Annotated in this window: 98 protein-coding genes (1 of these 98 running past the window's edge); 66 read left to right on the forward strand and 32 right to left on the reverse strand. The window is 57.9% G+C overall.

Features of this window, described 5'->3' with window-relative positions; genetic code table 11:
• The first annotated feature begins 454 nt into the window (after positions 1-454).
• Complete coding sequence (locus GO007_RS12015) at positions 455-1,753, forward strand: MFS transporter (RefSeq protein ID WP_095100142.1); 1,299 nt, start codon at positions 455-457, stop codon at positions 1,751-1,753.
• Between the two features lie 3 nt (positions 1,754-1,756).
• Here GO007_RS12015 and GO007_RS12020 read toward each other — a convergent pair whose 3' ends face one another.
• The 5 genes from GO007_RS12020 to trxC form a co-directional block, all read right to left on the reverse strand.
• Positions 1,757-2,080, reverse strand: a complete 324-nt coding sequence (locus GO007_RS12020; RefSeq protein WP_095100144.1) for a YfiM family lipoprotein — start codon at positions 2,078-2,080, stop codon at positions 1,757-1,759.
• Between the two features lie 42 nt (positions 2,081-2,122).
• Complete coding sequence (gene pssA / locus GO007_RS12025) at positions 2,123-3,478, reverse strand: CDP-diacylglycerol--serine O-phosphatidyltransferase (RefSeq protein WP_095100148.1); 1,356 nt, start codon at positions 3,476-3,478, stop codon at positions 2,123-2,125.
• Between the two features lie 114 nt (positions 3,479-3,592).
• Positions 3,593-6,250 (reverse strand): bifunctional acetate--CoA ligase family protein/GNAT family N-acetyltransferase, encoded by a 2,658-nt coding sequence (locus GO007_RS12030; protein WP_095100150.1) that lies wholly within the window; start codon positions 6,248-6,250, stop codon positions 3,593-3,595.
• Between the two features lie 35 nt (positions 6,251-6,285).
• On the reverse strand, positions 6,286-6,984 hold the full coding sequence (gene tapT, locus GO007_RS12035) for a tRNA-uridine aminocarboxypropyltransferase (protein ID WP_095100153.1): 699 nt from the start codon (positions 6,982-6,984) through the stop codon (positions 6,286-6,288).
• Positions 6,985-7,054: 70 nt separating this feature from the next.
• Positions 7,055-7,480: a thioredoxin TrxC gene (gene trxC, locus GO007_RS12040; protein WP_095100156.1), complete on the reverse strand. Its 426-nt coding sequence runs from the start codon at positions 7,478-7,480 to the stop codon at positions 7,055-7,057.
• A 203-nt stretch (positions 7,481-7,683) separates the two neighbouring features.
• Here trxC and GO007_RS12045 point away from each other — a divergent pair, with 203 nt between their 5' ends.
• Complete coding sequence (locus GO007_RS12045) at positions 7,684-8,754, forward strand: tRNA/rRNA methyltransferase (protein ID WP_095100159.1); 1,071 nt, start codon at positions 7,684-7,686, stop codon at positions 8,752-8,754.
• Positions 8,755-8,834: 80 nt separating this feature from the next.
• On the opposite strand, the gene ung is transcribed toward GO007_RS12045, so the two are convergent.
• Positions 8,835-9,524, reverse strand: a complete 690-nt coding sequence (gene ung, locus GO007_RS12050; protein WP_095100162.1) for a uracil-DNA glycosylase — start codon at positions 9,522-9,524, stop codon at positions 8,835-8,837.
• A gap of 316 nt (positions 9,525-9,840) precedes the next feature.
• On the opposite strand from ung, the gene grcA reads away from it, so the two are divergent.
• A complete protein-coding gene (gene grcA, locus GO007_RS12055) occupies positions 9,841-10,224 on the forward strand; it encodes an autonomous glycyl radical cofactor GrcA (protein WP_076947771.1) in 384 nt (127 codons plus the stop codon).
• Between the two features lie 54 nt (positions 10,225-10,278).
• On the opposite strand, the gene GO007_RS12060 is transcribed toward grcA, so the two are convergent.
• Positions 10,279-11,643, reverse strand: a complete 1,365-nt coding sequence (locus GO007_RS12060) for a PTS transporter subunit EIIC (protein WP_095100165.1) — start codon at positions 11,641-11,643, stop codon at positions 10,279-10,281.
• A gap of 273 nt (positions 11,644-11,916) precedes the next feature.
• Between GO007_RS12060 and GO007_RS12065 the strand changes: the two genes are divergently transcribed.
• Positions 11,917-13,116, forward strand: coding sequence for an enolase C-terminal domain-like protein (locus tag GO007_RS12065; RefSeq protein WP_095100168.1), 1,200 nt, complete (start codon positions 11,917-11,919; stop codon positions 13,114-13,116).
• Here GO007_RS12065 and GO007_RS12070 read toward each other — a convergent pair whose 3' ends face one another.
• Together GO007_RS12070 and srmB are read right to left on the reverse strand one after the other, a co-directional pair.
• Entirely contained in the window at positions 13,117-13,836 is a 720-nt protein-coding gene (locus tag GO007_RS12070) for a GntR family transcriptional regulator (RefSeq protein WP_095100171.1), read from the reverse strand.
• A gap of 123 nt (positions 13,837-13,959) precedes the next feature.
• Entirely contained in the window at positions 13,960-15,279 is a 1,320-nt protein-coding gene (gene srmB / locus GO007_RS12075) for an ATP-dependent RNA helicase SrmB (protein WP_095100174.1), read from the reverse strand.
• Positions 15,280-15,409: 130 nt separating this feature from the next.
• Here srmB and trmN point away from each other — a divergent pair, with 130 nt between their 5' ends.
• On the forward strand, positions 15,410-16,147 hold the full coding sequence (trmN, locus tag GO007_RS12080; RefSeq protein ID WP_095100177.1) for a tRNA(1)(Val) (adenine(37)-N(6))-methyltransferase TrmN: 738 nt from the start codon (positions 15,410-15,412) through the stop codon (positions 16,145-16,147).
• On the opposite strand, the gene nadB is transcribed toward trmN, so the two are convergent.
• Positions 16,132-17,751 (reverse strand): L-aspartate oxidase, encoded by a 1,620-nt coding sequence (gene nadB, locus GO007_RS12085; RefSeq protein WP_095100180.1) that lies wholly within the window; start codon positions 17,749-17,751, stop codon positions 16,132-16,134. The genes trmN and nadB overlap by 16 nt on opposite strands.
• A 420-nt stretch (positions 17,752-18,171) precedes the next feature.
• Between nadB and rpoE the strand changes: the two genes are divergently transcribed.
• The 11 genes from rpoE to acpS all read left to right on the forward strand — a co-directional run bounded on the left by rpoE (position 18,172) and on the right by acpS (position 27,707).
• Positions 18,172-18,747 carry an RNA polymerase sigma factor RpoE gene (gene rpoE, locus GO007_RS12090; protein WP_041146760.1) on the forward strand — a complete coding sequence of 192 codons (576 nt, stop codon included), beginning with the start codon at positions 18,172-18,174 and terminating at the stop codon, positions 18,745-18,747.
• 31 nt (positions 18,748-18,778) lie between these two features.
• A complete protein-coding gene (gene rseA, locus GO007_RS12095; protein ID WP_041146759.1) occupies positions 18,779-19,429 on the forward strand; it encodes an anti-sigma-E factor RseA in 651 nt (216 codons plus the stop codon).
• Entirely contained in the window at positions 19,429-20,385 is a 957-nt protein-coding gene (gene rseB / locus GO007_RS12100) for a sigma-E factor regulatory protein RseB (protein WP_095100183.1), read from the forward strand. The genes rseA and rseB overlap by 1 nt, the downstream gene beginning before the upstream one ends.
• The gene (gene rseC / locus GO007_RS12105) at positions 20,382-20,861 is read left to right on the forward strand and encodes a SoxR-reducing system protein RseC (protein ID WP_095100186.1); all 480 of its coding nucleotides are present in this window, start codon (positions 20,382-20,384) and stop codon (positions 20,859-20,861) included. The genes rseB and rseC overlap by 4 nt, the downstream gene beginning before the upstream one ends.
• Positions 20,862-21,047: 186 nt before the next feature.
• Positions 21,048-22,847, forward strand: coding sequence for a translation elongation factor 4 (gene lepA / locus GO007_RS12110; protein WP_095100189.1), 1,800 nt, complete (start codon positions 21,048-21,050; stop codon positions 22,845-22,847).
• Between the two features lie 16 nt (positions 22,848-22,863).
• Entirely contained in the window at positions 22,864-23,838 is a 975-nt protein-coding gene (lepB, locus tag GO007_RS12115) for a signal peptidase I (RefSeq protein ID WP_095100192.1), read from the forward strand.
• A 294-nt stretch (positions 23,839-24,132) separates the two neighbouring features.
• The gene (gene rnc, locus GO007_RS12120) at positions 24,133-24,813 is read left to right on the forward strand and encodes a ribonuclease III (RefSeq protein ID WP_041146753.1); all 681 of its coding nucleotides are present in this window, start codon (positions 24,133-24,135) and stop codon (positions 24,811-24,813) included.
• A complete protein-coding gene (gene era, locus GO007_RS12125) occupies positions 24,810-25,715 on the forward strand; it encodes a GTPase Era (protein WP_095100195.1) in 906 nt (301 codons plus the stop codon). The genes rnc and era overlap by 4 nt, the downstream gene beginning before the upstream one ends.
• A gap of 131 nt (positions 25,716-25,846) precedes the next feature.
• Positions 25,847-26,587 carry a DNA repair protein RecO gene (gene recO, locus GO007_RS12130; protein ID WP_095101323.1) on the forward strand — a complete coding sequence of 247 codons (741 nt, stop codon included), beginning with the start codon at positions 25,847-25,849 and terminating at the stop codon, positions 26,585-26,587.
• 8 nt (positions 26,588-26,595) lie between these two features.
• On the forward strand, positions 26,596-27,327 hold the full coding sequence (gene pdxJ, locus GO007_RS12135; RefSeq protein WP_095100201.1) for a pyridoxine 5'-phosphate synthase: 732 nt from the start codon (positions 26,596-26,598) through the stop codon (positions 27,325-27,327).
• The gene (gene acpS, locus GO007_RS12140; protein WP_095100204.1) at positions 27,327-27,707 is read left to right on the forward strand and encodes a holo-ACP synthase; all 381 of its coding nucleotides are present in this window, start codon (positions 27,327-27,329) and stop codon (positions 27,705-27,707) included. Before pdxJ ends, acpS begins: the two co-directional genes overlap by 1 nt.
• On the opposite strand, the gene GO007_RS12145 is transcribed toward acpS, so the two are convergent.
• Together GO007_RS12145 and GO007_RS12150 are read right to left on the reverse strand one after the other, a co-directional pair.
• Positions 27,704-27,964: a YfhL family 4Fe-4S dicluster ferredoxin gene (locus tag GO007_RS12145; RefSeq protein WP_045856379.1), complete on the reverse strand. Its 261-nt coding sequence runs from the start codon at positions 27,962-27,964 to the stop codon at positions 27,704-27,706. The two genes, acpS and GO007_RS12145, sit on opposite strands and share 4 nt — an antisense overlap.
• Before the next feature lie 56 nt (positions 27,965-28,020).
• Entirely contained in the window at positions 28,021-28,869 is an 849-nt protein-coding gene (locus tag GO007_RS12150; RefSeq protein WP_095100207.1) for a MurR/RpiR family transcriptional regulator, read from the reverse strand.
• Between the two features lie 219 nt (positions 28,870-29,088).
• On the opposite strand from GO007_RS12150, the gene yfhb reads away from it, so the two are divergent.
• On the forward strand, positions 29,089-29,712 hold the full coding sequence (gene yfhb / locus GO007_RS12155) for a phosphatidylglycerophosphatase C (protein ID WP_189339871.1): 624 nt from the start codon (positions 29,089-29,091) through the stop codon (positions 29,710-29,712).
• Positions 29,713-29,773: 61 nt separating this feature from the next.
• Positions 29,774-30,280 (forward strand): tRNA adenosine(34) deaminase TadA, encoded by a 507-nt coding sequence (gene tadA, locus GO007_RS12160; protein ID WP_223261781.1) that lies wholly within the window; start codon positions 29,774-29,776, stop codon positions 30,278-30,280.
• On the opposite strand, the gene mltF is transcribed toward tadA, so the two are convergent.
• Positions 30,277-31,893 (reverse strand): membrane-bound lytic murein transglycosylase MltF, encoded by a 1,617-nt coding sequence (mltF, locus tag GO007_RS12165; protein ID WP_095100216.1) that lies wholly within the window; start codon positions 31,891-31,893, stop codon positions 30,277-30,279. The genes tadA and mltF overlap by 4 nt on opposite strands.
• A gap of 174 nt (positions 31,894-32,067) precedes the next feature.
• Here mltF and purL point away from each other — a divergent pair, with 174 nt between their 5' ends.
• The 5 genes from purL to glnB all read left to right on the forward strand — a co-directional run bounded on the left by purL (position 32,068) and on the right by glnB (position 40,494).
• The gene (gene purL / locus GO007_RS12170) at positions 32,068-35,955 is read left to right on the forward strand and encodes a phosphoribosylformylglycinamidine synthase (protein WP_095100219.1); all 3,888 of its coding nucleotides are present in this window, start codon (positions 32,068-32,070) and stop codon (positions 35,953-35,955) included.
• A gap of 652 nt (positions 35,956-36,607) precedes the next feature.
• Positions 36,608-38,044, forward strand: coding sequence for a sensor histidine kinase (locus GO007_RS12175; RefSeq protein ID WP_095100221.1), 1,437 nt, complete (start codon positions 36,608-36,610; stop codon positions 38,042-38,044).
• Positions 38,045-38,061: 17 nt separating this feature from the next.
• Positions 38,062-38,766, forward strand: coding sequence for a two-component system QseEF-associated lipoprotein QseG (qseG, locus tag GO007_RS12180; protein ID WP_189339872.1), 705 nt, complete (start codon positions 38,062-38,064; stop codon positions 38,764-38,766).
• Positions 38,753-40,090, forward strand: a complete 1,338-nt coding sequence (gene glrR / locus GO007_RS12185; protein ID WP_095100227.1) for a two-component system response regulator GlrR — start codon at positions 38,753-38,755, stop codon at positions 40,088-40,090. Before qseG ends, glrR begins: the two co-directional genes overlap by 14 nt.
• Before the next feature lie 65 nt (positions 40,091-40,155).
• On the forward strand, positions 40,156-40,494 hold the full coding sequence (gene glnB / locus GO007_RS12190; protein ID WP_041146740.1) for a nitrogen regulatory protein P-II: 339 nt from the start codon (positions 40,156-40,158) through the stop codon (positions 40,492-40,494).
• 37 nt (positions 40,495-40,531) lie between these two features.
• On the opposite strand, the gene hmpA is transcribed toward glnB, so the two are convergent.
• Positions 40,532-41,722: an NO-inducible flavohemoprotein gene (gene hmpA / locus GO007_RS12195; RefSeq protein WP_095100230.1), complete on the reverse strand. Its 1,191-nt coding sequence runs from the start codon at positions 41,720-41,722 to the stop codon at positions 40,532-40,534.
• A gap of 322 nt (positions 41,723-42,044) precedes the next feature.
• On the opposite strand from hmpA, the gene glyA reads away from it, so the two are divergent.
• Positions 42,045-43,298, forward strand: coding sequence for a serine hydroxymethyltransferase (gene glyA / locus GO007_RS12200; protein ID WP_095100236.1), 1,254 nt, complete (start codon positions 42,045-42,047; stop codon positions 43,296-43,298).
• 66 nt (positions 43,299-43,364) lie between these two features.
• On the opposite strand, the gene GO007_RS12205 is transcribed toward glyA, so the two are convergent.
• Both GO007_RS12205 and GO007_RS12210 read right to left on the reverse strand, forming a co-directional pair.
• Positions 43,365-43,787: a DoxX family protein gene (locus GO007_RS12205; RefSeq protein WP_095100239.1), complete on the reverse strand. Its 423-nt coding sequence runs from the start codon at positions 43,785-43,787 to the stop codon at positions 43,365-43,367.
• Between the two features lie 77 nt (positions 43,788-43,864).
• Positions 43,865-45,058, reverse strand: a complete 1,194-nt coding sequence (locus GO007_RS12210) for an ROK family transcriptional regulator (RefSeq protein WP_095100243.1) — start codon at positions 45,056-45,058, stop codon at positions 43,865-43,867.
• A 113-nt stretch (positions 45,059-45,171) separates the two neighbouring features.
• Between GO007_RS12210 and GO007_RS12215 the strand changes: the two genes are divergently transcribed.
• From GO007_RS12215 to GO007_RS12230, 4 genes are all read left to right on the forward strand, one after another.
• Entirely contained in the window at positions 45,172-48,447 is a 3,276-nt protein-coding gene (locus GO007_RS12215) for a DUF5107 domain-containing protein (RefSeq protein ID WP_095100247.1), read from the forward strand.
• Positions 48,448-48,516: 69 nt separating this feature from the next.
• On the forward strand, positions 48,517-49,953 hold the full coding sequence (locus GO007_RS12220) for a sugar porter family MFS transporter (RefSeq protein WP_095100250.1): 1,437 nt from the start codon (positions 48,517-48,519) through the stop codon (positions 49,951-49,953).
• Positions 49,953-50,780, forward strand: a complete 828-nt coding sequence (locus GO007_RS12225) for an aldose 1-epimerase (protein ID WP_095100252.1) — start codon at positions 49,953-49,955, stop codon at positions 50,778-50,780. Before GO007_RS12220 ends, GO007_RS12225 begins: the two co-directional genes overlap by 1 nt.
• Positions 50,781-50,867: 87 nt before the next feature.
• Complete coding sequence (locus GO007_RS12230; protein WP_095100254.1) at positions 50,868-52,001, forward strand: 3-phenylpropionate MFS transporter; 1,134 nt, start codon at positions 50,868-50,870, stop codon at positions 51,999-52,001.
• Here GO007_RS12230 and csiE read toward each other — a convergent pair.
• Complete coding sequence (csiE, locus tag GO007_RS12235) at positions 51,998-53,275, reverse strand: stationary phase inducible protein CsiE (RefSeq protein WP_095100257.1); 1,278 nt, start codon at positions 53,273-53,275, stop codon at positions 51,998-52,000. The two genes, GO007_RS12230 and csiE, sit on opposite strands and share 4 nt — an antisense overlap.
• A gap of 124 nt (positions 53,276-53,399) precedes the next feature.
• On the opposite strand from csiE, the gene GO007_RS12240 reads away from it, so the two are divergent.
• Together GO007_RS12240 and GO007_RS12245 are read left to right on the forward strand one after the other, a co-directional pair.
• On the forward strand, positions 53,400-54,038 hold the full coding sequence (locus GO007_RS12240; protein ID WP_095100259.1) for a DUF1007 family protein: 639 nt from the start codon (positions 53,400-53,402) through the stop codon (positions 54,036-54,038).
• Positions 54,029-55,009: a nickel/cobalt transporter gene (locus GO007_RS12245; protein ID WP_095100261.1), complete on the forward strand. Its 981-nt coding sequence runs from the start codon at positions 54,029-54,031 to the stop codon at positions 55,007-55,009. The genes GO007_RS12240 and GO007_RS12245 overlap by 10 nt, the downstream gene beginning before the upstream one ends.
• A gap of 43 nt (positions 55,010-55,052) precedes the next feature.
• Here GO007_RS12245 and suhB read toward each other — a convergent pair whose 3' ends face one another.
• Positions 55,053-55,856: an inositol-1-monophosphatase gene (gene suhB / locus GO007_RS12250; RefSeq protein WP_095100264.1), complete on the reverse strand. Its 804-nt coding sequence runs from the start codon at positions 55,854-55,856 to the stop codon at positions 55,053-55,055.
• Positions 55,857-55,976: 120 nt separating this feature from the next.
• Between suhB and trmJ the strand changes: the two genes are divergently transcribed.
• The 11 genes from trmJ (at position 55,977) to sseB (ending at position 65,140) form a co-directional block, all read left to right on the forward strand.
• On the forward strand, positions 55,977-56,717 hold the full coding sequence (trmJ, locus tag GO007_RS12255) for a tRNA (cytosine(32)/uridine(32)-2'-O)-methyltransferase TrmJ (protein WP_095100266.1): 741 nt from the start codon (positions 55,977-55,979) through the stop codon (positions 56,715-56,717).
• Between the two features lie 229 nt (positions 56,718-56,946).
• The gene (iscR, locus tag GO007_RS12260) at positions 56,947-57,438 is read left to right on the forward strand and encodes a Fe-S cluster assembly transcriptional regulator IscR (protein ID WP_041146727.1); all 492 of its coding nucleotides are present in this window, start codon (positions 56,947-56,949) and stop codon (positions 57,436-57,438) included.
• A 242-nt stretch (positions 57,439-57,680) separates the two neighbouring features.
• Positions 57,681-58,895: a cysteine desulfurase gene (gene iscS / locus GO007_RS12265; RefSeq protein WP_095100269.1), complete on the forward strand. Its 1,215-nt coding sequence runs from the start codon at positions 57,681-57,683 to the stop codon at positions 58,893-58,895.
• A gap of 26 nt (positions 58,896-58,921) precedes the next feature.
• A complete protein-coding gene (gene iscU / locus GO007_RS12270; RefSeq protein ID WP_002913991.1) occupies positions 58,922-59,308 on the forward strand; it encodes a Fe-S cluster assembly scaffold IscU in 387 nt (128 codons plus the stop codon).
• A gap of 15 nt (positions 59,309-59,323) precedes the next feature.
• Positions 59,324-59,647: an iron-sulfur cluster assembly protein IscA gene (gene iscA / locus GO007_RS12275; RefSeq protein ID WP_041146725.1), complete on the forward strand. Its 324-nt coding sequence runs from the start codon at positions 59,324-59,326 to the stop codon at positions 59,645-59,647.
• Between the two features lie 182 nt (positions 59,648-59,829).
• Positions 59,830-60,345, forward strand: coding sequence for a co-chaperone HscB (hscB, locus tag GO007_RS12280; protein WP_095100271.1), 516 nt, complete (start codon positions 59,830-59,832; stop codon positions 60,343-60,345).
• A gap of 75 nt (positions 60,346-60,420) precedes the next feature.
• On the forward strand, positions 60,421-62,271 hold the full coding sequence (gene hscA, locus GO007_RS12285) for a Fe-S protein assembly chaperone HscA (protein WP_095100274.1): 1,851 nt from the start codon (positions 60,421-60,423) through the stop codon (positions 62,269-62,271).
• A 1-nt stretch (position 62,272) separates the two neighbouring features.
• Positions 62,273-62,608, forward strand: a complete 336-nt coding sequence (gene fdx, locus GO007_RS12290; protein WP_095100276.1) for an ISC system 2Fe-2S type ferredoxin — start codon at positions 62,273-62,275, stop codon at positions 62,606-62,608.
• 1 nt (position 62,609) lies between these two features.
• Positions 62,610-62,810 (forward strand): Fe-S cluster assembly protein IscX, encoded by a 201-nt coding sequence (gene iscX / locus GO007_RS12295; RefSeq protein ID WP_041146721.1) that lies wholly within the window; start codon positions 62,610-62,612, stop codon positions 62,808-62,810.
• A 179-nt stretch (positions 62,811-62,989) separates the two neighbouring features.
• A complete protein-coding gene (pepB, locus tag GO007_RS12300; RefSeq protein WP_095100279.1) occupies positions 62,990-64,276 on the forward strand; it encodes an aminopeptidase PepB in 1,287 nt (428 codons plus the stop codon).
• Positions 64,277-64,363: 87 nt separating this feature from the next.
• Positions 64,364-65,140: an enhanced serine sensitivity protein SseB gene (gene sseB / locus GO007_RS12305; RefSeq protein ID WP_095100281.1), complete on the forward strand. Its 777-nt coding sequence runs from the start codon at positions 64,364-64,366 to the stop codon at positions 65,138-65,140.
• A gap of 31 nt (positions 65,141-65,171) precedes the next feature.
• Here sseB and sseA read toward each other — a convergent pair whose 3' ends face one another.
• The 3 genes from sseA to GO007_RS12320 all read right to left on the reverse strand — a co-directional run bounded on the left by sseA (position 65,172) and on the right by GO007_RS12320 (position 68,573).
• Positions 65,172-66,017 (reverse strand): 3-mercaptopyruvate sulfurtransferase, encoded by an 846-nt coding sequence (sseA, locus tag GO007_RS12310; protein WP_095100285.1) that lies wholly within the window; start codon positions 66,015-66,017, stop codon positions 65,172-65,174.
• Positions 66,018-66,139: 122 nt separating this feature from the next.
• Positions 66,140-67,324, reverse strand: coding sequence for an amidohydrolase (locus GO007_RS12315; RefSeq protein WP_095100288.1), 1,185 nt, complete (start codon positions 67,322-67,324; stop codon positions 66,140-66,142).
• 37 nt (positions 67,325-67,361) lie between these two features.
• Positions 67,362-68,573 carry a hypothetical protein gene (locus tag GO007_RS12320; RefSeq protein WP_095100292.1) on the reverse strand — a complete coding sequence of 404 codons (1,212 nt, stop codon included), beginning with the start codon at positions 68,571-68,573 and terminating at the stop codon, positions 67,362-67,364.
• Positions 68,574-69,201: 628 nt separating this feature from the next.
• Between GO007_RS12320 and GO007_RS12325 the strand changes: the two genes are divergently transcribed.
• From GO007_RS12325 to GO007_RS12380, 12 genes are all read left to right on the forward strand, one after another.
• Positions 69,202-74,151 (forward strand): alpha-2-macroglobulin family protein, encoded by a 4,950-nt coding sequence (locus GO007_RS12325; protein ID WP_095100298.1) that lies wholly within the window; start codon positions 69,202-69,204, stop codon positions 74,149-74,151.
• Positions 74,152-76,476: a peptidoglycan glycosyltransferase PbpC gene (gene pbpC / locus GO007_RS12330; RefSeq protein WP_095100301.1), complete on the forward strand. Its 2,325-nt coding sequence runs from the start codon at positions 74,152-74,154 to the stop codon at positions 76,474-76,476. It begins immediately after the preceding gene.
• Between the two features lie 160 nt (positions 76,477-76,636).
• The gene (ndk, locus tag GO007_RS12335) at positions 76,637-77,068 is read left to right on the forward strand and encodes a nucleoside-diphosphate kinase (RefSeq protein WP_041146713.1); all 432 of its coding nucleotides are present in this window, start codon (positions 76,637-76,639) and stop codon (positions 77,066-77,068) included.
• 334 nt (positions 77,069-77,402) lie between these two features.
• Complete coding sequence (rlmN, locus tag GO007_RS12340; RefSeq protein ID WP_095100303.1) at positions 77,403-78,569, forward strand: dual-specificity RNA methyltransferase RlmN; 1,167 nt, start codon at positions 77,403-77,405, stop codon at positions 78,567-78,569.
• Positions 78,570-78,841: 272 nt separating this feature from the next.
• Positions 78,842-79,831 (forward strand): cytoskeleton protein RodZ, encoded by a 990-nt coding sequence (gene rodZ / locus GO007_RS12345; RefSeq protein WP_095100306.1) that lies wholly within the window; start codon positions 78,842-78,844, stop codon positions 79,829-79,831.
• A gap of 26 nt (positions 79,832-79,857) precedes the next feature.
• Entirely contained in the window at positions 79,858-80,979 is a 1,122-nt protein-coding gene (gene ispG / locus GO007_RS12350; protein WP_095100309.1) for a flavodoxin-dependent (E)-4-hydroxy-3-methylbut-2-enyl-diphosphate synthase, read from the forward strand.
• 91 nt (positions 80,980-81,070) lie between these two features.
• Entirely contained in the window at positions 81,071-82,345 is a 1,275-nt protein-coding gene (gene hisS, locus GO007_RS12355; protein WP_095100312.1) for a histidine--tRNA ligase, read from the forward strand.
• Positions 82,346-82,379: 34 nt separating this feature from the next.
• On the forward strand, positions 82,380-83,000 hold the full coding sequence (locus GO007_RS12360) for a YfgM family protein (RefSeq protein ID WP_095100315.1): 621 nt from the start codon (positions 82,380-82,382) through the stop codon (positions 82,998-83,000).
• Between the two features lie 10 nt (positions 83,001-83,010).
• Positions 83,011-84,189: an outer membrane protein assembly factor BamB gene (bamB, locus tag GO007_RS12365; protein WP_041146707.1), complete on the forward strand. Its 1,179-nt coding sequence runs from the start codon at positions 83,011-83,013 to the stop codon at positions 84,187-84,189.
• Between the two features lie 114 nt (positions 84,190-84,303).
• Positions 84,304-85,782, forward strand: a complete 1,479-nt coding sequence (der, locus tag GO007_RS12370; protein ID WP_095100318.1) for a ribosome biogenesis GTPase Der — start codon at positions 84,304-84,306, stop codon at positions 85,780-85,782.
• 133 nt (positions 85,783-85,915) lie between these two features.
• Positions 85,916-87,007 carry a Gfo/Idh/MocA family oxidoreductase gene (locus GO007_RS12375; protein WP_095100321.1) on the forward strand — a complete coding sequence of 364 codons (1,092 nt, stop codon included), beginning with the start codon at positions 85,916-85,918 and terminating at the stop codon, positions 87,005-87,007.
• Positions 87,008-87,056: 49 nt separating this feature from the next.
• Positions 87,057-87,281, forward strand: coding sequence for a zinc ribbon domain-containing protein (locus tag GO007_RS12380; RefSeq protein WP_095100323.1), 225 nt, complete (start codon positions 87,057-87,059; stop codon positions 87,279-87,281).
• On the opposite strand, the gene xseA is transcribed toward GO007_RS12380, so the two are convergent.
• On the reverse strand, positions 87,282-88,652 hold the full coding sequence (xseA, locus tag GO007_RS12385) for an exodeoxyribonuclease VII large subunit (RefSeq protein ID WP_095100326.1): 1,371 nt from the start codon (positions 88,650-88,652) through the stop codon (positions 87,282-87,284).
• A 158-nt stretch (positions 88,653-88,810) separates the two neighbouring features.
• Here xseA and guaB point away from each other — a divergent pair, with 158 nt between their 5' ends.
• On the forward strand, positions 88,811-90,277 hold the full coding sequence (gene guaB / locus GO007_RS12390) for an IMP dehydrogenase (protein ID WP_095100328.1): 1,467 nt from the start codon (positions 88,811-88,813) through the stop codon (positions 90,275-90,277).
• Between the two features lie 65 nt (positions 90,278-90,342).
• Entirely contained in the window at positions 90,343-91,920 is a 1,578-nt protein-coding gene (gene guaA, locus GO007_RS12395) for a glutamine-hydrolyzing GMP synthase (protein ID WP_095100330.1), read from the forward strand.
• A gap of 81 nt (positions 91,921-92,001) precedes the next feature.
• Here guaA and GO007_RS12400 read toward each other — a convergent pair whose 3' ends face one another.
• Positions 92,002-92,907 (reverse strand): AraC family transcriptional regulator, encoded by a 906-nt coding sequence (locus GO007_RS12400; protein ID WP_095100332.1) that lies wholly within the window; start codon positions 92,905-92,907, stop codon positions 92,002-92,004.
• 97 nt (positions 92,908-93,004) lie between these two features.
• Here GO007_RS12400 and GO007_RS12405 point away from each other — a divergent pair, with 97 nt between their 5' ends.
• Positions 93,005-93,784, forward strand: coding sequence for an SDR family oxidoreductase (locus GO007_RS12405; RefSeq protein WP_095100334.1), 780 nt, complete (start codon positions 93,005-93,007; stop codon positions 93,782-93,784).
• A gap of 122 nt (positions 93,785-93,906) precedes the next feature.
• Here GO007_RS12405 and GO007_RS12410 read toward each other — a convergent pair whose 3' ends face one another.
• Positions 93,907-94,497, reverse strand: coding sequence for a TetR/AcrR family transcriptional regulator (locus GO007_RS12410; protein ID WP_095101325.1), 591 nt, complete (start codon positions 94,495-94,497; stop codon positions 93,907-93,909).
• Positions 94,498-94,609: 112 nt separating this feature from the next.
• Between GO007_RS12410 and GO007_RS12415 the strand changes: the two genes are divergently transcribed.
• Positions 94,610-95,377: an SDR family oxidoreductase gene (locus GO007_RS12415; protein WP_095100336.1), complete on the forward strand. Its 768-nt coding sequence runs from the start codon at positions 94,610-94,612 to the stop codon at positions 95,375-95,377.
• A 42-nt stretch (positions 95,378-95,419) separates the two neighbouring features.
• On the forward strand, positions 95,420-96,175 hold the full coding sequence (locus tag GO007_RS12420; RefSeq protein WP_095100338.1) for an SDR family NAD(P)-dependent oxidoreductase: 756 nt from the start codon (positions 95,420-95,422) through the stop codon (positions 96,173-96,175).
• 1 nt (position 96,176) lies between these two features.
• On the opposite strand, the gene GO007_RS12425 is transcribed toward GO007_RS12420, so the two are convergent.
• Entirely contained in the window at positions 96,177-97,373 is a 1,197-nt protein-coding gene (locus tag GO007_RS12425; RefSeq protein WP_095100340.1) for an MFS transporter, read from the reverse strand.
• Between the two features lie 98 nt (positions 97,374-97,471).
• Here GO007_RS12425 and GO007_RS12430 point away from each other — a divergent pair, with 98 nt between their 5' ends.
• Positions 97,472-98,359, forward strand: a complete 888-nt coding sequence (locus tag GO007_RS12430) for a LysR family transcriptional regulator (protein ID WP_095100342.1) — start codon at positions 97,472-97,474, stop codon at positions 98,357-98,359.
• Positions 98,360-98,404: 45 nt separating this feature from the next.
• Here GO007_RS12430 and GO007_RS12435 read toward each other — a convergent pair whose 3' ends face one another.
• Complete coding sequence (locus tag GO007_RS12435) at positions 98,405-98,596, reverse strand: YfgG family protein (protein WP_071844960.1); 192 nt, start codon at positions 98,594-98,596, stop codon at positions 98,405-98,407.
• A gap of 353 nt (positions 98,597-98,949) precedes the next feature.
• On the opposite strand from GO007_RS12435, the gene GO007_RS12440 reads away from it, so the two are divergent.
• The gene (locus GO007_RS12440) at positions 98,950-101,187 is read left to right on the forward strand and encodes an EAL domain-containing protein (protein WP_095100344.1); all 2,238 of its coding nucleotides are present in this window, start codon (positions 98,950-98,952) and stop codon (positions 101,185-101,187) included.
• A gap of 41 nt (positions 101,188-101,228) precedes the next feature.
• Here the strand turns inward: GO007_RS12440 and ppx are convergent, their stop codons facing one another.
• From ppx to purM, 4 genes are all read right to left on the reverse strand, one after another.
• Complete coding sequence (ppx, locus tag GO007_RS12445) at positions 101,229-102,761, reverse strand: exopolyphosphatase (RefSeq protein WP_045856276.1); 1,533 nt, start codon at positions 102,759-102,761, stop codon at positions 101,229-101,231.
• 3 nt (positions 102,762-102,764) lie between these two features.
• Positions 102,765-104,825: a polyphosphate kinase 1 gene (ppk1, locus tag GO007_RS12450; RefSeq protein WP_095100346.1), complete on the reverse strand. Its 2,061-nt coding sequence runs from the start codon at positions 104,823-104,825 to the stop codon at positions 102,765-102,767.
• A 285-nt stretch (positions 104,826-105,110) separates the two neighbouring features.
• Complete coding sequence (gene purN, locus GO007_RS12455) at positions 105,111-105,752, reverse strand: phosphoribosylglycinamide formyltransferase (protein WP_095100348.1); 642 nt, start codon at positions 105,750-105,752, stop codon at positions 105,111-105,113.
• Complete coding sequence (gene purM, locus GO007_RS12460) at positions 105,749-106,786, reverse strand: phosphoribosylformylglycinamidine cyclo-ligase (protein ID WP_095100350.1); 1,038 nt, start codon at positions 106,784-106,786, stop codon at positions 105,749-105,751. Before purM ends, purN begins: the two co-directional genes overlap by 4 nt.
• Positions 106,787-107,050: 264 nt before the next feature.
• Here purM and bglK point away from each other — a divergent pair, with 264 nt between their 5' ends.
• The 5 genes from bglK (at position 107,051) to GO007_RS12490 (ending at position 112,385) form a co-directional block, all read left to right on the forward strand.
• A complete protein-coding gene (gene bglK / locus GO007_RS12470; RefSeq protein ID WP_095100352.1) occupies positions 107,051-107,944 on the forward strand; it encodes a beta-glucoside kinase BglK in 894 nt (297 codons plus the stop codon).
• Between the two features lie 10 nt (positions 107,945-107,954).
• Positions 107,955-109,385, forward strand: coding sequence for a 6-phospho-beta-glucosidase (locus tag GO007_RS12475; protein ID WP_095100354.1), 1,431 nt, complete (start codon positions 107,955-107,957; stop codon positions 109,383-109,385).
• Positions 109,386-109,567: 182 nt separating this feature from the next.
• Complete coding sequence (upp, locus tag GO007_RS12480) at positions 109,568-110,194, forward strand: uracil phosphoribosyltransferase (protein WP_095101327.1); 627 nt, start codon at positions 109,568-109,570, stop codon at positions 110,192-110,194.
• A 96-nt stretch (positions 110,195-110,290) separates the two neighbouring features.
• Positions 110,291-111,589 (forward strand): uracil permease, encoded by a 1,299-nt coding sequence (uraA, locus tag GO007_RS12485; RefSeq protein ID WP_095100356.1) that lies wholly within the window; start codon positions 110,291-110,293, stop codon positions 111,587-111,589.
• A gap of 94 nt (positions 111,590-111,683) precedes the next feature.
• A complete protein-coding gene (locus tag GO007_RS12490) occupies positions 111,684-112,385 on the forward strand; it encodes a DnaA inactivator Hda (protein ID WP_217698328.1) in 702 nt (233 codons plus the stop codon).
• A gap of 45 nt (positions 112,386-112,430) precedes the next feature.
• Here GO007_RS12490 and arsC read toward each other — a convergent pair whose 3' ends face one another.
• On the reverse strand, positions 112,431-112,790 hold the full coding sequence (gene arsC, locus GO007_RS12495) for an arsenate reductase (glutaredoxin) (protein WP_041146684.1): 360 nt from the start codon (positions 112,788-112,790) through the stop codon (positions 112,431-112,433).
• Between the two features lie 9 nt (positions 112,791-112,799).
• A complete protein-coding gene (gene bepA, locus GO007_RS12500; RefSeq protein WP_095100358.1) occupies positions 112,800-114,263 on the reverse strand; it encodes a beta-barrel assembly-enhancing protease in 1,464 nt (487 codons plus the stop codon).
• Between the two features lie 225 nt (positions 114,264-114,488).
• Here bepA and GO007_RS12505 point away from each other — a divergent pair, with 225 nt between their 5' ends.
• Positions 114,489-115,343: the 5' portion of an AI-2E family transporter gene (locus tag GO007_RS12505; protein ID WP_095100360.1), read on the forward strand. Its footprint extends 213 nt past the window's final position; the window shows 855 of its 1,068 coding nt (coding positions 1-855); its start codon is at positions 114,489-114,491; its stop codon lies beyond the right edge, outside the window.

A 115,343-nucleotide genomic window follows, 5' to 3' on the forward strand; every position in this document is an offset into this window, starting at 1 on the left:
GGTAAGCGCACTCCTGAGGAGGACAAATTCGTCGGGAACGAATTTGCACAGCACGCCGTGCAGCCCGGAGGGTGGCGGGCAGGAGTCCCGGCATACAACGGCCCGGCATCAGACAGACGAAGAAACCTCATGCGCAGGCATGGGGGGTTTTTTGTTGTCTGCGGTTCAGGAAAAGCAGCGGGACGCCGCCCGGTTCGGGCGCTGCGCGCCGCGTCGAATAAACCTGCAGCTGCAACATAAAAGCCTACTGTAGCCACCTCATCACCATATTTCACTCTATCCCCGCCTCTGCTTTAGCGTTCATTCCGAATACCCGCATGACGAAAATAAATGTGACACAAATCACATATAAAAATATAACAATTATATAACATTTGTTTTACTAATTGATTTGTCTAAGTGACGTGGTACGCCCGACGAGACAGATTGCAGTCTTTGCTGGAGCAGAATAACAATGGTAGAAAGTAGTATTAACGAGCGGGGATCGCTGAAACACGCTGATACCCGCCGTCGCATATGGGCAATTGTTGGAGCATCTTCAGGGAATTTGGTCGAGTGGTTTGATTTTTATGTCTACTCATTCTGCTCTCTCTACTTTGCGCATATCTTTTTCCCTTCAGGAAACACCACTACCCAGTTACTACAAACCGCAGGCGTGTTTGCCGCCGGATTTCTGATGCGGCCAATTGGCGGATGGCTATTTGGCCGTATCGCCGATCGCCGTGGGCGTAAAACCTCGATGCTCATCTCGGTGTGTATGATGTGCATGGGGTCGTTAGTCATTGCCTGTCTGCCGGGCTACGAGACGATCGGCACGTGGGCGCCCGTACTTCTGCTGCTGGCCCGCCTTTTCCAGGGCATCTCAGTCGGTGGTGAATACGGAACCAGCGCAACGTATATGAGTGAGGTTGCCGTTGAGGGTAAGAAAGGTTTCTATGCATCCTTCCAGTACGTAACGCTAATCGGCGGGCAGCTGCTGGCGGTGCTGGTCGTGGTGGCGCTGCAGCAAATTCTCAGCGATGAACAGCTGCATGCCTGGGGCTGGCGTATTCCTTTTGCTCTTGGCGCAGCGCTGGCGATAGTCGCCCTATGGCTCCGACGCCAGCTGGATGAAACGTCGCAGCAAGAGACCCGGGCGCTGAAAGAAGCGGGCTCCTTTAAAGGGCTATGGCGTAATCGCCGGGCGTTCATGATGGTGCTGGGCTTCACCGCCGCCGGTTCGCTAAGCTTTTACACCTTTACGACCTATATGCAGAAATACCTGGTCAATACCGCAGGTATGAACGCCAGTACGGCCAGCATGATTATGACCGCCGCTCTGTTTTTCTATATGCTGGCTCAGCCGCTATTTGGTGCGCTATCGGACAGGATTGGCCGCCGCACCTCAATGCTCTGTTTTGGCTCACTCGTGACCCTCTTTACCGTACCGATTTTGAGCGCATTACAAAGCGTGACGTCGCCATATGCCGCCTTCGCACTCGTTATGTGCGCCTTACTGATCGTGAGTTTCTATACCTCGATCAGCGGTATTTTGAAGGCTGAGATGTTCCCGGCACAGGTCCGCGCGCTAGGCGTTGGTTTATCTTATGCGGTCGCTAATGCGCTGTTCGGCGGCTCGGCTGAATATGTCGCATTGCTGTTAAAATCAGTCGGAGCAGAACACGCGTTTTACTGGTATGTCACGGTCATGGGCGCGTTAGCTTTCTTCGTCTCCCTGATGCTGCACCGTAAGGGCAAGGGATTACGCCTGTAGATATTACTGATGCGCCAGCTGCCACACCGCGTAACCGGTCGTGGCGCCGGCCACGTCCCAGGCAAAATCTTTCCAGCTCCAGCCGCTCCCCGCCGGGCGGCTATCCCACAGCTCCTTCGATGCGCCCAGGCTTACCGAAAACATAAAGCCGATGGCGGCGCTGCGATCGCGGCTGTAACCCTGATGCTGAGCGTATTCGTTACCCGCTGCGGAGAGCATGGCTGAGGCGATAAAATGCTGGGCCTTATCCTGGCCATGCCATGAATCATTGGCCATATGGCTACAGCCGGTCAGCAGCAGAGGAGCGATGATGATGACTTTACGCATAACGATCCCATAAAAAAGCCCCGGCGGAAGCGGGGCTGCAATTCAGAGAATACGGCTGATAAGCCGGTCGATACGGATGCGCCTCAAACGGCGAATCAGCTTACGCACTTTTACCGGATAATCGGCGATGCTTTGCAGGTCGCGATAGTGTTTCACCACCGTCGTATGCTGGCGAATCAGGTGCAGCTCTTTTTCACGCATCGCGCCAAGCTGGCGCTGCGGATCGTGAATAAGAATGGCATTTTCCAGATCGAGGCGCCACGCGCGCGGATTAAGATTATTGCCGGTCAGCAGCATCCATTCGTCATCAACCCACATGCCTTTCAGATGATAGCTGTTATCGTCATCCTTCCACAAACGGACAATCAGCTGATCGGTGTTGACATAGTACTGCAGCCGGCTCAGGAAGCGGCGTAGGTTTATTTCATACAGATAGGGGAGCGCGCCGATAATCTTAAACGGCTGATCTTCCGGAATATAGAAGTCGTTCGCCGTCTTATCGCCCACGATAATTTCTACCGTCTTTCCGCTGCGCAATAGCTGGATGATATTACGCACCAGCAGGGCAGGAAGGTTAAAGTACGGCGTGCAGATAGTCAGCTTCCGTTCAGCGCAGGGCATCAGATGGAAGATGGTTTTATTCAGCAGGCTTGATTTCCCGAGGCCGACCAGCGGCGTCACCGACAGCCGATCGTCGTCAGCATCGCCGACATAACGATAGCCGCTGTCCCGCAGTTCCTGGCGGTACTGACGGATATCATTTTTAATTTCCGGGCTTTTTGGACGATCGGGTTTGTCGAGGCGGTTCACGCCGCGGCCTTCGACCAGATTATGCTCAACCCAATCGAACATCACGTCGGCCATTTTGCCGTTGCGAATGCACTGATAGCGGTCGTAGCGATATTTGTCATGCTGATGAAGGTAAACATCATTCAGGCTGGCGCCGCTGTAAAGCACGCAGTCATCAACGATGAAACCTTTAAAATGCAGTACGCCGAGCGCTTCGCGGGTATTCACCGGCACGCCGTAAACCGGGATATCAACGCCAGGATTTTCCTGCGCCATGCGGCAGTACCAGTCGGCGTTAGTGTTGGCTGCCGCAGCGCCAATGCGCCCGCGCTGGGCTCGGTGCCAGTCAACCAGGATGCGAACATCTAATTCTGGACGCTGGCGTTTAGCGTCATAGAGTGCCTGCAGAATTCCTTTGCCGCCATCATCTTGCTCCAGATAGAGCGCAATAATGCAAATACGCTGAGTGGCGTGAGCTATCTTTGCCAGTAACGCTTGCCGAAAATCTGCGGGAGCGTAAAAGAACTCGATATCATCAACTGACTGAGAAAGCTTAGGGAGTTGGGCAAGGTGTTGTTGATGTTTATTGCGCTTAAATTTTGACAACATCACAGTGCGTTTCTTCTCTGTTTATTGAAGGGTCTTCTGTACCATGCAGACGACGTAAGCGGGCAATAATAACATTACTACCCGCTAAAGTGGTCAACAATTGCGGCCGCCAGTTTATGATTGTTGCGCTGGAAATTGCAGGGACAAGCTGACAATCCCATCTTCCAGCTGAATATCCACCTTAAAACCAAGCTTTCTGGCAAGACCAATCATGCCCCGGTTATTGGGCATCGTGATCCCGTTCAAACGCTGCAAACCGTGGCTTTGCGTATAGGTAATCAGCTTTTCCAGCAGCCGGCGGCCTAAACCTAAACCCTTCAGGTCAGAGCGGACCAGGACGGCGAATTCTGCATCAATATTATCGGGATCGGAAATCGCGCGCGTGACGCCGAGGATCTCCTCTCCCTCTGCGGTCGCGCGTACGGCAACAAAGGCCATTTCTCGATCGTAGTCGATCTGCGTCATATTGGCTAAATCATCGTGAGTAAATTCATTGATCTCGCTGAAGTAGCGGTAATAGAGATCCTCTTTGGTCACCTGAGCAATAAAGGCCAGCAGCTGCGGTTCATCTTCAGGCAGAATCGGGCGGAACAGGCAGCGTTCGCCATTTTTCAACACCACCCACTCCTCCTGCTGCTGGGGATAAGGGCGTATTGCCAGGCGGCTTTCGCTATCGCCGGTAAACGGGGCAAGGCCTAGCGTCACGTCGAGCGCGGTAAACTCGTTGCCGGACGCCAGCAGAGGATGAATATCCAGACGCTGGATCTCCGGGCAGTCGACGATAAGGTTCGACACCTGAACCAGCAGCTGGCTTAAGCCGGAGATATCCAGCGGGCGCAGGGCGCTACGGCCACGGATCTTTTTGCTTTTGATCGCCTGGATCACCAGATAGCGGGCAAGGTTCATATTCAGCGGCGGCAGGGCGACGGCGGCCTGATCTTCCGCGCGCCATTCGACGCCGCCTTCACCCAGCATAATCAGCGGGCCGAAAACCGGATCCTGTTCAACGACCACCCTCAGCTCCTGCGCTCCGGCGCGATTCGCCATGCTCTGTACCAGCAGGCCATGAATGCGCGCCTGCGGCCAGGTCATTTTTACCCTGTCAAAAATGGCATCCGCCGCCTGCTGTACTTCGGCGGCGGTACGCAAATAGAGCATTACGCCCTGCACTTCCGACTTGTGCGGGATATCCGGTGAACGCAGCTTCAGGGCGACCGGATAGCCAATTTGCTCGGCGATGTGCACCGCCTCGGCGCTGTCGGCGGCAATCCACGTCGGTAGGGTATGGATACCATAGGCGTGCAGCACCGGGCTGACTTCATGGGTATCCAGGGTGGTTGCGCCTTCGGTTATTGCCTGCTGTAGCAGCGTATGGGCTTCCGCAGTATTGGCCGTGACCATATCCGAGAGCACCGGCGTTTCCCGCAGCTGCTTCTGGTTACGCCGATATTCCACCATATGCATAAAAGCGGTAATCGTGCCTTCCGGCGTACGATAGGTTGGCAGCCCCGCATCGCTGAACAGGCGTCGGGCCTCCTGAGAAGAGTATTCGCCGCACCAGTTCGTCAGCACCGTAACGTACTTGCCGCGCGGATGGTTTTTTAAGGCGTCAATCAGCGCCAGCGCGCTTTCGGTTCCCGGCGCGGCCGCGCTCGGCGAGTGAATGACCAGCAGGGCATCGTAATCCTGGCTATCCAGCAGCACGTTCAGCGCCTTGAGATAGTGCTCGCTGCTGGCATCGTCGCGCAGATCCAGCGGGTTAGCGATATCGATGCTACCCGGCAGCGCCTGACGCAGCCTGTCGCCGGTCTCGTCGCTTAGCGACGCAAGCTTGCCATTGCGCAGCCAAAGTTCATCCAGCGCCAGCGCCGCAGGGGCCGCGCCGTTGCTGATAATCATTAATTTCTCGCCGCGCAGCGGGCGCATATGGCTCAGCGTCTCGACGGCGGAGAAGAGCTCATGGGTATCCTGCACCCGCAGCAGGCCCGCTCGCTGAATCGCGGCGTCCCAGGCCGGGTCCATACCTGAGTTTACGTGCAGCAGCTTTTGCGCCGCCGGGCTGCGTCCGCTTTTAATCACCAGGATCGGCTTATTGCGCGATGCGCTCCGGGCCGCAGAAACAAAGCGGCGGGCATCGCTGAGGTGTTCGAGATAGAGCAGAATGGCGCTGGTTTTGCTATCGCGGGCAAGGAAATCGAGCAGATCGTCAACGTCGATATCCAGGCTGTCGCCCAGCGCAATAAAGTATGAGAAACCCATTTCGCGCTGCTGCGCCCAGTCAAGAATGGTATTCGAAACCGCAGCGGACTGGGAGATAAACGCCAGCTTGCCTCGACGAATCGGGACCGGCGAAAAGCTGGCATTCAGCCCTTGCCAGGGCGCCAGCAGACCGAGGCTGTTTGGGCCCAGTAGCCGCATCTGATAGCGGGCGGCATGCTCAAGCAGCGCGGGGTACTGCTCCGGCGGCGAGGAGAGGATAATGCAGGTTTTGCAGCCTTTTTTCCCCAGCGCCTCAAGCAGCTCAAGGTTTCGCCGGGCGTTGGTGCAGAGAACGGCAAGATCGGGAGTAAACGGCAGGCTATCGATAGTCGGCCAGGCCAGCACGCCCTGTACGGCTTTCCACGCCGGAGTGACCGGCAGCACCGGGCCGTTAAAGCCCCCGGCCAGCAGGTTGCGCATCATCAGATAACCGGCACGCTGCGGTTTCATTGATGCGCCAATGACGGCGATCGATTTTGGCCGCAATAGTGCTTCCAGGCCTCGTTGGCTCATACCGGTCTCCTTTGATCCCCAGTGACCGGATGATTTTAAACGTTTTCTGCCTCTTGTGCTGTGATACTGCCCTTATGCTGCGTCTTTCCTGCCAGATAGCGGCTTCTGAACAGGCTAAAGTGATCGCCGAGCGCGAGCGCGGCGTTTGTGTCCCCGGCGAGATCCAGCAGGGCGATGGCCACTTCTGCCGTACAATACTGTCCCTCCGCGTGGGCCTCTCTCAGGCGATAGGCCGAGATACGCGAAAGATCGACGGAAATGACCGGCAGCGCGTCAAGCCAGGGACTCTTACGGAACATTTTCCGCGCCTCGGTCCATGTGCCGTCGAGCATGATAAATAGCGGCGGCTTACCCGCAGGCGGCGAGCTCAGCACCTCGCGTTCCGTTCCGGCATACGACGCCGGGAAAACGACTATTGGCTGGTAATCAGGATCGGCGACCAGATCGAGTAGCGCCTGCGGCGGCTCGGTTCGTGACCACTGAAATGCCTCGGTGTCCGGCAGGATATCCGCGATAAGGCGGCCGGTATTGCTTGGCTTCATCGGTTCAGTATCGAACATCACCAGGCAAAAACGGCTGGCCGCCGCCGCTGGCGCGAGGGTTGCGCACAGGCACTGCTTCAACGGCAGTAAACAGCGCTGGCAGCGGTGGATACGGTTACCGCGAGCAAGAAAAGGTCGGGTCGCGCGCGCGAGACGTTCGGCACGCAGGCGAAGAACGGCGTTATCAATCATGGGGGATCGCTAAGAGAAAACGCCATTGTCGCAGAGGTGAAAACGGGGCACAAGCGCTGCCCCGTCAGGTTTACTGCTGGTTGGCTTCGTTAAGCCAGCTGTCGAACGGCGCTTTTGGTACCGCTCCGTTCAGCATGTCGATGACTTCGCCGTTTTTAAAGATCATAATGGTCGGAATGCTGCGAATGCGAAAACGCGCGCTCAGCTCACGTTCAGCTTCGGTGTTGACCTTCACGAAGCGCATTTGGCCGCTGCGTTCTTCCGCAACGTCTTCAAAGATCGGGGCGAAATTACGGCAGGGTCCACACCACGGGGCCCAGAAATCGACAACAACCGGCAGATCGTCCTTCAGCAGTTTATCCAGCATTGCCCCGGTCGCGTTGATGACGTCGCCGTCAAAAAGATCGTGGCCGCAGCGTCCGCATTTAGCGCCATCGGCGCTACGATCGTCGGGGATGCGGTTCAGAGCCTGACAACTGGCACAAACGGTATTCATAACTAACCTCTGGTTATGGGTTGCAGCACGGCACGTGGCCGATTTGTATCTGTAATGTTACATATTATCGATTAGGTACCGCTAAACAACAATGCGTTTTGTTCGATGAATACGATAGACCCTATCTTTTAAACGAAATAATGGCGAAGCGGTGATACATCGGGTAATCTGCGCGCTTCGCGCAGCGCAGGTGGAGAAAATTGATGAGCGACGAACTGAAAAATAAAAGCGGCAAGGTCAAAGTGATGTATGTCCGCAGTGATGATGATTCTGACAGACGCACCCATAACCCGCGTACCGGGAAAGGGGGAGGGCGCCCAGGAAAATCTCGTGTTGACGGCCGTAGCCGCCCTGCCCGCGATGAAAGAAACAGCCGCGGCGACGACCGCAAACGTGACGATCGTAAACGCGATGATTTCGAGCGTGAAGGGGGTTCCCCGTGGCGTACAGTTTCACGTGCTCCGAATGATGAAACGGCAGCAAAACCGGATCACGGCGGGATCAGCGGTAAAAGCTTTATCGATCCGGAAGTACTGCGTCGTCAGCGTGCGGAAGAGACCCGCGTGTACGGCGAAAATGCCTGCCAGGCACTTTTCCAGAGCCGCCCGGACGCTATCGTTCGCGCCTGGTTCGTGCAAAGCGTCACCCCGCGTTTTAAAGAAGCCCTGCGCTGGATGGCGGCCAACCGTAAAGCCTATCACGTGGTTGACGAAGCCGAGCTGGCGAAAGCGTCCGGCACTGAGCACCACGGCGGAGTTTGCTTCCTGATTAAGAAACGTAACGGGACTTCCGTTGCGCAGTGGGTCGCTAAGGCCGATGCTGAAGACTGCGTCCTGGCGCTTGAAGACGTCGGCAACCCGCACAATCTTGGCGCAATCATGCGTAGCTGCGCTCACTTCGGCGTGAAGGGCGTGGTGGTTCAGGATGCCGGCATGCTGGAGTCCGGTGCGGCCATCCGTACCGCAGAGGGCGGCGCCGAGCACGTAGAGCCGATTACCGGCGATAGCTTCCTCGACACTCTGGAGCAGTTCCGCGCGGCTGGCTACGCGATTGTTTCTACCTCCAGCCACAACGGGACGCCGCTCTACAAAGCCGAGCTGCCGAAGAAAATGGTCCTGGCGTTAGGACAGGAGCGTGATGGCTTGTCTGATGCGGCGATCTCCAGCGCGGATCTGAACGTGGCTATCGAAGGCACCGGCAACGTGGAAAGCCTGAACGTCTCCGTCGCGACCGGCGTTCTGCTGGCCGAATGGTGGCGCCAGAACAAGGCCTGATGCCTGACCTGCCTGAAAAAATGCCAGCGTAATGCTGGCATTTTTGTATTTGCGCATAGCGTAACGGGCGAGTAACCCGATTACTTCCCGGCGGCCGGTAAGGTCGGCATCCAGTCGATCGGCGCTTCGCCGCGTTCGGCCAGCCACTGGTTGGCCTGGACAAAATGGTTGCTGCCGAAAAAACCGCGATGGGCGGAGAGCGGAGACGGATGCGGCGCCTTCAGCACGCAGTGGCGCTGGCGGTCGATGATGGCACCTTTCTTCTGCGCGTGCGCGCCCCACAGTAAAAACACAACTCCTTCCCGATGCTCGTTGATCAGCGCAATAACCTTATCGGTAAAGGTTTCCCAGCCAAGGCTGGCATGAGAATGCGCCTGCCCCGCGCGCACCGTTAATACCGTGTTGAGCAGCAGCACGCCCTGACGCGCCCAGCTTTCGAGATAACCATGCTCCGGACGGCTGAATCCAGGAATGGTCCCCTCCAGCTCTTTATACATATTTAACAGAGACGGCGGAGTCTGGATACCCGGCAGTACGGAAAAGGCCAGGCCGTGCGCCTGCCCTGGCCCGTGATAGGGGTCCTGCCCGAGGATAACCACTTTTACATCCCCAATTTCGGTGTAGCGGAAGGCGTTGAAAATATCTTTTTGCGGCGGATAAATCGTGATGCCCGACTGGCGCTCTTCGGCGACGGTTTTCAGGGTATTCACAAAATAGGGCTGTAGCTTCTCTTCCGCCAGCACGTCGTGCCAGGTCAGTGGGGTGGTCATCTTGCTCTCCTGCAAAGTGGTATCGCTATAGCTTAACTGCTTCTTTCTGCATAACAAAATCGGCGCCGCTTTGCTGACGTTTTTTCTGCAAAAATAGTTGAAAATTTACAAAATTATTTGGCATCCGTTATGGCGTAACTTGATGTAAAACAATAATATCCCTTCATACCCACTTTTAATTAGTGGTTTTTGTTGATTTAAGTCAATGAATGCCGGGTGTTCGGCTGATATATATACACTCATACAACAATGGTTTTACCAATTGGCCATGAACGGGCCAACAGAACGAATAAATATTGCCTAAGGGAGGCATCACATGATTACAGGTATCCAAATTACTAAAGCTGCAAACGACGACCTGCTGAACTCTTTCTGGCTGCTGGATAGCGAAAAAGGTGAAGCGCGTTGCCTGTGTGCAAAAGGTGGTTTTGCTGAAGATGACGTGGTTGCGGTGAATAAGCTCGGCGAAATCGAATACCGTGAGATCCCGCTCGACGTTAAACCGGAAGTCCGCGTTGAAGGCGGCCAGCACCTGAACGTTAACGTCCTGCGTCGTGAAACGCTGATGGATGCGGTTGAACATCCGGAGAAATACCCGCAGCTGACCATCCGCGTATCGGGCTATGCGGTACGTTTTAACTCTCTGACGCCAGAGCAGCAGCGCGACGTCATCGCGCGTACTTTCACTGAAAGTCTGTAAGCGTTAGCAAAAACCCCCGGTTCAATCGAGCCGGGGGTTTTTTATTATGTCGGGCTACGGTTCCCGTCTCACCAGCAGCGTGGTGAGCGTGAACGACAATATTATGGCGATAGCCACGCCTGACAGCGCAAAGATAAAGTAGGGGCCGATGTAAGCCGGCAGGCTAAAAATGCTTGATAAAATATAGCCATACAGCCGCACGCCGAAGAAAGCGATAAAGGCCGAGGCCAGCGAACTGGCAATGGTTGCCGCGACGAACGCTTTTTTATAGCGCGTTAAGACGCCAAACAGGGCGGGCTCGGTGATCCCAAGCAGCGCTGAAATTGCCGCGGACAGCGTCACCGTACGCTCCTGCCGGTTTTTGCTTACGCGCCAGATAGCAAAGGTCGCGCCCGCTATCGACATATTTGCCATAAACATCATTGGCATCAGCATGTCGTAACCGCGATCGCTGAAGTTTTGCAGGGCAATGGGCGTCATGGCATGATGCATGCCCGTCAGGATCGCGACCGGGCGGATGGCGCCCACAACCAGCCCGGCAAAGCCCGCGGATATCCCGAACAGGCCTTCAATAAACCACGCCAGCGCTTTGCCAAGCCAAATGCCAACCGGACCAATAACCACCAGCGCCGCCAGCGCGCCGAGAAACAGCGCCAGCGTCGGCGTGAAAACGGTTTTCAGCACCTCGGGCATAATGCGATCGACCCAGGCGTAGATATATTTCAGCGCCAGCACGGAGAAAATAACCGGGATCACGCTGGATGCGTAGTTGAACACGGGGATGGGAACGGCGTTAAGCAGCCACAGCGCGGAAGCCGCCCCCTCGTGATGGGCCGCCAGCGCCTTCGCGGCGTCAATCAGGGTTGGATACATCAGGCAGGCGGCAACGGCGACGGCCAGATACTCGTTGGTCTTAAAGATCTTTGCCGCCGAGACGGCAAGGAAAAAGGGCAGGAAATAGAATACGCCGCTGGCGATAAGGTCGATGATCATTACGCTGTCGCTATTTTGCGGTACCGCTTTCAACGCGATCAGTCCGGCCAGCAGGCCCTTTATCATCCCGGCGCCGGCAATGGCCGGCACGATCGGGCCAAAAACGCCCGAGACGGTATCCATAAACAGCGACACCAGCCCCTTACGCTGGCGGGGCTTTTCGGCAGCCTCTTCGCCGACGGTACCTAATGCCGCGAGCAGGCGTTCATACCAGCTATTAACCTTCGGCCCGATGATAATTTGAAACTGATCGCTCTGCAGCTGCGCGCCGAGCACGCCGGGCAGTTTCTTAATCTCTTCTTTTTCTACTTTGTTATCATCAATTAAATCAAAGCGTAATCGGGTCATACAGTGCCAGACGTTATTAATATTTTCTTTTCCGCCAATCAGCAAAATAATTCTGCTGATTGCATCTTGCGTCTCCATACCGGCTCCTGAAGCAATGTGTTGTGCTGTTTACGTCGTGAAATGGTAAATAAGCCGATTTATAAAAACAAACCAATAAAATATGAGTTTAGTCACAAATAACCGCTGTTATAGGATGTATTGGCAGTATTTATCTAAATTGGTCCGGTTTTTAATGAAATTAAATCTGTTTGACGAACCAAAATTTTATTAAATAAAAAGGTTTACCTTACGTAATAAATAGGGCGAAGATAATTGGCATCACCTTTTATTTTTGCCGCAGGGAGCCTTGCCGTGAACGCTACGCTAATTACTGATATTGAGTGTTTTATCACCCGTCCCGATCGTCATAACCTGGTCACGGTACGCGTGACCACCGACAAAGGTACCGTCGGCCACGGCTGCGCGACTTTCCAGCAGCGTCCGCTGGCGGTCAAAACGATGGTTGATGAATACCTCAAGCCGCTGCTGCTTGGCCGTGATGCGAACAATATCGAAGACCTCTGGCAGATGATGAACGTCAACGCCTACTGGCGAAACGGGCCGGTAATGAATAACGCCATTGCCGGCGTTGATATGGCGCTTTGGGATATCAAAGCCCAGCTGGCGGGAATGCCGCTGTACCAGCTTTTTGGCGGCAAATCGCGTGATGCTATCCCGGCTTACGCCCACGCTAGCGGTGAGACGCCCGAGGCGCTGTTTATATCCGTTGAGCGTCTGCTGGAGGAGGGCTATCGCCACATCCGCTGCCAGCTGGGCTTTTACGGCGGCACTGCGCAGGCGATGCATACGCCGGAGAACCCGACGCCGGGCGCCTATTACGACCAGGATGAGTACATCAGGAATACGGTGGAGATGTTCCGGCTGCTGAGAGCGCGCTACGGACACCGTTTTCATATCCTCCATGACGTCCACGAACGGCTCTTCCCGCAGCAGGCGCTGCAGCTGGCGAAGCAGCTCGAGCCCTATCAGCCGTGGTTTATTGAGGATATTTTAGCGCCGCAGCAGAGTGCATGGCTGGCGCAGATCCGCCAGCAAAGCGCAATTCCGCTCGCGATGGGGGAGCTGTTTAATAATCCGGCTGAATGGCATGACCTGATTGTTAACCGGCAGATTGATTTTATCCGCTGCCATATTTCCCAGATTGGCGGGATTACGCCGGCCCTGAAGCTGGCGGTGCTGTGTCAGGCATTCGGCGTACGCGTGGCGTGGCACGGGCCCGGCGATATGACGCCAATTGGGGTTGCGGTCAATACCCACCTGAATATCTACCTCAATAATGCCGCAATCCAGGAGTTTATACCGCGTTCTGCCGCTACTGATGCGGTATTCCCCGGAGCGCCCGGCGTCAATAACGGGTTTATCTATCCACCAACGGCGGCAGGGATTGGCGTCGGCTTTAACCAACAGCTGGCGCAGACGTATCCTGTTGTCTATCGTCCGCACGAATGGACGCAGAGCCGCCTGCCTGACGGCACGATCCATACGCCATAATTAGTCCGAGGGCGCCTGGCGGAAGGTTAAGCTGTCGCGATTATGCGGAATAACGTAGGTGCAGGAGTAGTTGATATCGATGATATCGCTGATTTCATACACCTGCCCGCCGTCGAGAATTCCTCGATTGTTAATATGCATGGCCGGAATGCCTTTTTTGCAGCCCAGCAGGGCGGCCTGTTCCCGGCTGACGCTCACCGCCTGATAGGTGGTGAGCAAATGTGAAATTTGATAGCCCTTGGAAAGTACGTACTGCTGCAGCGAGCGTTCGATCACCTCCCGGCTAAGATCGGCAAAGGCGGCGGCCGGCATCCGCGAAATCTCAATCTGCACCGCTACGTCATCAACGAAGCGCAGGCGGCAAAATTGCCAGATAAACTCCTCATCCGTTATGCCGAAAATCTGCTGCTCCGCGCGGTCGGGGCGCTTTTTATGCAGGCTGATTGTCCGATAGCGCATCCGATCGAAACGCTTTTCGGTGATGGAGTTATACACCAGCGGGTTGTTGCTCATTCGCTCGTTTATCCAAATCCCTGAGCCCTGCACGATACGTATGACGCCGATGTCAGAGAGTTTTTCCAGCGCCTGGCGAATGGTAAACCGTGAGACGCCATACTCCTCCGCCAGCCGGCGTTCAGGCGGGAGCTTGCGGGGGCCGGGGTCATTGTGCTGGTAGATTTTGCTGAGCAGATCCTGGGTGACGAAATCTTTTTTTTTCATGATGATGAATTCCTGACTCGCCGGCACAAGGGGGAACGCCCGATATCACTCCCCGCGGCGCTGTCGCCAGCGGACGTAAATGCAAAAACGCCGGGATATCCCGGCGTCCTTGTACTCTTAGCTCTACTGCTGCGGCGTATCGCTGCCGCTCGGCTTACGACGCTTGCCGATATTTTTAGCATCGCGGTGACGTTTCTTCACGCGCGGCTTTTCTTTATCTTCTTTTTTCTTCTCTGCGCGTTTAGCCAGCACTTTCTTTGAAGGTTTACCGGTCTGCTTCTCGCTCGGTGCGCGGGTTGACGGGCGCAGTTCGTCGATAACACGAGCCTTCAGCGGCTCGTCAATGTAGCGACCGATTTTGCCCAGCAGCAGGTGGTCATGGGCTTCAACCAGAGAAATAGCAACGCCTTTCTTCCCGGCACGACCGGTTCGACCGATACGGTGCAGGTAGGTATCCGCGGTGCGCGGCATATCGAAGTTGAAGACGTGGCTAACGTCCGGAATATCGATCCCGCGCGCGGCGACATCGGTGGCAATCAGCACGTTCATGCGGCCATCGGTCATGCGCTTAATCGCTTCGTTACGCTTGGCCTGAACCATTTCGCCTTCCAGCCAGCAGGTGTTGATACCGGCTTCGCGCAGCCAGGATGCCAGCTCATGAACGCGCTCGCGCTTACGCACAAAGACGATAGAACGGGTGGCGTCCGGCTGTTTCAGCAGGTTTATCAGCAGAGCGGTTTTATGCTTAACGTCATCGGCGCGGTAGTACCACTGATGGATTTTCTTCCGCTCGCGGGTAGAAGGAGAGGCGGACACTTCCACCGGCTCTTCCAGCAGACGCTCGGCAAAATCTTTGATGGCATCGCCTTCGAGGGTCGCGGAGAACAGCATTGTCTGCTTGCGCCAGCGGGTTTCACCGGCAATATGTTCGATATCCTGAGCGAAGCCCAAATCCAGCATCCGGTCCGCTTCATCGAGGATCAGCGTTTCTACGGCGCGGCAGTCGAAGTTTTCTTCTTTAATATACTGCAGCAGACGCCCGGTGGTGGCGACCACGATATCCTGGTTTTCGCTGAACACTTCAGCGTGGTTCATGTACGCGACGCCGCCGGTGATGGTGGCGATATCGAGATGCGTGTGCGCTGCCAGTTCGCGGGCATGGTCAGCAACCTGCATCGCCAGCTCGCGGGTCGGCGTCAGGATCAGAATACGCGGAGGCCCTGACTTCTTGCGCGGGAAATCAAGCAGGTGCTGCAACGCTGGCAGCAGATACGCCGCTGTTTTACCGGTGCCGGTCGGGGCTGAACCGAGAATGTCACGGCCATCGAGCGCAGGCGGAATAGCGGCGGCCTGAATGGCTGTCGGGCGTGTGAAACCTTTTTCCTGGAGGGCTTCCAGCAGGTTTTCGTCGAGTTCAAGTTCGGAAAAAGTCGTTACAGTCATTATCTACCTCTGAGTGGACCGACGATTATAGACGTTACGGGCATAATGTTCATCTGTTTGTAAGGCTATCTGTTCTCCGGTATTGTGCATAGCCTTAAGCTCAGGAGTTTTCGCCCGCAAGGTTGTCAGGATGTCTCAGTCGAAGTTTGCGCTGCCGCGCAATGGTTTTACGTTTAAACAATTCTTTGTCGCTCACGACCGTTGCGCAATGAAAGTTGGCACCGACGGCATTTTGCTCGGCGCGTGGGCGCCGATTGCTCAGGTTAAACACGTGCTGGATATCGGTACCGGCAGCGGCCTGCTGGCCCTGATGCTGGCTCAGCGTACCGGGGAGCTGGTGGCGTTGGATGCGGTTGAGCTGGATGAAGATGCGGCAGATCAGGCGAGGGAAAACACCGCGGCTTCTCCCTGGTCCGCCCGCATCCAGGTGCATCAAGCCGATATTCAGCAGTGGCAGCCGCCGCAAACCCGACGCTATGAGCTGATTGTCAGTAATCCGCCTTTTTTTGCTGAAGGCGTGCCCTGCGCAACATCGCAGCGCGAACAGGCGCGATATACGACCACGCTCGATCACGTGACGCTATTAAGCTGTGCCGCAGAGTGTATCACAGAAGAGGGCTTTTTCTGCGTGGTGCTGCCGGTGGATATTGGCGATGCCTTTGCCCGGCGCGCGCAAACGATGGGTTGGCATCTGCGTTTACGCACCGACGTGGCGGAAACGGAAATGCGCGCGCCGCATCGGGTGCTCCTTGCCTTCTCGCCGACGGCAGGGGAGTGCTTCAGTGACAGGCTGATTATCCGTGGGCCAGAGCAGCAATACTCCGAGGGGTTTACCGCGCTGACCCAGGACTTTTATCTCTTTATGTGAGTTTCCGGCACGAGAACCGACGGCCCGCTGTCCGGCAGCAGATCCGGGTAGTCCAGCGTATAGTGCAGGCCGCGGCTCTCTTTGCGCAGCATCGCGCAGCGTACAATCAGCTCGGCAACCTGTACCAGGTTACGCAACTCCAGCAGGTTGTTGGAGACGCGGAAGCGGGCATAGTATTCGTCGAGCTCCTGCTGCAGCATGGTAATGCGCCGCAGGGCGCGCTCCAGGCGACGGGTCGTGCGCACAATCCCGACGTAGTCCCACATCAGCAGGCGCAGCTCATGCCAGTTGTGCTGGATAACGACCAGCTCATCGGGGATTTCAACCTGGCTCTCGTCCCAGGCCGGCAGATCGGTAACCGCCCGGGCCTGAGGCATGATGCGCAGGATATCTTCGGCGGCCGACCAGCCGTAGACCAGACATTCGAGCAGCGAGTTGGATGCCATGCGGTTGGCGCCGTGAAGCCCGGTGTAGCTGACTTCGCCGATAGCATACAGCCCCTCGACATCGGTCCGACCGTTATCGTCGACCATCACTCCGCCGCAGGTGTAATGCGCCGCCGGTACGATAGGGACCGGTTCTTTCGTCAGGTCGATACCGAGACCGAGTAATTTCTCGTAGATCATCGGGAAGTGTTGACGGATAAAGGCTTCCGGCTTATGGCTGATATCAAGATACATGCAGTCAACGCCGAGACGCTTCATTTCATGGTCAATGGCGCGCGCGACAATGTCGCGCGGAGCCAGCTCGCCGCGGGCGTCAAAATCGGGCATAAAGCGTGAACCGTCCGGACGCTTCAGATGGGCGCCTTCACCGCGCAGCGCTTCGGTCAGCAGGAAATTGCGCGCCTGCGGATGGTACAACGCGGTAGGGTGGAACTGATTGAACTCAAGGTTGGCGACGCGACAGCCCGCCCGCCAGGCCATAGCAATGCCGTCGCCGGATGAAACGTCCGGGTTAGTGGTGTATTGATACACCTTGGCCGCGCCGCCGGTTGCCAGAACAACGGCTTTCGCCCCCCAGGTCTCGACCTTTTCTTTATTACGGTTCCAGATCCACGCGCCGACGACCCGACGAGCGCCGGGCAGGCCAATCTTGTCAGAAATAATCAGATCGACGGCATTGCTGCGTTCGAGCACGCGGATATTGGGGTGTGAAAGCGCCTGGCTAACCAGGGTGGTTTCCACCGCTTTACCGGTGGCATCGGCGGCATGGAGAATGCGGCGATGGCTGTGGCCGCCTTCACGCGTCAGGTGATAGCTCTCCTCGCCGTTGGCCTGGACCTGGGTATCGAACAGCACTCCCTGATCGATAAGCCACTGCACGCAGGGTTTGGCGTTACTCGCCACGAAGGAAACGGCGTGACGATCGCAAAGGCCCGCTCCGGCGATCAGCGTATCCTCCACGTGAGATTCGATGCTGTCCGTTTCATCAAAGACGGCGGCAATACCGCCCTGCGCATAGAGGGTGGAGCCTTCGCTGATCGGGCCTTTGCTCAGTACGGTGACCGAACTGTGCTCCGCTAAACGCAAGGCAAGAGATAAACCGGCAGCGCCGCTGCCAATAATCAATACATCACAGGAGAACTCAGGAGTTGTATTCATGGCCTTTGTTTAATTTACTAAACACGATTGAGCCACAATAGCACCAGGTCGTGATGAATCGTACATTTTTTTTACCGTTAGTTGTGGCAACTAAACATTCGGCGCTAAACCGGCGGGAGCAAAACGAAAGAAAATATTTGCGAAGCAGATCGTTAGCTTCAGATTTTATAGTGAAATATAAACCGTGTTACGTTACCCTTCTCGCGGACCTTACGCTTTTTCCTCATCATCTTATCTGCGGCTGAGTAACGGGACATATAATGAGAGATAACAAATCGTCCGCCGTTGCCAGACAAAAATCAAAGGCGTAACGGAACTTTATTGTTTTCAGGTACTCCAACGATTGCTTGCTCATAATGCAGTGATTGGGTAGTGCTTTGAAGACTCATGGGAATTAGGTTTGGGGAGACATTACCTCGGATGAGCGAGCAGTTAACGGATCAGGTCCTCGTCGAACGGGTCCAGAAAGGAGATCAGAAAGCGTTTAACCTGCTGGTGGTGCGCTATCAGCATAAGGTCGCGAGCCTGGTCTCCCGCTACGTGCCGCAGGGCGATATTCCTGACGTTGTTCAGGAGTCGTTCGTAAAAGCATGGCGTGCCCTGGATTCTTTCCGGGGGGATAGCGCTTTTTATACCTGGTTATATCGTATCGCCGTAAACACGGCGAAGAATTATCTGGTTGCTCAGGGTCGTCGCCCACCGTCCAGCGATGTCGATGCCAATGAGGCAGAAAACTTCGAAAGCGGCGGGGCGCTGAAAGAAATTTCGAACCCTGAGAACTTAATGTTGTCAGAAGAACTGAGACAAATAGTTTTTCGTACCATTGAATCGCTCCCGGAAGATTTACGCATGGCAATTACGTTACGGGAGCTTGATGGCCTAAGCTATGAAGAGATAGCCGCTATCATGGATTGTCCGGTAGGGACGGTACGTTCGCGTATATTCCGGGCACGAGAAGCTATTGATAATAAAGTTCAACCGCTAATCAGGCGTTGACGATAGCGGAATACTGAAAAGGGTATCAGGCATGCAGAAAGAAAAACTTTCGGCCTTAATGGATGGTGAAACGCTGGATAACGAACTGCTTAATGAGCTGAGCGGTTCTTCTGAAATGCAAAAGACCTGGGAGAGCTACCATCTCATCCGCGATTCGCTGAGAGGCGATACCGCTGAGATGCTCCACTTTGATATCTCAGCTCGCGTGATGGCCGCCATTGAAAACGAGCCCGTTCGCCAGACGGTGCCGCTAATTCCTGAATCTCAGCCGGCACCGCACCAGTGGCGTCAGATGCCTTTCTGGCAGAAAGTGCGTCCGTGGGCCAGTTCGCTTACTCAGATGGGCGTTGCCGCGTGCGTATCTCTTGCTGTTATCGTCGGCGTCCAGCAGTATAATGGGCAAACCGAATCATCTCAGCAGCCTGAAGCACCGGTGTTTAATACCATGCCGATGATGGGTAAAGCGAGTCCGGTGAGCCTGGGCGTACCGGCAGATGCATCCGCAGGAACCGGCCAACAGGTGCAGGTCCAGGAGCAGCGTCGTCGTATTAATGCCATGCTGCAGGACTATGAATTACAGCGTCGCCTGCATGCCGAACAGCTTCAGTTTGGTCAAGCCCAGACTCAGCAGGCCGCCGTTCAGGTACCGGGTTATCAAACTTTAGGAACGCAATCGCAGTAATGAAGCAACTTTGGTGTGCCATGTCGCTCATGGCAGGCAGCCTGTTCTTCTCTGTCAACGCCTCGGCTGATACTTCTTCCGGGGCGTTGTTGCAGCAAATGAACCTGGCTAGCCAGTCCCTCAATTATGAGCTGTCTTTCGTCAGTATCAACAAACAGGGCGTTGAGTCGCTGCGTTATCGTCACGCACGGCTGAACAATCAACCTCTCGCTCAGCTTCTACAGCTCGATGGCCCCCGTCGTGAGGTTGTGCTGCGCGGTAACGAAATCAGCTATTTTGAGCCTGGGCTCGACCCGTTCACCTTGAACGGTGACTACATCGTTGATTCCCTGCCTTCACTGGCCTATACCGATTTCAAACGTCTGGCGGCATACTACGACTTCATCTCCGTGGGGCGCACGCGTATTGCCGATCGCCTGTGCGAAGTGATCCGCGTGGTGGCGAGAGACGGAACGCGCTATAGCTATATCGTCTGGCTGGATGCGGAGACCCGGCTGCCGATGCGGGTCGATCTGCTCGATCGCGATGGCGAAACTCTGGAACAGTTCCGGGTTGTGTCCTTTAGCGTTGGCGATAAGGTAAGCAGCAGCATGGAGACCCTGGCGAAGGCTAATTTGCCTCCGCAGCTGTCGGTGCCGGAAGGCGGCGATAAAGCTAACTTCAACTGGGCGCCGGCCTGGCTACCGCAGGGCGTCTCCGAGATATCCAGCAGCCAGCGCCGTCTGCCAACCTTCGATGGCCCGGTGGAATCTCGTCTCTATTCGGACGGACTGTTTAGCTTCTCGATTAACGTGAATCGCGCGACGGCAAACAGCAGCGATCAGCTGCTGCGCACCGGGCGTCGTACCGTGAGTACGACGGTACGCGACAGCGCGGAGATTACCGTGGTGGGTGAACTGCCGCCGCAAACGGCTAAGCGCATTGCCGACAGCATCAAATTTAAGGCCGTACAATGATTAAAGAGTGGGCGACCGTCGTTTCCTGGCACAATGGAATGGCGCAGGTGCACTGCGATGTCAAAGCGTCCTGCAGCAGCTGCGCCTCTCGCGCCGGCTGCGGTAGCCGGGTGCTGAATAAGCTGGGACCGCAAACCAGCCACACTATCAGCGTGCCCAGCGCACAGCCGCTGAGCGCCGGGCAAAAAGTGGAGCTCGGCATCGCGGAAAGCAGCTTATTAGGCTCTGCGCTCTTAGTGTATATGGCACCGCTGTTTGGCCTGTTTGTGATGGCATCCATCTTCCAGGTGCTGTTCTCTAATGATTTTGCCTCCCTCTGCGGCGCGATACTCGGCGGCGTCGGCGGATTCCTGGTTGCGCGCGGGCTGTCCCCCGGTCTGGCCGCTCGCCAGTCGTGGCAGCCGATCATCATTAGCGTGGGTTTAGCGCCCGATTTAGTCCGTATTGAGACACCCTCTTCAGAAGCAGGCCAGTGATTCCACTGGCCTTTATTTTTTATTTACCATTCTCGTAAGATCCCGCCATTTACTCCGGTTATGCTAGCTGTAAGAGCATTTCCTGGTTTCACGGATGTAGTGTAGAATGCGGCGTTTTCGGATTAAAAAACGTCAGGCACAGAACAGTGGCCTCATGATACGCGTAAGGCATAATTAACTCTAAATATGAAGAATATACGTAACTTTTCAATCATCGCCCACATTGACCACGGTAAGTCTACGTTGTCTGACCGTATCATCCAGATTTGCGGTGGCCTTTCCGATCGTGAAATGGAAGCCCAGGTACTGGATTCCATGGATCTTGAGCGTGAGCGCGGCATCACCATTAAGGCGCAAAGCGTCACCCTGGATTATAAGGCCACCAACGGTGAGACCTACCAGCTGAACTTTATCGACACCCCGGGACACGTCGACTTCTCCTATGAAGTTTCGCGTTCTCTGGCCGCCTGCGAAGGCGCGCTGCTGGTTGTCGATGCCGGTCAAGGGGTGGAAGCCCAGACGCTGGCAAACTGCTATACCGCGATGGAAATGGACCTGGAAGTTGTGCCAGTCCTCAACAAAATCGACCTGCCTGCGGCCGATCCGGAACGCGTGGCGGAAGAAATTGAAGACATCGTCGGTATCGACGCCGCCGATGCGGTTCGCTGCTCGGCGAAGACCGGCGTAGGCGTTCCGGATGTGCTGGAGCGTCTGGTGCGCGACATTCCGCCGCCGGAAGGTGATCCGGACGCCCCGCTGCAGGCCCTGATCATCGACTCCTGGTTCGACAACTACCTCGGCGTCGTCTCGCTGGTGCGTATTAAAAACGGCACCATGCGCAAGGGTGACAAGATTAAGGTCATCAGTACCGGGCAGGTTTATAACGCCGATCGCCTCGGTATTTTTACGCCGAAACAGGTCGATCGTACCGAGCTGAAATGCGGTGAGGTAGGCTGGCTGGTATGCGCGATTAAAGACATCCTCGGCGCGCCGGTGGGCGATACCCTGACCACTTCCCGCAACCCGGCGGACAAAGCGCTGCCTGGCTTCAAAAAGGTCAAGCCGCAGGTGTACGCCGGCCTGTTCCCGGTAAGCTCTGATGATTACGAAAGCTTCCGCGATGCGCTGGGCAAACTGAGCCTCAACGACGCCTCTCTGTTCTATGAACCAGAAAGCTCGACGGCGCTGGGCTTTGGTTTCCGCTGCGGCTTCCTCGGCCTGCTGCACATGGAGATCATCCAGGAGCGTCTGGAGCGCGAATACGATCTGGACCTGATTACCACGGCGCCAACGGTGGTCTACGAAGTCGAGACGACGGCGAAAGAGGTCATCTACGTCGACAGCCCGTCCAAGCTGCCGCCGCTGAATAATATTCAGGAGCTGCGCGAGCCTATTGCGGAGTGCCATATGCTGCTGCCGCAGGAGTACCTCGGCAACGTCATCACCCTGTGCATTGAGAAGCGCGGCGTGCAGACCAACATGGTTTACCACGGTAAACAGGTTGCGCTGACCTATGAAATCCCGATGGCGGAAGTGGTTCTCGACTTCTTCGATCGCCTGAAGTCAACTTCTCGCGGCTACGCGTCGCTGGACTACAACTTCAAGCGCTTCCAGGCCTCCAACATGGTGCGCGTAGATGTGCTGATCAACAGCGAGCGCGTCGATGCGCTGGCGCTGATCACCCACAACGATAACGCCCCGTACCGCGGTCGCGAGCTGGTGGAGAAGATGAAAGAGCTGATCCCTCGTCAGCAGTTCGATATCGCGATTCAGGCGGCAATCGGCAACCACATTATCGCCCGTGCTACCGTTAAGCAGCTGCGTAAAAACGTCCTGGCGAAATGCTATGGCGGCGACGTGAGCCGTAAGAAGAAGCTGCTGCAGAAGCAGAAAGACGGTAAGAAGCGAATGAAGCAAGTAGGCAACGTTGAGCTGCCGCAGGAAGCGTTCCTCGCCATTCTGCACGTGGGTAAAGACGGAAAATAACCATTAAGGAGTTGGCATGGCGAACATGTTTGCCCTGATCCTGGTGATCGCAACCCTGGTAACGGGGCTTTTATGGTGTCTGGATAAGTTTATCTTCGCACCGAAGCGCCGCGCAGGTCAGGCCGCCGCTCAGGCGGCGACCGGCGAAGGGCTTGATAAAACGACGCTGAAGAAAGTCGGCCCGAAACCGGGCTGGCTGGAAACGGGTGCCTCGGTGTTCCCGGTGCTGGCCATCGTGCTGGTGGTGCGTTCATTTATTTACGAACCCTTCCAGATCCCGTCAGGCTCAATGATGCCGACGCTGCTGATCGGTGATTTTATTCTGGTAGAGAAGTTTGCTTACGGGATTAAAGATCCTATCTACCAGAAAACGCTGATCGAGACCGGGCATCCGAAGCGTGGCGATATCGTGGTGTTTAAATACCCGGAAGATCCGCGCCTTGACTACATCAAGAGGGCGGTGGGTTTACCGGGTGATAAAGTCACCTACGATCCGCTGACCAAGCAGGTCACTATCCAGCCGGGATGCAGTTCCGGACAGGCGTGCGGCAACGCGCTGCCGGTCACTTACTCCAACGTTGAGCCGAGCGATTTCGTCCAGACTTTCTCGCGCAGCAACGGCGGTGAAGCGACCAGCGGCTTCTGGCAGCTGCCGAAGGGCGAGAGCAAGGCTGACGGTATCCGTCTGACCGAACGCAAAGAGACGCTGGGTGACGTTACCCATCGGATTCTGACCGTGCCGATTGCTCAGGATCAGGTAGGTATGTACTACCACCAGTCCGGTCTGCCGCTGGCGACCTGGATTGTGCCGCCGGGCCACTATTTCATGATGGGCGACAACCGCGATAATAGCGCGGACAGCCGCTACTGGGGCTTTGTGCCGGAAGCAAACCTGGTGGGTAAAGCCACGGCCATCTGGATGAGCTTCGAAAAACAGGAAGGCGAGTGGCCGACCGGCGTACGTTTATCGCGCATCGGCAGCATCCACTAATTTTCCTGACCGATTCACGCTGCCGCCGCAATATCGGCAGCGTGAATTATTTAATATTTAAATCCATCCAAACTAACGACATCCCTTGTCGTTGCGTATAGAATATCCCCCCGAAGTTTTGGTTGTCTCTCGTAAGAGTGACACTGCACACGAAACCGCGTTGGTTGTTTATACTCTCAATAATTTGGGTTGCAGAAAGGCGACAAGCAAGCGCGCATGCAACGTGAAGTTGGCGAGAGTGCTCAGGTCGGTTTCGTGTGCTGCATTTTTGACGCATTCATTTATTGGTAACGCATGAACCCCATCGTAATTAATCGGCTTCAACGGAAGCTGGGCTACACTTTTAATCATCAGGAGCTGTTGCAACAGGCATTAACTCACCGCAGTGCCAGCAGCAAACACAATGAGCGCCTGGAATTCTTAGGCGACTCTATTTTGAGTTTTGTGATCGCGAATGCGCTCTACCATCGCTTCCCTCGGGTTGACGAAGGCGATATGAGCCGCATGCGCGCGACGCTGGTACGAGGCAACACGCTGGCGGAAATCGCTCGCGAGTTTGAGCTGGGTGAGTGCCTGCGTCTGGGGCCGGGTGAATTGAAAAGCGGTGGCTTCCGTCGTGAATCGATTCTGGCAGATACCGTTGAAGCGTTAATTGGCGGAGTCTTCCTCGACAGCGATATCCAGAATATCGAACGCCTGATCCTCTCCTGGTACCAAACTCGTCTGGACGAAATTAGCCCGGGCGATAAGCAAAAAGATCCGAAGACCCGCCTGCAGGAATATCTGCAGGGTCGCCACCTGCCGCTGCCATCTTATTTGGTTGTCCAGGTGCGCGGGGAAGCACACGATCAGGAATTTACTATCCACTGCCAGGTTAGCGGCCTGAGTGAACCGGTGGTCGGCACGGGTTCCAGCCGTCGCAAGGCGGAGCAGGCTGCCGCCGAACAGGCGCTGAAAAAGCTGGAGCTGGAATGAGCGAAGAAAAAAGTTATTGCGGGTTTGTTGCCATCGTTGGCCGCCCGAACGTGGGTAAATCCACGCTGTTGAACAAGCTGCTTGGGCAGAAGATTTCTATTACTTCGCGTAAAGCGCAGACCACGCGTCACCGCATCGTCGGTATCCATACCGAAGGGCCGTATCAGGCAATCTACGTTGATACCCCGGGCCTGCATATGGAAGAGAAGCGGGCGATTAACCGCCTGATGAACAAAGCGGCGAGCAGCTCGATTGGCGACGTTGAGCTGGTGATCTTCGTTGTTGAAGGCACCCGCTGGACCGCCGACGACGAAATGGTGCTGGGCAAGCTGCGCGACGCCAGGGCGCCGGTTATTCTTGCGGTGAACAAAGTCGATAACGTGCAGGAAAAGGCCGATCTGCTGCCGCACCTGCAGTTCCTGGCAAGCCAGATGAACTTCCTCGATATCGTGCCGATTTCCGCAGAAACCGGGACCAACGTCGATACTATCGCCGGGATCGTGCGTAAACATCTGCCGGAAGCGATTCATCACTTCCCGGAAGATTACATCACCGATCGTTCCCAGCGCTTTATGGCTTCTGAAATCATCCGTGAGAAGCTGATGCGCTTCCTCGGGGCCGAGCTGCCGTACTCCGTAACGGTAGAGATTGAGCGTTTCCAGACCAACGAACGCGGCGGTTATGATATTAACGGCCTGATCCTGGTTGAGCGTGAAGGGCAGAAGAAGATGGTTATTGGTAACAAAGGTGCCAAAATCAAAACCATCGGTATTGAAGCGCGTAAAGACATGCAGGATATGTTCGAAGCGCCGGTTCACCTCGAACTGTGGGTGAAGGTGAAATCCGGCTGGGCCGACGACGAGCGCGCGCTGCGCAGCCTCGGTTACGTTGACGATCTCTGAGTTTGATACTCTATGGCTTTCGAAGTGCAGGCAGGCGGCAGGACCGCGAGTCCCCGGGAGCTTACCGTCGTAAGTGACCAGGGTGTGCGGACGCAGCCAACGCCCCTGCAGCCTGCAAGACGACGCGTATGATGGAAGGCTGGCAGCGCGCTTTCGTTCTGCATAGTCGTCCCTGGAGCGAAACCAGCCTGATGCTGGACGTCTTCACGGAAGAGTCGGGCCGCGTGCGCCTTGTTGCTAAAGGCGCGCGTTCCAAACGCTCCAGCCTCAAAGGCGCTCTCCAACCTTTTACCCCCTTACTGCTCCGCTTTGGCGGCCGTGGCGAAGTCAAAACGCTGCGCAGCGCCGAAGCCGTTTCGCTGGCGCTCCCGCTCAGCGGGATCACGCTCTATAGCGGCCTCTACGTCAATGAGCTGCTCTCCCGCGTGCTCGAACACGAAACCCGCTTCTCTGAACTGTTCTTCGACTACCTGCACTGCCTCCAGGCGCTGGCCGGCGCGAGCGGTTCGCCGGAACCCGCTCTACGGCGTTTCGAGCTGGCCCTGCTCGGGCATCTCGGCTACGGCGTCGATTTCCTGCACTGCGCCGGTAGCGGCGAAGCGGTCTCCGATACCATGACCTATCGTTACCGCGAAGAAAAAGGCTTTATCGCCAGCATGGTTATTGATAACAGCAGCTTTACCGGGCACCATTTGAAAGCGCTGGCTAACCGTGAATTTCCGGATAGCGATGCCTTACGTGCTGCCAAACGCTTTACCCGTATCGCCCTGAAGCCGTATCTTGGCGGCAAGCCGCTAAAGAGCCGGGAGCTGTTTCGCCAGTTTATCCCCGCCAGAGCGGCGCGAGCAGATAAAACAAATAATGAACAATGAGGATTGTCATGGCTGAATTACTGTTAGGGGTCAACATTGACCATATCGCTACGCTACGTAACGCCCGCGGCACCGCATACCCGGACCCGGTACAGGCAGCTTTTATCGCCGAGCAGGCCGGCGCCGACGGTATTACCGTGCATCTGCGTGAAGATCGCCGCCATATCACCGACCGCGATGTGCGCATCCTGCGTCAGACGCTAGGTACCCGCATGAATCTCGAAATGGCGGTGACCGAAGAGATGCTGGCTATCGCCTGCGAAACCAAACCGCATTTCTGCTGCCTGGTGCCGGAAAAGCGCCAGGAAGTGACCACCGAGGGCGGCCTGGACGTGGCCGGCCAGCGCGAAAAAATGCGCGATGCCTGCCAGCGTCTTGCCGATGCCGGCATTCTGGTTTCGCTGTTCATTGATGCCGATTTTGCGCAAATTAAGGCGGCGGCGGAAGTCGGCGCGCCCTATATCGAAATTCACACCGGCTGCTACGCGGATGCCGAAAGCGACGCTCAGCAGGCCAAAGAGCTCGAGCGCATTGCGAAAGCGGCCACCTACGCCGCCAGCCTTGGCCTGAAGGTCAATGCCGGACACGGTCTGACCTACCACAACGTCAAGGCCATCGCCCGACTGCCGGAAATGCATGAGCTGAATATTGGCCACGCGATTATCGGTCGCGCGGTGATGAGCGGCCTGAAGGAAGCGGTTGCTGAAATGAAGCGCCTGATGCAGGAAGCCCGTCCTTAATGGCTATTCTCGGGCTGGGCACGGATATCGTTGAAATTGCCCGCATTGAAGCGGTGATCGCCCGTAGCGGCGATCGCCTTGCCCGACGCGTTTTAAGCGATAGCGAGTGGGCAATCTGGGAGCAGCACCAGCAGCCGGTGCGTTTTCTGGCCAAGCGCTTTGCGGTGAAAGAGGCGGCGGCAAAAGCGCTAGGTACCGGGATTCGTAACGGTTTGGCTTTTAACCAGTTTGAAGTCTACAACGATGAGCTGGGTAAACCGAAGCTGCGCTTATGGGGTGAGGCTAAGAATCTGGCGAAGCGTCTGGGAGTCAGCGCGGTTCACGTCACGCTGGCCGATGAGCGCCACTACGCCTGCGCAACGGTAATTATCGAAAGCTAGATTTTATCCGCGTGGTGCATCAGCACAAATTTATCCCACAGCTGCTCTTCGTTCTCGAGGTGCGCCGGATCTTTGAGGATCGTATTGGGGATCGGGCACACTTTTTGACAGGTGGGCGTTTCATAATGGCCCACGCACTCCGTGCAGCGATCGCTGTTAATTTCATAAATGCTATCCCCCATCGAAATGGCCTCGTTCGGACACTCCGGTTCGCACATATCGCAGTTGATGCATTTTTTGGTAATTAACAGCGCCATCAGGTAATTCTCAGAAACAACACAAACAGGGCGGGCATTATACGCCCATTTTATGCTCACACCAGCTTTTTCACCAGCGCCTCGCTGTGGCGAATACGGTCCGGCGCATGCTCAAGATCCTGCTGAACCAGCGCCATAAACAGCAGATCCGTCAGCATCATCTGCGCGCTGGTTGAGGAGATAGCCGCGCTGCGCGTCGCCTGCTCTTCAGCAATGGTATACAGGCACTGTGAGGCCTGCTGCTGCAGCGCGTTGGGGCTGAAGCCGGTGATCGCCAGGATCCGGCAGCCAACGCGCAGGGCTTCTGCCGCCGCCATGTTGATTTCGCGCCGCTCGCCGGAATAGGAGATGGCGAACAGCAGATCGTCCGGCGACATCGCCTGGACGGTGGCCAGCAGGGCGTGCATATCCTGCTCGGCGACGGCGTTAATGCCAATCTTCATCAGCTTCCAGCTGAAGTTGCGCGCCACCAGGCCCGAGGCGCCGATACCGGTAATAATGACCCGACGGGCGGTACGCAGCAGCGCAACGGCCTCCAGCAGCTTCTCTTCGCTGTTAACGTCCAGCGAGGCGTGCATCGCCGCCACGTTATCCTTAATCAGCTTTTCGCCCACCAGACGCAGCGGATCGTCGCCGAGGATCTGGTTATGCACCGGGACCGACTGCGGGTCGGGCGCGCTGGCCAGCGCTTCGCTCAGCGCCAGCTTCAGGGCCGGGAAACCTTTGAAGCCCATCTTCTGGGCGAATTTCACCACGCTGGACTGGCTCACGCCCGCTTCACCCGCCAGCTGCTGGGAGCTCAGGTGCCGGGTCTGGTCCGGCTGGGCGAGGATAAAATCAGCCAGCTTCTTATCGCTTGCCGCCAGAGAGGGGTAGCGCTGGCGAATGCGGATTAAACAGTTCATAGGTTTTCCTGAGGACGGCCTTCACCCTCTGCTGAAAGAATTTTGTATTCGATTATAAGAGGATTATGGCGAATTAAAAATTCTGGCGCTGAGATTTCTTGAGGAACGACCTTAACCCAAATTCAACGCCCGCAGATGTTTTTAATATTAAGGGTGCAAGGCTGGTAAGCTATCGGCTGCTGGAATGACTAAAAGAAGAGGTCGGGTTTGAATAGCGCTATGCGTCGGGTGGTCTTTTTTGATCTTGATGGAACCCTGCACCAGCAGGATATGTTTGGCAGCTTCATACGCTACGTGTTGCGTCATCAGCCTCTGAATCTGCTGCCGGTGATGCTGTTGCTGCCGCTTATCCTCGGCGGGCTGCTGGTCAACGGCAGGGCGGCGCGCTGGCCGATGAGCCTGCTGCTGTGGGCGTCCACCTGCGGGCGCAGTGAGGCGAAGCTCAAGCGCCTTGAGGCGAACTTCGTCCGCTGGTTTCGCCAGCACGTGACGGCGTTCCCGGTGGTGCATGCCCGGCTAACGGGCTATTTGACCAGCACCGATGCCGACGTCTGGCTGATCACCGGTTCGCCGCAGTCGCTGGTGGAGCAGGTCTATTTTGATACGCCCTGGCTACCGAGGGTGAACGTGATTGCCAGCAGGATGGCGCGGCGCTACGGCGGCTGGGTCCTGACTCTGCGCTGTCTGGGGCATGAAAAAGTGGTTCAGCTGGAGCAAAAAATTGGCGCGCCGCTGCGGTTGTATAGCGGCTATAGCGACAGCGAGCAGGATAATCCGCTGCTCTGCTTTTGCCAGCATCGCTGGCGGGTGACGCCGCAGGGCGACCTGCATCAGCTAGAGTGATAGTGTGTAATGCACGGCCGGCATGTATAATGCGCCCCGCTTTTGCACAGGAGTCCCCGCTTTGTCTGACCATGAACGCAATGATGAATACTGGATGCGTCACGCTTTGACGCTGGCTAAACGCGCCTGGGAAGAGGGCGAAGTGCCGGTGGGCGCCGTGCTGGTACACAATAACCAGGTCATTGGCGAGGGCTGGAATCGTCCAATCGGCCGTCACGATCCGACCGCGCATGCCGAGATCATGGCCATACGCCAGGGCGGGCTGGTGCTGCAAAACTACCGCCTGATTGACGCCACGCTGTACGTGACCCTTGAGCCCTGCGTGATGTGCGCCGGGGCGATGGTGCATAGCCGCATCTCGCGCCTGGTTTTCGGCGCCCGGGATGCCAAAACCGGCGCCGCCGGATCGCTGATCGACGTGCTGCACCATCCGGGGATGAACCATCGGGTTGAGATCGCCGAAGGCGTTCTCGCTGAGTCGTGTTCGGCAATGCTGAGCGATTTTTTCCGCTGGCGGCGGGAAGAGAAAAAGGCGCTCAAGAAGGCGCGCCAGGAAGGCGAGGGCTAGTGGCCCAGCCCGGGGATTTTGAATTTGGCGTTATCGACCAGCGCTTCGGCGCGGAATTTGAAGAACGGTAGCGTCTGCTCTTCCTTTTTATCTACCTCATCCGGCATAACCGCCGGGTAGTCGCCGGCCATCGCCAGCGCCTGCTCGTCCTTGCTCTCCTTCTCGGAAAGATAGCCGACCAGGCTGATATGGTATTTGCGAATATTCTCGACGTAAGCGTACGCTTCATGGCCCCGCGCGTAGCCGTATTTCAGCCTGCTGTAGTAGGATTTTTGGCTGAGAAGCGGGAGGCGCTGCTTTACGTCTGCCCAGCTGTCGGGGTTACCCTTTTGTTTTTTCGTCAGGGCGATGGCGTCAAGAATATGCGCGTAGCCCATATTGTAAGCCGCCAGCGCAAACCAGATCCGCTCATCTTTGGGTACCGAATCCGGAACCTTATTCATCATATCCTGCAGATAACGCATGCCGCCGTTGATACTCTGTTCGGCATCGGTGCGGTCGGTTAATCCCAGGCTCTGGGCGGTGTTTCTGGTGAGCATCATCATCCCGCGAACTCCGGTCGGCGAGGTTGCCTGCGGGTCCCAGTGAGACTCCTGCCATGAAATAGCCGCCAGCAGACGCCAGTCGATCTGTCGGGCATATTTTTCAAACATTGGCTGCAGATCCGGCAGGATATTTTCTACCGCTCGCAGGAAGGTTCGCGTATCGACATAATCGAAATCGTTGCCGTGCCCGAGATACTTTTCTTCCAGCCGCGCCAGCGTGCCGTCTTCATTAATGTTGTTGAAGAAATCGAGCATCGCCGCCGATAGCGAATTGTCATCGCTCTTTACGCTAAACCAGGTCACCGGTTGCTCATCGGTGATGTCCAGCGCGACCGCCAGCTCAGGATGAACGCGCTGAAACAGGCTGACCGCTACGGAATCGGCGATGGTGTAGTCCAGGTCGCCATCGATGACCGACTGCATCAGCGCCGTGGTGCCGCGCTTTTCATCGACGCGCCAGCTGAGATCGGGATATTTACTGCCCTTTAGGTTCTGCAGGTCGTTAATGGCGACGTGGCCCGGCGCGATAACCAGCTGGTCTGCATTGAGGTTAGCAAGGGTGCGCGGGCGAGTGCTGCCGACCCGGTAGACCAGCTGCTGCGATACGGAGTAGTAGCTCGGTCCCGGCTGATAGTTCTTCACCCGCTCGGAGTTATAGACCAGCCCTGCGCCGAGCATGTCGGCCTTGCCGTCATCCAGATCGTCAAAGAGCTGGCTGATATTCTGCCGGACGGTGACCTTGAGCTTGACGCCGAGGTAGTCGGCGAACTGCTGCGCCAGCTCGTAATCAAGGCCGTAGGTTTTGTCATTGATGGTCGCAAAGGTCATCGGTGAGTTGATGGTGCTGATCCGCAGCTCTCCGCGCGATATAATTCCCGCAACGCGGTTCTCTGGTTTGCCCGACCACGGGATCGACGGCCACAGGGCAGCCGCCAGCAACAAGGTAACAATGCCGATGAGCAGATAATTAATCTTTAGTTTTTTCAGATAGTTAATCTTCTGCAGCTCTGTGTTCCTCAGCAGACTATGACCAGAAAAAGTAAAAGGTTGTCGATGAATGAGCGGCATTTTGCTTAAGAATGCGCCAGTTGGCAACTTATTCGCGATAGGGGTCACATTTATTGATAAACACAGGGAATGATTTTATTTCCACGCAAACGGTTTCGTCAGGGCACAGGATTCACTATAATAGCGCCCGTTTCCCCCCTGGCTCATATTGAAAGCTTCGAAGACGAGAGACTTATGATGGAAATTTTGCGTGGTTCGCCTGCACTGTCGGCATTTCGTATTAATAAACTGCTGGCACGTTTTCAGGCGGCCAACATACCGGTAAGCACAATATATGCAGAGTATGTTCATTTTGCCGACCTGAACGCCCCGCTCGGCGGTGAGGATCGCGAGAGGCTGGCACGACTGCTCAAGTATGGCCCAAGCTTAAGTAGCCATACCCCAACCGGTAAATTACTGCTCGTCACCCCCCGCCCTGGCACCATCTCCCCCTGGTCTTCTAAAGCTACCGATATTGCCCATAACTGCGGCCTGGCACAGGTTGTGCGCCTTGAGCGCGGCGTGGCGTACTACGTTGAAGCCGGTACGCTGAGCGCTGAGCAGTGGGCCGTCGTTGCGGCTGAACTGCACGACCGGATGATGGAAAGCGTATTCGACGCGCTGGAAGAGGGCGAGAAGCTGTTCGCTCAGCATCAACCTGCGCCGGTCACCAGCGTTGACCTGCTGGGCCAGGGCCGCCAGGCGCTGATCGACGCTAACCTCCGTCTGGGGCTGGCGCTGGCGGAAGATGAAATCGACTATCTGCAGGATGCCTTCAAAACGCTAGGCCGTAATCCGAACGATATCGAACTATATATGTTCGCGCAGGCTAACTCCGAGCACTGCCGCCACAAGATTTTTAACGCCGATTGGGTTATCGACGGCGAACAGCAGCCGAAGTCGCTGTTTAAGATGATCAAAAATACCTTTGAGAAGACCCCGGATTACGTTCTATCTGCCTATAAAGACAACGCCGCGGTCATGGAAGGTTCAGAAGTCGGTCGCTTCTTTGCCAGCCATCAGGAAGGAATTTATGACTACCATCAGGAAGCGGCGCATATCCTGATGAAGGTAGAAACGCATAACCACCCGACGGCGATTTCCCCGTGGCCGGGCGCGGCGACCGGTTCCGGCGGCGAAATCCGCGATGAAGGCGCAACCGGACGCGGGGCGAAACCCAAAGCGGGCCTGGTCGGGTTCTCGGTTTCTAACCTGCGCATCCCGGGCTTTGAGCAGCCGTGGGAAGAAGATTTTGGCAAACCGGACCGCATTGTCACCGCGTTGGATATCATGACCGACGGCCCGCTGGGCGGCGCGGCGTTTAACAACGAATTTGGTCGTCCGGCGCTGAACGGCTACTTCCGCACCTATGAAGAAAAGGTTACCAGCCACAATGGTGAAGAGCTGCGCGGCTATCACAAGCCGATCATGCTGGCTGGCGGCATCGGCAACATTCGCGCTGAGCACGTCCAGAAAGGTGAAATTATCGTTGGGGCGAAGCTTATTGTTCTCGGCGGCCCGGCGATGAACATTGGCCTCGGCGGCGGAGCGGCATCGTCTATGGCATCCGGTCAGTCTGATGCGGACCTCGATTTTGCCTCCGTACAGCGTGACAACCCGGAAATGGAGCGCCGCTGTCAGGAGGTCATTGACCGCTGCTGGCAGCTGGGCGAAGCCAACCCGATTCTCTTTATTCACGACGTCGGCGCGGGCGGTCTTTCGAACGCGATGCCGGAGCTGGTTAGCGACGGCGGCCGCGGCGGCAAATTCCAGCTGCGCGATATTCTTAGCGATGAGCCGGGTATGAGCCCGCTGGAAATCTGGTGCAACGAATCACAGGAGCGCTACGTGCTGGCGGTGGCGCCGGACCAGCTGCCGCTTTTCGACGAGCTGTGCCGCCGCGAGCGCGCGCCTTACGCCGTGATCGGCGACGCTACCGAAGAGCTGCATCTGAATATGAGCGACAGCCATTTCAACGATCAGCCGATCGATCTGCCCTTGGACGTGCTGTTGGGCAAAACGCCGAAAATGACCCGCGACGTGCAGACCCTGAAGGCGAAAGGTGAAGCGCTGAATCGCCAGGGAATGACCGTTGCCGATGCGGTAAATCGCGTTCTGCACCTGCCGGCGGTGGCGGAGAAAACCTTCCTCGTCACCATCGGCGACCGTACCGTTACCGGCATGGTGGCGCGCGATCAGATGGTTGGTCCGTGGCAGATCCCGGTGGCTAACTGTGCGGTCACCACCGCCAGCCTCGATAGCTACTACGGCGAAGCGATGGCCCTTGGCGAACGTACGCCGGTGGCGTTACTGGACTTTGCCGCCTCCGCCCGCCTGGCGGTAGGCGAAGCGCTGACCAACATGGCGGCAACGCAGATTGGTGCGCTGAATCGCGTGAAGCTTTCGGCAAACTGGATGGCGGCGGCCGGACACCCGGGCGAAGATGCCGGCCTGTACGAAGCGGTAAAGGCGGTTGGTGAAGAGCTGTGTCCGGCTCTGGGCCTGACTATCCCGGTCGGCAAAGATTCGATGTCGATGAAAACCCGCTGGCAGGAAGGCAGCGAGCAGCGCGAGATGACTTCTCCGCTGTCACTGGTGATCACCGCTTTTGCCCGCGTGGAAGATGTGCGTCGTACCGTGACGCCGCAGCTCTCCAGCGAAGACAACGCCCTGCTGCTGATTGATTTAGGCAACGGGCGCAACGCGCTGGGCGCGACCGCGCTGGCGCAGGTTTATCGCCAGCTGGGCGATACCCCGGCAGACGTTCGCGATGTTGCGCAGCTGAAAGGCTTCTGGGACGCAATGCAGGCGCTGGTGGCCGAACGTAAGCTGCTGGCTTACCACGACCGTTCTGACGGCGGCCTGCTGGTGACGCTGGCCGAGATGGCCTTTACCGGCCACTGCGGCCTGACGGCGGACATTGCCGCGCTGGGCGACGATAGCCTGGCGGCGCTGTTCAACGAAGAGCTCGGCGCGGTTATTCAGGTTCGCGCCGCGGATCGCGAGGCGGTTGAAGCGCTGCTGGCGTCCCACGGCCTGGCGGAGTGCACCCACTACCTCGGTCAGGCAACGGCGGGCGACCGCTTTGTCATCACCGCCGACGGCAGCCCGGTATTCAGCGAAAGCCGCTCTACGCTGCGTACGTGGTGGGCAGAAACCACCTGGCAGATGCAGCGTCTGCGCGATAACCCCGAGTGCGCCGATAGCGAACACGCCGCGAAAAGCAACGATAGCGATCCGGGCCTCAACGTTAAGCTCTCCTTCGATATCAGCGAAGATATCGCCGCGCCGTACATTGCGACCGGCGCGCGTCCGAAGGTGGCGGTACTGCGCGAGCAGGGCGTCAACTCGCACGTGGAGATGGCCGCGGCCTTCCATCGCGCGGGCTTTGATGCCGTTGACGTGCATATGAGCGACCTGCTTGCGGGCCGTACCGGTCTTGCCGACTTCCAGGCGCTGGTTGCCTGCGGCGGCTTCTCCTACGGCGACGTGCTGGGGGCGGGCGAAGGCTGGGCGAAATCGATTCTGTTCAACGACCGCGTGCGCGATGAGTTTGCGACCTTCTTCCATCGTCCGCAGACCCTGGCGCTGGGCGTGTGTAACGGCTGTCAGATGATGTCCAACCTGCGGGAGCTGATCCCGGGAAGCGACCTGTGGCCGCGCTTCGTGCGTAACTACTCTGACCGCTTTGAGGCGCGCTTCAGCCTGGTCGAAGTGACGCAAAGCCCGTCTCTGCTGCTGCAGGGAATGGTCGGCTCCATGATGCCCATCGCCGTTTCTCACGGTGAAGGGCAGGTGGAGGTGCGCGACGGCGCGCATCTGGCGCAGCTTGAGAGCAAAGGGCTGGTCGCGCTACGCTTCGTGGATAACTTCGGTAAAGTCACCGAAAGCTACCCGGCGAACCCGAACGGCTCGCCGAACGGGATTACCGCCGTCACCAGCGAAAGCGGTCGTGCCACCATCATGATGCCGCACCCTGAGCGCGTCTTCCGTACCGTGGCAAACTCCTGGCACCCGGAAAACTGGGGAGAGGACAGCCCGTGGATGCGTATTTTCCGCAACGCGCGTAAGCAGTTAGGCTAAACCGGCTCCTGGTTCCTTGTTCTAAAAGGCCTCCCGCGAAAGCGGGGGGCCTTTTTGTTTGTGATGGGTATCGCAGCAGGGTGTCGGGATTTACCGACAAACGCGAGGAAGGAGTGTCTCCAAAAGGAGACATTTAATTCATTGATTTTAAAAGGGGTTACCAGGCCGGTTGTGAAGCGTTGCTAAATGGCGACAGTGTGGTTAAAAAACAGACACCGTCATTTGGGGTGATAAGTATAGAAAATCTATTATATTTCATTGTGTTAATAAAATGTTTTGTAATGTGGCATAGAACGTGCATAATAATATGCAGTGGCTCATTCACCTTCTTATGTCAGCCCCTTCGGGACGCGCTACATAAACTTCGAATGACGCACAACAAGGTGCCTGCCGTCCAACTCCTGATAATAGCTCTGCTTTATCAGCCATCGGGCGAAACGTCGAGTTAGGCACCGCCTTATTTCTTAATAAAGCCAGGCACTTGCCTGGCTTTATTATTTCCGCTCCAGGGCAAGCCAGCGGCGTGATTATCCGCTCCGCTGACGGGCCTCGCCCTGACTTGTCGCCTTTCGTGCAGATCTGCTGATTGCACCTGTTACTCTGCGGCGTCCTCAGTTAGCATCATCTTAAGCTAATGTTTGAGGCTATATACTTGAAGCGACTCTCTCTTTTCCCCCGCTCATTGCGCCAGCTGGTGACGCTCTCCTTTGTGCTGATCCTGCTACCCCTGCTGGTTCTGGCCTGGCAGGCGTGGCAAAGCCTGAACGCCCTCAGCGCCCAGGCCGCGCACATCAACCGAACCACGCTGGTCGATGCTCGCCGCAGCGAGGCAATGATTAACGCTTCGCTGGAAATGGAGCGCAGCTACCGCCAGTACTGCGTGCTGGACGATCCGACTCTGGCGAAGGTTTATCAGAATCAGCGCCAGCGCTACAGCGAAATGCTGGACGCGCACGCCGGCGTTCTGCCGGATGAGAAAATCTGGCAGGCGCTGAGCCAGGATTTGAGCGACCTGGCGCAGCTGAGATGTAAAAACAGCAGCCCAGACGCAAAGTCCGCAGAGAGCCTGGAAGCCTTCGCCACGGCCAACAGCGTCATGGTGCAGGCCACCCGAACGGTCGTTTATTCGCGCGGGCAGCAGCTCCAGCAGGAGATCGCCGAACGCGGGCAGTTCTTCGGCTGGCAGGCGCTGGTGCTGTTCCTGCTGAGCCTGGCGCTGGTGCTGCTGTTTACCCGCATGATCATCGGCCCGGTAAAAGGGATTGAGAAAATGATTAACCGGCTGGGGGAAGGGAAGTCGCTGGATAACGCGGCGTTGTTTACCGGGCCGCGCGAGCTGCGCTCGGTCGGCGAGCGCATCATCTGGCTGAGCGAGCGCCTGGCCTGGCTGGAGTCGCAGCGGCATCAGTTTTTACGTCATCTCTCGCATGAGCTGAAAACGCCGTTAGCCAGCATGCGGGAAGGTACGGAGCTGCTCGCCGACCGCGTCGCCGGGCCTTTGACCGCCGAGCAGCAGGAAATTGTCGAGATCCTCGACAGCAGCAGCCGCAATCTGCAAAAGCTGATTGAACAGCTGCTTGATTACAACCGTAAACAGGCCGACGGCCCGGTGGCGCGCGAGACGGTGAACCTTGCGGAGCTGGTAGAAAGCGTTGTCTCCGCCCACAGCCTGCCGGCAAGAGCTAAACTGATGCGAACGGATCTCAGCCTGGAGGCCAGGTTCTGCCAGGCGGAGCCGGCTTTGCTGGCGAGCGTGCTGGATAATCTCTATTCCAATGCGGTGCACTATGGTGCTGAATCCGGTAACATTCACATTCACAGCTACCGGCACGGCGAGCAGGTGCGCATCGACGTTAGCAACAGCGGCGAGCCGATACCGCCGGTGGAAAGAAAAATGATTTTTGAGCCCTTTTATCAGGGAAGTCATCAGCGTAAAGGGGCGGTAAAAGGCAGCGGTCTCGGGCTAAGCATTGCGCGGGACTGCGTGCGACAAATGCAGGGTGAGCTAAGCCTGGTCGACGATATACCCGGGCTGATCTGTTTTCGCATCACGCTACCCACCGGCGAGCCGGGAAAAATCAACACATGAATCAACAATGGGTGACTATGTCCCACTTTTTCGCATGGGTTCGTCCCGTCAAAGTCTGGCTGCTGTCCGGCGTTTCTTGCCTTGCGCTGGCCGGATGTTCCGCGGCTTTATCGCCGCATACGGCAAACGACAAAGCGCAGCCCGAGCTGCCGCAGCACCAGGTGGCGGATTTCCTCTCGGTTGATTGCGCAGATATCTGGTCTCTGAACGGTGATATCAGCGACAAAAATCCGCTCTACTGGCTGCGCGGAATTGACTGCGCCGATCGCCTTGCTCCGGTACAGGCGCGGGCGGAAGCCCGGCAGCACGGTGACGACCGCTGGCAGGATGCGTTTAAGCGCGGCATTTTGCTGGCGGACGCCAAAATTACCCCGGACGAGCGGCGCGAGCTGGTTTCTCGCCTGGATACCTTCAGCTCCCAAATTGCCGTGCAGGTGCGCCCGCTTTATCAGCTCTGGCGCGACGGCCAGAGCCGACAGCTGCAGCTGGTGGACGAACGTTCCCGCTACGCGAAGCTACAGCAGACCAGCGATGCCGAGCTCGACGCGCTGCGCCAGCAGGAGCAGCAGCTGCGCGGCGAGCTGGAACTCACGACGCGTAAGCTGGAAAATCTCACCGATATCGAACGTCAACTCTCCACCCGTAAGCCGGGAGGGAATTTTAATTCTGACGTCGGGCACGGTAGCGATAAAGTCCCGGAGGCCAATCATGACGAGCCGTAAACCCGCGCGCCTGCTGCTGGTGGACGATGACCCAGGGCTGCTGAAGCTGCTTGGGATGCGCCTTGTCAGCGAAGGATACAGCGTGGTCACTGCCGAAAGCGGCCCCGAGGCGCTGCGCGTGCTGGGGCGCGATAAGGTCGACCTGGTGGTCAGCGATTTACGCATGGATGAAATGGACGGCCTGCAGCTGTTTGCCGAAATCCAGAAGGTGCAGCCGGGAATGCCGGTGATTATTCTCACCGCCCACGGATCGATTCCGGAGGCGGTGGCTGCGACCCAGCAGGGAGTGTTCAGCTTCCTGACCAAGCCGGTAGATAAGGATGCGCTGTACAAAGCCATTGATGACGCCCTGGAGCACAGCGCGCCGGCGACGGATGAGCGCTGGCGCCAGGCGATTGTGACCCGTAGCCCGCTGATGCAGCGTCTGCTTGAGCAGGCGGGCATGGTGGCGCAGTCGGACGTCAGCGTGCTGATTAACGGCCAGAGCGGCACCGGCAAAGAGATCGTCGCCCAGGCGATTCATAACGCCAGCCCGCGACACGCTAAGCCCTTTGTCGCCATTAACTGCGGCGCCCTGCCGGAACAGCTGCTGGAGTCGGAGCTGTTTGGCCACGCCCGCGGTGCCTTTACCGGCGCGGTCAGCAATCGGGAAGGGCTGTTCCAGGCCGCCGAAGGGGGCACGCTGTTCCTCGATGAGATCGGCGATATGCCGGTGGCCCTGCAGGTAAAACTGCTGCGCGTCCTGCAGGAGCGAAAGGTCCGCCCGCTGGGCAGCAACCGCGATATCGACATCGACGTGCGCATCATCTCCGCCACCCACCGCGACCTGCCTAAGGCGATGGCCCGCGGCGAGTTCCGCGAAGATCTGTTTTATCGCCTGAACGTGGTGAACCTGAAGATCCCGCCTCTCGCCGATCGCACCGAGGATATTCCGCTTCTCGCCAACCATCTGCTGCGGCAGTCTGCCGACCGGCACAAGCCGTTTGTCCGCGCCTTCTCGACCGATGCGATGAAGCGGCTGATGGCCGCCAAATGGCCGGGCAACGTGCGTCAGCTGGTGAACGTGATTGAGCAGTGCGTGGCGCTGACCTCATCGCCGGTGATCAGCGACGCGCTGGTGGAGCAGGCGCTGGAAGGCGAGAATACCGCGCTGCCGACCTTCGTTGAGGCGCGCAATCAGTTTGAGCTGAACTACCTGCGCAAGCTGCTGCAAATAACCAAAGGTAACGTGACGCACGCGGCCAGAATGGCCGGACGCAACCGCACCGAATTTTATAAATTGCTGTCGCGCCATGAGCTCGACGCCAACGACTTTAAAGAGTAGCTCCGCGCCATAGCGCAAGTTATGATACGGTAAGCAACCGGTTACGCGACTAAGACAGGAACACCATGAAAAAGATTGATGCGATTATTAAACCTTTCAAGCTGGATGACGTGCGTGAAGCGCTGGCGGAAGTCGGCATCACCGGGATGACGGTAACGGAAGTGAAGGGCTTTGGCCGTCAGAAGGGCCATACCGAGCTGTACCGCGGTGCGGAGTATATGGTGGATTTTCTGCCAAAAGTGAAAATCGAAATCGTGGTCACTGATGATATCGTCGATACCTGCGTGGATACTATTATCCGCACGGCGCAGACCGGTAAAATCGGCGATGGCAAAATCTTTGTCTTTGACGTGGCGCGCGTGATCCGTATCCGTACCGGCGAAGAAGACGACGAAGCGATTTAAGTTTTAACCCTCTCCCCGGCGGGGAGAGGGGCATCAATTACAGTACCTTGTGCGGGCCAAAGCATTCGTAATGAATGCGTTCGCTATTGATGCCAAGCGCCACCAGCTGCTTCGCAGCGTGCTGCATAAAGGCTACCGGGCCGCAGAGGTAGAACTGCATCAGCGGGTCGCGCAGGCTCTCTGCCTGAGCGGTCAAATCCATCAAACCTTCGCTATTAAAACGCGCCGCCTGACGGTCCTCTTCGCCAGGGCTGCGATACCAGACGTGAGAAGCAAACTTAGGCAAGGTCGCTCCCAGCGCGCTGACCTCATCGGCAAAGGCGTGAACCTCGCCGTTTTCCGCCGCGTGGAACCAGTTAACCTGCGCCGGATGGCGCGCTTTTGCCAGCGAATCCAGCATTGCCAGCATTGGCGTTTGGCCGACGCCGCCGGAAAGCAGCGTTACCGGAGTTTCGGCGTCAACGGTAAGGAAGAAGTCGCCTGCCGGCGCCGCCAGGTGCACAACATCCCCTTCGCTTGACGCATTGTGCAGCCAGTTCGATACCTGACCGCCGCTCTCGCGCTTCACGGCAATGCGATAGCCTTTGCCATTCGCCTTACGCGTCAGGGAGTACTGGCGAATCTCCTGATATTCAAACCCTTCTGGCTTCAGCCAGACGGCCAGGTACTGGCCCGGCTGATAGTCGGCAACCGGCTGGCCGTCTACCGGCTCCATTTCGAAGCTGGTGATCAGCGCGCTGCGCGGGGTTTTCTTCACGATGCGAAACGCGCGGGTCCCTTCCCAGCCGCCGGTCTTGCTGGCGCTATCCTGATAGATTTCGGCTTCACGATTGATAAAGACGTTAGCCAGCACGCCGTAGGCTTTGCCCCAGGCATCAAGCACTTCCTGACCCGGGCTGAACATTTCATCCAGCGTCGCCAGCAGGTGGCCGCCGACAATATTGTACTGCTCCGGCCTGATCTGGAAGCTGGTGTGCTTCTGCGCGATTTTTTCTACCGCCGGCAGCAGGGCCGCCAGGTTATCGATATTGCTCGCATAGGCGGCAATAGCGTTAAACAGCGCCTCACGCTGATCGCCGTTACGCTGGTTGCTCATATTGAAGATTTCTTTGAGTTCTGGGTTATGAGCAAACATGCGATCGTAGAAATGGGCGGTCAGCTTCGGACCGGTTTCGACCAGCAGGGGAATGGTGGCTTTGACCGTAGCGATGGTTTGAGCGTCGAGCATAGCAGCTTCCTTTAGTGTTATCTTAATGATGCATTTCAAATGCATCTTATATAAATAACCCTGCAATGTAAATGGTTCTTTAACACCCTGCATTGAAACAGTTACAACGTGAAGAATTTGCATCACAAACCTGAAAAGAAATCCGTTGATAATCGTAGAGGCGTTATTGCTCAAAGCCTTGTGTCATGCGGAGCCAAACGTTTGCGTAAAATCGTTTGTCAAGACCTGTTATCACAGAACGATTCAGTTATACTGTGGGCCGTCGCCCAAAAAGGCCCCTTTTTAGAGCTGTAATCTATTGTTAGCTGAGCAGGAGATGCGGATGTTAAAGCGTGAAATGAACATTGCCGATTATGATGCCGAACTGTGGCAGGCTATGGAGCAGGAAAAAGTACGTCAGGAAGAGCACATCGAACTGATCGCCTCCGAGAACTACACCAGCCCGCGCGTTATGCAGGCACAGGGTTCTCAGCTGACCAACAAATATGCCGAAGGCTATCCGGGCAAGCGCTACTACGGCGGCTGCGAATACGTTGATATCGTCGAGCAGCTGGCTATCGATCGCGCAAAAGAGCTGTTTGGCGCTGACTACGCCAACGTGCAGCCGCACTCCGGTTCTCAGGCTAACTTCGCGGTTTACACCGCTCTGCTGCAGCCGGGCGATACCGTTCTCGGTATGAACCTGGCGCAAGGCGGCCACCTGACTCACGGCTCCCCGGTTAACTTCTCCGGCAAACTGTACAACATCATCCCTTACGGTATTGATGAGTCCGGCAAAATTGACTACGAAGATATGGCGAAGCAGGCGCAGACCCATAAGCCGAAGATGATCATCGGCGGCTTCTCTGCCTATTCCGGTATCGTTGACTGGGCAAAAATGCGTGAAATCGCAGACAGCATCGGCGCATACCTGTTCGTCGATATGGCGCACGTTGCGGGCCTGATTGCCGCAGACGTTTACCCGAACCCGGTTCCGCACGCTCACGTTGTCACCACAACCACGCACAAAACCCTGGCGGGTCCGCGCGGCGGCCTGATCCTGGCGAAAGGCGGCGACGAAGAGCTGTACAAAAAGCTGAACTCTGCCGTATTCCCAAGCGCTCAGGGCGGCCCGCTGATGCACGTTATCGCCGCGAAAGCGGTGGCGCTGAAAGAAGCGATGGAGCCAGAATTCAAAGTCTACCAGCAGCAGGTAGCGAAAAACGCCAAAGCGATGGTGGAAGTGTTCCTGAACCGCGGCTACAAAGTGGTGTCCGGCGGGACTGAAAACCACCTGTTCCTGCTGGATCTGGTTGATAAGAACCTGACCGGTAAAGAAGCTGACGCTGCCCTGGGCCGCGCCAACATCACCGTGAACAAAAACAGCGTGCCTAACGATCCGAAGAGCCCGTTCGTGACTTCCGGTATCCGTATCGGTTCTCCGGCTGTAACTCGCCGCGGCTTTAAAGAAGCGGAAGTGAAAGAGCTGGCAGGCTGGATGTGTGACGTTCTGGACAACATCAATGACGAAGCGGTAACCGAGCGCGTTAAAGGTAAAGTTCTGGATATCTGCGCACGCTTCCCGGTTTACGCATAACGCTGAGCCGCTGAAAGCGAATAAAAGGCCGCGAATGCGGCCTTTTTTACGTCTGTCGCCCGGTGATTAACGCCGGTCGAGCGAGATGGCGCCCGGGCCGACTATCGCCAGCAGCAGGAAGGCGCCGGCAATGCTGACGTTTTTATAGAAGTTAATCATATTTGGCAGCACCGCATCGCCGGACATATCCCAGAAATGGTGGCCGATAACCGCCGTGCCCAGAGTATAAAAAATAAAGATGACCGCCAGCGGACGCGTGAAGAAGCCGAGAATAATCAGGATCGCCGCCGGGACCTCCATCACGATGGCGATAACGGCCGCCAGCGTCGGCAGCGGCGCGCCGGATGACGCCATATACTGCACGGTGCCGCTAAAGCCCAGCAGTTTGGGGTAGCCAAAGATGATAAACAGCAGCACGACGGCAATACGCGCAATCAGCAGCAGTACGTGGCGCGAGGAACCAAAATCAAAATAGCGTAATGTGTTCATAACCAGCACCTTATGAAAGACGAGTTATTTAAACGTAATACACAATTTTGCTCCCCGCCACGAATTGAAATCGGTACCTAGATTTTCTCCAGCGCCTCCTCCACGTACAGATAACCAATACCCAGCAGCTGCTGCGCGCGCGTGAGCCGACCGAAGCTAATTTGGGTGGCGTGCGCGCGCGGAGTGTCGCCGTGATCGAAGGGGTTAAAGCTGGTTTGTTTAACAATGGTGTTTAACCACTGCTCGCCAAAAGCGCAGCTGCGGCCGTAGAGCCATATCTGATTAATATTGAGCAGATTGAGGAAGTTATACAGGCTTAAGCCAATCGCATTGGCGGAGTTTTCAACCCAGGCACGGATATGCACGTCGCCCTGTTCCCAGGCTGCTATCAGCGACCCGGTGGTTAATTTATCGGGGGAGGGCTGCGCCTCCGGCTGGGTTTTCAGCCACACCCGAGCCTGCTTTTTCAGCGCGCTGAGCGAGGCGATTGTTTCCAGACAGCCATAGCGCCCGCAGTCGCAGGCGGTGCCGTCCGGATTGACAATCGTATGCCCAATCTGGCCGCTACCGTAGAGGCTCCCGCGGTAGATCTGATCGTTAATAACAAACGATGAACCAATGCCGTAATCGACGTTGATCACGCAAAAATCCTGCGGCGCGGCGCTGTTCTGCCATTTTTCGGCCAGCGCCAGCATGGCGCAATCATTATCAACCCTGACCTGAACGCCCAGCTGCTCCTCAAGTAAATATTTGAGTTCGACCGGCGTCTTCCAGCGCGCCTGCGGCATGGTTTGCGAGACGCCGGTCACCGGATCCACCTGCCCGTGAACCCCCAGCGCGATGTTTATTTTATGCTGCGGATACCGGCGGTGGATGCTTCGCCAGCAGTCGATAATCGCCGTTAGCAAAGCCTGAGGGGTCGGCGCATCGATACGAATATGCTGGTGCTCGTCGACGGCCAGCAGGCGAGCATCGGCGAGCTGATACTCAATGCTGGTCGGCGTGATATTCATACACAGCGTCCACGCGCCGTGCTGCGGGATCTGAAAACTACCGCTATTGACGCCTCGGTTACTCATTTTTTCCGTGGAGTGGCTGATGAGTCCTTCGCTGAGGAGCTCTTCGAGTATGTTGCTCACCGCCGGAATGGATAGCCCGCTGAGCTGAGCGAGCTGCGATTTACTGAGCTGCTTTTCCCGCCACAAACAGGCCAGAAAGATAGATTTATTGGCCTGCCTGACCCGAACGTTGTTGAATCCGGTTAGCTGCATAAACTTAACTCCCTTAACTATATTGCGTGAGCATTGCGCACTTTAACAGCTAATCAAGATTATAAACTCGCCTCTATGAGTTTTTTACTTAATTACTTTTAGTGGAGAGCGTTATGCACGGTTCGGTTAAGGTCTGGCAGGAAACGATTACACTCCCGACGTGGACGACGGGTGCGGAGGATCCTAACCCGATGTTCCTGGAAAAACGGGTCTATCAGGGTTCATCTGGCAGCGTGTACCCCTATGGCGTGGTTGATACCTTAACCGGCGAGCGGGAGATGCGCGACTATCAGGCGGTGTGGATGGAGAATGATTTCATTCGCATCATGCTGCTGCCGGAGCTCGGCGGCCGAATCCATCGCGCTTACGATAAAGTAAAACAGCGTGATTTCGTCTACTACAACGAAGTGGTGAAACCGGCGCTGGTCGGCCTGCTCGGGCCATGGATTTCCGGCGGGATCGAGTTTAACTGGCCGCAGCACCATCGTCCGACAACCTTTATGCCCGTCGATTTTACGATCCAGCAAGGGGATGGCGGCGTGCAAACCGTGTGGATGGGCGAAGCTGAACCCATGCGCGGATTGCAGGTAATGGCCGGCTTTACTCTTTATCCCGATCGGGCGCTTATTGAAATTACCGGTAAGGTTTTTAACGGTAACGCCACGCCGCGCCACTTCTTATGGTGGGCCAACCCGGCGGTGAAGGGCGGGGATGCGCACCAGAGCGTGTTCCCGCCTGACGTTACCGCCGTGTTCGATCATGGCAAGCGCGACGTTTCTGCATTCCCCATCGCCACCGGTACCTATTACAAAGTGGACTACAGTGCGGGCGTGGATATTTCCCGGTATCGGAATGTCCCGGTGCCGACCTCCTATATGGCAGAAAAATCAGAATATGATTTTGTCGGTGCCTACCATCATGATGAACGAGGCGGATTGCTGCATGTCGCCGATCACCATATCTCGCCAGGTAAAAAGCAGTGGAGCTGGGGATATGGCGATTTCGGCCAGGCCTGGGATCGGAATCTGACCGACGCGAATGGCCCCTATATTGAGCTGATGACCGGCGTATTCACCGATAACCAGCCAGATTTCACCTGGCTTGCGCCCTACGAAGAGAAAATTTTTGTCCAAAACTTCCTGCCGTATAGCGAGCTGGGAATGGTGCAAAATGCGAATACCCGCCTGGCGCTAAAGCTGGTTCGTGAAGCCGGGCAGCTGCAGCTGGGGGTCTATGCGATTGCGCCTCTGGAAAACATTGCGCTGGAGCTGAGTGCGGATAATCAGCCGCTCTATGAAACCCGGATAACCTTAAAACCGGGTGAAAGCTGGCAGCACGCGCTGCCCGAGAACGGCGCTTCGCGCTTGACCCTGCGGGTGAAAAGCGCCGGGGGTGAACCGCTGCTGCATTATCAGGAGCATCTCGCCCAGCAGACTCCGTTACCGGATCCGGCAACCGCGCCAGCCGTGCCGGAAGAGATCGACAACGGTGATGAGCTCTATTTCATTGGTCAGCATCTTGAGCAGTATAACCACTCCAGCCGCTACGCCGGAGACTACTACCGTCGGGCCATTGCGATTGATCCCCTCGATTACCGCAATAACGTCGCTCTTGGCACCCTGGCGCTGAACGGCGCCGACTGGCCGCTGGCAGAGCAGTGCGCCCGCTCCGCACTGCAGCGCGCTCATCGGCTGAACAAAAATCCGCGGGATGGCGAAGCCAGCATGCTACTCGCCAGCGCCCTGGAAAGACAGGGGGATGACACGAGCGCATGGGATCACTATTACAAAGCCTCATGGAGCGGCAACTGCCGCGATGCGGCCTACTGGTCGCTGGCTCGGCTGGCGATGAAGCGCGGTGATGTTGCTGATGCGCTGGAAAAAGTCGAGATCAGCCTGCGATTTAATTCCACGAACCACCTTGCTATGGGGCTGAAGGCGCTGGCGCTGGCGAAACTACAGCGCTGCGATGAGGCGCTGGATTATATCGCGCTATGCCTTGAGCAGTATCCTCTGAGCTACCCGCTGCATTGCGTACGCTGGATGATTGGCCAGGGCGATGAATTCCGGGAAAACCTGCTGCGCGTTACCGGCTGCAGAGGCGCCAACGCCAGCCTGCTTGCGGGATGGCTGCTCTCTATCGGGCAGCAGAAGTCTGCACAAGCGCTGTTGGCGTTACTGGATTGCCAGGAGGCGCTACCGATGCTGTGGCGCGCCGCGCTAAGCGACGACGTCGGCGAGCGCCAGCAGCTCATTGCATCAGCGCAGCGCTGCCATGTTCTGCGGGTCCGTTTCCCCAACACGCTGGATGAAGTCTGGATGCTGCAACAGCTGGAAGAAAGCGCGTTTGCCCGCTATCTGCTGGGCTGCTTCTGGTATAGCAAGCGCCGCTATGAAGACGCGGTGAGCTGCTGGCATGACGTCCTGGCAAAATCCCCGGACTACGCGCCGGCCCATCGTCTGCTTGGCGTTTATGCCTGGAATAAACGTCAGGATCTGCCGCAGGCTCTGGCCAGCCTGCGGCGAGCGGTGGAAATCGAACCACAGAATGCGCGCTTCCGCTTCGAGCTCGACTACCTCAACAAGCTGACCGGCGCTCCCGTCAGCGAGCGATTGCGTCATCTGGAAGCGCATCGCGCCGTCGTGTTGAAACGGGACGATCTCACCGCTGAGCTGCTCAGCCTGTGGAACAGCAGCGGGCGTTATGCCGATGCCGCAGATATTCTCCGCACGCGAAAGTTTCATCCCTGGGAAGGTGGGGAGGGCAAGGTGACGGGACAATATTTGCTTAACCAGCTGCATGTTGCGTTACAGGCTATTGAGGGCCATGCATACGCTCCGGCAACGCAGCGGCTGGAGGACGCGCTGCGCTATCCTTTTAACCTCGGAGAGGGCAGGCTTCCTGGGCAGACGGATAATGATATCTGGTATTTGCTGGGCCACTGCGCCGCGCAAACGGGAGAGACGCAGCGGGCAGCAGCCTGTTACCAGCGCGCAAGCCTCGGAGGATCGTCGCTGGATGCCGGTCGCTACTACAACGATCAGCCCGCCGATTATCTCTTCTGGCAGGGAATGGCGCTGCGCAAGAGTGGCGATGTGCAGCTGGCGGAACGGCATTTCCACAATTTTATCGACTGGGCCCGACGCCATCGTGACGACGTTCCCGGCGCTGATTTCTTCGCCGTCTCTCTACCTGATCTGGTGGTGCTCGACGTCCCGGCGGCAGCGCAGCATCGTCAGCACTGCCTGTTTATTGAAGCGCTGGGATATCTGGGTCTGGGGAATGTGGCTGACTACCGGCGAGCGATTCAGCAGCTGCTGGCCGTCAACCCCGCCCACGATAAGGCGCATCTGATTGACCATGCTCTGCAAAGCGGCATTTTTTCCTGAACCTCAACCGGCGGGCCCGTGCCCGCCAACCCCTACTGTTCCCTGCGTTTCCCTGAAAGAGGAATCCATATGAATAACGCGCAGACACATCTAAAAATGGGCTACGTCTGGACGATCTGTCTGGTTGCCGCCTGCGGTGGTTTACTGTTTGGCTATGACTGGGTGGTGATCGGCGGCGCGAAGCCGTTTTATGAAGCTTATTTTTCCATTACCGACCCGGCGCAGTCCGGCTGGGCGATGAGTTCAGCGCTGGTTGGCTGCGTTTTCGGTGCGCTGGCTTCGGGATGGTGCGCGGATAAATTTGGCCGCAAAATTCCGCTAATCATCGCTGCGGCGCTGTTTACTCTGTCTGCCTGGGGCACGGCGCTTGCCGGCAGCTTTGATATGTTCGTGGCGTGGCGTATCGTTGGCGGCCTGGGCATTGGGCTGGCTTCAGCGCTAAGCCCAATGTATATCGCCGAGATAAGCCCCGCCGCGCAGCGCGGACGCTTTGTGGCGGTGAACCAGCTGACGATTGTTATTGGCGTGCTGGCGGCACAGCTGGTTAATCTGGCGATCGCGAAGCCGGTCGCAAGTAGCGCAACCCTGGCAGAAATCAATGCCAGCTGGAACGGGCAGGTAGGCTGGCGCTGGATGTTTGGTTCTGGCATCGTGCCTGCGGTGGCATTCCTGGTCCTGATGTTTTTTGTTCCCGAGTCGCCGCGCTGGCTGGTCCGCGTGGGGAAAAGCCAGCGCGCGCACCAAATGCTGATGCGCATCGGTAATCAGCGCTACGCCGATGAAACCATCAGGGATATCGAGCAAACCCTCAGCAAAGACACGCAAAAAGTCTCCTGGTCCGCGCTGTGGCATCCTAAAGTTCGCCCGATCATTGTGATTGGTATGGTGCTGGCAATGTTCCAGCAGTGGTGCGGCATTAACGTTATTTTCAACTACGCGCAGGAGATCTTCGCTTCCGCCGGATTCGATATTAACAGCACGCTGAAGTCGATTGTGGCTACCGGGCTGATCAACCTGATCTTTACCATCGCCGCGCTTCCGCTGGTCGATAAGATTGGTCGCCGCAAGCTGATGCTGCTCGGCGCCGCCGGGCTGACCATCATTTATGCGCTTATCGCCGCGGCCTACGGTCTGGGTATTCTGGGATTGCCGGTGTTGATTCTGGTGCTGGCGGCGATCGCCATTTACGCGCTGACGCTGGCTCCGGTGACCTGGGTTTTGTTATCCGAAATTTTCCCTAACCGCGTGCGCGGGCTGGCGATGTCGCTGGGTACGCTGGCGCTGTGGGTGGCCTGCTTCCTGTTGACCTATACCTTCCCGCTGCTTAATGCCGGGCTGGGCGCGTCGGGTAGCTTCCTGCTGTACGGGGTCATTTGCGCGGCGGGGTATCTGTACATTCTGCGCAACGTACCGGAGACCAAAGGCATTACGCTGGAGGCGCTGGAAGAACAGCTGGCGGAGCGCCATGCTGGCAGGCAGGCGCTGAAACAGGAGCAGACGCGCTAATGGCGGAAAGCTTCATTCTGGAAAACGCGCATCTACGGATGCGCGTCGATCCGCAGGGCGGTAAGGTGCAGAACCTGTTCTCCCGTCAGTATCAAGCCCCGGTGTTATATGAAAATCCTGCAGGCGGCATGTTTCCGATGGTGCCGCTGGCAAACCGGGTGGCCGGAAACCGCTTCCCTTTCCGGGGACGTGAAATCGCCCTGCCGAATCATCATGCGGACGCGCAGTTCTTTCTCCACGGTGACGGCTGGCTAAGACCGTGGGAGGTGCTTGAACGCGCCGCTGAACGCTGCGTACTGCAGCTGCGTAGCCGCTACGCCTGCGGATTCGATTATCGAGCGCAGATCCGCTATGAGCTGCAGGAGGGGGATCTTATCGCTTCTCTGAGCGTCACCCACTACGGCGATGAACCGATGCTCTACGGCGGCGGTTTTCACCCCTTTTATGCCTTCGACAGGCTAAGCCGGATGCAGTTTCAGGCGAGCGGATACTGGCCAGAGGGCGAGTCGCACTTGCCGCTTGGCTGGCGCGGTGAGCTGCCGGAAGGGGGAGATTTTTCGCATCTGGCTTACGGAGAAGATAGCTGGCTGAACGTCTGCTATTCCGGCTGGAACGGGACGGCACTCATTCAACGAGAGGTGATGTCTGTCACAATTTCATCGCAAACACCGTGGCTTATGCTGTTCCGTATGTCGGGTGAACCGTTTGTCTGCCTGGAGCCGCAAAGTCACCCTGTAAACGCGCACAACATGGACGGGCAGCCTGGTCTGGTGGTATTAGGGCAGGGCGAGACGATTTCATGGTCGCTGAAAATAGCGGTTAAATAGGCCAGATTCAGCGGCGTATACCCAAATCCTCGGCTTGCGCCCGCTGGGGTTTATCGCCAGACTGTCGCCTCCATTCGGGAGGAAATCATGGTCTTGCACTCCACGCGCTGGCTGGCGCTTAGCTACTTTACCTACTTCTTTAGCTACGGCACCTTCCTGCCGTTCTGGAGCGTCTGGCTGGCAGGCGCAGGGCTGACGCCGGAAACCATCGGCGTGCTGCTCGGCGCCGGGCTGGTGGCTCGTTTTCTCGGCAGCCTGCTGATTGCGCCGCGGGTGAGCGATCCCTCCCGGCTAATTTCCGCCCTGCGTGTCCTGGCGCTGCTGGCGCTGCTGTTTGTTCTTGGCTTTTGGGCCGGTAGCCGCGTGGCCTGGCTGATGGTGGTGATGGTCGGCTTCAATCTGTTCTTCTCTCCGCTGGTACCGCTGACCGATGCGCTGGCGAATACCTGGCAAAAGCAGATAACTATGGACTACGGGCGCGTGCGCCTGTGGGGATCGGTGGCGTTTGTTATCGGCTCCGCGCTGACCGGCAAGCTGGTCAGCCTGTTTGATTATCGGGCGATCCTGGTGCTGCTAAGCCTCGGTATCGCTTCAATGCTGCTGGGCATGCTGCTTAAACCCTCGGTGATGCCGCAGGGGGAAGTTCGCCACCAGCAGACGGCCGGACTCCCGGCATGGCTGAAGCTGGTGCGCCAAAGCTGGCGCTTCCTCGCCTGCGTCTGCCTGCTGCAGGGCGCGCATGCCGCCTACTATGGTTTCAGCGCGATTTACTGGCAGGAGGCTGGCTATTCCGCTTCGGCGATCGGCTATCTCTGGTCGCTAGGGGTGGTCGCGGAGGTGGTTATCTTTGCGCTGAGCAAAAAAGTATTTAGCCGCTTTAGCGCGCGGGATTTACTGCTGCTTTCCGCCGTTTGCGGGCTGATTCGCTGGACCCTGATGGGCTGGACCACGGCGCTGCCGTGGCTAATCGTCGCGCAGATCCTGCACTGCGGCACCTTTACGGTATGTCACCTGGCGGCGATGCGCTATATTTCGGCGCGTCAGGGCAGCGAGGTGATTCGTCTGCAGGCGGTCTACTCCGCGGTCGCAATGGGGGGCAGCATTGCGGTGATGACGGTATTTGCCGGCTTCCTCTATCAGCATCTGCACCAGGGCGTTTTCTGGGTGATGGCGCTGGTAGCCTTGCCGGCGCTGGTTCTGCGGCCGAAGGCGGTGGCCTAGTCCTCGAGCATTTTACAAATATGCTGCCGCTGGTGATCGCTGAACATCTCCTCAGCGTGAAACAGCGGCGGCGAAAATAGCGGTAGCGCCGTAGCATAAGGGGTCACGACCAGCGCCACGCCCTTCGGCGCGCCTTCCTTTTGAAAGGCGTGAACGTTTTGATATTTGATATTGAGCGGCAGCAGGGTCAGCTCGCGCAGCTGCAGCTCAAGAGCCTGCTCAAGGTCGGGATTGTCGTGGGTGAGCAGCACCACCTGCTTCTCGTGCAGCTCGCTTTTCTGCATCAGCCATGCGCCAAAAATCACCGCAATCAGCCCCACTTCTTCCTGATTAAAACGGACCCTGTAGGCGCTTTCGAACTCCTCCAGCGCCGTTTTTGTGGTGCGCATCAGGCGCGGATAGAGGCGGTTCATCTCTTCCGGTAGCGCATTATCGATGCCGATAGCGAACACGCTGCGGTTCAGCGCCTGGGAGAGATGAATATAGAGCTGATCGCTCAGCCCCTGATCGTCGCTAAACGGGCGGCCCGATAGATCCTGAAAACGGTGGATCAGCCCGGAGATAGCCAGGTGCAGGCGCCGGTCCTGCTGGTGGCCATCGCGGATAGGATCGGGGGTTTTGAGCAGCATGAACAGCAGGGTCAGAAAGAGCTGCTCGCCCGGGTGCGGCGCGGTGGTGACCCGACGCTGCCAGTGACGGATAATCTCAGCGGCGAGAATCGACTCCGCCGCCTCCTGCGTCCAGCGCTGCTGCTGTTCGGTAAAGGCCGGCGTCAGCCCGAGATGATGCTGAAGCAGGCAGTACTGCAGATACAGACGCAGGAAATGAATGTCCCGGCAGTCAAACTGGCGGTTAAGCGTCCGGGCGCAGCGGTTGACCAGCGCCTGCAGATTGGTGTCGTCGTATAAGGTGCGCGCAACGCCCTGCAGTTTAAGCTGCGTTTTTAATGCTGGGGTAAAATGGTGGCTGATAAAATGCGGACACAGGCGCAGCGCCCGGCGTAAGCCGTGCAGTAAGCACAGGCGTTGATCGATTGCGGCGCCTTCAATCCGATAGCTGCCGTCCACCTGCGACGCGAGGGTCAGGCGGTGGTAACGCTGAATTTCACGTCCCGTCTCCGCGATATCTTGCCGGGCCGTGGCCTCATCAACCAGGTTGATAGCGCTAAGCCGCTCGGGGGTCACCGGCTGCCCGGGCAGATAAAACATCAGCAGGACCTGGTTACGGCGCTGTGGACTGGAAAGCGCAGATGGTGGTTCAATCACTGTCATCATCTGGTAAGTTCCAGTTAGGGTTTTTGCTAAGAATAGCCAATGGATGAACAGAGATCTGGGCAGGCTGGCGTCTTTACGTCAGGATTGCTGGATAGGTTCACAGAATTTTTCACGCGAGGAACGGATGAAGAGAGTGAAACAATGCACCTGTGCGGCATTTTTCATGGTTTTATCATTTAGCGTGCTAGCGCATCCGCATAGCTTTATCAGCCTGCGGACGGAGGTGGTCGCCGATAACGGACAGCTCACCGGTTTTAAAATGCGCTGGACGATGGATGAGATCACCTCCTCAGACCTGCTTTACGATGCCGGAAGCGCAAAGCCGGGAGATGAAGTCTGGAAAAAGCTGGCGGCGGAAGTGATGGCGAACGTCCTCGGGCAGCACTACTTCAGCGAGCTTTGGCATAACGGCCAGCACGTGAAGTTTGACAATCGCCCCGACGGCTACGGTCTTGAACGTGACGGGCATCAGGCGGTACTGACCTTTACTCTGCCGCTGGCTAAACCGCAGCCTCTGGCGGGCCAAACCCTGACGCTTTCGACCTACGACCCCACCTATTACGTCGATATGTTCTATGAGAAGCCGGGCGATGTCACTCTGCCTGCGGCGCTGCGCGCGGGGTGTAAAGTGACGGTCGTGACGCCAAAGCCGAATGATAAAATGACGGCCTTTGCGCAATCGCTCGATAAAGCCGACGCGCCGCCGGAAGATATGGCGCTCGGAACCTATTTTGCTCAGAAGGTGACGCTGACATGTCGGTAGTATTCTCAACCCCCTCCCGGGCTTCCCGCCTGCGTCAGCTGTGGCCGCTGGCGCTGTTTTTAGCGCTGGCGTTGGGCGCGGGCGTCTGGCTGTGGCAGGCCTGGCCGGAGGTGATGCGGCAAAGCGCTATCTGGCAGCGGGCGTTAAATTTCGAGCTAAGCGGCCTGCTTAAAGCGGTAGCGGAAAATCCGCGAGCGGCGGGGCTTTCGCTGCTGACGTTTAGCTTTATCTACGGCGTACTGCACGCGCTGGGGCCGGGGCACGGCAAGATTGTGATTAGCACCTGGCTGGCGACGCATCCCGCGAAGCTCAGGTCGAGCATTGCGCTGACGCTGGCCGCCTCGCTCCTGCAGGGAGTGGTGGCGATCGTGCTGGTGGTGGTGGTGGTGACCCTGCTGCAGCTGCCGGCAAGGCAGCTTCATCTCAGCAGCTTTTGGCTGGAGAAGGGGAGCTATCTGCTGGTCGGCGCGCTGGGCCTGCTGCTGTGCTGGCGGGCGCTGAAAAAGCTGCGCGGGCTGCTGCGTCGGCCAGCGTTTACCGCCTTTACGCCGCATCACGTTCATCATGCGCACTGCGGCTGCGGGCATCAGCATATGCCGGCGCCGGAACAGCTGCAAAGCGGCGATGACTGGCGCGCGCGGCTGGTCATCGTTCTGTCGATGGGCATGCGTCCCTGCTCAGGGGCGATCATGGTCCTGCTGTTCAGTAAGGTGATTGGCGTATTTAGCTGGGGAATGGCGGCGGCGCTGGCAATGGCGGCGGGAACCTCGCTGACCATCAGCGGGCTGGCGCTGCTGGTGCACGGCTTCCGTCAGCTGGCCGTCAGGCTTAGCGGGAATAAAACGCCGCCTCTCTGGCAGCAGGTTGGCTGGTCGACGCTGGCGCTGTCCGGCGGCGTCATTTTAGTGGCGGCGGCGGTGGTGATGTGGAGCAGCGCGGTGCCGGGCGGCGGCGGGCTGCGGCCGTTTTGAGTGATATCCTCATCCCGGGCGGGCCGGGATGAGGTGAGAGAGATTAACGCTTCAGCGCTTCGCTCAGCTCTTCACGCATGTTGGCCAGCATCGCTTTAACTACGCGCGGGTTGCCGGCAACGATGTTGCCGCTGTGCAGGTAGTTATGGCCACCGGTGAAGTCGCAAACGATAGCGCCCGCTTCACGAGCGATCAGCTCGCCGGCGGCGAAATCCCAAGGCTTCAGCGCGATCTCGAAGTAGCCATCGACGCGGCCTGCGGCAACGTAGGCCAGATCCAGGGCAGCAGAACCTGTGCGGCGGAAGTCAGCGCATTCGGTAAACATTTTGCCCAGAATATTCATGTAAGAGGTGGCGTGCTGTTTCGCTTTGAACGGGAAGCCGGTGGCGATAATCGTGCCATCCAGATCGCGAGCGGTGCTGCCGCGCAGACGATAGCCGTTCAGCTGAGCGCCCTGGCCGCGGGTCGCGGTGAATAGTTCGTTGCGCATCGGATCGTAAACCACGGCGACTTCGGTACGGCCTTTAATGCGTACGGCGATGGATACGGAGAAGTGCGGCAGACGTTTTACGAAGTTGGTGGTGCCATCCAGTGGATCGATAACCCATTGAACATCCTGATCTTCACCTACGTGCTCACCGCTTTCTTCGGTGATAATAGTGTGCTGCGGGTAAGATTTGCGAATCGTTTCAATAATCAGCGCTTCGGCTGCCTTATCGACGTTGGTCACAAAATCATTGCTGCCTTTCTGGCTGGTTTCTACGGAGTCTGGGGTTTCGTAGTGCTTGGCAATTAAATTACCCGCCTTGCGCGCTGCGCGCACGGCGATATTCAGCATCGGATGCATCGGTCTCTCTCACTGGATGTTAAAGAACGGGAAAAAACGGCGCACATAGTAACAGTGAAATCTGCCTATGTCTTCGTTTTATGATAGCATGCGTGAATAATCTTTAGCCGAAGAACACTAATGCTGCAAAATATTCGTATCGTACTGGTAGAAACATCACACACTGGCAATATGGGCTCCGTAGCTCGGGCAATGAAAACGATGGGCCTGACTAACCTGTGGTTGGTTAACCCGCTGGTTAAGCCTGACTCGCAGGCTATCGCCCTGGCGGCCGGCGCCAGCGACGTTATCGGCAATGCGCATATTGTCGATACGCTGGATGAAGCCCTGGCCGGATGTAGCCTGGTGGTCGGAACCAGCGCGCGTTCGCGTACTTTGCCGTGGCCGATGCTCGACCCGCGCGAATGCGGCCTGAAGAGCGTATCAGAAGGCCAGCACGCCCCGGTGGCTTTGGTATTCGGCCGCGAGCGCGTCGGTCTGACCAACGACGAGCTGCAGAAATGCCATTATCACGTCGCGATTGCCGCCAACCCGGAGTACAGCTCGCTGAACCTGGCAATGGCGGTGCAGGTCATCGCTTATGAAGTGCGGATGGCGTGGCTGGCAACGCAGGAGCAGGAACAGCCCCAGGTCGAACAACAGGACGAAACGCCGTATCCGCTGGTGGATGATTTAGAGCGCTTTTACGGCCATCTTGAGCAGACGCTGCTGGCGACCGGCTTTATTCGCGCCAGCCATCCGGGGCAGGTGATGAACAAACTGCGTCGTCTGTTTACCCGCGCGCGCCCGGAAAGCCAGGAGCTGAACATCCTGCGCGGAATGCTGGCGTCGATTGAGCAGCCGCAGAAGGATAAAGAGTAACCGCGCCGCATAGGGGCGCGCTGAGCGGCTGATACCGCCGCTCGCGGAGCCGCTGCGCGGTCGCGAATATCAGCCGCCGGGCGATAGGGCACAGATAGCCAAATACCTGACTAAAACAGTCAAGTAAATAGTTGACCAAATTACTCGGGAATGTCAGACTTGGCCCTGCTATGCAATACCCATATTAATAAAAAGCCCGGGCAGGGGCGAGTTTGAGGTTAAGTAAGACATGAGACTGACATCTAAAGGGCGTTATGCTGTGACCGCGATGCTGGACGTCGCGCTCAACTCTGAATCGGGCCCGGTTCCGTTAGCTGATATTTCTGAGCGTCAGGGGATTTCGCTTTCCTATCTGGAACAGCTGTTTTCCCGCCTGCGTAAAAATGGTCTGGTATCGAGCGTACGCGGTCCAGGCGGCGGTTATTTATTAGGGAAAGAAGCCGGTAGCATCGCCGTTGGCGAAGTTATCAGCGCGGTTGATGAATCCGTTGACGCCACCCGTTGTCAGGGTAAAGGCGGCTGCCAGGGTGGCGATAAATGCCTGACCCACGCGCTGTGGCGCGACCTGAGCGAGCGCCTGACCAGCTTCCTGAATAACATCACTCTGGGCGAACTGGTGAACAACCAGGAAATCCTTGATGTTTCGGGTCGTCAGCACAGCCATGAATCCCAGCGTAATACCCGCACTCAGGACGCTATCGACGTCAAACTGCGTGCGTAGTTTACCCGTCCTGTTTCGGGGCGCTGCTGCGTAGGCCGCGTTTGTTCACCCCAGCCGCTTGCTGATGTAAGCTTCTGGGGGCTTACAAGCCCGCCGCCTTGCTGCATCGCAAAACAGTTAGGGTAAAAATTATAAAAGATTTTCGAATCAGGCCGGGATGTTGCGACATCCCGTTTACCCGGTCGTACATCAAGCCGGCCGCCTGGTTCCTTGCATTGAGTGATGTACGGAGTTAAAGAGCAATGAAATTACCGATTTATCTCGATTACTCCGCAACAACGCCGGTGGACCCGCGTGTTGCCGAGAAAATGATGCAGTTTCTGACCCTGGACGGGACCTTTGGTAACCCGGCCTCTCGTTCACACCGTTTTGGCTGGCAGGCTGAAGAGGCGGTAGATATCGCCCGTAATCAGATTGCCGAGCTGGTCGGTGCCGACCCGCGCGAAATCGTCTTTACCTCAGGCGCAACGGAATCCGACAACCTGGCGATTAAAGGTGCAGCCAACTTTTATCAGAAAAAAGGCAAGCACATTATCACCAGCAAAACCGAGCACAAAGCCGTGCTGGATACCTGTCGCCAGCTGGAGCGTGAAGGTTTCGAGATCACCTACCTGGCGCCGCAGCGCAACGGTATTATCGATCTGAAAGAGCTGGAAGCGGCCATGCGCGATGACACCATCGTGGTCTCCATCATGCACGTGAACAACGAAATCGGCGTGGTGCAGGACATCGCAACCATCGGCGAAATGTGCCGCGCACGCGGTATCATTTATCACGTTGACGCCACCCAGAGTGTGGGCAAACTGCCTATCGACCTGAGCCAGCTGAAAGTTGACCTGATGTCCTTCTCCGGTCACAAAATTTATGGCCCGAAAGGCATTGGCGCGCTGTACGTCCGTCGCAAACCGCGTATTCGTATTGAAGCGCAGATGCACGGCGGCGGTCACGAGCGCGGCATGCGTTCAGGCACTCTGCCTGTCCACCAGATCGTCGGTATGGGCGAAGCTTACCGTATCGCGAAAGAAGAGATGGAAACCGAGATGGCGCGCCTGCGCGGTCTGCGTAACCGTCTGTGGGAAGGCGTAAAAGATATGGAAGAGGTTTACCTCAACGGTGACCTCACCCAGGGCGCGCCGAACATTCTCAACGTCAGCTTCAACTATGTTGAAGGCGAATCGCTGATTATGGCGCTGAAAGACCTGGCCGTTTCCTCCGGCTCCGCTTGTACCTCAGCGAGCCTTGAGCCGTCCTACGTGCTCCGCGCGCTGGGCATGACTGATGAACTGGCGCACAGTTCTATCCGTTTCTCTTTAGGTCGTTTTACTACCGAAGAAGAGATTGACTACACCATCAACCTGGTTCGTAACTCCATTGGTCGTCTGCGCGATCTTTCTCCGCTGTGGGAAATGTTCAAGCAGGGCGTGGATCTGAACAGCATTGAATGGTCACATCATTAATCGGTAGGTATTAAGGAGAATTCATCATGGCATACAGCGAAAAAGTTATCGATCATTACGAGAATCCGCGCAACGTTGGCTCTTTTGACAACAGCGATGAAAATGTCGGTAGCGGCATGGTCGGCGCGCCGGCGTGCGGCGACGTTATGAAGCTGCAGATTAAAGTCAACAATGAAGGTATCATTGAAGACGCGCGCTTCAAGACCTACGGCTGCGGTTCCGCTATCGCTTCCAGCTCCCTGGTTACCGAGTGGGTGAAGGGTAAGTCTCTGGACGAAGCTCAGGCTATCAAAAACACCGATATCGCCGATGAGCTGGAGCTGCCGCCGGTAAAAATCCACTGCTCTATCCTGGCGGAAGACGCGATTAAAGCCGCGATTGCGGATTACAAAAGCAAGCGTGAAGCGAAATAATTAAGAGGTTATTGTATGTCGATTACTCTTAGCGACAGCGCAGCGTCGCGAGTGAATACCTTCCTGGCCAACCGCGGCAAAGGCTTTGGCCTGCGCTTAGGTGTTCGCACCTCCGGATGTTCAGGTATGGCCTACGTGCTGGAATTTGTTGACGAGCCGGCGGCAGAAGACACCGTGTTTGAAGATAAAGGCGTCAAGGTAGTGATCGACGGCAAAAGCCTGCAGTTCCTCGACGGCACTCAGCTGGACTTTGTCAAAGAAGGCCTGAATGAAGGGTTTAAGTTTACCAACCCGAACATCAAAGATGAGTGCGGCTGCGGCGAAAGCTTCAACGTGTAATCTGCACTATATCCGCTAAATTTCGGTGCAGCATCGAGGCGGCACGCGGGCGTTTCCCGATAGGCTTACGACAGTAGGCGGACGCCGCCGGTTAAGATGTGTCCTGAGAGGCGCGGATATATAACCCCACTGCGGAGTACCGTGCGTGGGGTTTGCTTTATCTCGTTAACCCTGAGGTTACTATGGACTATTTTGCCCTCTTCGGGTTACCGGTCAGTTATACCCTTTCGCAAGAACAGCTGGCTGTCCGGTACCAGGATTTGCAGCGTCAGTATCACCCCGACCGGTTCGCCAGCGCCAGCGCCGCCGAACAGCTCGCCTCCGTGCAGCACTCCGCGACGATTAATCAGGCGTGGCAAACGCTGCGTCATCCGCTGACCCGCGCCGAATACATCCTTTCGCTTCACGGCTTCGATTTAGCCAGCGAGCAGCACACCGTGCGCGATACCGCGTTCCTGATGGAACAGCTGGAGCTGCGCGAAGAGCTGGATGAGATCGAAAAATCGCAGGATGAAGCGCGTTTGAGCGCGTTTATTCAGCGCGTGAAGGGGATGTACGACGTCCGTCAGCGGCAGGTCGTTGAGCAATTAGACAGCGAAGCGTGGGAGGCCGCGGCGGATACCGTGCGTAAGCTGCGTTTTCTCGATAAGCTTCAGAACGTAGCAGAACAACTCGAAGAAAAGTTTTTTTCACTCTAACGTATTCGGGTCGCCATGCAGCCAACGTAGCTGCAGCACAGATTATGACGAGTAAATTAATATTCGGAAGCAATTATGGCCTTATTACAAATTAGTGAGCCTGGCCTGAGTGCCGCGCCGCACCAGCGTCGTCTGGCGGCGGGTATTGACCTGGGTACCACCAATTCACTGGTCGCCACCGTGCGTAGCGGCCAGGCCGAAACTCTGCCCGATCGCCAGGGGCGCTACCTGCTGCCTTCGGTGGTGAACTACCAAACGTCCGGCCTCAGCGTCGGCTATGACGCCCGACAGAATGCGGCGTTGGATCCGGTTAACACCATCAGCTCGGTGAAGCGCATGATGGGCCGCTCTCTGGTCGATATTCAGGCCCGCTACCCGCATCTGCCTTACCAGCTGCAGGCCAGCGAAAACGGTCTGCCAATGATTCAAACCGCCGGCGGTCTGCTTAATCCGGTCCGCGTTTCTGCCGATATCCTCAAGGCGCTGTCCGCCCGCGCGACGGAAGCCCTTGCCGGCGAGCTCGACGGCGTGGTGATCACCGTGCCGGCCTATTTCGACGATGCGCAGCGCCAGGGCACTAAAGACGCCGCGCGTCTGGCCGGCCTGCACGTACTTCGCCTGCTTAACGAACCGACGGCGGCGGCGATTGCCTACGGTCTCGACTCCGGTCAGGAAGGGGTTATCGCGGTGTACGATCTCGGCGGCGGCACCTTTGATATTTCCGTTCTGCGCCTCAGCCGCGGCGTCTTCGAAGTTCTGGCCACTGGCGGCGACTCGGCGCTCGGCGGCGACGATTTCGACCATCTGCTGGCGGACTATCTGCGCGAGCGGGCGGGCCTCAGCGATCGCAGCGATAACCGCCTGCAGCGTGAGCTGCTGGATGCGGCTATTGCGGCCAAAATTGCCCTTAGCACAGCGGAAACCGCCCGCGTTGACGTCGGCGGCTGGCAGGGAGAAATCACCCGTAGCCACTTTAATGAGCTGATTGCTCCGCTGGTTAAGCGCACTCTGCTGGCCTGTCGTCGCGCGTTGAAGGACGCCGGCGTGAGCGCGGAAGAGGTGCTGGAAGTGGTGATGGTGGGCGGCTCTACCCGCGTGCCGCTGGTGCGCGAGCGCGTCGGCGAGTTTTTTGGCCGTACCCCGCTGACCACTATTGACCCGGATAAAGTTGTTGCTATTGGCGCCGCCATTCAGGCCGATATTCTGGTCGGCAATAAGCCGGACAGCGAACTGCTGCTGCTCGACGTTATCCCGCTCTCTCTGGGGCTGGAAACGATGGGCGGTCTGGTGGAGAAAGTGATCCCGCGCAATACCACCATTCCGGTGGCCCGCGCCCAGGAGTTCACCACCTTTAAAGACGGTCAGACGGCGATGTCCATCCACGTTATGCAGGGCGAGCGCGAGCTGGTGCAGGACTGCCGTTCGCTGGCGCGTTTTGCGCTGCGCGGTATCCCGGCAATGCCGGCGGGCGGGGCGCATATTCGCGTCACTTTCCAGGTCGATGCCGACGGGCTGTTGAGCGTCACCGCTATGGAGAAATCGACCGCGGTCGAAGCGTCCATTCAGGTGAAACCCTCCTACGGCCTGAGCGACAGCGAAATCGCCACCATGATCAAAGATTCGATGAGCCACGCCGAGCAGGACGTTAAGGCGCGAATGCTGGCCGAGCAAAAAGTCGAAGCCGCACGCGTTCTGGAAAGCCTGGAAAGCGCGCTGGCCAGCGATGCCGCGCTGTTAAGCGCCGCAGAACGTCAGGCTATCGATGACGCAACGGCGCAGCTGCGCGCGGTGGCGGCAGGCGATGACGCCGATGCAATAAAAGAAGCCATTAAAAATACAGACACACAAACCCAGGAATTTGCCGCACGCCGCATGGACCAGTCGGTCCGTACCGCGCTGAAAGGCCAATCCGTGGACGAGGTTTAATATGCCAAAGATTGTTTTTCTACCCCATCAGGACCTGTGCCCGGATGGCGTAGTTGTGGAAGCTAAAATCGGTGAGACCATTCTTGATGCCGCGCTGCGTAGCGGTATTGAGATTGAACACGCCTGTGAAAAATCCTGCGCCTGCACCACCTGCCACTGCATCGTGCGTGAAGGTTTTGACTCGCTGGCCGAAAGTACTGAAGATGAAGACGATATGCTGGATAAGGCCTGGGGGCTGGAACCCGATAGCCGTCTGAGCTGCCAGGCGCGCGTGACCGCCGACGATCTGGTCGTCGAAATTCCGCGCTACACCATCAACCACGCACGCGAGCATTGATATGGCACTGAAATGGACCGATAGTCGCGAAATAGGCGAAGCGCTGTATGACGCCTTCCCGGATCTCGACCCGAAAACCGTTCGCTTCACCGATTTGCATCAGTGGATTTGCGAGCTGGAAGAGTTTAATGACGATCCAAACGCATCCAATGAAAAAATTCTGGAGGCAATTCTGCTAGTCTGGTTAGACGAAGCAGAATAATTTTCGCGTCATGTTCCACGTTGCAGATGCGTTGGCCGCGTTCGCTCACCCCAGTCGCATAGTTATCTATGCTCCAGGGGATTTGCTTACTTGCCGCCTTCCTGCAACGCGAATCATTTAGCGGAAAAATTTTAACGGGCTGCCATAGGGTGGCCCGTTTGCTAATAAGGATGAATAAAATGACCGAAGCCATGAAGATTACGCTGACGACCCAACCTGCCGACGCGCGCTGGGGAGAAAAAGCGGCTTACAGCATTAACAACGACGGCATCACCCTGCATCTGAACGGTAAAGACGACCTGGGCCTGATTCAGCGCGCGGCGCGTAAAGTTGACGGGATGGGCATCAGGCACGTCGCTCTCGATGGCGAAGGCTGGAATACCGATCGCGCGTGGGCGTTCTGGGCGGGCTATAAAGGGCCGAAAGGCAGCCGCCAGGTTGAGTGGCCGGCGCTGGATGATGCGCAAAAGCGCGAGCTGGATAGCCGTCTGGCCATTATTGACTGGGTGCGCGACACCATTAACGCGCCGGCGGAAGAGTTAGGTCCGGAGCAGTTGGCCCAGCGCGCGGTCGATCTGCTGTGCGGCGTTGGCTGCGATAACGTCTCTTACCGCATCACCAAAGGCGAGGACCTGCGCGAGCAGAACTATCTTGGTCTGCATACCGTAGGACGCGGCTCCGAGCGCCCGCCGGTCCTGCTGGCGCTGGACTACAACCCAACCGGCGATAAAGACGCGCCGGTCTATGCCTGCCTGGTCGGGAAAGGCATCACCTTCGATTCCGGCGGCTACAGCATCAAGCAGAGCGCGTTTATGGATTCGATGAAGTCCGACATGGGCGGCGCGGCAACGGTCACCGGCGCGCTGGCGTTTGCGATCTCCCGCGGCCTGAATAAGCGCGTGAAGCTCTACCTGTGCTGCGCTGACAACCTGATTAGCGGCAACGCCTTCAAGCTTGGCGATATCATTCGCTACCGTAACGGTAAAACCGTAGAAATTATGAACACCGACGCCGAAGGCCGTCTGGTGCTGGCGGATGGGCTAATTGATGCGTCTGCGCAGAAGCCGGAGCTGATTATCGACGCGGCGACGCTGACCGGAGCGGCGAAAACCGCGCTGGGCAACGATTACCACGCGCTGTTCAGCTTCGACGACGCGCTGGCGGCTCGCCTGCTGGCGAGCGCGCAGGCGGAAAACGAAGCCTTCTGGCGTCTGCCGCTGGCGGAATTCCACCGCGGCCAACTGCCGTCGAACTTCGCCGAGCTGAACAACACCGGCAGCGCCGCCTATCCGGCGGGCGCCAGCACGGCGGCAGGATTCCTCTCCCATTTCGTTGAGAACTATCACCAGGGCTGGCTGCATATCGACTGCTCCGCGACCTATCGTAAATCCGCCGTTGAGCAGTGGTCAGCCGGCGCGACGGGGCTCGGCGTGCGCACGATTGCCAATCTGTTAACCGCAGAGTAAAAATGGCGGGGCGCTGGCGCCCCGGATTGTCTCACCCCGGCCCGCGTCCACGGCCGGGGGATTTCTGATTCTGATGTTGTGAGAGCCATGTCCGAAACTAAAAATGAATTAGAAACGCTGCTGGAAAAGGCGGCGATTGAGCCAGGCCATCGCCCGGCTTTTTTCCGTACGCTGCTGGAGTCCACCGTTTGGGTGCCCGGCGCGGCGGCGGAAGGTGAACAGGTTGTCGAAGAGAGCGCCGTAGACCTGCAGCACTGGGAAAAAGATGATGGCGCCTCGGTCATTCCCTTTTTTACCTCGCTGGAGGCGCTGCAGCAGGCGGTCGAAGACGAGCAGTCTTTTGTGGCGATGCCGGCGCGTACGCTGATGGCGATGACGCTGGGCGAGACGCTGTTCCTCAATGCCAAACTGCCGGCCGGAAAAGAGTTTACGCCGAACGAAATCAAGCATCTGCTGGGTGAAGATGGCGGTCCTCTCAGCGCGCAAACCGTGCTGGAAGGCGGGCAGCCTCTGCTGCTGTCTGAGGTGGCCGAGCCACCGGCGCAGATGGTGGATTCGCTGACCACGCTCTTTAAATCCCTGAAAACCGTAAAGCGCGCGTTTCTATGCTCGATTAAGGACAGCGCCGACGCGCCGGCGAATCTGCTTATCGGCATTGAGGCCGAGGGGGATATTGAAGAGGTCATCCAGGCGACCGGCAGCGTGGCAACCGACACGCAGCCCGGCGATGAGCCGATCGATATTTGTCAGGTCGTGGAAGGGGAGAAGGGCATCAGCCACTTTATGATTGCCCATATCGCGCCATTCTATGAAAAGCGCTGGGGCAGCTTCCTGCGCGATTTCAAGCAGAACCGCATTATCTGATGACGGCGGGGCATTAACCCCGCCGCTATTTTTATTGCGCCGGCTCTATCGGCAGATCCGGGCGGGCGCCCCATTCGCTCCACGAACCGTCATACAGGCAGACGCCGTTGACGCCCAGCGTCGTCAGCGCCAGCACCACCACGGCCGCCGTGACGCCGGACCCGCAGCTGGCGATAATCGGCCGCTCAAAATCCACGCCCTGACGCAGGAAAATATCATTCAGCTCGTCGATAGTTTTCAGCTCGCCGTTAATCACCAGCTCGGTCCACGGGACGTTCAGCGCCCCGGGAATATGCCCCCGGCGCAGGCCAGGACGCGGCTCATCGACGAGACCGTTAAAGCGCCCGGCCGGACGCGCGTCGACGATCTGGGCCGATCCTTCATGGCTCACCAGCAGCACGTCGGTCAGCCGCTTAACCACCAGCGGATCGAAGCGGCCGTCGAATTCGCCCTCCGGTAGCTGCGGATCGTCCTGCTCCAGCGGCAGCTCATCGCGCTGCCAGCCGGCCAGCCCTCCGGCGAGAATAGAGACTTTTTCTACCCCGAAGGTCCGCAGCATCCACCAGGCGCGCGGCGCCGAGAAGAGGTTGCCTTCATCGTAAACCACCAGATGCTTATCGCTGCTCACGCCAAGCTCGCGCATCGCAACGGCGAAGGCTTCCGCTCGCGGCATCATATGCGGCAGCGGGCTGGTGCGATCGGAAAGCGCTTCAATATCGAAAAATACGGCGTTGGGAATATGACCTGCGCGATATTCGGCGTGCAAATCGCGATCTTCCTGCCCTGGCGGCGCCATTCGGGCATCGATAATCTGGATTTCCGGGTCATCAATATGTTCCGCTAACCAGTCGGCGGCGATAAAAAACGAAGTGGACATGGCTATCTCCGTGTCATCAACAATAGATAGATTGTTGATGTTTTTGCCCTTACCGACAAGGCATTTTCACGTAATACATATCGTAATGTGATATGTCCCCGGCGCACGCCGGGGAGAAACGATCAGAAGCGGTCTTGATGCAGATAGCGCCAGGCGTACTGGGCGTACAGCCCGGCGCCGGTTTTCATCACCTGCTCATCGATATTGAAGCATCCGTGATGGTGGGCGTAGTCGCTCCCTTTCTCTTTATTGCCGGAGCCGAGCAGGGCAAAACAGCCGGGAATGTCCTGCATATAAAAGCTGAAATCCTCCCCGCCGGTCGTGGGCTTTTCGCTGAATAGCACGTCGTCGCCGAAGGCCTCGCGGATCACCGATTGCGCCAGCCGTGCGCTGCGCTCTTCGTTAATCACCGGCAGCGTGCCGTAGCAGTAGTCGACGTCAACGGTCGCACCATACATCGCCGCGGTATGCTGCGCATAGCGCGTTATTGCGGCCTCCAGGCGCTGGCGGGTTTCGATGCTGAAACAGCGCACGGTGCCGTCCAGGACGGCATTTTCGGCAATCACGTTGAACCGGGTGCCGACATCCATTCGGCCGATAGAGACCACCGCGGATTCCAGCGGCGAAGTTTCACGCGCCACGATAGCCTGCAAATTCATCACGAAGGCGGAGGCGACGACCGCCGCATCGATGCAGGCCTCCGGCATTGAACCGTGACCGCCGCGACCGCGAAAAGTGACTTTGAGTAAATCCGCGGAGGCAAACGACGACCCCACGTTGCAGGAGATTTTACCGGAAGGCGAACCGGACCAGATGTGCATGCCAAAAATGTTGTCGACGCTATCGAGCGCGCCCTGGTCGATCATGGCTTTCGCCCCCTCGGCAATCTCCTCGGCGGGCTGAAAAATTAAACGCACGTTACCGGCCATCTGCTCGCGAACCTCGTACAGCGCGCGGGCAGCGGTGAGCAGCATTGCGGTATGGGAATCATGCCCGCAGGCGTGCATTTTCCCGGCGATTTGCGATTTATAGCTGAGCCGATCGTTGAGCTCCTGCACCGGCAGCGCATCCATATCGGCGCGCAGGGCGACCGTCTTGCCCGGCCTGCCGCCGGCGATGTCTGCAATGACGCCGGTCGGAACGGTACGACGGCAGGCGATACCGATGCTCTCCAGTTCTGCCACGACGCGCTCCGTCGTTCGCCGTTCCTCCCACGGCAGCTCCGGGTGGGCGTGTAGATCGCGGCGAAAGTCGATTGTCGCCTGCTCTTCTCTGGCGATGATGGCGGTAATAGCGGGGTTAATCATAAAACGGACTCCATAGGGACGTAGAAAATGAAAGACTTCAGCCGATAACCGGCGCCAGATAACCCACCAGTATTCCGGCCAGGATGACGGAAACAATCGTCACGGAGATAAACCCGCCGACCAGCATTGGCCCCAGCATGTGCTGAGTCAGCATCTGGCGTTCTTTTTCATCCTGGGTGAGGGAGTTAATGGCTTCGTTGGTGATGATGTAATCCGCCGGAAAGCCGTACAGCGCGGTCAGGGAGATGGCGAATGACATGGCGCCGCTTACGCCGAGCGCTTTCCCTACGGCCCAGGAAACGATAAACATGCCGATAACCGCCGTGGCGATGAGCACCGCCATCGGATAAAGCAGGCGCAGCAGCATATCCGGCGTGGCTTTGTTCAAGGTATCAAAGATAAACAGCATCAATGCCATTACGGCAAAGCCGAACCCGTTCGCTTTTTGCAGCGTATGTTTTTCAAGAAAGCCCAATGAAGTAAAGACCACGCCAAAAAACAGGCACAGTACGAACGGGCTGATGCTGACGATGGGTTTTGCCAGCTCGGAGACAAACCAGGCCAGGCAGCCCACCATCGCCAGGCGCAGGAATTTAAAATAGGTACTGTTGTAGCTGGTGGGGATGCGGCTAAACAGATGCGGCATCATTTCCTCACCGCAGGCGAGGAGGGTCCGTTCATCTTCAGCGCTATCAGGATGATGCTCGCCGCTGCGGTGGCGCGTAAGCAACGCTTTTCCTTCGCGTTGCAGCATGATGGCGGTGAGGGGATAGCCGGCGAATCCCTGCATCACGTAAATCAGAATCGCCAGCACCGACAGATCCACCAGCCCGGCGTTGCTAGCGCCTTGCGACATAATCAATGATGAAACGATCCCGCCGACCAGCGGTGGGATGGTAACCAGCGCGGTGTTGTGGTCAAACAGCAGCAGGCTCACCGCGAAGACGGCCACCGTTATCCCGGCGATACCCGCAAGCGCGACGATCACCGTTTTCCACTGGCGCATGAGCTCCTTCAGCGACAGCAGGGTCCCCATATTGGTAATCAGCAGATACATCAGCATGATGGCGACGGGGGCCGTGATCCCCGCCCGGCTGATAATATCGGCCGGGAAAAATGTCCAGTACCCGCCCAGAAACAGCACCGCACAGACAAAGACGGAAGGGACCCAGGCTTTGGTGCGGGTCGAAATAACATCGCCTGTATAAAGAATAAAAATAATAATTAAAAGAGCGCTCATTTGTGACATAAATAATTCCCATATTACTTATTTCATATGTCAATACGGAACGGATGACTGTTGTGCCGTTATTGATTCCGCAGAACGGGCGGTCAGTGCTACCACCAGAAGTTTTTTAGCCGACGTGGCCATTAACATATACCGTGAATCATGCGCCTGGCCGGGCAGCGGCAGTGAAGCCATTTCTCCATCTGAAGATGAGAAGGGACGGCTGACGCGAAGGTAAGGGCGGCATGAGATATCACGGCATAGCGTTCAAGTAAGAGAAAACCAGCAGGTTGTCAATTTACAGGAGGGGACTAATGTTAATTTCAGAATTCAGCCGGTCGGAAGTATGCGCTTTCACATTATAATTAAACCTGCGTATTATCACTCTCTCTTATTTTTAATTGCGCTCTGCGATATGTTTTATATTCATCGTGCGAAGTTTGTTGTAATCTTTCGCGCTGCCCGGACGCAAATACGCCGTCGTTATTATTCTCATCTGCCGGGTAAAACCTATCGCTGAAATTATATCATCGGGAAAATCAGGCCGTCGGCGCGCTGCGGATACTATAAGCAATTGGTAATTCCGCCGTTGACGCATAATAATGTGTTCACTACAGGTATCTGGCTGTTTGGGCCAAGGGGTTAAAGGATGAAACCATTTCGTTTAGCGACGCTATCTCTGGCGCTGCTTACCGCTCTTTCGCTTGCCGGCTGCGACGACAGCGGCAAAACTCAGACCGCTGCGCCAGCCGCATCTTCTTCTGCGGATAATCAGGGCGCAGCGAAACCGGACGGCGCCCAGCTCGCTAAGCTGGCGGAGAAAAGTAAAGGCAAGGCGCTGACGCTGCTCGACGCCTCGGAAGTCCAGCTGGACGGCGCGGCGACGCTGGTCCTGACCTTCTCCGTTCCGCTGCAGCCAGATCAGGATTTCTCCCGCAGCGTGCACCTTGTCGATAAAAAAAGCGGGAAGGTTGACGGCGCCTGGGAGCTGGCGCCGAACCTGAAAGAGCTGCGCCTGCGCCATCTTGAGCCGAAACGGGAGCTGATTGTCTCCGTTGACCCCACGCTGACCGCGCTGAATACCGCGACCTTCGGCACCTCTTTTGAAAAAACGATCGCCACCCGCGACGTCGCCCCCAGCATCGGCTTTGCCAGCCGGGGCTCGCTGCTGCCGGGCAAAGTCGTGGCCGGGCTGCCGGTGATGGCCCTGAACGTCGATAGCGTCGACGTGAACTTCTTCCGTATCAAACCCGAATCGCTGTCTGCCTTCGTCAGCCAGTGGGAGTACCGGAATTCGTTAAGCAACTGGGAGTCCGACGAGCTGCTAAAAATGGCCGACCTGGTCTACAGCGGACGTTTTGACCTCAATCCGGCGCGCAATACGCGGGAAAAGCTGCTGCTGCCGCTGGCGGATATCAAACCCTTGCAGCAGCCGGGCGTCTACGTGGCGGTGATGAACCAGGCGGGCCATTACAGCTACAGCAACGCCGCGACGCTGTTTACGCTCAGCGATATTGGCGTCTCGGCGCATCGCTACCATAACCGGCTGGACGTCTTTACCCAAAGCCTCGAAAACGGCGCGGCGCAGTCCGGTATCGAGGTTCAGCTGCTCAACGCCAAAGGGCAGACGCTGGCGCAGGCCAAAAGCGACGGCCAGGGCTACGTGACGCTGCAAACCGATAAAGACGCCGCGCTGCTGCTGGCGCGCAAAGAGGGGCAAACCACCCTGCTGGATCTCAAGCTGCCCGCGCTGGATCTGGCGGAGTTCGCCATTTCCGGGGCCCCCGGTTTTAGCAAGCAGTTCTTTATGTTTGGCCCTCGCGATCTCTATCGCCCGGGGGAGACGGTGATCCTCAACGCGCTGCTGCGCGACGGCGACGGCAGGCCGCTGGCCGAGCAGCCGGTGAAGTTCGATGTGGTTCAGCCGGACGGCCAGGTGATCCGCTCCCTGGTGAGCCAGCCGGTGAACGGCCTGTATCAGTTTACCTGGCCGCTCGACGCCGGCGCGGCCACCGGCATGTGGCATATCCGCGCCAGCACCGGCGACAATCAGCCGCGCGAGTGGGACTTCCACGTTGAAGACTTCATGCCCGAGCGTATGGCGCTGAACCTGAGCGCGCAAAAGGCTGCCGTTGCGCCGGATGCCGACGTGACCTTTGCCGTCGCCGGGGCCTATTTATACGGCGCGCCTGCCAGCGGCAACCAGCTGCAGGGGAAACTGTTCCTGCGTCCGCTGCGCGACGCGGTCGCCGCGCTGCCGGGCTTCCAGTTCGGCGATATTGCCGAGGAAAACCTCTCCCGCAGCCTCGATGAAGTACAGATGACGCTGGACGAAAAAGGCCACGGGGAAGTGACCACCGCCAGCCAGTGGCAGGATAGCCATTCGCCGCTGCAGGTGATTTTACAAGCCAGCCTGCTGGAGTCCGGCGGTCGTCCCGTGACCCGCACCGTGCAGCAGGCTATCTGGCCTGCCGATGCCCTGCCGGGCATCCGTCCTGAATTCACCCTGAAAGACGTGTATGACTACCGGACCGACAGCACGGTGAAGCAGCCGGTGGTGGATGAAAACAGCACCGCCGGATTCGAGATTGTCTATGCCGATGCCGCCGGAGACAAAAAAGCGGTCTCCGGACTGCAGGTGCGCCTCATTCGCGAACGCCGCGACTACTACTGGAACTGGTCGGATAGCGAAGGCTGGCAGTCGCAGTTCGACCAGAAAGATCTGCAGGAGGGTGAAGAGTCGCTGGATCTGCAGGCCGGACAAACGGCGAAGGTCAGCTTCCCGGTGGAGTGGGGCTCTTACCGGCTGGAGGTGAAGGACCCGGAGGGCGCGGTCAGCAGCGTGCGCTTCTGGGCCGGCTACAGCTGGCAGGATAACAGCGACGGCGCGGGGGCCGCGCGCCCGGACCGGGTCACCATGAAGCTGGATAAACCGGCCTACAAGCCCGGTGACACCATCAAGCTGCATATCGCCGCGCCGGCGGCAGGCAAAGGCTATGCGCTGGTCGAGTCCAGCGAAGGCCCGCTGTGGTGGCAGGAAATTGACGTTCCGGCCGCAGGGATGGATCTGTCGATCCCGGTCGATCAAGCCTGGAACCGCCATGACCTCTACCTCAGCACGCTGGTGATTCGCCCAGGCGACAAATCGCGCTCCGCGACGCCGAAACGGGCGGTGGGGCTGCTGCATCTGCCGCTCGGCGATGAAAACCGCCGCCTGACCCTTGCGCTGGATGCGCCGGAAAAAATGCGTCCCAACCAGCCGCTGACGGTAAAAGTGAAAGCCAGCGTTAAAGAGGGCGAGACGCCGAAGCAGGTGAATGTCCTGCTCTCGGCCGTTGATAGCGGCGTGCTGAACATTACCGACTACGCGACGCCGGACCCGTGGAACGCCTTTTTTGGCCAGAAGCGCTACGGGGCGGATATTTACGATATCTACGGCCAGGTGATTGAGGGCCAGGGACGACTGGCGAGCCTGCGCTTCGGCGGCGACGGTGACGAGCTCAAGCGCGGCGGTAAGCCGCCGGTCAATCACGTGACGATTATTGCGCAGCAGGCCCGGCCGGTAACGCTTGATGACAATGGCGAAGGAACCGTGACGCTGCCGATCGGTGATTTTAACGGCGAGCTGCGGGTGATGGCCCAGGCGTGGACCGCCGATGATTTTGGCAGCAGCGAAGACAAAGTGGTGGTCGCCGCGCCGGTAATTGCCGAGCTGAATACGCCGCGCTTCCTCGCCAGCGGCGATACCACGCGCCTGGCGCTGGATCTCAGCAACCTGACCGACAGGCCGCAAACGCTGAACGTTGCGCTTAGCGCCGGCGGCCTGCTGCAGCTTGCGCAGCCGGCAATCGCGCCGGTTCAGCTGGTGCCGGGCGCGCGTCGCACCCTGTTTGTGCCGGTTAGCGCCAAAGAGGGGTTTGGCGACGGCCAGCTCAGCGCGACCATTAGCGGCCTGAACCTGCCGGGCGAGACCTTCGCCCCGCTGCAAAAGCAGTGGAAAATTGGCGTCCGTCCGGCCTTCCCGGCGCAGACGGTCAACGTTGGCGCGGTGCTGCAGCCTGGCGAAAGCTGGCAGGCGCCGCCGGAGCAAACGCTCGGCTTCTCGCCGGCGACCCTGCAGGGGCAACTGGTGTTCAGCGGCAAGCCGCCGCTTAATCTGGCCCGCTATATTCGCGAGCTGAAAGCCTATCCTTACGGCTGCCTGGAACAGACCGCCAGCGGATTGTTCCCGTCGCTCTACGCCAGCGCGGCGCAGCTGAAAACGCTGGGCATTGAGGGCGACAGCGATGAAAAACGCCGCGCGGCGGTGGATCTCGGAATCGCGCGCCTGCTGCAGATGCAGCGCGACGACGGCGGCTTTGCGCTATGGGATAAAAACGGGCCGGAGGAGTACTGGCTGACCGCCTACGCTATGGACTTCCTGGTGCGGGCGGGCGAGCAGGGCTACAGCGTGCCGGCCAACGCTATCAATAACGGTAACCAGCGCCTGCTGCGCTATCTGCAGGAGCCGGGGCTGATGACCGTGCGCTACAGCGACGACGCGCCGGCCAGCCGCTTTGCCGCCCAGGCCTACGCCGCTCTGGTGCTGGCTCGTCAGCAAAAGGCGCCCCTTGGCGCGCTGCGTGAAATCTGGACCCGCCATGACCAGGCGCGATCCGGCCTGCCGCTGCTGCAGCTCGGCATTGCGCTGAAAGCGATGGGCGACGCGCCGCGCGGCGAGCAGGCGCTGAAGCTGGCGATGAGCACGCCGCGTCAGGATCGGGATCGCTGGCTGGGCGATTACGGCAGCGCGCTGCGCGATGATGCGCTGAAGCTGGCGCTGCTGGAGGAGAATAAGCTGCTGCCGGAGGCGCAAAACTCGCTGCTGAGCAATCTGGCTGATGAGGCCTACGGCCAGCGCTGGCTCTCTACTCAGGAGAGCAACGCGCTGTTCCTTGCCGGCCGCGCGCTGCAGGATTTACCCGGCAGCTGGCAGGCGCAAACCTCATTGCAGGCGCAGCCGCTCGCGGCGGATAAAGCGCAGACCCGCAACCTGACCGGCGACCAGCTGGCGGCGCTGCAGGTCAGCAATACCGGCAGCCAGCCGCTCTGGCTGCGTCTTGACAGCAGCGGCTATCCGCTTAGCGCCCCGCAGCCTTCGGGCAACGTGCTGGGTATTGAACGGCAGATCTTCGACACTCGCGGGCAGCAAAAATCGCTGAGCTCGCTGCGCAGCGGCGAGCTGGTGCTGGTGAAGCTGGAAATTACCGCTAAACGTAATGTGCCGGATGCGCTGGTCGTCGATCTGCTGCCGGCGGGGCTTGAGCTGGAAAACCAGAACCTGGCAAACAGCAGCGCCAGCCTGCAGGAGAACGGAGAGGCGGTGCAGAACCTGCTCAACCACATGCAGCAGGCGGATATTCAGCATATCGAATTCCGCGACGATCGCTTTGTTGCCGCGGTAGCGGTAAACGAAGGGCAGCCGGTTACGCTGGTCTACCTGGCGCGGGCGGTGACGCCTGGGACCTATCAGGTGCCGCAGCCGCAGGTGGAATCGATGTACGTTCCGCAGTGGCGGGCAACCGGTACGGCCAGCGGCCCGCTGATCGTCACTCCGTAAATGCGGCGGTTGGTGAAGATAAGGCGCCGCTGGCGATGGCTGGCGGCGACGCCGTTCCTGCTGTGGCTGGCGCTGCTGGCGGCGGATCGCCTGTGGCCGCTGCCGCTGCACGAGGTGGCTCCGGCCCGGGTGGTGGTGGCCCAGGACGGTACGCCGCTGTGGCGCTTTGCGGACAAGCAGGGCGTCTGGCGCTATCCGGTGACTCTTGATGACGTGTCGCCGCGCTATCTGCAGGCCCTGATCCAGTACGAAGACCGCTGGTTCTGGGATCACCCCGGCGTAAACCCGCTGGCCATTGCCCGCGCAGCCTGGCAGGACGCAACCTCCGGGCGCGTCATTTCGGGCGGCAGCACGCTGACTATGCAGGTTGCGCGCCTGCTCGACCCTCATCCCCGAACCTTCGGCGGCAAGCTGCGCCAGCTGTGGCGCGCGCTGCAGCTGGAGTGGCATTTATCGAAAAGCGAGATCCTGACCCTGTATCTCAACCGCGCGCCGTTTGGCGGCACGCTGCAGGGGATCGGCGCCGCCAGCTGGGCTTACCTAGGGAAACCGCCGGCCCGGCTCAGCTACGGCGAAGCGGCCCTGCTGGCGGTGCTGCCGCAGGCGCCGAGCCGTCTGCGTCCGGATCGCTGGCCGCAGCGGGCTCAGGCGGCGCGCGATAAAGTGCTGGCGCGTATGCAAACCCAGGGCGTGTGGTCGGAGAAGACGGTGCGCGAGGCCGTGGAAGAGCCGGTATGGCTGTTCCCCCGCCAGATGCCGCAGCTGGCACCGCTTTTTTCCCGGCGGATGCTGGCAAGCAGCGGCGAAGACAAGGTGGTGACGACCCTCGATGCCGGGCTGCAGCGCCAGCTGGAGGATTTAGCCCTCAACTGGAAATCGCGCCTGCCGCCGCGCAGCTCGCTGGCGATTGTCGTCGTCGATCATACCGATATGCGCGTGCGGGGCTGGGTCGGGTCGGCGGATATTAGCGACGACAGCCGCTTTGGGCACATCGATATGGTGTCGGCGATCCGTTCTCCGGGCTCCGTGTTGAAGCCGTTTGTCTACGGCATGGCGCTGGACGAGGGGCTGATTCATCCGGCCTCTCTACTGCAGGACGTCCCGCGGCGGTTCAGCGATTATCGGCCCGGTAACTTTGACAGCGGCTTTCATGGCCCGGTCAGCGCCAGCGACGCGCTGGTGCGCTCTCTGAACCTTCCGGCAGTGCAGGTGCTTGAAGCCTACGGGCCAAAACGGTTTGCCGCCACGCTGCGCAATGCCGGCCTGCCGCTGATGCTGCCGCCGGGCGCCGAGCCCAATCTGTCGCTGATCCTTGGCGGCGCAGGCGCCCGGCTTGCGGATATCGTGGCGGCGTATAGCGCGTTTGCCCGTCACGGCAAGGCGGGTCGGCTGCGGATGACGCCGGACGCGCCGCTGGTGGAGCGGCCGCTGCTGTCGCCAGGGGCGGCGTGGATAGTGCGGCGAATTCTGGCCGGTGGATCCCAGCCGCTCCCCGATGACTCGCTGGTTCAGGTGGTTCCGCTGGCGTGGAAAACCGGCACCAGCTACGGCTATCGCGACGCCTGGGCGGTTGGCGTTAACGCCCGCTATCTTATCGGTATCTGGACCGGGCGGCCTGACGGTACGCCGGTGGTCGGGCAGTTTGGCTTCGCCAGCGCGGTACCGCTGCTAAATCAGGTCAACAATATGCTGCTGGCGCGGCCGACGGCGGGGCGCGATGGGCTGCCTGCCGATCCGCGCCCGCCGTCGGTGAGGGCGGCAACCATCTGCTGGCCCGGCGGGCAGAACCTGCCGCCGGGAGACGCCAACTGCCGCCGTCGGCTGGCTACCTGGCTGCTCGACGATAGCCAGCCGCCGACGCTGCTGTTGCCGGGTCAGGAAGGCGTGCGCGGCATTCGTTTTCCGGTATGGGTAGATAAGCACGGGCTGCGGGTCGCGGCCGACTGTCCGGGCGCGGTGGAGAAAAACGTCGACGTCTGGCCGCTGCCGCTGGAGCCGTGGCTGCCGGCGAACGAGCGCCGTCGGGCAAGGCTCGGCCCGGCATCGGCGGAGTGTCCGCCGCCGCCAGGCGCAGATGCCGCGCCGCTGGTGCTTTCCGGCATTCGCGATGGCGCGGTCATTAAGCGTTTGCCCGGCGCGGCGCGGGTGGTGGTGCCGCTGCAGACTACCGGCGGCGAAGGGCGACGCTGGTGGTTTCTCAACGGCGAACCGCTGGAGGCGGCGGGGGCCGGCGCGAGCCTGACCCTGGAGCGGCTGGATAGCTATCAGCTGGTGGTTATGGATGAGGCGGGGCAGGTTGCGGCGGCGAATTTCACTCTGCAATAAAGTCGGGGCGGCAAGGCCCTGCTTTTTGTGTTGCTAAAGCTCGTCTTATTTTAACAAAATGTTACCTTCATCCATAGGCAGCGCCTGAGTTGCTCATTATAATGCGCGCCAGGCCATACGATCGTATGCCCAACAACATAAAATTTTATTAGAGGTAATCATGGCTATTGAACGTACTTTTTCCATCATTAAACCAAACGCGGTGGCAAAAAACGTTATTGGCGGCATCTTTTCTCGCTTCGAAGCTGCAGGGTTCAAAATCGTCGGCACCAAAATGCTGCACCTGACCGTTGAGCAGGCTCGCGGTTTCTACGCCGAGCACGAAGGTCGCCCGTTCTTTGACGGTCTGGTTGAGTTTATGACTTCCGGCCCGATCGTCGTATCCGTTCTGGAAAGCGAAAATGCCGTGCAGCGTCACCGTGACCTGCTGGGCGCAACTAACCCGGACAACGCGCTGGCCGGCACCCTGCGTGCTGACTACGCTGACAGCTTCACCGAGAACGGCACCCACGGTTCCGACTCCGTTGAATCTGCTGCCCGCGAAATCGCGTTCTTCTTCGCCGAAGGCGAAGTTTGCCCGCGCACCCGTTAATCTCCTGCGTCTTTCACGCCACCGCTTTGTTGGCTTCATTCGCGCACCCCGGTCACATAGCTATCTATGCTCCCGGGGATTTGCGAACTTGCCGCCTCGCCGTGACGTGAAATACTTTGGAAATTCAGATCCTCAGCTTTTCGACAATCGAAAAGCCATAGAGGATTAAGTACGCAGCAACAGATTTTTTCATCATTGCCGCGTGCAAACGTGGTATTGATACACCAGACTTTGTACAATGCAGCGCCCCTGGACGAGCACTCGTTCATTGGGGCGCTTCTTTTTTTCAACCCTCCTGGGGCCATAACGTGTAACAACGAGGCCGGAATAGATTATGTCTGAACATATTGTCACGCCTGATAACGCCGCTCTGACGGTGCCGAACAAAGATGCCAAAATTAACCTGCTGGATCTGAACCGTCAGCAGCTGCGCGAGTTTTTCAAAAACATGGGCGAAAAGCCCTTCCGCGCCGATCAGGTGATGAAATGGATGTATCACTACTGCAGCGATGACTTTGATGATATGACCGATATCAACAAAGTTCTGCGCGGCAAGCTGAAGGAAGTCGCGGAAATTCGCGCGCCGGAAGTCGTCGAGGAGCAGCGCTCCAGCGATGGCACGATAAAATGGGCGATTGCCGTCGGCGATCAGCGCGTTGAAACGGTATATATCCCGGAGGACGATCGCGCGACTCTGTGCGTCTCCTCTCAGGTTGGCTGTGCGTTAGAGTGTAAATTCTGTTCGACGGCGCAGCAGGGCTTTAACCGCAACCTGCGGGTATCAGAAATTATCGGCCAGGTTTGGCGCGCGGCGAAAATCGTCGGCGCGGCAAAAATTACCGGCCAGCGTCCTATCACCAACGTGGTCATGATGGGGATGGGCGAGCCGCTGCTGAACCTGACCAACGTCGTGCCGGCGATGGAAATTATGCTCGACGACTTTGGTTTTGGTCTCTCCAAGCGTCGCGTAACGCTCTCCACTTCCGGCGTTGTCCCGGCGCTGGATAAGCTCGGCGATATGATAGACGTCGCGCTTGCCATCTCTCTGCACGCGCCGAACGATACGATCCGCGATGAGATCGTGCCGATCAACAAAAAGTACAACATCGAGACCTTCCTGAACTCGGTGCGCGGCTATATTTCCAAGTCCAACGCCAACCAGGGCCGGGTGACGATCGAATACGTGATGCTCGATCACGTCAACGACGGCACCGAGCATGCGCACGAGCTGGCGGAGCTGCTGAAGGATACGCCGTGCAAGATCAACCTGATCCCCTGGAACCCGTTCCCGGGCGCGCCGTATGGCCGTAGCTCCAACAGCCGCATCGACCGTTTCTCCAAGGTGCTGATGGATTATGGCTTCACCACCATCGTGCGTAAAACGCGCGGCGACGATATCGATGCCGCCTGCGGACAGCTTGCCGGTGACGTTATCGACCGTACCAAACGTACGCTGCGCAAGCGTATGCAGGGCGAAACGATTGATGTGAAAGCGATCTGATAAATGTGCGGCGCGCAATATTTCACGCGCGCTGCATAATTATGTTGAACCGGTGGGCGAAATAGGCTGATTCGGCCAATAATTACGGTGCGTTTTTGTCGACTTTGAGGCAGTATGTAGCGGCACAACAACCGCTTAGAATTCAATATTGATAAGTATCTGTGATAGTTCGCCATACGGACTTATACTATTTGTCTGACGTTTAGCAGATGTTTCGCGGCGCGGGTTTTACCGGCGCTGAACTTTAAATTTCACGTACCAGTAGTTGTCGAATGAATACTGAAGCCACTCAAGATCATCAAGAAGCAAACACTACGGGCACGCGTCTGCGCAATGCCCGCGAACAACTCGGGCTCAGCCAGCAAGCGGTGGCTGAGCGCTTATGCCTGAAGGTTTCCACGGTTCGTGATATCGAAGACGACAAGGCGCCAGCCGACCTCGCTTCAACCTTCCTGCGCGGCTACATCCGCTCCTATGCGCGTCTCGTGCATATTCCGGAAGAAGAACTGCTGCCGATGATGGCAAAACAGGCACCTATCCGCGCGGCGAAAGTTGCGCCGATGCAGAGCTTCTCTCTGGGCAAATGCCGTAAAAAGCGCGACGGCTGGCTGATGAGCTTCACCTGGCTGGTGCTGTTTGTGGTGATTGGCCTGAGCGGCGCCTGGTGGTGGCAAGACCATAAGGCGCAGCAGGAAGAGATTACCACAATGGCCGACCAGTCAACCGCTGAGCTGAATGCGGGCGACAGCGGCAGCCAGAACATTCCTTTAGATAACGGTGCCGATAACACGGCGCCGGACGGCGCCAACAGCGTGGCGAACAGCGCGCCTGTAGATACCTCTACCGCGCCGGCTCCGGCCCCAGCGGCGTCCGTACCGACTGCGGCGAATAATAACGCCGTCGTTGCTCCGTCTCAGGCGCAGGTCGATACCGCGGCAGGCGCTGCGGCCCCGGCCTCTCCGCTGCCAACCGATCAGGCGAACGTGACCGCAGCCGCTGCGGCTCAGGATCTGGTCCTGAACTTCTCTGCCGACTGCTGGCTGGAAGTCAGCGATGCAACCGGTAAGAAGCTGTTCAGCGGTTTGCAACGCAAAGGCGGTAACCTGAATTTAAGCGGCCAGGCACCTTATAAGCTGAAAATCGGTGCGCCGGCTGCGGTACAGATTCAGTATCTGGGTAAACCAGTCGATTTGAGTCGTTTTATCAGAACTAACCAGGTTGCGCGTCTGACCCTTAATGCCGAAACATCACCGGCGCAGTAACAGACGGGTAACGCGGGAGATTTTTCATGCATAACCAGGCTCCGATTCAACGTAGAAAATCGAAACGAATTTACGTTGGGAATGTGCCGATTGGCGATGGCGCCCCCATCGCCGTCCAGTCGATGACCAATACGCGCACCACCGATGTGGCCGCGACCGTAAATCAAATCAAAGCACTAGAGCGCGTTGGCGCGGACATCGTCCGCGTCTCCGTTCCGACGATGGATGCGGCGGAAGCGTTCAGGCTTATCAAACAGCAGGTCAACGTACCGCTGGTCGCCGATATTCACTTTGACTACCGTATCGCCCTGAAAGTGGCGGAGTACGGGGTGGATTGTCTGCGTATTAACCCGGGAAACATCGGCAACGAAGAGCGTATTCGCATGGTTGTTGACTGCGCCCGTGATAAAAATATTCCTATCCGTATCGGCGTTAACGCCGGTTCGCTGGAAAAAGATCTGCAGGAAAAGTACGGCGAGCCTACGCCGCAGGCGCTGCTGGAATCAGCCATGCGCCACGTCGATCATCTCGATCGTCTGAACTTCGATCAGTTCAAGGTCAGCGTAAAGGCGTCGGATGTTTTCCTCGCGGTGGAATCCTATCGCCTGCTGGCGAAGCAGATCGATCAGCCCCTGCATCTTGGGATCACCGAAGCCGGCGGCGCCCGTAGCGGCGCGGTAAAATCGGCGATCGGCCTCGGCCTGCTGCTTAACGAAGGGATCGGCGATACGCTGCGCATTTCGCTGGCGGCGGATCCGCTTGAAGAGATCAAGGTTGGCTTCGATATCCTGAAGTCTCTGCGCATTCGCGCTCGCGGGATTAACTTTATCGCCTGTCCAACCTGCTCGCGTCAGGAGTTTGACGTGATCGGGACCGTCAACGCGCTGGAGCAGCGGCTGGAAGATATCATTACCCCGATGGATATTTCGATCATCGGCTGCGTGGTGAATGGCCCAGGCGAAGCGCTGGTTTCGACGCTCGGCGTCACCGGCGGCAATAAGAAGAGCGGCCTGTATGAAGACGGCGTGCGTAGAGACCGGCTGGATAACGACGATATGATCGATCAGCTGGAAGCGCGTATCCGTGCGAAAGCCTCGATGCTTGATGAAGCGCGCCGTATTGACGTCCAGCAGGTTGAAGAGAAATAATCCGGGGCAGCGTAAGACTTCCCGTGTATGATTGGACCCGCGGGCGCAACGCGCCGGGGTTCATTTTTGTATATATATAAAGAGAATAAACGTGGCAAAGAACATTCAAGCCATCCGTGGCATGAACGATTATCTGCCGGGCGAGACCGCTCTCTGGCAGCGCATTGAAGGCTCACTGAAACAGGTGCTCGGTAGCTACGGTTACAGCGAAATTCGGTTGCCGATTGTAGAGCAGACCCCGTTATTCAAACGCGCGATCGGCGAAGTGACCGACGTGGTTGAAAAAGAGATGTATACCTTTGAGGACCGCAATGGCGATAGCCTGACGCTGCGTCCGGAAGGGACTGCGGGCTGCGTACGTGCCGGCATCGAGCATGGTCTTCTGTACAATCAAGAACAGCGTCTGTGGTACGTCGGTCCGATGTTCCGCCATGAGCGTCCGCAGAAGGGCCGCTATCGCCAGTTCCATCAGATGGGGGTTGAGGTCTTTGGTCTGCAGGGGCCGGATATCGACGCCGAGCTGATTATGCTGACCGCCCGCTGGTGGCGCGAGCTGGGGATCTCTGAGCACGTTGCGCTGGAGCTGAACTCCATCGGTTCGCTGGAAGCGCGCGCCAGCTATCGCGATGCGCTGGTCGCCTATCTTGAGCAGTTTAAAGATAAGCTCGACGAAGACTGCAAACGCCGCATGTACACTAACCCGCTGCGCGTTCTGGACTCTAAGAACCCGGAAGTGCAGGCGTTGCTGAACGATGCGCCGGCGCTGGGCGACTACCTGGATGAAGAGTCCAAACAGCACTTTGCCGGCCTGTGCGCGCTGTTAGACGCCGCGGGCATCGCCTATACCGTTAACCAGCGTCTGGTGCGCGGGCTTGATTACTATAACCGCACCGTGTTTGAGTGGGTAACCACCAGCCTCGGCTCGCAGGGTACCGTCTGTGCCGGCGGCCGCTATGACGGTCTGGTCGAACAGCTGGGCGGGCGCGCAACGCCGGGAGTCGGCTTTGCGATGGGGCTGGAACGTCTTGTTTTACTGGTCCAGGCCGTTAATCCGGAATTTAAAGCCGATCCTGTTGTCGATATATACCTGGTAGCCTCCGGAACCGATACCCAGTCCGCAGCAATGCGTCTGGCTGAGCGGGTTCGCGATGAGCTGCCCGGCGTTAAGCTGATGACCAACCACGGCGGCGGCAACTTTAAGAAACAGTTTGGCCGTGCTGATAAATGGGGCGCTCGCATAGCTCTTGTGGTCGGTGAATCAGAAATTGCTGACGGAAACGTGGTAGTGAAGGATTTACGCTCAGGTGAGCAAACTACCGTAACGCAGGATAGCGTTGCCGCGCATTTGCGCACACTTCTGGGTTAATCTCCCGGGAATCATTAGTCAGGAGAAGGACTGCGTGGAAACGTATAACAACGAAAACGATCAGGTCGATGCGCTGAAGCGCTTCTTTGCCGAAAATGGCAAAGCGCTGGCCGTTGGGGTGATTTTAGGGATTGGGGCGCTGGTTGGCTGGCGCTACTGGAATTCTCATCAGCAGGATACGGCCAGAGACTCCTCTTTAGCCTATGAGAATGCTATTTCCGCGCTTAAATCGGATAAGCCCGAAGCGCTGACTTCGGCGCAAAAGTTCGCCGCTGATAGCAAAAATGCCTACGGTGCGTTTGCCTCCCTGGAGCTGGCGCAGCGCTTTGTTGATAAAAACGATCTGCAGAACGCTGAAAAGCAGCTCCAGCAGGGATTAGCCGCCGCGCCGGATGATAATCTGAAGTCGGTTATCAATATGCGTCTTGCTCGCGTGCAGCTGCAGCTGAAAAATCCTGATGCGGCGCTGAAAACCCTTGAGGGGATTAAAGGCGAAGGCTGGACCGCGATTGTTGCCGATCTCCGCGGTGAGATTCTGCTGGATAAAGGCGACAAGCAGGGCGCTCGCGCGGCGTGGGAAGCGGGCGTGAAAAGCGATGCTTCACCGGCGCTCAGCGAAATGATGCGTATGAAAATAAATAATTTGTCCATCTGAGAGGGACTCGATGCAATTGCGTAAATTACTTTTGCCAGGGCTGCTTTCCGTTACCTTATTAAGCGGTTGTTCGTTGTTTAACAGCGAAGAAGATGTGGTGAAAATGTCGCCACTGCCGACGGTGGAAAATCAGTTTACGCCGTCCACGTCCTGGAGCACCTCTGTTGGCGATGGTATCGGCGAATTTTACTCTAACCTCCATCCTGCCTTTGCCGATGGCGTCGTGTACGCGGCCGACCGTAAAGGCACCGTTAAAGCGCTGGGCGCTGACGACGGGAAAGAGGTTTGGTCGGTGAACCTGGCCGAGAAAGACGGCTGGTTCTCCCGCACGCCTGCGCTGCTCTCCGGCGGCGTCACCGTCTCCGGCGGTCACGTCTATATCGGCAGTGAAAAAGCGCAGCTGTTTGCCCTGAATACCAGCGACGGTACCGTGGCATGGCAGACCCGCGTGGCGGGTGAAGCGATTTCTCGTCCGGTGGTCAGCGACGGCATGGTGCTGGTGCACACCAGCAACGGCCAGCTGCAGGCGCTGAACGAAGCCGACGGCGCGGTGAAGTGGACCGTCAACCTGGATATGCCGGCGCTTTCTCTGCGCGGTGAATCCGCACCGGCGACCGCTTACGGCGCGGCCATCGTTGGCGGCGATAACGGTCGCGTTAGCGCGGTACTGATGCAGCAGGGTCAGATCATCTGGCAGCAGCGCATCTCTCAGGCCACTGGCCCGACTGAAATCGATCGCCTGAACGACGTTGATACTACTCCGGTTATCGTCAACGGCGTGGTGTATACGCTGGCTTACAACGGCAACCTGACCGCGCTGGATCTGCGCAGCGGCCAGATCATGTGGAAACGCGAGCTTGGCTCGGTGAACGACTTTATCGTCGACGGCAATCGTATCTATCTGGTCGATCAGAACGATCGCCTGCTGGCGCTGACCACCGAAGGTGGCGTAACGCTGTGGACGCAAAGCGATTTACTGCATCGTCTGCTGACCGCTCCGGTGTTGTATAATGGTAATCTGGTCGTCGGCGATAGCGAAGGCTATATGCACTGGGTGAACCCGGAAGATGGGCACTTTGTCGCTCAGCAGAAGGTCGACAGCTCCGGCTTCCGTACTGACCCGATCGTGGCTGACGGTCGCCTGCTTATCCAGGCAACGGACGGTACGCTGTACTCGATTACGCGTTAAGTTGCGCGGTAGTCAGGATTGAGAAACGGCCCCTGGTATACAGGGGCCGTTTTCCTGTTTTTAAAAGCGTCTTGAAAAACGACGCTGCATAGTGATTTGTATGAGGCATTTAACATGATACCTGTGGTCGCGCTTGTCGGGCGCCCTAACGTTGGAAAATCCACGCTCTTCAACCGCCTGACCCGCACTCGTGATGCGCTGGTCGCGGATTTTCCGGGGCTGACTCGTGACCGTAAGTACGGTCGTGCTGAAGTAGAAGGACGTGAATTTATCTGTATTGATACCGGCGGTATCGATGGCACGGAAGACGGCGTTGAAACACGCATGGCTGAACAATCGCTGCTGGCGATTGAAGAAGCGGACGTGGTGCTGTTTATGGTTGATGCGCGCGCCGGCCTGATGCCTGCAGATACGGCGATCGCCAAGCACCTCCGCTCTCGTGAGAAGCCAACCTTCCTGGTGGCGAACAAAACTGACGGCATCGATGCCGACCAGGCCATTGCCGACTTCTGGACGCTGGGCCTCGGTGACATCCACCCGATCGCCGCCTCGCACGGTCGCGGCGTGACCAGCCTGCTGGAGCACGTGCTGTTGCCGTGGGCGGAAGAGATCGATCCGTCGGAAGAAGTCGATGAAGACGCGGCATACTGGGCGCAGTTTGAAGCTGAGCAGAACGGCGAAGCGCCGGAAGAGCCGGAGGATGACTTTAATCCCCAGGACCTGCCGATTAAGCTGGCTATCGTTGGTCGTCCAAACGTCGGTAAGTCAACGCTGACTAACCGTATTCTCGGTGAAGATCGCGTCGTGGTCTACGACATGCCGGGCACCACCCGCGACAGCATTTACATTCCGATGCAGCGCGATGAGCGCGAATACGTGCTGATTGATACCGCGGGCGTACGTAAGCGCGGTAAAATTACCGATGTTGTAGAAAAGTTCTCGGTTATCAAAACGCTGCAGGCGATCGAAGACGCCAACGTGGTGCTGCTGGTTATCGATGCGCGGGAAGGTATTTCCGATCAGGATCTCTCCCTGCTGGGCTTTATCCTCAACAGCGGCCGCTCGCTGGTGATCGTCGTCAACAAGTGGGACGGCCTGAGCCAGGAAGTCAGAGAGCAGGTGAAAGAGACCCTCGATTTCCGTCTGGGCTTTATCGATTTCGCCCGCGTACACTTTATCTCTGCCCTGCACGGCAGCGGCGTCGGCAACCTGTTTGAATCGGTACGCGAAGCCTATGATAGCGCCACCCGTCGCGTGAGCACGGCGATGCTGACCCGCATTATGACCATGGCAGCGGAAGACCATCAGCCGCCGCTGGTACGCGGCCGTCGCGTGAAGCTGAAATATGCCCACGCCGGTGGTTATAACCCGCCGATCGTGGTGATCCACGGCAACCAGGTTAAAGACCTGCCGGACTCCTACAAACGCTATCTGATGAACTACTTCCGCAAATCGCTGGAAGTTATGGGTACGCCGATCCGTATCCAGTTCAAAGAGGGCGAGAACCCGTTTGCCAACAAACGCAATACCCTGACGCCGAACCAGATGCGTAAGCGTAAGCGCTTGATTAAGCACATCAAGAAAGGAAAGTAAGAGATAAACCCGCCGCTGGCGGGTTTTTTTATTGCCGCAGAGCGCAGCATTCACCGCGCAATCTACCCGGCGTTCCGCCATAATTCCCTTATTATTTCAGCGGATTATTTTGTGCTAACGGGAGTGGGGAACGATGCAGGCAGGATTTATTGGGCTGGGCGCGGTGGTGGAGACGGCCTGGCTGCCGGCGTTGAAAAATCTGGCGATACCGCTAGCGGCGTGCTGGGGTTTTGATAGCAATCCTCAACGGATGCCTGAGGGCGTCAGCCGCTGTGACTCGCTGGCCGCGCTGCTGGCAAAGCCGCTGGACATCCTGTTTATTACCACCGCCTCATTGCAGCATCTTCCGGTTCTGGAAGCTGCGCTCGCCTCATCCTGCCCGCGAATTGTGGTGGAAAAACCGATCGTCGCCACTCTGCAACAGATTACGCGCCTGCGCTCGCTGCTGCGTGCGCCAGAAAACGCCCGTCGGGTGCTGGCGCTGGACCACTGGATGGCGCGTGACGGAGCGCTGAAGCTGGCGCTGGGCCAGCTGGATGCCCGCTGGCAGTCGGGGAGTGGGGCGCAGGGCGACCGTCCGCTGCTCTTCGCGCCGCAGGATATTGCGCGTATTGACGGTTTTCTCCAGGAGCCCAGCGGGTTTGACGAACGGGGCGACCCGGTAGCGCTGAATTTTGCGACCGGCAGGCCGGATACGCGCCAGCTGCGCCATCCCGACGGCGTGATCCTTGATATTGGAACCCATGTGCTGGCGATGCTGCGGGAAACGATCCGCTACTGCGGCGGCGACGACCGAATTCACCTTGCGGTACGGCAGGTGAAAGATCGCCTGGGCCAGGCGATTGCGCCCTGCGATACGCATACCGCGGAAGGGGAGGCGCATCTGCAGGGGGAGCTGAGCGGAGTCCCGCTCAATATCTGGCTCAATAAGTATGCCGGCCCGGCGGGAGGGCAGAAGGGCATGCGGATAGCGCTGCGCGACGGACGGATTATCAACCTCGATCGCCGCGAGAATAGCGAAGTGGTTGAGCTCGTTGCCGGCGAGCAGGTGCTGCGCTGGCGACGGACCGGGGCGATCTACGAGCACTGCCTGGGGGAACACATTCTCGGGGAGGGCAGCCTGTTCGCGCGCGCCCCCGATGAAGTCGCCAGACTGACCCGGCGGCGCATCGACGAAGTGGCTCTGCTGCTGCAGCTTCAACAGCAGATACGCGGGCCGCACTGAAAGAGTATCGTGGTAAGCTGAGCTGACCCAAATATCGTAAGGAATGACTATGCAACCTGATTGCCCTCTCTGCCACGCACCGCTGGAGGTGCAGGCCGGCAGCGCGCGCTGCGCGCACTGCGAAAAAGAGTTTACTCTGCAGGCCCGCTGCCCGGATTGCCACCGGCCGCTGGAGGTATTAAAAGCCTGCGGGGCGATCGACTATTTTTGCCAGCACGGGCACGGGTTGATTTCGAAGAAGCGCGTTGAGTTCGCGCTGCCTGACCAGGCGTAGCTATTTTTTCTTCGCGCGCGCTTTTTTGACGGGAGTGATAGTTTTCACTTCGCTTTCGACCCAGCCGTCATTTAAGCGGGTAGTCAGCAGATCGCCCGCCTTCACCTGTTTTGTTTGCTTCAGGACGCTTCCGTCGCTGGCGGAGGTGACGCTATAGCCGCGGGCGAGGGTCGCCAGCGGGCTGACGGCTTCCAGATGTGTCACCGTATTGCCGAAACGCTCGCGCTGTTCGCTTAAGCGCGCGCGGATGCTCTCGGCGAGACGATACTCCAGCTGCTGGATATGCGACTGGCTGCGATGAATACGCGGCTGCGGATTGTGCGCGTTCAGGCGCTGCAGGGCGCGCTGCTGGCGCTGATCGGCGCGCTTCATCTGCGTATCAAGGGCCAGACGCATCCGCTGGCGCAGCCGCTCAAGCGCCGTCTGCTGACGCACTAAGCGCAGCTGCGGATGCTGCTGCTGCAGGCGGTGGAAAAGCTGGGTAAACCGGCGATGGCGGTTAGCGAGGAAATAGTCCATCGCCATTTCCAGACGCTGCTGCCCGGACTGCAGCTGGCGCAGCAGCTCCTGCTGGTTGCGGCTGACGATCTCGGCCGCCGCAGAGGGCGTAGGTGCCCGCAGGTCGGCGACAAAATCGGCAATCGTCACGTCGGTTTCATGGCCGACGGCGCTAACGACCGGAATGCGGCTGGCAAAAATCGCCCGCACCACCCGCTCATCGTTAAAGCTCCACAAATCTTCCAGCGAACCGCCGCCGCGGCCGACGATCAGCACGTCGCACTCCTGGCGCTGGTTGGCTAACGCTATGGCGCGTACGATTTGCCCCGGCGCGTCGTCACCCTGAACCGCCGTCGGATAAATGATCACCGGCAGAGAGGGATCGCGGCGTTTGAGGACCTGCAAAATATCGTGCAGCGCGGCGCCGGTTTTAGAGGTAATCACCCCCAAGCAGTGGGCCGGGGAGGGGAGCGCCTGCTTGTGCTGCTGGTCGAACAGACCTTCTGCCGCAAGCTGCGCTTTCAGCTGTTCGTACTTCTGCTGCAGCAGCCCTTCACCGGCGGGCTGCATGCTTTCGACGATGATCTGATAGTCGCCGCGCGGCTCATACAGCGTGATATTGGCGCGCACCAGCACCTGCTGCCCGTGCTGCGGGCGGAAGGTAACGCGGCGGTTGCTGTTGCGGAACATCGCACAGCGCACCTGGGCGTTATCGTCTTTTAAGGTGAAGTACCAGTGGCCGGAAGAGGGCTGGCTGAAATTAGAGATCTCGCCGCTGATCCAGACCTGGCCCATTTCCTGTTCCAGCAGCAGGCGAACCGTCTGGTTTAGGCGGCTGACCGTAAAAATTGCGGGGGATTGAGATGGCAACATGTGAGCAAGATCAAACTTTAAATCAGCAGGTTAATCAGTCGATAGTAACCTGCTGGGAGGCGATCGCAAGTATTATTTGCAAAAAAGGGTAGATGCAATCGGTTACGCTCTGTATAATGCCACGGCAATATTTATCCACCCTGGTCGAGATATTGCCCATGCTACGTATCGCTAAAGAAGCTCTGACGTTTGACGACGTTCTCCTCGTTCCCGCTCATTCTACCGTTCTGCCGAATACCGCCGATCTCAGCACTCAGCTGACGAAAACAATTCGTCTGAATATTCCAATGCTCTCTGCGGCCATGGATACCGTGACGGAAGCGCGTCTGGCAATTGCCCTCGCACAGGAAGGCGGCATCGGCTTTATTCATAAAAACATGTCCATTGAGCGCCAGGCGGAAGAAGTTCGCCGCGTGAAGAAGCATGAATCCGGCGTGGTTTCTGACCCGCAGACCGTACTGCCAACCACCACTCTTCGCGAAGTGAAAGAGCTGACCGCGCGCAACGGTTTTGCCGGTTATCCGGTTGTCACCGAAGATAACGAACTGGTCGGGATTATCACCGGTCGTGACGTGCGTTTCGTCACCGACATGAACCAGGCCGTTAGCGTTTATATGACGCCGAAAGAGCGCCTGGTTACCGTGCGTGAAGGCGAAAGCCGCGAAGTCGTGTTTGCTAAAATGCACGAGAAGCGCGTTGAGAAAGCGCTGGTTGTGGATGAGAGCTTCCACCTGATCGGTATGATTACCGTTAAAGATTTCCAGAAAGCGGAACGTAAACCGAACGCCTGTAAAGATGAGCACGGTCGTCTGCGCGTAGGCGCGGCGGTTGGCGCCGGTGCCGGTAACGAAGAGCGCGTTGATGCGCTGGTTGCCGCAGGCGTTGACGTTCTGCTGATCGACTCCTCCCACGGCCATTCTGAAGGCGTTCTGCAGCGTATTCGCGAAACGCGGGCAAAATATCCGAACCTGCAAATCATCGGCGGCAACGTGGCGACCGGCGCCGGCGCGCGTGCGCTGGCTGAAGCTGGCGTGAGCGCGGTGAAGGTCGGGATCGGTCCTGGCTCTATCTGTACCACGCGTATCGTCACCGGCGTAGGTGTTCCGCAGATTACCGCCGTTTCCGACGCGGTCGAAGCGCTGGAAGGCACCGGTATCCCGGTTATCGCCGATGGCGGCATCCGCTTCTCCGGCGATATCGCGAAGGCGATTGCCGCGGGCGCTGCTGCGGTAATGGTGGGCTCGATGCTGGCGGGTACCGAAGAGTCCCCGGGCGAGATTGAGCTTTACCAGGGCCGTTCATACAAATCCTATCGCGGTATGGGCTCCCTGGGCGCGATGTCCAAAGGTTCCTCCGACCGCTACTTCCAGAGCGATAACGCGGCTGACAAACTGGTACCGGAAGGTATCGAAGGCCGCGTAGCCTATAAAGGCCGCCTGAAAGAGATCATTCACCAGCAGATGGGCGGCCTGCGTTCCTGTATGGGTCTGACCGGCTGTGGTACCATCGATACCCTGCGTACCAAAGCGGAATTCGTGCGTATCAGCGGTGCAGGCATCCAGGAAAGCCACGTTCACGACGTGACGATCACCAAGGAATCCCCGAACTACCGCATGGGCTCCTGATTTTCATCGCCCGGCCATGCGCCGGGCGATTTTATTTAATTGCTACTGCTCTGGAATAAACGTCAATGACGGACAACATTCATAAACATCGCATTCTTATCCTCGACTTCGGTTCTCAGTACACTCAGCTGGTTGCGCGTCGCGTACGTGAATTAGGCGTTTACTGCGAACTGTGGGCCTGGGACGTGACTGAAGCTCAGATCCGTGAATTCAACCCAAGCGGCATCATTCTTTCCGGCGGCCCGGAAAGCACCACTGAAAATAACAGCCCGCGCGCGCCGGAATACGTTTTCGAAGCCGGCGTGCCGGTCTTTGGCGTGTGCTACGGCATGCAGACCATGGCAATGCAGCTCGGTGGCCACGTTGAGGCTTCCAGCGAGCGTGAGTTCGGCTACGCGCAGGTTGAAGTACAAACCGACAGCGCGCTGATCCGCGGCATTGAAGATTCCCTGAGCGCCGACGGCAAAGCGCTGCTCGACGTCTGGATGAGCCACGGCGATAAAGTTACCGCCATCCCGTCTGACTTCGTGACCGTTGCCAGCACCGAGACCTGCCCGTTCGCCATTATGGCTAACGAAGAAAAACGCTTCTACGGCGTGCAGTTCCACCCGGAAGTGACCCACACCCGCCAGGGCCTGCGTATGCTGGAGCGCTTCGTGCGCGATATCTGCCAGTGTGAAGCGCTGTGGACGCCGGCTAAGATTATTGATGATGCCATTGAGCGTATTCGTCAGCAGGTTGGCGACGACAAAGTGATCCTCGGCCTGTCCGGTGGCGTCGACTCTTCCGTTACCGCCATGCTGCTGCATCGGGCGATCGGCAAAAACCTGACCTGCGTGTTCGTTGATAACGGCCTGCTGCGCCTGAACGAAGCCGAGCAGGTGATGGATATGTTCGGCGACCGCTTTGGCCTGAACATTGTTCACGTTGCCGCGGAAGATCGTTTCCTCGGCGCGCTGGCCGGTGAGAACGACCCGGAAGCGAAACGTAAAATTATCGGCCGCGTATTCGTTGAGTTATTCGACGAAGAAGCGCTGAAGCTGGAAGACGTTAAGTGGCTGGCGCAGGGGACTATCTACCCTGACGTGATCGAATCGGCGGCTTCTGCTACCGGTAAAGCGCACGTTATCAAATCTCACCACAACGTCGGCGGCCTGCCGAAAGAGATGAAGATGGGCCTCGTTGAACCGCTGAAAGAGCTGTTCAAAGACGAAGTGCGTAAAATCGGCCTCGAGCTGGGCCTGCCGTACGACATGCTGTACCGTCACCCCTTCCCGGGTCCGGGCCTCGGCGTACGCGTGCTGGGCGAAGTGAAGAAAGAGTACTGCGACCTGCTGCGTCGCGCGGACGCTATCTTCATCGAAGAGCTGCATAAAGCCGACCTGTATAACAAGGTCAGCCAGGCGTTTACCGTGTTCCTGCCGGTTCGTTCCGTCGGCGTGATGGGCGATGGCCGCAAATACGACTGGGTTGTTTCCCTGCGTGCGGTAGAAACCATCGACTTTATGACCGCTCACTGGGCGCACCTGCCGTACGACTTCCTCGGCCGCGTGTCCAACCGCATCATCAACGAAGTGAACGGTATCTCCCGCGTGGTGTATGACATCAGCGGTAAGCCGCCGGCAACGATCGAGTGGGAATGATTTAGCCTCCGGCGCACCGGCGCCGAAGCCTATGCCATCCCTTTTAAGCCCGCGTAACTGCGGGCTTTTTTCATTTTTGGCTTAGCCCGCGGTTTGCGCGCGCGCGTAGCGGGCCGGGGGGATGCCGACATATCTGGCAAAGGCCACGCTGAAGCTGCTTGCCGACCCGTAACCTACTCGTACCGCTACCTGCTCGATTCCGGTCTCCCGATCCCGCAATAGCTGCTTCGCCAGCGCCATGCGCCATGCCAGCAGATATTCCATCGGCGGCAGGCCGACGATGCGGCTGAATCTGGCAAAGAAGGCCGAGCGGGACAGGGCGGCTTTGGTGGCCAGTTCAGCAACTGTCCAGGGGTGATCGGGTTGGGTATGCATACAACGAAGCGCGGCCGCGAGACGCTCGTCGCCCAGGCCGCGTCCCAGACCGGGGGCGGACGTGGTCTCCGTCCCGGATCGCAATACCTCGATCAACAGTACCTCGAGAAGCCGCTCCAGCACGAGCTCTTTTGCCGCCCGCCGTTCACGGGTTTCCTCATCGATCAGCTGTATCAGCGTGGTGAGTCGGGGGCGATCGCGTACCACAACCACTTCCGGTAGCAGCGAGACCAGCAGCGCCGCATCCGACGCGGCGAAGCTGCAATGGCCGATGAGCATGCGCAGATCGGCAGGCCCCTCCTGGCGTCCAACGCGAAAATGCCCCTCGTTGATCCGTACGGGCAAGGTGAAGGGCATATCGTCCGGCGCATTGAGGCTGTCGTTGACCAGATCCTGCATGGCCGGGGCGAGGATAAAGTCGCCCGTATGGAGGACGAATCGTTGATGCCCGTCGAAGGTTACGCGGCAGCTGCCCTCAAGGATCACGCAATATAAGGGCTCGCCTGTCGCCTCACGATGAATTCGCCACGAGCCGGCACACTCCACCAGTTTGGAAAAACGGGCGGCAGGCTGTAGCAGCGTAACGATCTGGGCAAGAGGATCTGGAGTCATGATCGAGACTATCTCTAAAGTAATGGCGACTGTAAGCTATATTACGTCCAACTTTTGGCCACTACTATAAGAGCGTTAACCTTTAGTGGAGATGCTTATGCCTACGATATTGATTACCGGTTGTTCATCCGGCTTCGGTCTGGAAACCGCGAAGCTGTTTGTTGAAAAAGGTTGGGATGTGATTGCCACAATGAGGACGCCTCGCGAGGGGGTGTTGCCGGTTTCCGATCGGCTGCGCCTGCTTGCGCTCGATGTTACCGATCCGACAAGTATCGCGCAGGCGCTGGCAATTGCGGGCCCAATCGACGTTCTGGTCAACAACGCCGGTTTCGGGGCGCCAGCGCCGGTTGAGCTTACGGCGTCGGAAACCGTCCACGCCCTGTTTCAGACCAATACGCTTGGAACCCTGGCGATGGTGCAGGCGGTCGTGCCGCAAATGCGCCAGCGCCGGGCCGGCGTGGTCATCAATGTCACCTCTACTGTCACGCTCAAACCATTGCCGATCGTCGGGATTTATCGGGCAAGCAAGGCGGCCGTAAACGCCTTCACCGAATCGCTGGCGGTGGAAATGGCACCCTTCGGCGTCCGCGTGCATATCGTTTTGCCCGGCCGTTCGCCGGAAACCCGCTTCGGTGATAACGCCCGCCCGCACGTGCGCGGCATGGAGGAGCCGGACTATGCCCCGATGCTGCAGCAATTTATAAAAAGGGTACAGGAAGACCCGGGTCCGGTGACCCATCCTTCCGATGTGGCAGAAGCGGTCTGGCGGGCGGCGACCGACCCCTCTGCGCCGTTACGTATTCCCGCAGGCGCCGATGCCGAGCTGTGGATGAATGAGGCCGGCCGCCAGGCGGAATCGCGCGCTTTTCAACCATGAGGGCAGTGCCGCTTTCCTGCCGCGCTGACCCTCAGGCGAAAAGCATTCCGCTCCGGCTACGACGGATAATTTCGGCGAAATATCGATAAGCCCGCATGCTGACTATTCCGGCGGCGAGGAGGTTACCGGGATGCGGAGGGCCACGTCGCCAGCGCGTGCTCGACCAACGCGTCAAGCATCTGCCTGCTGGCCCCGGCTTTGGCCTGCACGGCCATCCCTTGAGATAGCGTCATGACGAAGGAAGCCAGGGTGGCGCAGTCCGCCGATGGCGGTAAATCGCCTTCCCGGCGCGCCCGCTCCAGGCGTTCATTCAGCGCCTGCTGGGTTGCGCTGCGGCGGCGAATAAGCTCGCGGCGAATGGGCTCCGCATCATCGGAGCAGGCCAGCGCGCCGTTGATCCCCAGGCAGCCCGGATGGGCGGCGCTTGCCGTCTGGACGCTGGCAGACTCTCGCAGGATCCGCGCAACGACCTCGCGGGACGTCGGTTCGTTTAGCGCATCGCGCATAAAGCCCATGTACGTGGCGTCGTAAAGATCGAGAGCTCTGAGGAAGATTTTTTCCTTGTTGCCGAATGCCGAATAGAGGCCGGGGCGGGCTACGCCGGTGGCTTGCGTGAGATCTTCAAGGGAGGCCCCTTCGTATCCTTTCTGCCAGAAAACAGAGAGCGCCGCCTCCAGCGCCTCATTTTCGTTGAACTGTCTGTGACGTCCCATTTTCATTCCCCCAATTTCAATACCGGTCAGTATAAATCGCTTGACACCTTATCGGCAAATACAATACCGTTCGATATTATATCGATTGGTATTGTATTTAAGGAGTGCCATTATGATGAATTCCAATGCTCCGCTCCACGATAAGGTCGCGCTGGTGACCGGCGGGGCGCGAGGTCTCGGCCTGGAGATCTCCCGGCAGCTTGCTGCGCTTGGCGCCCACGTTATTATTGGCGCCCGCGATGAGCGCAAAGCCCGACAGGTGGCGAACGAGCTGCGTGGCCAAGGCGGCAAAGTATCGGCGCTCAGGCTCGACGTTACCCGCGAAGCGGATCGACAGGCGGCCTGCGCGGAGATCGACAGGGCTTATGGCAGGCTCGATATTCTGATTAACAACGCCGGTATTCTGCTGGACAGTCCCGACGGCGGCACGCCGGCGACCCGCCCGCCGAGCGAGGCGCCAGCGGACGCGGTGCGTGACACATTTGAGGCGAACTTCTTCGCTCCCGTTTTCCTGACGCAGGCTCTGCTGCCGCTGCTGAGACGCTCGACGGCGGGACGCGTCGTCAACGTATCGAGCATCCGTGGGTCGCTTGCCCATTTATCCGATCCGCATTCGCCGGTCTATCCGATTCGCGCGCTGGGGTACGACACGTCCAAAGCCGCGCTCAACGCCTTCACCATCCTGATTGCGGAAGAGCTGCGCGGGACACCAATCAAAATTAACGCCGTTCATCCCGGCTGGCTGCAAACCAGCATGGGCGGCGAACGGGCGGACATGAGCGTCGCAAGCGGCGCTCGTACCGTCATCCGCTATGCCTGCATCGGGGAAGAGGGGCCAACGGGCGGCTTTTTCTTCCAGGACCAGCGGCTGCCGTGGTGAGGCGGAATTTCCCTTTCAACCCAACCTACTGAGGAATTTGCAATGAATAAAAAACTCGCAGGAAAAGTCGCGCTCATCACCGGCGGTTCGCGCGGTCTCGGCGCGGCGATCGCTGACGTTCTGGCCGATCAGGGGGCGGATATCGCCATCACCTACGTTGCTTCCGCCGACAAGGCGCATGCCGTCGTGGAAAAACTCATCGCGAAAGGCGTACGCGCCGTTGCTATCAGGGCCGATCAGGGGGAGCCGTCCGCCGCGGAACCGTTGGTGCGCGAAGTCGTGGAGAAGCTTGGTCAACTCGATATTCTCGTCAATAACGCGGCCGTCGCGTGGCAGGGGAAAACGATCGATGCCCCCGATATTGACAACGCGGCGATGGATCGACAGTGGGTTATTAATACGATGGGCGTCATCGCCAACATCCGTGCGGCGGTGCGGGTTCTGCCGCACGGCGGGCGGATTATTTCGGTCGGCTCCGGCCTTGGCACGCGCATAGGTTTCCCCGGCACCACCGATTATGCCGCCAGTAAAGCGGCGATCGTGGGCTACAGCAAGGGCGCGGCGCGCGATCTGGGGGCGCGTAATATCACCGTCAACGTGGTGCAGGCGGGCATCATGGACACCGACATGGCGGCCGGCGCGCGGGATAACCTGCCGCCGGTGGTGATGGCATCTCACGCTATTCAGCGCTACGCGACCGTTGAGGAGGTCGCCGCGACGATTGCTTTCCTGGCCGGGCCGGATGCCGGTTTCATCACCGGCTCGGTGATTGACGTCAACGGTGGCTTCACGGCCTGATTCAGACGCGGTCGCTAACCGTCTCCGGCGGGAACTGACGCTGGTGCAGCGCAATCGCCAGCGCCAGCGCGGCCACGACCAGCGCGAGCAGCGCAGAAACCGCTAAGCTCCCCTCAATGCCCAGCCGATAGTTAAGCCAGGCGTAGGCAAACGGCGATGCGGCCGCCAGCAGCTGGGCGGGGATCAGCAAAATCCCGGTGCGCCGGGCGTAATCCTGCGCGGCAAACAGCTGCAGCGGCAGCGTGGCTTTGAATACCGTGGTTAAGCCATTAATGGCGCCATATCCCAGCACAAACCCGGCGGCGGCCCACGCTAAACAGGGGCCGCTCAGGCCGAGCGCAAAGCACAGCGGCATCAGAAAGGTCGTTAGCAGCGTCAGCCTGAGCGGCGTTAATGCGGAACCGGAAGCCACCTCCAGAAAACGAGCGCCGGTTTGCCCGACTCCCCACAGCATCCCTGTCGCCACGGGCAGGCCGTAGCTGGCGATAAATTCCGGCAGGTGAGTTGAGGTTCCGTTAGAGACAAAGGTCACCAGCGCGATCAGCGCCGCATACAGCAGACCAGCGCGTCGATCGTGACCTGATGTCGGTCGGCGCGCTTTACGCCGTGGCGTCAGCGGGAGCCGGGTATTCGGCATTGTCCACAGCAGCAGCGCGCTGAGCATGCCGAACAGCGCGTAGACCTGCAGCGCGTGTCGCCAGCCGATCGTCGTCAGCAGGGAGGCGCCAAGCGGCCAGAAAACGGCGGAGGCTAACCCGCCCGCCAGCGTCACCCGCGAGAGAGTCACTCTTGAGCGCTGTCCGTAAAGGTTGACCAGCACGGCGAACAGCGCGTCATACAGCGCCAGGCGCATACCGACGCCGGTCAGCAGCCAGGCGCTAAACCAGACTGGCAGAGTATGCGCATTCGCCATAGTTAAACATCCGCCGGCGATTATCAGCGTGCCGGAGACCACCACGCGCTGGCCGCCGATGCGGGTCAGCAGGCGGGCAACAAAGGGCGAGACCATCGCCATCATCAGCATCGCAAGGGTCAGGCCGAGATAGATTTGCGCCGCAGACCAGCCGGTATCCTGCGCGATGGCCCGGGCAAAGGTGCCGGGCATATAAAATGAAATGCCCCAGTTGATAAGCTGGTTGCATCCGGCAGCAAAGGTGAGCAGGGCGGGAGCGGAGTGCGATTTTTCGGTAACTTTCATGGTCTTCTGTTCAGTTATAAGGTTGTCGGCAGCATAACCCGCAGGCTATTGTGCAGGCAGACCCGTCCGTTTATGGCCCTTATAAGAGAAACTTTGCGATGATGACGCTGAATTTGGGAAACCTGGCGACCTTCCGGCTGGTGGTGCAGAGAGGGAGCTTTTCCGCCGCCGCCGACGTGCTGGGGCTGTCGCAACCCGCCGTCAGTCTGCAGGTGCGCCAGCTGGAGCAGTTCCTCCAGACCCGGCTGCTTGAGCGTACCGGGCGAGGCGTGAAGGCGACGGCGGCCGGCCTGACGCTGCTGGCCCACGGCGAACATATCGAGCAGGCGGTCAGCGCGGCGCTGCAGTCCGTCGGCGAGTTTAGTCATGAGATCAGCGGCGCGATTGCCCTCGGCACCGGGGCGACGGCCTGTATTCATCTTTTACCGCCGATACTGCAGCAGCTGCGCGAGAGCCACCCGCTGTTGACGGTGGGCGTGACCACCGGAAATACGCTCGATATCGTGCGGGCGGTGGAAGAAAACCGGCTCGACCTTGGGCTGGTGACGCTGCCGGCAAACGGGCGTTGCCTGGCGGTGACCCCGGTTCTCGATGAGGAGTTTGTGTTTATTTTTGCCAGCGAGGGCCAGGCGCTGCCGCCGCGGCTGACGCCTGACGTTCTGCAAGCCCTGCCGCTGATAGCCTTTGAGGCGGGAAGCGGTACCCGGGCGCTGATTGACGACTGGTTTGATGCCGCAGGCCTGACGATTGCGCCGGTGATGCAGCTCGGGAGCATCGAGGCGATCAAGCGCATGGTACGCGCGGGGCTGGGCTACAGCATTGTGCCGCGCATGGCGGTGGAGCACACGGAGGATCGTCGCGGGCTAAGCGTTCACTCGCTGACGCCGTACCTGCAGCGCCGGCTGGGCGTGGTGATGCGTCAGGATAAAATCCTTAGTAAAGGGATCGCCGAAATGCTGCGCCTGCTGCGGCACCCTGGAGACTGATCGGGCATCGGATACGGATACGGCGAGCGCCTTGTTACAGCCAGGCTATTCTCGGGTCGGCGTGACAACCGGGGCGGTGGATTGCTGCGACTCTTTTTTGTCCTGATGATGGTACCAGGCGCCGATAGAGGAGTAGACGAAACGTCCAAAGAAAAAGATAAAGCTGATAAGCAGTACGATACGGGTCATGCGACGGTTAAATCGATGTCGTTTACGCATACTGGGTGCCTGACTCACAAAAGGTTCCTTGAAGTATACCCATAACATGGGCGATAGGCGTATTAAGGCACAGGAAAGGTGCGGGGTCAATTGAAGAGGATGTAAAAATGCCTCCGACGAAGTATTACTTAATGTTATATAACATAATCGTTGCATTTACATGGTTTCTTTTTCCAGCGGCCTGCGGCAAAAAAATAAGCATTATTAATATTAGCTAAATGATTTTTTGATTTATATCAACTGTCTGTTTTCGTTGGTAACTAGAATCTCCAGCCAGTTCCGCGTCGTTATTCCTTACGCGGTTGAGATGGTTGGGTTGGATGCCTGCCTGAATATACCCTGCTGGAGTTTGGGTTATCCGTAGAGCATCTATGAGCATAATTAATCTGTACAGACAATATCGGGACAAATGGTGGGCGCTGCCGCTGGTGTTACCCACTCTTTTACTCCCCCTGACGCGATGGACAAACTCCTACGCTGAACTAAACGGTAATGAAGTTTCTCTTTACTATTTACCGCTGGCGCTGGTATTAAGCCTGATGCTGTTTTTTGGCTGGGACGCGCTGCCGGGCATTATCATCGGGCTGTGGTGCACGGTGGCCCGCGATATGGCTCCGGAAGAGGCGATTGGCGTTATCTTCCACTTTCTGATCCCGGTGGTGCTGTGCTGGGGCGGGTACCGCATTTTTGTTCCGCGCAGGCAGCAGATCTCTCACGGTAACGTCGGCCTGATGCCGCAGAGGCTGTTCTGGCAAATGCTGCTGCCGTCGGCAATATTCCTCGTGCTCTCCCAGTTTGCCGAGTACCTTGGCCTTCATCCTCGCGCCACGGGCCTGATTGGCATCGACCCCTTTAGTTTACGATCGCTAATCACTTTTCAGGCGCTGATGGTCGGGTGTTTAACCGGCGTACCGCTGTGCTATTTCCTGCTGCGCATTATTCGTAATCCATTACATATACGCGGATTTATTTCGCAAATTCGCCTGCAAATGGACCCTAAAATAAAGCTGCTTGAGTTTTTTTTATGGGCAATAACGTTGTTAATGTTATTGGTACTATTATTAATACCCTTGAGTAGTACCAGTACGATATTTAGCACAAATTATACATTATCATTACTTATGCCGGTGATGCTGTGGGGCGCAATGCGCTTTGGCTATCGCTTTATCGCTCTGGTCTGGACGCCGGTATTAATTCTTATTATCCACTTTCATTATCGCTATTTGCCGTTCTCGATTGGCTACAATAATCAGCTGGCTATCACCTCGTCCAGCTACCTGGTGTTCTCGTTTATTATCGCCTATATGGCCATGCTGGCGACGCAGCAGCGCCTGATCCACGCGCGGGTACGGCGAATGGCATTTCTCGACCCGGTGGTACATATGCCTAATTTACGCGCGCTAAGCCGGGCCCTCGAAAACTCATCGAGGTCGGTGCTGTGCTTTTTGCGCATCCCGGAGCTGGAGCTGCTGGGGCGGCACTATGGGGTGATGCTGCGTATTCAGTACAAGCAAAATCTGGCAGAACATCTTAGCGCCTTGCTTCAGCCGAATGAGGCCGTTCACCATCTCTCGGGGCACGACCTGGTTATCCGCATGAACTGCGACGATCATCAGGCGCGAATTGAGGCGCTGGATAAGCACCTGAAGCAGTTTCGCTTTGTCTGGGACGGGATGCCGCTGCAGCCCGCGGTGGGCCTGAGCTACTGCAGCGTACGATCTCCGGTGAAGCATCTGTATTTGCTATTAGGTGAGCTGAATACCATTGCCGATATGTCGCTAACCAGCGGCCACCCGGAAAATATGCAGCGGCGGGGCGCAACCCACGTCCAGCATGGGCTAAAAGATAAAGTGGCGATGATGAACCTGATCCTGCAGGCGCTGGAGCTGGACCGCTTCCGCCTGATGGCGCAGCCGATAGTCGGGATCCGCGGCGATAGCTACCATGAAGTGCTGTTGAGAATGGTGGGAGAGAATGGCGAAATCATCAGTCCGGACAGCTTCCTCCCGGTAGCCCACGAGTTTGGCCTCGCTTCGCGGATCGATCTTTGGGTGCTGGAAAATACGCTCTCCTTTATGAACCAGCATCGGCACGTCCTCCCGGGAATGCGGCTGGCGGTGAATTTGTCGCCGGTGTCGGTAAGCCGCAGCCAGTTCCCTGAAGAGGTGGAGCAGCGGCTGGCGCGCTACGGGGTTGAGCCCTGGCAGCTGATATTCGAGCTGACCGAAAATCACTCGTTAACCAACCCGCAGCAGGCGCGACAAACGCTGGCACATTTACAGGCGCTGGGATGCCGAGTGGCGATCGATGATTTTGGCACCGGCTATGCCAGCTACGCGCGCCTGAAAAGCCTGAACGTCGACCTGCTGAAAATCGACGGCAGCTTTATTCGTAACCTGGTCACCAGCAGCCTCGATTATCAGGTGGTGGCGTCTATTTGCCATCTGGCGCGGATGAAGAATATGCAGGTCGTGGCGGAGTATGTCGAAACGGCGGAGATTCGTCAGGCGGTGATATCGCTGGGTATCGACTATATGCAGGGGTATGAGATTGGCGAGCCCGTGCCGCTGGAGACGCTGGCTAACGTGGCCGCACCGGCGACGGCTTGACTGCTGAAAAGTGGCCGGACGCGGAGCGCCCGGCCAGCCTGCTAGCTATCAGGCTCTTCTTCGGCAATTTTCAGCAGCCAGTCAGGCACGCCTTCCCAGTACTGCTGCTCTTTTTCCAGATCGAGCAGCACCAGCGCATTTTGGCTAAACCAGTCGTGCGGAAACACCAGCGTCCAGTGGTTGGCTTCGGTCTTCAAGGTCAGCGTCGGCGGCGTTGTCGTCGCCTGGCGCTGGTTGTTCAGCAGAATGCCGAGGCGCAAGAGCTGAATTAACGGCAGGAACTGCTTTTTCTTAAACAGCGTAAAGCGCGGCAAATCATCGAGCTTGATAGCCTTGCGGTGATAGCGCACCAGCGTGGCCATCAGCATCTGCTGCTCCTGATTGAAGCCGGGCAAATCGCTGTTCTGCAGGATATACGCCGAGTGGCGATGCATACCGCTGTGGTTAATATTCAGCCCCACTTCGTGCAGCATCACCGCCCATTTTAGCAGCGCCGACAGGTTCGGGTTGTCGAGCTTGGGGTTCTGATCCTGCCACTGCTCAAAGATGTGGGTGGTGGTTTCCAGCACCCGACGCGCCTGTTCGCGGTCGATATTGTACTGGTTTGCCAGGCTTTGCGCGGTGCGGCTGCGGATATCCTGATGGCGGAAGCGCCCCTCCATCTCGTACAGCACGCCTTCGCGCAGCGCCCCGTCCGACAGGCGCAGCTCTTTGATGGCCAGCGCATCGAACACGCCGCACAGAATAGCCAGCCCCGGCGCAAATACCGCCTTGCGCTCTTCAGAGAGGCCCGGCAGGCTCAGCGAGTCGAAGTTTTTATATTTCAGCAGCTCAGCGACCAGCATTTCAAGGCGTTCAGGCGTGATAAAGCCGTCCTTCTCGCCCATAGCGATCAGCACTTCCTGAGCGGCCTTAATGGTCCCGGAAGCGCCCAGCGCCACGGTCCAGCCCTGGATGCGGAACTGCCATGCCAGCGTTTCCAGCTTTTGCACCGCCGACAGGCGCGCGCGCTGGAAATTCTCTTTGTTGATGATGCCGCCCGGGAAGTAAATCTGCGAGAAGCTGACGCAGCCCATTCTGCGGCTTTCGACCAGACGCGGTTCGAAATCCTCGCCGATGACCAGCTCGGTTGAACCGCCGCCGATATCAATGACCAGCTTGCGGCCGCGCTCGGGCTGAGTATGTTCGACGCCCATAAAAATCAGGCGCGCCTCTTCATTACCGGAGATTATCTCTATCGGATAGGGGATAACCTGCTCCGCGCGCTTGAGAAACTCAGCCGCGTTTGTCGCCTGGCGTAGCGTATGCGTCCCGACGATGCAGACGCTGGCGGGCGCAAAGCCCTGCAGGCGTTCGGCAAACAGCGACAGGCAGCTAAGCCCGCGCGCAATCGCCTCTTCGCTGAGCACGGAGTTTTCATCCAGACCATCGGCCAGATGAACCCGCTGTTTAAGGCGACCGATGATCTGCATTGCCCCGTCGACGACACGGGCGATCACCATATGAAAACTGTTTGAACCAAGGTCGACCGCAGCAAACTCCTGGGGCCGAGGGGCTTTTTCGTTTATAGGCATAGGTTAATCGGGCTGTTCGAGTGATTTGAGATAGTCATAGATCGCCATCTGAGCGCGAACTTTACGGCGGTTGCCGCGCGGCACGTAGCTATTACTCAGTTCTTTATCAAGATAGCGTGCTTTCACCGTGTCGTTGAACAAGATGTCAAAAATATCCAGCACCCGCTGTTTCAGACGCGGGTCCAGCAGCGGCGCGGCGACTTCGATGCGGTAGTCAATATTGCGCGTCATCCAGTCAGCGGAAGAGAGCCAGACCTGCTTATCGCCGCCGTTTTCAAAGACATAGACGCGGTCGTGCTCAAGGAAGCGGTCAACGATGCTGGTGACGCGAATATTGTCGCTAATCCCCTCAAGCCCTGGGATCAGGGAGCACATCCCGCGGATTAGCAGGTTAACGGGAACGCCGGAGCTTGAGGCCGCATAGAGGCGGTCAACCAGGCCCTTATCGACCAGGTTGTTCAGCTTAAGGGTGATCCCGGAGGGCTGGCCGTTCTGGGCGTTAGCAATTTCCCGATCGATCATCTCATACAGCAGGCGACGCGAGTTCTGCGGCGAAACCAGCAGGTAGTCAAAGCTAACCGGACGATATGGGTTTTCGATAAAGTTGAACACGCGACGGACTTCATTGGTAATACGCGCATCCGCGGTGATCAGGGAGTAATCGGTATACAGACGCGCGGTTTTTTCGTTGAAGTTACCGGTACCGATATGGGCGTAGCGGACAACCTCGTCGCCCTCTTTACGTGAAATCAGGAACAGCTTGGCGTGGATCTTCAGCCCCGGGGCGGAAAAGATAACGTGCACGCCGGCTTCAGTCAGGCGTTTCGCCCAATGAATGTTGGCCTCTTCGTCAAAGCGCGCCTGCAGCTCGACCACCACGGTGACTTTTTTACCGTTGTGGGCGGCGTGAATCATGGAATCGATAATCCGCGAGTCTTTGGCGACGCGGTAAATATTGATTTTGATCGCCAGCACGCTGGGGTCGAAGGAGGCCTGACGCAGCAGTTCCAGCACGTGCTCAAAGGTGTGGTACGGGTAGTAGAGCAGCACGTCGCGTTCGCGAATAGCGTCGAACCCGTTGCGGAACTTATCAAACCAGGTGTGGCGCAGACGCGGCAGCGGTTTGTTGACCAGGTTAGCTTTGCCGACGTTCGGGAAGCCGATAAAGTCTTTAAAGTTGTGGTAGCGGCCGCCCGGCAGCATTGAGTCATAGCGCGAAATCGAGAACATTGCCCGCAGCATTTCGACCATCGCGTCCGGCATATCGCGCTGGTAAACGAAGCGTACTGGTTCGGCGGTGAGACGCTGCTTCAGGCTGGAGGACATCAGCTCCATCAGGCTCGATTCCATCTCGTGCACCAGATCGTACTCGGCGTCGCGGGTCATCTTCATCGAATAGGCGTTCAGCGTATCGTAATCGAAGAAGCCTTTAAAAATATCATCCAGGCAGTAGCGCAGAATGTTATCAAGCAGGATCATCGGCTTACGGCGGCGCGGGGCTTCCGGCGGCAGGTTAACAAAGCGCGGAACCTTATCTGACGGAATTTCCAGCAGGGCGTAGTTAACGGTTTCGCCGCGAATGATTTCCACCGCCAGATAGGTGTAATCATCTTTCAAAAACTGGATCAGGTCCGTTTCGCGGTTAATCAAAATAGGGGTAATGTGCTGGCGCAGGTACTGTTTAAAGTAGTTGCGCAGCCAGGACTGCTGATTGACCGACAGCTGGCGTTCGTTGATCAGGAAGATCTGATTACGCGCCATCTCCAGCAGCAGCTCGTTATACAGGCTGTCAAACTCCTGGTCGGCCTTCAGGACCCGGGCCTGAATTTTACCTAACAGGTGGCGAGAATGGGCGGTACTGCCTTGCTCTTCACTGATGATGATGCGGCGCTTGAGTTCAGCGAAGCGCACTTTATAAAATTCATCGAGGTTGTTGGAGTAAATTCCCAAAAAGCGCATGCGCTCAATCAGTGGGTTGCTTTTATCCGCCGCTTCCTGAAGTACGCGTTCGTTAAAGGACAACCAGCTGAGTTCTTTCTCGATGTATAGCTTTTCCTGGCCCATTACAACTCACACTCCGGTTGATTGATGTTGCATTTTCATTATGGCGAGCTTTGCCATTGAATGTCCAACTATGTCAAAGAAGTATGACAGTTTTCTTTCAACGCGCTGCGAAGAAAAGGCGGTCGCTTTCCTTTGCTCATTCTGTGTGCAAAATGCGGTAATTCAGCCGATCGCTGTCGCGCGTCAGGCGCCAAAACGCGTCTGCGGCTGAAGGTCCTGGCGCAGATAAACAATGGCAGCAGGGACAAAAAAAACGCCTCTGACGGATGCGAGAGGCGTTATCGATTACTCTTCTGCCGCGTATCCTTGCGGCGGCAGAGGCGCATCGTCAAGCCAGGCCTGACCCCTCTCCATGCGCAGACGACCGTCGACAAACCAGCTGACGACGAGCGGGTAAATGGCGTGTTCCTGAGCCTGCACGCGGGCGGTAACGTCATCTTCGCTATCGCCGGCGAAAACCGGAACTTTGGCCTGCAGAATGACCGGCCCGCCGTCCAGCTCATCGGTGACGAAATGCACCGAGGTTCCGTGCTCCTCATCGCCGTTTTCCAGCACCTGGCGATGGGTATACAGCCCGGGATATTTAGGCAGCAGGGAGGGGTGGATATTCAGCAGCCGCCCCTGATAGTGGGCGACAAACGCCGGGCTCAGAATCCGCATGTAGCCCGCCAGTACCACCAGATCCGGCGCGTAGGCGTCGATCTCGTGCATCAGCTCGCGATCGAACGCTTCGCGGTTGGCGAACTGGCTGGCGGTGAGCGCGTGGGTCGGGATACCGGCCTCACGTGCGCGTTCAAGGCCGAAGGCATCGGCCTTGTTGCTGAATACCGCTCGCAGGGTGCCGCCGATCTGTTTCCGCGCGCAGGCGTCAATAATTGCCTGCAGATTACTGCCGCTACCGGAAATCAGCACCACGATATTTTTCATTCAATGACCACACGCTGTTCGGAATCAGAGGCTTTGATATAGCCTATTTTCCACGCGTTTTCACCTTTTTCGTTCAGCAGAGCGATGGCGTTATCGGCGGCTTCTGGCGGCAGCGCGATAACCATCCCGACGCCGCAGTTGAAGGTCCGATACATTTCGTGGCTGCTGACGTTGCCGGCAGTTTGCAGCCATTTGAAGACTTCCGGCCACTGCCAGGAGGACTCGTCGATCACCGCCTGGGTGTTATCTGGCAGAACGCGCGGGATATTTTCCCAGAAGCCGCCGCCGGTCAGGTGCGCAATGGCGTGAACTTCGACGTTAGCGATCAGATCCAGCACCGATTTGACGTAGATGCGGGTCGGCGCCAGCAGATGGTCGGCCAATGACGCACCGTTCAGGTCGGTGGTTTGCGGGTCGACGCCGCTGACTTCAATAATTTTACGCACCAGCGAGTAGCCGTTGGAGTGCGGGCCGCTGGAGGCCAGAGCGACCAGCACGTCGCCGTCGGCAACTTTGCTGCCGTCGATAATTTCTGATTTTTCTACAACCCCGACGCAAAAGCCCGCGACGTCATAATCATCGCCGTGGTACATGCCGGGCATTTCTGCCGTTTCGCCGCCAACCAGCGCGCAGCCTGACTGCAGACAGCCTTCGGCGATCCCGCTGATGACGCTGGCTGCCGTGTCGACGTCCAGTTTGCCGGTGGCATAGTAGTCGAGGAAGAAGAGCGGCTCGGCGCCCTGAACCACCAGGTCGTTTACGCACATGGCAACCAGGTCGATACCGATAGTGTCGTGACGCTTGAGGTCCATTGCCAGACGCAGCTTGGTGCCGACGCCGTCAGTGCCGGAGACCAGTACCGGCTCGCGGTATTTTTGCGGCAATGCGCACAGTGCGCCGAATCCGCCCAGTCCACCCATCACTTCCGGGCGGCGGGTTTTCTTCACCACACCCTTAATACGGTCGACGAGAGCGTTGCCTGCATCAATATCTACGCCGGCATCTTTATAGCTGAGAGAGGTTTTATCGGTCACTGCGAAGTCTCCACACATTTGCGGTAGCAAGAAAAATCGGCGCAATTCTAACAGGGATAGCAAACGTTTGCGAGCCTGCTTTGCAGTCGGCGTTAATCGGCGGCGAGATGGACAAATTTGATACTGTTCACGAAAATGAAACCGGGTACATTCTTGTGCTTGCCTCTGTGCGCCAGAATGACCATCATGCCACTGAAACCGGTTTCTCTTTTTGTTTAAGCGAGCCGAACGACGGTACTGAGGGGATTCAGGAGGGGGGTAAGGATGGTAATTGCCGCATTTGATATTGGTGGCACGGCGCTAAAAATGGGCATTATAGCCAGCACCGGCGAGCTGCTGGAGAAGGGCAAGCAGCCGATTCGCGACAGCGACGGCGAGCAAATTTTGCAGGCCATGCTGGCGTGGATTGCCGCGCACCCGGAGTGTGAAGGGGTGGCGATCAGCGCGCCCGGCTACGTTAATCCGCACACCGGCTATATCGAAATGGGCGGCGCTATCCGCAGATTCGATAATTTTGCTATCAAAACCTGGCTTGAACAACGTACCCGACTTCCCGTCGCCATTGAAAACGACGCTAACTGCGTCCTGCTGGCCGAGCGCTGGCAGGGCAAAGCCGCCAATATAAGTGATTTTCTGGTTCTGACGATTGGCACCGGAATCGGCGGGGCTATCTTCTGTAATGACCGGCTGGTGCACGGCGCGAGCTTTCGCGCCGGCGAATTTGGCTATATGCAGACCCAGCGCCCGGGCACCCGCGACGTTCGTCGCTACTCAATGAATGAGAACTGTACCCTGCGCGTCTTGCGCCAGCGCTACGCCGCGCATTTCGGCAAAACGCTGGAAGAGGTGACCGGGGAAGAGATATTCGATCGTTACGACAGGGGCGATGCGACCTGTCATCGGCTGGTGGCCGAATTCTTTAACGGCCTTGGCACCGGCCTTTATAACCTCGTTAACGTATTCGATCCGCAGACCATCCTCATCGGCGGCGGCATCGTGGAACGCCCGGGCTTTTTGCCGCTGCTGCGTGAACATCTGGCCTGGTTCGGCATTGCAGACTATATCGACACCGTCAGCCACGGCAACGACGCCGGGCTGATTGGCGCCGTTTACCATTTCAATCAGCAATTCCGGTCGCCGACTGGCGATCGCTCATAAGGAAGAGAACATGTCTGGATTTAAAGAAGGTTTTCTGTGGGGCGGCGCGGTCGCGGCGCATCAGCTGGAAGGGGGCTGGCAGGAGGGCGGCAAAGGCGCGAGCGTTGCCGACGTGATGACCGCTGGCGCCCACGGCGTGGCGCGTGAAATTACCGACGGCGTGCTGGCGGGTAAAAATTACCCGAACCATGAGGCGATTGATTTTTATCATCGCTATAAAGATGACATTCAGCTGTTTGCGGAAATGGGCTTCAAATGCTTTCGTACCTCTATTGCCTGGACGCGTATTTTCCCGCTGGGCGATGAGCTGGAGCCGAACGAAGCCGGGCTGCAGTTCTATGACGATCTGTTCGACGAGTGCCTGAAGCACGGGATTGAGCCGGTTATTACGCTCTCCCACTTTGAGATGCCTTACCACCTCGTGCGCGAATACGGCGGCTGGCGCAACCGTAAGCTGATTGATTTCTTCGTGCGCTTTGCGCAGGTGGTGTTTAAGCGCTATCAGCATAAGGTGAAGTACTGGATGACCTTTAACGAGATCAACAACCAGGCAAACTTCCATGAAGACTTTGCGCCGTTCACCAACTCGGGGCTGAAGTTCCTGCCGGGTGAGGATCGCGAGCCGGTGATGTATCAGGCCGCGCACTACGAGCTGGTTGCCAGCGCCCTGGCGGTGAAAGCCGCGCGGGAGATTAACCCGGCGCTGCAGGTCGGCTGCATGATTGCGATGTGCCCGATTTATCCGCTCTCCTGCGCGCCTGATGACATGATGATGGCGATGAACGCCATGCACCGCCGCTACTGGTTCACCGATGTTCACGTGCGCGGTAAGTACCCTCAGCATCTGCTTAACTACTTTGCGCGCCGCGGTTTTGCGCTGGATATCACCGACGAAGATCGCGTGGCGTTGAGCGAAGGCTGCGTCGACTATATTGGCTTCAGCTACTATATGTCGTTCGCCACCAAGGCCACCGAGGATAATCCGCGACTGGATTATGATGAGACGAAGAGCCTGGTCTCCAACCCGTACGTGCAAAAATCGGACTGGGGTTGGCAGATTGACCCGGTTGGGCTGCGCTACTCGCTGAACTGGTTCTGGGATCACTATCAGCTGCCGCTGTTTATTGTCGAAAACGGCTTTGGCGCAATCGACGTGCGCGAAGCTGACGGCACGGTAGACGACCAGTACCGCATCGACTATCTCTCCGCCCATATCGCGGAAATGAAAAAAGCGGTCGTTGAGGACGGCGTTGACCTGATGGGCTACACCCCGTGGGGCTGTATCGATCTGGTCTCCGCCGGAACCGGCGAGATGAAAAAGCGTTACGGTTTTATCTACGTCGATAAAGATAACGAAGGCAACGGGACCCTGGCCCGCAGCCGCAAGAAATCTTTTGCCTGGTATCAGCAGGTTATCGGCAGCAACGGCGAAACGCTTTAAACCGGCCTGAAGCCCCGTGAAACCCCGCCTGCGCGGGGTTTTTTTATTTTGATTTATACTGGCTCAGGCAGCGCAAAGCATTTTGGTTGATCCCGGTCAAACATATCGGCTATGGCGCAAATGGGAAAAAGCGGTATAATCCCGCGATTTTTTTTGTGGCTGCCCCTCAGAGGAGAAAGAGAATGAAGATTGTGGAAGTGAAACACCCACTCGTCAAACACAAGCTGGGCCTGATGCGTGAGCACGACATCAGCACCAAACGCTTCCGTGAACTCGCCTCAGAGGTTGGTAGCTTACTAACTTATGAAGCCACCGCCGACCTGGAGACCGAAAGGGTCACCATCGAAGGCTGGAATGGCCCGGTCGAAGTTGAGCAGATCAAAGGTAAGAAAATCACCGTCGTACCTATTCTGCGCGCCGGCCTCGGCATGATGGAAGGCGTTCTGGAACACGTTCCGAGCGCGCGCATCAGCGTCGTTGGGATCTACCGTAATGAAGAAACCCTTGAGCCGGTGCCTTACTTCCAGAAGCTGGTATCCAATATCGACGAACGTATGGCGCTGGTGGTTGACCCGATGCTGGCAACCGGCGGTTCGATGATCGCCACTATCGACCTGCTGAAAAAAGCGGGCTGCTCCAGCATCAAGGTGCTGGTTCTGGTTGCCGCTCCGGAAGGGATTGCCGCGCTGGAGAAAGCGCACCCGGACGTCGAGATGTACACCGCGTCCATTGACCAGGGCCTCAACGAGCACGGATATATTATTCCCGGCCTCGGCGATGCCGGCGATAAGATTTTTGGTACCAAGTAATTGAAGCATTAATAAGAAGCCGACTTTAAGAGTCGGCTTTTTTTTGAATCAAACACGCCAACAACAACTAATAAACGACACTCAGAGGAAAACACTATGACGCGCCGCGCAATCGGGGTGAGTGAAAGACCGCCGCTTTTACAGACAATCCCGCTAAGTTTGCAACATCTGTTCGCCATGTTTGGCGCTACGGTGTTGGTGCCAGTCCTGTTTCACATCAACCCGGCTACCGTTCTGCTGTTTAACGGTATCGGCACGCTGCTGTACCTGTTTATCTGTAAGGGCAAAATTCCGGCCTATCTGGGATCGAGCTTTGCGTTTATCTCCCCGGTTCTGCTGCTGCTCCCGCTGGGTTACGAGGTTGCGCTGGGCGGCTTTATTATGTGCGGCGTGCTGTTCTGCATCGTCTCCTTTATTGTTAAAAAGGCTGGCACCGGCTGGCTGGACGTGATGTTCCCGCCGGCGGCCATGGGGGCTATCGTCGCGGTTATCGGCCTTGAGCTGGCCGGCGTTGCGGCGAATATGGCCGGCCTGCTGCCCGCTGACGGGCAGTCTCCCGATAGCAAAACCATTATTATCTCGATGGTGACGCTGGCGGTGACTGTCTTCGGTTCGGTGCTGTTCCGCGGTTTCATGGCCATCATCCCGATTCTTATCGGCGTGCTGGTGGGCTACGCGCTCTCCTTCGTGATGGGCGTTGTCGACACCACTCCCATCGCCGAGGCGCACTGGTTTGCGCTGCCGACCTTCTACACGCCGCGCTTTGAGTGGTTTGCGATTTTCACCATCCTGCCCGCCGCGCTGGTGGTGATTGCCGAGCACGTGGGGCATCTGGTGGTGACGGCGAATATTGTTAAAAAGGATCTGATCCGCGATCCCGGCCTGCACCGCTCGATGTTTGCCAACGGCCTGTCGACGATGATCTCCGGCTTCTTCGGCTCGACGCCCAACACGACCTACGGTGAAAACATTGGCGTGATGGCGATTACCCGCGTCTACAGTACCTGGGTTATCGGCGGGGCGGCGATTATCGCCATTCTGCTCTCCTGCGTCGGCAAGCTGGCGGCAGCCATTCAGATCATCCCGCTGCCGGTAATGGGCGGCGTATCGCTGCTGCTGTACGGGGTGATCGGCGCCTCGGGTATCCGCGTGCTGATCGAATCCAAGGTCGATTACAACAAGGCGCAGAATTTGATTCTGACCTCGGTGATTTTGATCATTGGCGTCAGCGGCGCGAAGGTGCACATCGGCGCGGCGGAGCTGAAAGGCATGGCGCTGGCCACGATCGTTGGCGTCGCCCTGAGCCTGATCTTCAAATTAATTAGCGTCCTGCGTCCGGAAGAGGTGGTTCTGGACGCGGCTGATGCGGTTGATGAAGCCGAGGCAAAACGCTGATCCTCCAACCGGGTGGCGATCCCGCCCGGTTCTCTCACGGCAGACTTCGTGATAAACTCTCCGCGTTTTTCTGTCAGTCTATGATGAGGTCCATCTGAACGCACCGGCACAGCTCTCCTTGCCACTGTACCTTCCTGACGATGAAACTTTTGCGAGTTTTTGGCCGGGTGGTAATCCTTCTCTTCTTGCTGCCTTACAGAACGTTCTGCGGCAGGAGCATAGCGGGTACATCTACATCTGGTCGCGTGAAGGCGCGGGGCGCAGTCACCTGCTACATGCCGCCTGTGCGGAGCTTTCCCAGCGCGGCGATGCGGTGGGCTACGTTCCGCTGGATAAGCGTACGTGGTTTGTTCCGGAAGTGCTGGAGGGGATGGAGCAGCTTTCGCTGGTTTGTATCGATAATATCGAATGCGCGGCCGGCGATGAGCCGTGGGAGATGGCAATCTTCAATCTTTACAACCGGATCCTGGAATCGGGCAAAACCCGCCTGCTGATCACCGGCGATAGCCCTCCGCGTCAGCTCAATCTTGGCCTGGCGGATTTGGCATCGCGCCTCGACTGGGGACAAATCTATAAGCTGCAGCCGTTATCCGATGAAGACAAGCTGCAGGCGCTGCAGCTGCGCGCGCGGCTGCGCGGTTTTGAAATGCCGGAAGACGTCTGCCGGTTCCTGCTCAAGCGCCTGGATCGCGAAATGCGCTCGCTGTTTATGACGCTCGATCAGCTCGATCGCGCTTCTATTACCGCCCAACGCAAGCTGACCATTCCCTTCGTTAAAGAGATCCTCAAGCTCTAGCGAGCCGCGCGGGTTCCGCGCCATCATGACGATGGCGCATCTTGCTTAATTCACGATATCCAGCACCTGCTCCGGCGGTCGGCCGATCCGCGCCTCGCCGTGGCTGACGACGATAGGGCGTTCAATCAGCTTCGGATTGTCGACCATCGCCTGAATAAGCGCATCCTCGCTGAGCTGAGGGTCGGCAAGTTCTAATGACTTATACAGATCTTCCTTCTGGCGCATCAGCTCACGGGCGCTCACCATACCCAGCATTTTCAGCAGCTGGCGCAGCGTCGCCGCATCCGGCGGCGTCTCCAGATAGAGCACCACTTCAGGGTCGATACCGTTAGCCTTCAGCAGGCTCAGGGTGTCGCGGCTCTTGGAGCAGCGTGGGTTATGGTAAATTTTTACCGCGTCAGACATGAGGTCTCCTTACATTTTTTGATATGGGCGGAATCGTTCCTGCAGCTGGCGCAGCTGATCGATGCGCGCATCGTAGCGAGCCTGCTGCAGGCTGCCCAACTTCACCTGTGAACTGGCGCTGCTGAGCAGCGAAATAGCCTGCGTAAGCTGGCCGACCAGCGCCACTCCTTCCGCACGGGCCGCCAGCTCCTGATCGCGATTACCGAGGGCCGCTTCCGCCTGCGCCAGCAGGTCCCAGCCGTTGCCATCGTCTTTATTATTAAAGGTGTAACGGTTAAGGATATTCGCCGCGTCGGCCGGCTGTCCGCCCTGCAGGTAGGCGTTAGCGAGGTTCAGCTGCAGTACCGGGTTGGTGCGGATCTCGCGGGCGTTTTTCAGTCGGTTAATCGCATCGGCCGTTTTCTTCTGGCCAAGGTCAATATCGGTTGCCAGATCGAGATACCAGGCATTTTGCGGATCGGCGCTCAGCAGAGGTTGCAGGGTTTTACGCGCAAGATCGTAGTTATTGCTGCCCATCGCCAGCAGGGCGTGGCCGTACTGCGCGGCGTGCTGCTCGCGGATATTGCCTTTCGCCCAGGCATCGAGCAGGTCGCTGCCGAGCTTATTGTCCCCGGAGTTATACATCCCCAGCGTTCTGGCCTTGGCCATATAAAAATCGGCCGATGATTGCACCACTACCGGACGCATCTGATTCGCGCGGTTGCGGGCGTCGGACAGGCGGCTTTCCGGTAACGGGTGGGTGAGCAGCATTTCCGGCGGGCGGGTGGAGTAGCGCGACTGGTCGAGCAGCTTGCTCATAAACGCCGGCATCGCCTGCGGATCGAATCCGGAGCGCTGCAGCACCTGAATCCCGATGCGGTCAGCCTCTTCTTCATTCTGGCGGGTAAAGCTGATCAGCCCCTGCTGGGTGCCGGCCAGCGTGCCGGTGAGGGCCGCCATACCGGCCTGCGGGCTGGCCATCGCCAGCAGAATCGAGCCCAGCGCGCCAACCCAGGTCAGCGGGGCGTTGCGCCTTTGGTCTTCCATCGCGCGCGCGAGATGGCGCTGCGTGACGTGTGAAATTTCGTGCGCCATGACTGACGCCAGCTCACTCTCCGTATCCGAGTAGCGGAACAGGGCCGAGTGCAGCACAACGTTGCCGCCAAAGAAGGCGAAGGCGTTAATCTGGTCGTTATTGATCAGGTAGAAGTGGAAGGGGGTTCGCACCGAGTTGGCGTGCGAAACCAGGCGCATACCTAATCCGTTAATGTATTGCACCAGCAGCGGGTCGTTAATCAACGGAGCGCTGCCGCGCAGCTGGCGGACGTAGTAATCCCCCATCTGCATCTCCTGACCGATGGAAAGCGTGCTTCCTGCAGAGGTACCCATATCAGGCAGGGTATCTGCGGAGTCAGCAAAAGCAGGTAAAATCGAACCCAGCGTCAGCGACGCTATCACGGTTGCCACCAGCGTTTTCTTTAACTGCCTGAACATAACCTCTGTCCTGTTTATGTGGATGTGCCAGTTTGACCGGTAGGGCGGTGGAATGTTCCATTTCCGCTTGTCCTGCGAGTTTAGCTGTCGTTGACGCCGTTGAAAATATGATATTGCTGCGGGAAGTCATGTTTGTGGTTTTGCTAATAAAAAGCGAAGTCTTTTTTGTGACGTTTAGATACAATTCCTCGGGTTGTTGCAGTTTTGCGCTTCAGGGAAGGGTTTATGCTTGAGATGTTAATACAGTGGTACCGACGCCGGTTCAGCGATCCGGAGGCGATAGCGCTGCTGGTTATTTTGCTGGCTGGATTCGGCATTATGTTCTTTTTCAGCGGTCTGCTGGCGCCGTTACTGGTGGCTATCGTGCTGGCCTATCTGCTGGAGTGGCCGACCGTCAGGCTCGAGCGCGTGGGGCTATCGCGTACCTGGGCGACGTCGTTCGTTCTGATACTGTTTGTCGGTATTTTGCTGCTGATGGCCTTCGTGGTGATGCCCGTCGCCTGGCAGCAGGGGATCTATCTGATTCGCGATATGCCGGGCATGCTGAATAAGCTCTCCGATTTTGCCGCCACCGTGCCGCGCCGCTATCCGGCGCTGATGGATGCCGGGATTATCGACGCGATGGCTGACAATATGCGTAACCGCATGCTGACCGTCGGCGATTCGGTGGTGAAGTACTCCCTGGCCTCGCTGGTCGGTTTATTGACCCTGGCGGTCTATCTGGTGCTGGTACCGCTGATGGTTTTCTTCCTGCTGAAAGACAAAGAGCAGATGCTGAACGCCGTACGCCGCGTGCTGCCGCGTAACCGCGGGCTAGCAGGGCAGGTGTGGAAGGAGATGAATCAGCAAATCACCAACTACATTCGCGGTAAGGTGCTGGAGATGATCGTCGTCGGCGTGGCGACGTGGATCGGCTTTATCCTCTTTGGGCTCAACTATTCGCTGCTGCTGGCGGTGCTGGTCGGGTTCTCGGTGCTGATCCCCTACATCGGCGCCTTCGTGGTCACCATCCCGGTGGTGGGCGTGGCGCTGTTTCAGTTCGGCGCGGGCACCGAGTTCTGGAGCCTGTTTGCGGTATAC

This window comes from Klebsiella sp. 10-1, from assembly GCF_009758445.1.
GTDB lineage: Bacteria > Pseudomonadota > Gammaproteobacteria > Enterobacterales > Enterobacteriaceae > Klebsiella > Klebsiella scottii.

What these genes read in the sequence shown, in the direction of transcription:
- GO007_RS12015 (WP_095100142.1), top strand. Translation starts at nt 455, where the DNA reads ATGGTAGAAAGTAGTATTAACGAGCGGGGATCGCTGAAACACGCTGAT.
- GO007_RS12020 (WP_095100144.1), bottom strand. Translation starts at nt 2,080, where the DNA reads ATGCGTAAAGTCATCATCATCGCTCCTCTGCTGCTGACCGGCTGTAGC.
- pssA (WP_095100148.1), bottom strand. Translation starts at nt 3,478, where the DNA reads ATGTTGTCAAAATTTAAGCGCAATAAACATCAACAACACCTTGCCCAA.
- GO007_RS12030 (WP_095100150.1), bottom strand. Translation starts at nt 6,250, where the DNA reads ATGAGCCAACGAGGCCTGGAAGCACTATTGCGGCCAAAATCGATCGCC.
- tapT (WP_095100153.1), bottom strand. Translation starts at nt 6,984, where the DNA reads ATGATTGATAACGCCGTTCTTCGCCTGCGTGCCGAACGTCTCGCGCGC.
- trxC (WP_095100156.1), bottom strand. Translation starts at nt 7,480, where the DNA reads ATGAATACCGTTTGTGCCAGTTGTCAGGCTCTGAACCGCATCCCCGAC.
- GO007_RS12045 (WP_095100159.1), top strand. Translation starts at nt 7,684, where the DNA reads ATGAGCGACGAACTGAAAAATAAAAGCGGCAAGGTCAAAGTGATGTAT.
- ung (WP_095100162.1), bottom strand. Translation starts at nt 9,524, where the DNA reads ATGACCACCCCACTGACCTGGCACGACGTGCTGGCGGAAGAGAAGCTA.
- grcA (WP_076947771.1), top strand. Translation starts at nt 9,841, where the DNA reads ATGATTACAGGTATCCAAATTACTAAAGCTGCAAACGACGACCTGCTG.
- GO007_RS12060 (WP_095100165.1), bottom strand. Translation starts at nt 11,643, where the DNA reads ATGGAGACGCAAGATGCAATCAGCAGAATTATTTTGCTGATTGGCGGA.
- GO007_RS12070 (WP_095100171.1), bottom strand. Translation starts at nt 13,836, where the DNA reads ATGAAAAAAAAAGATTTCGTCACCCAGGATCTGCTCAGCAAAATCTAC.
- srmB (WP_095100174.1), bottom strand. Translation starts at nt 15,279, where the DNA reads ATGACTGTAACGACTTTTTCCGAACTTGAACTCGACGAAAACCTGCTG.
- trmN (WP_095100177.1), top strand. Translation starts at nt 15,410, where the DNA reads ATGTCTCAGTCGAAGTTTGCGCTGCCGCGCAATGGTTTTACGTTTAAA.
- nadB (WP_095100180.1), bottom strand. Translation starts at nt 17,751, where the DNA reads ATGAATACAACTCCTGAGTTCTCCTGTGATGTATTGATTATTGGCAGC.
- rpoE (WP_041146760.1), top strand. Translation starts at nt 18,172, where the DNA reads ATGAGCGAGCAGTTAACGGATCAGGTCCTCGTCGAACGGGTCCAGAAA.
- rseA (WP_041146759.1), top strand. Translation starts at nt 18,779, where the DNA reads ATGCAGAAAGAAAAACTTTCGGCCTTAATGGATGGTGAAACGCTGGAT.
- rseB (WP_095100183.1), top strand. Translation starts at nt 19,429, where the DNA reads ATGAAGCAACTTTGGTGTGCCATGTCGCTCATGGCAGGCAGCCTGTTC.
- rseC (WP_095100186.1), top strand. Translation starts at nt 20,382, where the DNA reads ATGATTAAAGAGTGGGCGACCGTCGTTTCCTGGCACAATGGAATGGCG.
- lepA (WP_095100189.1), top strand. Translation starts at nt 21,048, where the DNA reads ATGAAGAATATACGTAACTTTTCAATCATCGCCCACATTGACCACGGT.
- lepB (WP_095100192.1), top strand. Translation starts at nt 22,864, where the DNA reads ATGGCGAACATGTTTGCCCTGATCCTGGTGATCGCAACCCTGGTAACG.
- rnc (WP_041146753.1), top strand. Translation starts at nt 24,133, where the DNA reads ATGAACCCCATCGTAATTAATCGGCTTCAACGGAAGCTGGGCTACACT.
- era (WP_095100195.1), top strand. Translation starts at nt 24,810, where the DNA reads ATGAGCGAAGAAAAAAGTTATTGCGGGTTTGTTGCCATCGTTGGCCGC.
- recO (WP_095101323.1), top strand. Translation starts at nt 25,847, where the DNA reads ATGGAAGGCTGGCAGCGCGCTTTCGTTCTGCATAGTCGTCCCTGGAGC.
- pdxJ (WP_095100201.1), top strand. Translation starts at nt 26,596, where the DNA reads ATGGCTGAATTACTGTTAGGGGTCAACATTGACCATATCGCTACGCTA.
- acpS (WP_095100204.1), top strand. Translation starts at nt 27,327, where the DNA reads ATGGCTATTCTCGGGCTGGGCACGGATATCGTTGAAATTGCCCGCATT.
- GO007_RS12145 (WP_045856379.1), bottom strand. Translation starts at nt 27,964, where the DNA reads ATGGCGCTGTTAATTACCAAAAAATGCATCAACTGCGATATGTGCGAA.
- GO007_RS12150 (WP_095100207.1), bottom strand. Translation starts at nt 28,869, where the DNA reads ATGAACTGTTTAATCCGCATTCGCCAGCGCTACCCCTCTCTGGCGGCA.
- yfhb (WP_189339871.1), top strand. Translation starts at nt 29,089, where the DNA reads ATGCGTCGGGTGGTCTTTTTTGATCTTGATGGAACCCTGCACCAGCAG.
- mltF (WP_095100216.1), bottom strand. Translation starts at nt 31,893, where the DNA reads ATGCCGCTCATTCATCGACAACCTTTTACTTTTTCTGGTCATAGTCTG.
- purL (WP_095100219.1), top strand. Translation starts at nt 32,068, where the DNA reads ATGATGGAAATTTTGCGTGGTTCGCCTGCACTGTCGGCATTTCGTATT.
- qseG (WP_189339872.1), top strand. Translation starts at nt 38,062, where the DNA reads ATGTCCCACTTTTTCGCATGGGTTCGTCCCGTCAAAGTCTGGCTGCTG.
- glrR (WP_095100227.1), top strand. Translation starts at nt 38,753, where the DNA reads ATGACGAGCCGTAAACCCGCGCGCCTGCTGCTGGTGGACGATGACCCA.
- glnB (WP_041146740.1), top strand. Translation starts at nt 40,156, where the DNA reads ATGAAAAAGATTGATGCGATTATTAAACCTTTCAAGCTGGATGACGTG.
- hmpA (WP_095100230.1), bottom strand. Translation starts at nt 41,722, where the DNA reads ATGCTCGACGCTCAAACCATCGCTACGGTCAAAGCCACCATTCCCCTG.
- glyA (WP_095100236.1), top strand. Translation starts at nt 42,045, where the DNA reads ATGTTAAAGCGTGAAATGAACATTGCCGATTATGATGCCGAACTGTGG.
- GO007_RS12205 (WP_095100239.1), bottom strand. Translation starts at nt 43,787, where the DNA reads ATGAACACATTACGCTATTTTGATTTTGGTTCCTCGCGCCACGTACTG.
- GO007_RS12210 (WP_095100243.1), bottom strand. Translation starts at nt 45,058, where the DNA reads ATGCAGCTAACCGGATTCAACAACGTTCGGGTCAGGCAGGCCAATAAA.
- GO007_RS12215 (WP_095100247.1), top strand. Translation starts at nt 45,172, where the DNA reads ATGCACGGTTCGGTTAAGGTCTGGCAGGAAACGATTACACTCCCGACG.
- GO007_RS12220 (WP_095100250.1), top strand. Translation starts at nt 48,517, where the DNA reads ATGAATAACGCGCAGACACATCTAAAAATGGGCTACGTCTGGACGATC.
- GO007_RS12225 (WP_095100252.1), top strand. Translation starts at nt 49,953, where the DNA reads ATGGCGGAAAGCTTCATTCTGGAAAACGCGCATCTACGGATGCGCGTC.
- GO007_RS12230 (WP_095100254.1), top strand. Translation starts at nt 50,868, where the DNA reads ATGGTCTTGCACTCCACGCGCTGGCTGGCGCTTAGCTACTTTACCTAC.
- csiE (WP_095100257.1), bottom strand. Translation starts at nt 53,275, where the DNA reads ATGATGACAGTGATTGAACCACCATCTGCGCTTTCCAGTCCACAGCGC.
- GO007_RS12240 (WP_095100259.1), top strand. Translation starts at nt 53,400, where the DNA reads ATGAAGAGAGTGAAACAATGCACCTGTGCGGCATTTTTCATGGTTTTA.
- GO007_RS12245 (WP_095100261.1), top strand. Translation starts at nt 54,029, where the DNA reads ATGTCGGTAGTATTCTCAACCCCCTCCCGGGCTTCCCGCCTGCGTCAG.
- suhB (WP_095100264.1), bottom strand. Translation starts at nt 55,856, where the DNA reads ATGCATCCGATGCTGAATATCGCCGTGCGCGCAGCGCGCAAGGCGGGT.
- trmJ (WP_095100266.1), top strand. Translation starts at nt 55,977, where the DNA reads ATGCTGCAAAATATTCGTATCGTACTGGTAGAAACATCACACACTGGC.
- iscR (WP_041146727.1), top strand. Translation starts at nt 56,947, where the DNA reads ATGAGACTGACATCTAAAGGGCGTTATGCTGTGACCGCGATGCTGGAC.
- iscS (WP_095100269.1), top strand. Translation starts at nt 57,681, where the DNA reads ATGAAATTACCGATTTATCTCGATTACTCCGCAACAACGCCGGTGGAC.
- iscU (WP_002913991.1), top strand. Translation starts at nt 58,922, where the DNA reads ATGGCATACAGCGAAAAAGTTATCGATCATTACGAGAATCCGCGCAAC.
- iscA (WP_041146725.1), top strand. Translation starts at nt 59,324, where the DNA reads ATGTCGATTACTCTTAGCGACAGCGCAGCGTCGCGAGTGAATACCTTC.
- hscB (WP_095100271.1), top strand. Translation starts at nt 59,830, where the DNA reads ATGGACTATTTTGCCCTCTTCGGGTTACCGGTCAGTTATACCCTTTCG.
- hscA (WP_095100274.1), top strand. Translation starts at nt 60,421, where the DNA reads ATGGCCTTATTACAAATTAGTGAGCCTGGCCTGAGTGCCGCGCCGCAC.
- fdx (WP_095100276.1), top strand. Translation starts at nt 62,273, where the DNA reads ATGCCAAAGATTGTTTTTCTACCCCATCAGGACCTGTGCCCGGATGGC.
- iscX (WP_041146721.1), top strand. Translation starts at nt 62,610, where the DNA reads ATGGCACTGAAATGGACCGATAGTCGCGAAATAGGCGAAGCGCTGTAT.
- pepB (WP_095100279.1), top strand. Translation starts at nt 62,990, where the DNA reads ATGACCGAAGCCATGAAGATTACGCTGACGACCCAACCTGCCGACGCG.
- sseB (WP_095100281.1), top strand. Translation starts at nt 64,364, where the DNA reads ATGTCCGAAACTAAAAATGAATTAGAAACGCTGCTGGAAAAGGCGGCG.
- sseA (WP_095100285.1), bottom strand. Translation starts at nt 66,017, where the DNA reads ATGTCCACTTCGTTTTTTATCGCCGCCGACTGGTTAGCGGAACATATT.
- GO007_RS12315 (WP_095100288.1), bottom strand. Translation starts at nt 67,324, where the DNA reads ATGATTAACCCCGCTATTACCGCCATCATCGCCAGAGAAGAGCAGGCG.
- GO007_RS12320 (WP_095100292.1), bottom strand. Translation starts at nt 68,573, where the DNA reads ATGTCACAAATGAGCGCTCTTTTAATTATTATTTTTATTCTTTATACA.
- GO007_RS12325 (WP_095100298.1), top strand. Translation starts at nt 69,202, where the DNA reads ATGAAACCATTTCGTTTAGCGACGCTATCTCTGGCGCTGCTTACCGCT.
- pbpC (WP_095100301.1), top strand. Translation starts at nt 74,152, where the DNA reads ATGCGGCGGTTGGTGAAGATAAGGCGCCGCTGGCGATGGCTGGCGGCG.
- ndk (WP_041146713.1), top strand. Translation starts at nt 76,637, where the DNA reads ATGGCTATTGAACGTACTTTTTCCATCATTAAACCAAACGCGGTGGCA.
- rlmN (WP_095100303.1), top strand. Translation starts at nt 77,403, where the DNA reads ATGTCTGAACATATTGTCACGCCTGATAACGCCGCTCTGACGGTGCCG.
- rodZ (WP_095100306.1), top strand. Translation starts at nt 78,842, where the DNA reads ATGAATACTGAAGCCACTCAAGATCATCAAGAAGCAAACACTACGGGC.
- ispG (WP_095100309.1), top strand. Translation starts at nt 79,858, where the DNA reads ATGCATAACCAGGCTCCGATTCAACGTAGAAAATCGAAACGAATTTAC.
- bamB (WP_041146707.1), top strand. Translation starts at nt 83,011, where the DNA reads ATGCAATTGCGTAAATTACTTTTGCCAGGGCTGCTTTCCGTTACCTTA.
- der (WP_095100318.1), top strand. Translation starts at nt 84,304, where the DNA reads ATGATACCTGTGGTCGCGCTTGTCGGGCGCCCTAACGTTGGAAAATCC.
- GO007_RS12375 (WP_095100321.1), top strand. Translation starts at nt 85,916, where the DNA reads ATGCAGGCAGGATTTATTGGGCTGGGCGCGGTGGTGGAGACGGCCTGG.
- GO007_RS12380 (WP_095100323.1), top strand. Translation starts at nt 87,057, where the DNA reads ATGCAACCTGATTGCCCTCTCTGCCACGCACCGCTGGAGGTGCAGGCC.
- xseA (WP_095100326.1), bottom strand. Translation starts at nt 88,652, where the DNA reads ATGTTGCCATCTCAATCCCCCGCAATTTTTACGGTCAGCCGCCTAAAC.
- guaB (WP_095100328.1), top strand. Translation starts at nt 88,811, where the DNA reads ATGCTACGTATCGCTAAAGAAGCTCTGACGTTTGACGACGTTCTCCTC.
- guaA (WP_095100330.1), top strand. Translation starts at nt 90,343, where the DNA reads ATGACGGACAACATTCATAAACATCGCATTCTTATCCTCGACTTCGGT.
- GO007_RS12400 (WP_095100332.1), bottom strand. Translation starts at nt 92,907, where the DNA reads ATGACTCCAGATCCTCTTGCCCAGATCGTTACGCTGCTACAGCCTGCC.
- GO007_RS12405 (WP_095100334.1), top strand. Translation starts at nt 93,005, where the DNA reads ATGCCTACGATATTGATTACCGGTTGTTCATCCGGCTTCGGTCTGGAA.
- GO007_RS12410 (WP_095101325.1), bottom strand. Translation starts at nt 94,497, where the DNA reads ATGGGACGTCACAGACAGTTCAACGAAAATGAGGCGCTGGAGGCGGCG.
- GO007_RS12415 (WP_095100336.1), top strand. Translation starts at nt 94,610, where the DNA reads ATGATGAATTCCAATGCTCCGCTCCACGATAAGGTCGCGCTGGTGACC.
- GO007_RS12420 (WP_095100338.1), top strand. Translation starts at nt 95,420, where the DNA reads ATGAATAAAAAACTCGCAGGAAAAGTCGCGCTCATCACCGGCGGTTCG.
- GO007_RS12425 (WP_095100340.1), bottom strand. Translation starts at nt 97,373, where the DNA reads ATGAAAGTTACCGAAAAATCGCACTCCGCTCCCGCCCTGCTCACCTTT.
- GO007_RS12430 (WP_095100342.1), top strand. Translation starts at nt 97,472, where the DNA reads ATGATGACGCTGAATTTGGGAAACCTGGCGACCTTCCGGCTGGTGGTG.
- GO007_RS12440 (WP_095100344.1), top strand. Translation starts at nt 98,950, where the DNA reads ATGAGCATAATTAATCTGTACAGACAATATCGGGACAAATGGTGGGCG.
- ppx (WP_045856276.1), bottom strand. Translation starts at nt 102,761, where the DNA reads ATGCCTATAAACGAAAAAGCCCCTCGGCCCCAGGAGTTTGCTGCGGTC.
- ppk1 (WP_095100346.1), bottom strand. Translation starts at nt 104,825, where the DNA reads ATGGGCCAGGAAAAGCTATACATCGAGAAAGAACTCAGCTGGTTGTCC.
- purN (WP_095100348.1), bottom strand. Translation starts at nt 105,752, where the DNA reads ATGAAAAATATCGTGGTGCTGATTTCCGGTAGCGGCAGTAATCTGCAG.
- bglK (WP_095100352.1), top strand. Translation starts at nt 107,051, where the DNA reads ATGGTAATTGCCGCATTTGATATTGGTGGCACGGCGCTAAAAATGGGC.
- GO007_RS12475 (WP_095100354.1), top strand. Translation starts at nt 107,955, where the DNA reads ATGTCTGGATTTAAAGAAGGTTTTCTGTGGGGCGGCGCGGTCGCGGCG.
- upp (WP_095101327.1), top strand. Translation starts at nt 109,568, where the DNA reads ATGAAGATTGTGGAAGTGAAACACCCACTCGTCAAACACAAGCTGGGC.
- uraA (WP_095100356.1), top strand. Translation starts at nt 110,291, where the DNA reads ATGACGCGCCGCGCAATCGGGGTGAGTGAAAGACCGCCGCTTTTACAG.
- arsC (WP_041146684.1), bottom strand. Translation starts at nt 112,790, where the DNA reads ATGTCTGACGCGGTAAAAATTTACCATAACCCACGCTGCTCCAAGAGC.
- bepA (WP_095100358.1), bottom strand. Translation starts at nt 114,263, where the DNA reads ATGTTCAGGCAGTTAAAGAAAACGCTGGTGGCAACCGTGATAGCGTCG.